General features: G+C 71.8%; 105 protein-coding genes, 3 tRNA genes and 3 pseudogenes (1 of these 111 running past the window's edge). 57 read left to right on the forward strand and 54 right to left on the reverse strand.

Annotated elements, in window-relative coordinates; all coding sequences use genetic code 11:
• The 5 genes and pseudogenes from B0E54_RS10120 to pdhA all read right to left on the reverse strand — a co-directional run.
• Positions 1-276 (reverse strand): annotated as a pseudogene (locus B0E54_RS10120) (hypothetical protein); the annotation flags it as partial.
• A gap of 344 nt (positions 277-620) precedes the next feature.
• Positions 621-758 (reverse strand): hypothetical protein, encoded by a 138-nt coding sequence (locus B0E54_RS10125; RefSeq protein ID WP_007454215.1) that lies wholly within the window; start codon positions 756-758, stop codon positions 621-623.
• Between the two features lie 219 nt (positions 759-977).
• Entirely contained in the window at positions 978-2447 is a 1470-nt protein-coding gene (locus B0E54_RS10130; protein WP_234583102.1) for a dihydrolipoamide acetyltransferase family protein, read from the reverse strand.
• Positions 2444-3433, reverse strand: coding sequence for an alpha-ketoacid dehydrogenase subunit beta (locus B0E54_RS10135; RefSeq protein ID WP_234583103.1), 990 nt, complete (start codon positions 3431-3433; stop codon positions 2444-2446). The genes B0E54_RS10130 and B0E54_RS10135 overlap by 4 nt, the downstream gene beginning before the upstream one ends.
• Positions 3433-4608, reverse strand: coding sequence for a pyruvate dehydrogenase (acetyl-transferring) E1 component subunit alpha (pdhA, locus tag B0E54_RS10140; protein WP_234583104.1), 1176 nt, complete (start codon positions 4606-4608; stop codon positions 3433-3435). The genes B0E54_RS10135 and pdhA overlap by 1 nt, the downstream gene beginning before the upstream one ends.
• Positions 4609-5128: 520 nt before the next feature.
• Here pdhA and B0E54_RS10145 point away from each other — a divergent pair.
• Both B0E54_RS10145 and B0E54_RS10150 read left to right on the forward strand, forming a co-directional pair.
• The gene (locus B0E54_RS10145) at positions 5129-5956 is read left to right on the forward strand and encodes a hypothetical protein (RefSeq protein WP_234583105.1); all 828 of its coding nucleotides are present in this window, start codon (positions 5129-5131) and stop codon (positions 5954-5956) included.
• Between the two features lie 164 nt (positions 5957-6120).
• Positions 6121-6744, forward strand: coding sequence for a phosphatase PAP2 family protein (locus B0E54_RS10150; RefSeq protein ID WP_234583106.1), 624 nt, complete (start codon positions 6121-6123; stop codon positions 6742-6744).
• 47 nt (positions 6745-6791) lie between these two features.
• On the opposite strand, the gene B0E54_RS10155 is transcribed toward B0E54_RS10150, so the two are convergent.
• The 3 genes from B0E54_RS10155 to B0E54_RS10165 are packed head-to-tail and all read right to left on the reverse strand — an operon-like array spanning position 6792 to position 11577.
• On the reverse strand, positions 6792-8015 hold the full coding sequence (locus tag B0E54_RS10155; protein WP_234583107.1) for a hypothetical protein: 1224 nt from the start codon (positions 8013-8015) through the stop codon (positions 6792-6794).
• A 38-nt stretch (positions 8016-8053) separates the two neighbouring features.
• Positions 8054-9739 (reverse strand): GTPase, encoded by a 1686-nt coding sequence (locus B0E54_RS10160; RefSeq protein ID WP_234583108.1) that lies wholly within the window; start codon positions 9737-9739, stop codon positions 8054-8056.
• Positions 9736-11577, reverse strand: coding sequence for a GTPase domain-containing protein (locus B0E54_RS10165; RefSeq protein ID WP_234583109.1), 1842 nt, complete (start codon positions 11575-11577; stop codon positions 9736-9738). The genes B0E54_RS10160 and B0E54_RS10165 overlap by 4 nt, the downstream gene beginning before the upstream one ends.
• A 220-nt stretch (positions 11578-11797) precedes the next feature.
• Between B0E54_RS10165 and dnaK the strand changes: the two genes are divergently transcribed.
• The 5 genes from dnaK to B0E54_RS10190 all read left to right on the forward strand — a co-directional run bounded on the left by dnaK (position 11798) and on the right by B0E54_RS10190 (position 16526).
• The gene (gene dnaK, locus B0E54_RS10170) at positions 11798-13666 is read left to right on the forward strand and encodes a molecular chaperone DnaK (RefSeq protein ID WP_234583110.1); all 1869 of its coding nucleotides are present in this window, start codon (positions 11798-11800) and stop codon (positions 13664-13666) included.
• A gap of 47 nt (positions 13667-13713) precedes the next feature.
• On the forward strand, positions 13714-14472 hold the full coding sequence (gene grpE, locus B0E54_RS10175; protein WP_234583111.1) for a nucleotide exchange factor GrpE: 759 nt from the start codon (positions 13714-13716) through the stop codon (positions 14470-14472).
• An 88-nt stretch (positions 14473-14560) separates the two neighbouring features.
• Positions 14561-15748 carry a molecular chaperone DnaJ gene (gene dnaJ / locus B0E54_RS10180; protein WP_234583112.1) on the forward strand — a complete coding sequence of 396 codons (1188 nt, stop codon included), beginning with the start codon at positions 14561-14563 and terminating at the stop codon, positions 15746-15748.
• A gap of 30 nt (positions 15749-15778) precedes the next feature.
• Entirely contained in the window at positions 15779-16219 is a 441-nt protein-coding gene (locus B0E54_RS10185) for a heat shock protein transcriptional repressor HspR (RefSeq protein ID WP_234583207.1), read from the forward strand.
• A gap of 118 nt (positions 16220-16337) precedes the next feature.
• Positions 16338-16526 carry a hypothetical protein gene (locus B0E54_RS10190; RefSeq protein ID WP_234583113.1) on the forward strand — a complete coding sequence of 63 codons (189 nt, stop codon included), beginning with the start codon at positions 16338-16340 and terminating at the stop codon, positions 16524-16526.
• Between the two features lie 84 nt (positions 16527-16610).
• On the opposite strand, the gene B0E54_RS10195 is transcribed toward B0E54_RS10190, so the two are convergent.
• The 4 genes from B0E54_RS10195 to B0E54_RS10210 all read right to left on the reverse strand — a co-directional run bounded on the left by B0E54_RS10195 (position 16611) and on the right by B0E54_RS10210 (position 19348).
• Positions 16611-17042 (reverse strand): hypothetical protein, encoded by a 432-nt coding sequence (locus tag B0E54_RS10195; protein ID WP_234583114.1) that lies wholly within the window; start codon positions 17040-17042, stop codon positions 16611-16613.
• Positions 17043-17252: 210 nt separating this feature from the next.
• On the reverse strand, positions 17253-18458 hold the full coding sequence (locus B0E54_RS10200) for a cation:proton antiporter (RefSeq protein WP_234583115.1): 1206 nt from the start codon (positions 18456-18458) through the stop codon (positions 17253-17255).
• A 5-nt stretch (positions 18459-18463) separates the two neighbouring features.
• Positions 18464-18964, reverse strand: a complete 501-nt coding sequence (locus tag B0E54_RS10205; RefSeq protein ID WP_234583116.1) for a TrkA C-terminal domain-containing protein — start codon at positions 18962-18964, stop codon at positions 18464-18466.
• 165 nt (positions 18965-19129) lie between these two features.
• Complete coding sequence (locus tag B0E54_RS10210) at positions 19130-19348, reverse strand: winged helix-turn-helix domain-containing protein (RefSeq protein WP_139583606.1); 219 nt, start codon at positions 19346-19348, stop codon at positions 19130-19132.
• Positions 19349-19592: 244 nt separating this feature from the next.
• Here B0E54_RS10210 and B0E54_RS10215 point away from each other — a divergent pair, with 244 nt between their 5' ends.
• Complete coding sequence (locus B0E54_RS10215) at positions 19593-19856, forward strand: hypothetical protein (protein ID WP_234583117.1); 264 nt, start codon at positions 19593-19595, stop codon at positions 19854-19856.
• 160 nt (positions 19857-20016) lie between these two features.
• Here the strand turns inward: B0E54_RS10215 and B0E54_RS10220 are convergent, their stop codons facing one another.
• Entirely contained in the window at positions 20017-21153 is a 1137-nt protein-coding gene (locus B0E54_RS10220) for an epoxide hydrolase family protein (protein WP_234583118.1), read from the reverse strand.
• 84 nt (positions 21154-21237) lie between these two features.
• Here B0E54_RS10220 and B0E54_RS10225 point away from each other — a divergent pair, with 84 nt between their 5' ends.
• The 9 genes from B0E54_RS10225 (at position 21238) to B0E54_RS10265 (ending at position 29488) form a co-directional block, all read left to right on the forward strand.
• Positions 21238-21882 carry a TetR/AcrR family transcriptional regulator gene (locus B0E54_RS10225; protein WP_234583119.1) on the forward strand — a complete coding sequence of 215 codons (645 nt, stop codon included), beginning with the start codon at positions 21238-21240 and terminating at the stop codon, positions 21880-21882.
• Between the two features lie 86 nt (positions 21883-21968).
• Positions 21969-24560, forward strand: coding sequence for an ATP-dependent chaperone ClpB (gene clpB / locus B0E54_RS10230; protein WP_234583120.1), 2592 nt, complete (start codon positions 21969-21971; stop codon positions 24558-24560).
• Positions 24561-24672: 112 nt separating this feature from the next.
• Positions 24673-25053: a hypothetical protein gene (locus B0E54_RS10235; protein WP_234583121.1), complete on the forward strand. Its 381-nt coding sequence runs from the start codon at positions 24673-24675 to the stop codon at positions 25051-25053.
• Positions 25054-25237: 184 nt separating this feature from the next.
• The gene (locus B0E54_RS10240; RefSeq protein WP_234583122.1) at positions 25238-25840 is read left to right on the forward strand and encodes a DUF4178 domain-containing protein; all 603 of its coding nucleotides are present in this window, start codon (positions 25238-25240) and stop codon (positions 25838-25840) included.
• An 89-nt stretch (positions 25841-25929) separates the two neighbouring features.
• Positions 25930-26787, forward strand: coding sequence for a hypothetical protein (locus tag B0E54_RS10245; RefSeq protein ID WP_234583123.1), 858 nt, complete (start codon positions 25930-25932; stop codon positions 26785-26787).
• A gap of 72 nt (positions 26788-26859) precedes the next feature.
• Positions 26860-27525, forward strand: coding sequence for a hypothetical protein (locus tag B0E54_RS10250; RefSeq protein WP_234583124.1), 666 nt, complete (start codon positions 26860-26862; stop codon positions 27523-27525).
• A 10-nt stretch (positions 27526-27535) separates the two neighbouring features.
• The gene (locus B0E54_RS10255; protein WP_234583125.1) at positions 27536-28345 is read left to right on the forward strand and encodes an SDR family oxidoreductase; all 810 of its coding nucleotides are present in this window, start codon (positions 27536-27538) and stop codon (positions 28343-28345) included.
• 168 nt (positions 28346-28513) lie between these two features.
• A complete protein-coding gene (locus B0E54_RS10260) occupies positions 28514-29053 on the forward strand; it encodes an orotate phosphoribosyltransferase (RefSeq protein ID WP_234583126.1) in 540 nt (179 codons plus the stop codon).
• Positions 29054-29110: 57 nt separating this feature from the next.
• Positions 29111-29488, forward strand: coding sequence for a helix-turn-helix transcriptional regulator (locus B0E54_RS10265; protein WP_007454255.1), 378 nt, complete (start codon positions 29111-29113; stop codon positions 29486-29488).
• Positions 29489-29657: 169 nt separating this feature from the next.
• Here B0E54_RS10265 and B0E54_RS10270 read toward each other — a convergent pair whose 3' ends face one another.
• Together B0E54_RS10270 and B0E54_RS10275 are read right to left on the reverse strand one after the other, a co-directional pair.
• Entirely contained in the window at positions 29658-30479 is an 822-nt protein-coding gene (locus B0E54_RS10270) for a DedA family protein (RefSeq protein ID WP_234583127.1), read from the reverse strand.
• A gap of 138 nt (positions 30480-30617) precedes the next feature.
• Positions 30618-32174 carry an LPXTG cell wall anchor domain-containing protein gene (locus B0E54_RS10275; protein WP_234583128.1) on the reverse strand — a complete coding sequence of 519 codons (1557 nt, stop codon included), beginning with the start codon at positions 32172-32174 and terminating at the stop codon, positions 30618-30620.
• A 182-nt stretch (positions 32175-32356) separates the two neighbouring features.
• Between B0E54_RS10275 and B0E54_RS10280 the strand changes: the two genes are divergently transcribed.
• Positions 32357-32842 carry a SigE family RNA polymerase sigma factor gene (locus B0E54_RS10280; RefSeq protein WP_234583129.1) on the forward strand — a complete coding sequence of 162 codons (486 nt, stop codon included), beginning with the start codon at positions 32357-32359 and terminating at the stop codon, positions 32840-32842.
• Positions 32839-33903: an LCP family protein gene (locus B0E54_RS10285; RefSeq protein WP_234583130.1), complete on the forward strand. Its 1065-nt coding sequence runs from the start codon at positions 32839-32841 to the stop codon at positions 33901-33903. Before B0E54_RS10280 ends, B0E54_RS10285 begins: the two co-directional genes overlap by 4 nt.
• 4 nt (positions 33904-33907) lie before the next feature.
• Here B0E54_RS10285 and B0E54_RS10290 read toward each other — a convergent pair whose 3' ends face one another.
• Positions 33908-34120 carry a hypothetical protein gene (locus B0E54_RS10290; RefSeq protein WP_234583131.1) on the reverse strand — a complete coding sequence of 71 codons (213 nt, stop codon included), beginning with the start codon at positions 34118-34120 and terminating at the stop codon, positions 33908-33910.
• Positions 34121-34242: 122 nt separating this feature from the next.
• On the opposite strand from B0E54_RS10290, the gene B0E54_RS10295 reads away from it, so the two are divergent.
• Positions 34243-34626: a phage holin family protein gene (locus B0E54_RS10295; protein ID WP_234583132.1), complete on the forward strand. Its 384-nt coding sequence runs from the start codon at positions 34243-34245 to the stop codon at positions 34624-34626.
• A gap of 136 nt (positions 34627-34762) precedes the next feature.
• A complete protein-coding gene (gene fbaA, locus B0E54_RS10300) occupies positions 34763-35788 on the forward strand; it encodes a class II fructose-bisphosphate aldolase (RefSeq protein WP_234583133.1) in 1026 nt (341 codons plus the stop codon).
• Positions 35789-35840: 52 nt separating this feature from the next.
• Here fbaA and B0E54_RS10305 read toward each other — a convergent pair whose 3' ends face one another.
• Positions 35841-37034, reverse strand: a complete 1194-nt coding sequence (locus tag B0E54_RS10305) for an LOG family protein (protein ID WP_234583134.1) — start codon at positions 37032-37034, stop codon at positions 35841-35843.
• Between the two features lie 247 nt (positions 37035-37281).
• Between B0E54_RS10305 and B0E54_RS10310 the strand changes: the two genes are divergently transcribed.
• Positions 37282-37710 carry a DUF3151 domain-containing protein gene (locus tag B0E54_RS10310; RefSeq protein ID WP_234583135.1) on the forward strand — a complete coding sequence of 143 codons (429 nt, stop codon included), beginning with the start codon at positions 37282-37284 and terminating at the stop codon, positions 37708-37710.
• 46 nt (positions 37711-37756) lie between these two features.
• On the opposite strand, the gene B0E54_RS10315 is transcribed toward B0E54_RS10310, so the two are convergent.
• Complete coding sequence (locus tag B0E54_RS10315; RefSeq protein WP_234583136.1) at positions 37757-40174, reverse strand: chromosome partitioning protein; 2418 nt, start codon at positions 40172-40174, stop codon at positions 37757-37759.
• A gap of 71 nt (positions 40175-40245) precedes the next feature.
• Positions 40246-41316 (reverse strand): acylglycerol kinase family protein, encoded by a 1071-nt coding sequence (locus B0E54_RS10320; protein ID WP_234583137.1) that lies wholly within the window; start codon positions 41314-41316, stop codon positions 40246-40248.
• Positions 41317-41440: 124 nt separating this feature from the next.
• Between B0E54_RS10320 and B0E54_RS10325 the strand changes: the two genes are divergently transcribed.
• The 3 genes from B0E54_RS10325 to purD all read left to right on the forward strand — a co-directional run bounded on the left by B0E54_RS10325 (position 41441) and on the right by purD (position 45201).
• Positions 41441-42730, forward strand: a complete 1290-nt coding sequence (locus B0E54_RS10325) for an adenylosuccinate synthase (protein WP_234583138.1) — start codon at positions 41441-41443, stop codon at positions 42728-42730.
• Positions 42731-42918: 188 nt separating this feature from the next.
• Entirely contained in the window at positions 42919-43848 is a 930-nt protein-coding gene (locus B0E54_RS10330; RefSeq protein ID WP_234583139.1) for a type IV toxin-antitoxin system AbiEi family antitoxin domain-containing protein, read from the forward strand.
• 102 nt (positions 43849-43950) lie between these two features.
• Positions 43951-45201, forward strand: coding sequence for a phosphoribosylamine--glycine ligase (gene purD, locus B0E54_RS10335; RefSeq protein ID WP_234583140.1), 1251 nt, complete (start codon positions 43951-43953; stop codon positions 45199-45201).
• A gap of 10 nt (positions 45202-45211) precedes the next feature.
• Here purD and B0E54_RS10340 read toward each other — a convergent pair whose 3' ends face one another.
• From B0E54_RS10340 to B0E54_RS10350, 3 genes are all read right to left on the reverse strand, one after another.
• Complete coding sequence (locus tag B0E54_RS10340) at positions 45212-46774, reverse strand: AMP-binding protein (protein WP_234583141.1); 1563 nt, start codon at positions 46772-46774, stop codon at positions 45212-45214.
• A gap of 195 nt (positions 46775-46969) precedes the next feature.
• Complete coding sequence (locus B0E54_RS10345) at positions 46970-48184, reverse strand: acyl-CoA dehydrogenase family protein (protein ID WP_234583142.1); 1215 nt, start codon at positions 48182-48184, stop codon at positions 46970-46972.
• Between the two features lies 1 nt (position 48185).
• Positions 48186-48638: an SCP2 sterol-binding domain-containing protein gene (locus B0E54_RS10350; RefSeq protein ID WP_234583143.1), complete on the reverse strand. Its 453-nt coding sequence runs from the start codon at positions 48636-48638 to the stop codon at positions 48186-48188.
• Positions 48639-48706: 68 nt separating this feature from the next.
• Here B0E54_RS10350 and B0E54_RS10355 point away from each other — a divergent pair, with 68 nt between their 5' ends.
• Positions 48707-49345, forward strand: coding sequence for a TetR/AcrR family transcriptional regulator (locus B0E54_RS10355; protein WP_234583144.1), 639 nt, complete (start codon positions 48707-48709; stop codon positions 49343-49345).
• Here the strand turns inward: B0E54_RS10355 and B0E54_RS10360 are convergent.
• Complete coding sequence (locus B0E54_RS10360; RefSeq protein WP_255786772.1) at positions 49320-49985, reverse strand: VTT domain-containing protein; 666 nt, start codon at positions 49983-49985, stop codon at positions 49320-49322. The two genes, B0E54_RS10355 and B0E54_RS10360, sit on opposite strands and share 26 nt — an antisense overlap.
• A gap of 170 nt (positions 49986-50155) precedes the next feature.
• Here B0E54_RS10360 and B0E54_RS10365 point away from each other — a divergent pair, with 170 nt between their 5' ends.
• Complete coding sequence (locus B0E54_RS10365) at positions 50156-51307, forward strand: sensor histidine kinase (RefSeq protein ID WP_234583145.1); 1152 nt, start codon at positions 50156-50158, stop codon at positions 51305-51307.
• A complete protein-coding gene (locus tag B0E54_RS10370; RefSeq protein WP_234583146.1) occupies positions 51304-51945 on the forward strand; it encodes a response regulator transcription factor in 642 nt (213 codons plus the stop codon). Before B0E54_RS10365 ends, B0E54_RS10370 begins: the two co-directional genes overlap by 4 nt.
• 24 nt (positions 51946-51969) lie before the next feature.
• On the opposite strand, the gene B0E54_RS10375 is transcribed toward B0E54_RS10370, so the two are convergent.
• The 7 genes from B0E54_RS10375 to B0E54_RS10405 form a co-directional block, all read right to left on the reverse strand.
• Positions 51970-52587 carry a DedA family protein gene (locus B0E54_RS10375; RefSeq protein ID WP_234583147.1) on the reverse strand — a complete coding sequence of 206 codons (618 nt, stop codon included), beginning with the start codon at positions 52585-52587 and terminating at the stop codon, positions 51970-51972.
• Between the two features lie 70 nt (positions 52588-52657).
• Positions 52658-53920, reverse strand: a complete 1263-nt coding sequence (locus B0E54_RS10380) for an adenylosuccinate synthetase (protein WP_234583148.1) — start codon at positions 53918-53920, stop codon at positions 52658-52660.
• On the reverse strand, positions 53917-54876 hold the full coding sequence (locus B0E54_RS10385) for a hypothetical protein (RefSeq protein ID WP_234583149.1): 960 nt from the start codon (positions 54874-54876) through the stop codon (positions 53917-53919). Before B0E54_RS10385 ends, B0E54_RS10380 begins: the two co-directional genes overlap by 4 nt.
• Positions 54877-54885: 9 nt before the next feature.
• On the reverse strand, positions 54886-55857 hold the full coding sequence (locus tag B0E54_RS10390; protein ID WP_234583150.1) for a serine/threonine protein kinase: 972 nt from the start codon (positions 55855-55857) through the stop codon (positions 54886-54888).
• Complete coding sequence (locus B0E54_RS10395) at positions 55854-56606, reverse strand: NUDIX domain-containing protein (RefSeq protein ID WP_234583151.1); 753 nt, start codon at positions 56604-56606, stop codon at positions 55854-55856. The genes B0E54_RS10390 and B0E54_RS10395 overlap by 4 nt, the downstream gene beginning before the upstream one ends.
• Positions 56607-56701: 95 nt before the next feature.
• Positions 56702-57739, reverse strand: a complete 1038-nt coding sequence (locus B0E54_RS10400) for a MaoC/PaaZ C-terminal domain-containing protein (RefSeq protein ID WP_234583152.1) — start codon at positions 57737-57739, stop codon at positions 56702-56704.
• On the reverse strand, positions 57739-59085 hold the full coding sequence (locus B0E54_RS10405) for a 3-oxoacyl-ACP reductase (RefSeq protein WP_234583153.1): 1347 nt from the start codon (positions 59083-59085) through the stop codon (positions 57739-57741). The genes B0E54_RS10400 and B0E54_RS10405 overlap by 1 nt, the downstream gene beginning before the upstream one ends.
• Before the next feature lie 55 nt (positions 59086-59140).
• Between B0E54_RS10405 and B0E54_RS10410 the strand changes: the two genes are divergently transcribed.
• Complete coding sequence (locus B0E54_RS10410) at positions 59141-60433, forward strand: acetyl-CoA C-acetyltransferase (RefSeq protein WP_234583154.1); 1293 nt, start codon at positions 59141-59143, stop codon at positions 60431-60433.
• Between the two features lie 53 nt (positions 60434-60486).
• On the opposite strand, the gene B0E54_RS10415 is transcribed toward B0E54_RS10410, so the two are convergent.
• Positions 60487-61803, reverse strand: coding sequence for a PKD domain-containing protein (locus B0E54_RS10415; RefSeq protein WP_234583155.1), 1317 nt, complete (start codon positions 61801-61803; stop codon positions 60487-60489).
• The gene (locus tag B0E54_RS10420) at positions 61800-62807 is read right to left on the reverse strand and encodes a right-handed parallel beta-helix repeat-containing protein (RefSeq protein ID WP_234583156.1); all 1008 of its coding nucleotides are present in this window, start codon (positions 62805-62807) and stop codon (positions 61800-61802) included. The genes B0E54_RS10415 and B0E54_RS10420 overlap by 4 nt, the downstream gene beginning before the upstream one ends.
• 174 nt (positions 62808-62981) lie before the next feature.
• On the opposite strand from B0E54_RS10420, the gene purB reads away from it, so the two are divergent.
• Entirely contained in the window at positions 62982-64406 is a 1425-nt protein-coding gene (purB, locus tag B0E54_RS10425) for an adenylosuccinate lyase (RefSeq protein WP_234583157.1), read from the forward strand.
• Between the two features lie 102 nt (positions 64407-64508).
• Here purB and B0E54_RS10430 read toward each other — a convergent pair whose 3' ends face one another.
• On the reverse strand, positions 64509-65072 hold the full coding sequence (locus tag B0E54_RS10430; RefSeq protein ID WP_234583158.1) for a YbjQ family protein: 564 nt from the start codon (positions 65070-65072) through the stop codon (positions 64509-64511).
• A 23-nt stretch (positions 65073-65095) separates the two neighbouring features.
• Entirely contained in the window at positions 65096-65779 is a 684-nt protein-coding gene (locus B0E54_RS10435; protein ID WP_234583159.1) for a trypsin-like serine protease, read from the reverse strand.
• 356 nt (positions 65780-66135) lie between these two features.
• Between B0E54_RS10435 and purS the strand changes: the two genes are divergently transcribed.
• From purS to B0E54_RS10455, 4 genes and pseudogenes are all read left to right on the forward strand, one after another.
• Positions 66136-66399 carry a phosphoribosylformylglycinamidine synthase subunit PurS gene (gene purS, locus B0E54_RS10440; protein WP_007454310.1) on the forward strand — a complete coding sequence of 88 codons (264 nt, stop codon included), beginning with the start codon at positions 66136-66138 and terminating at the stop codon, positions 66397-66399.
• Complete coding sequence (gene purQ / locus B0E54_RS10445) at positions 66396-67079, forward strand: phosphoribosylformylglycinamidine synthase subunit PurQ (RefSeq protein ID WP_234583160.1); 684 nt, start codon at positions 66396-66398, stop codon at positions 67077-67079. Before purS ends, purQ begins: the two co-directional genes overlap by 4 nt.
• 46 nt (positions 67080-67125) lie before the next feature.
• A complete protein-coding gene (gene purL, locus B0E54_RS10450) occupies positions 67126-69780 on the forward strand; it encodes a phosphoribosylformylglycinamidine synthase subunit PurL (protein WP_234583161.1) in 2655 nt (884 codons plus the stop codon).
• A 4-nt stretch (positions 69781-69784) separates the two neighbouring features.
• Positions 69785-70538: pseudogene (locus B0E54_RS10455) on the forward strand (2-phosphosulfolactate phosphatase).
• A 252-nt stretch (positions 70539-70790) separates the two neighbouring features.
• Here B0E54_RS10455 and B0E54_RS10460 read toward each other — a convergent pair.
• Entirely contained in the window at positions 70791-72821 is a 2031-nt protein-coding gene (locus B0E54_RS10460; protein ID WP_234583163.1) for a carboxypeptidase-like regulatory domain-containing protein, read from the reverse strand.
• Positions 72822-73011: 190 nt separating this feature from the next.
• Here B0E54_RS10460 and B0E54_RS10465 point away from each other — a divergent pair, with 190 nt between their 5' ends.
• The 5 genes from B0E54_RS10465 (at position 73012) to amcA (ending at position 77693) form a co-directional block, all read left to right on the forward strand.
• Complete coding sequence (locus B0E54_RS10465) at positions 73012-73335, forward strand: sterol carrier family protein (RefSeq protein ID WP_234583209.1); 324 nt, start codon at positions 73012-73014, stop codon at positions 73333-73335.
• Between the two features lie 168 nt (positions 73336-73503).
• On the forward strand, positions 73504-75042 hold the full coding sequence (gene purF, locus B0E54_RS10470) for an amidophosphoribosyltransferase (RefSeq protein WP_234583164.1): 1539 nt from the start codon (positions 73504-73506) through the stop codon (positions 75040-75042).
• Between the two features lie 61 nt (positions 75043-75103).
• The gene (gene purM / locus B0E54_RS10475) at positions 75104-76258 is read left to right on the forward strand and encodes a phosphoribosylformylglycinamidine cyclo-ligase (RefSeq protein ID WP_234583165.1); all 1155 of its coding nucleotides are present in this window, start codon (positions 75104-75106) and stop codon (positions 76256-76258) included.
• A 126-nt stretch (positions 76259-76384) separates the two neighbouring features.
• The gene (amcB, locus tag B0E54_RS10480; protein ID WP_305076127.1) at positions 76385-77488 is read left to right on the forward strand and encodes a cyclophane-forming radical SAM peptide maturase AmcB; all 1104 of its coding nucleotides are present in this window, start codon (positions 76385-76387) and stop codon (positions 77486-77488) included.
• Positions 77457-77693, forward strand: coding sequence for a multiple cyclophane-containing RiPP AmcA (amcA, locus tag B0E54_RS10485; protein WP_234583167.1), 237 nt, complete (start codon positions 77457-77459; stop codon positions 77691-77693). The genes amcB and amcA overlap by 32 nt, the downstream gene beginning before the upstream one ends.
• A 144-nt stretch (positions 77694-77837) precedes the next feature.
• Here amcA and B0E54_RS10490 read toward each other — a convergent pair whose 3' ends face one another.
• Both B0E54_RS10490 and B0E54_RS10495 read right to left on the reverse strand, forming a co-directional pair.
• Positions 77838-78053 carry a DUF3073 domain-containing protein gene (locus tag B0E54_RS10490; RefSeq protein WP_007454329.1) on the reverse strand — a complete coding sequence of 72 codons (216 nt, stop codon included), beginning with the start codon at positions 78051-78053 and terminating at the stop codon, positions 77838-77840.
• A 307-nt stretch (positions 78054-78360) separates the two neighbouring features.
• Positions 78361-79443 (reverse strand): Glu/Leu/Phe/Val dehydrogenase, encoded by a 1083-nt coding sequence (locus B0E54_RS10495; RefSeq protein WP_234583168.1) that lies wholly within the window; start codon positions 79441-79443, stop codon positions 78361-78363.
• A gap of 196 nt (positions 79444-79639) precedes the next feature.
• Between B0E54_RS10495 and B0E54_RS10500 the strand changes: the two genes are divergently transcribed.
• Entirely contained in the window at positions 79640-80479 is an 840-nt protein-coding gene (locus B0E54_RS10500; RefSeq protein WP_234583169.1) for a hypothetical protein, read from the forward strand.
• A 250-nt stretch (positions 80480-80729) separates the two neighbouring features.
• Positions 80730-80939, forward strand: coding sequence for a BldC family transcriptional regulator (locus B0E54_RS10505; RefSeq protein WP_007073996.1), 210 nt, complete (start codon positions 80730-80732; stop codon positions 80937-80939).
• Between the two features lie 64 nt (positions 80940-81003).
• On the opposite strand, the gene B0E54_RS10510 is transcribed toward B0E54_RS10505, so the two are convergent.
• Complete coding sequence (locus B0E54_RS10510; RefSeq protein ID WP_234583170.1) at positions 81004-81393, reverse strand: PPOX class F420-dependent oxidoreductase; 390 nt, start codon at positions 81391-81393, stop codon at positions 81004-81006.
• Positions 81394-81448: 55 nt separating this feature from the next.
• On the opposite strand from B0E54_RS10510, the gene B0E54_RS10515 reads away from it, so the two are divergent.
• Entirely contained in the window at positions 81449-82228 is a 780-nt protein-coding gene (locus B0E54_RS10515; RefSeq protein WP_234583171.1) for a bifunctional 2-polyprenyl-6-hydroxyphenol methylase/3-demethylubiquinol 3-O-methyltransferase UbiG, read from the forward strand.
• Positions 82229-82270: 42 nt separating this feature from the next.
• On the opposite strand, the gene B0E54_RS10520 is transcribed toward B0E54_RS10515, so the two are convergent.
• Positions 82271-82573 carry a hypothetical protein gene (locus tag B0E54_RS10520; RefSeq protein WP_234583172.1) on the reverse strand — a complete coding sequence of 101 codons (303 nt, stop codon included), beginning with the start codon at positions 82571-82573 and terminating at the stop codon, positions 82271-82273.
• Positions 82574-82752: 179 nt separating this feature from the next.
• Between B0E54_RS10520 and B0E54_RS10525 the strand changes: the two genes are divergently transcribed.
• Entirely contained in the window at positions 82753-83610 is an 858-nt protein-coding gene (locus B0E54_RS10525) for a 3-hydroxyacyl-CoA dehydrogenase family protein (RefSeq protein WP_234583173.1), read from the forward strand.
• Positions 83607-84350 (forward strand): enoyl-CoA hydratase/isomerase family protein, encoded by a 744-nt coding sequence (locus B0E54_RS10530; RefSeq protein WP_234583174.1) that lies wholly within the window; start codon positions 83607-83609, stop codon positions 84348-84350. Before B0E54_RS10525 ends, B0E54_RS10530 begins: the two co-directional genes overlap by 4 nt.
• Positions 84351-84416: 66 nt before the next feature.
• Here the strand turns inward: B0E54_RS10530 and B0E54_RS10535 are convergent, their stop codons facing one another.
• Positions 84417-85760 carry an ABC transporter substrate-binding protein gene (locus B0E54_RS10535; RefSeq protein WP_234583175.1) on the reverse strand — a complete coding sequence of 448 codons (1344 nt, stop codon included), beginning with the start codon at positions 85758-85760 and terminating at the stop codon, positions 84417-84419.
• 155 nt (positions 85761-85915) lie between these two features.
• Here B0E54_RS10535 and B0E54_RS10540 point away from each other — a divergent pair, with 155 nt between their 5' ends.
• Positions 85916-86305 carry a hypothetical protein gene (locus B0E54_RS10540; RefSeq protein ID WP_234583176.1) on the forward strand — a complete coding sequence of 130 codons (390 nt, stop codon included), beginning with the start codon at positions 85916-85918 and terminating at the stop codon, positions 86303-86305.
• 52 nt (positions 86306-86357) lie between these two features.
• On the opposite strand, the gene B0E54_RS10545 is transcribed toward B0E54_RS10540, so the two are convergent.
• Complete coding sequence (locus tag B0E54_RS10545) at positions 86358-86810, reverse strand: hypothetical protein (protein ID WP_234583177.1); 453 nt, start codon at positions 86808-86810, stop codon at positions 86358-86360.
• 126 nt (positions 86811-86936) lie between these two features.
• On the opposite strand from B0E54_RS10545, the gene B0E54_RS10550 reads away from it, so the two are divergent.
• Positions 86937-87641, forward strand: a complete 705-nt coding sequence (locus B0E54_RS10550; RefSeq protein ID WP_234583178.1) for a DUF2786 domain-containing protein — start codon at positions 86937-86939, stop codon at positions 87639-87641.
• 88 nt (positions 87642-87729) lie between these two features.
• Here B0E54_RS10550 and B0E54_RS10555 read toward each other — a convergent pair whose 3' ends face one another.
• The 11 genes and pseudogenes from B0E54_RS10555 to B0E54_RS10605 all read right to left on the reverse strand — a co-directional run bounded on the left by B0E54_RS10555 (position 87730) and on the right by B0E54_RS10605 (position 95527).
• Positions 87730-88251: an SRPBCC family protein gene (locus tag B0E54_RS10555; protein WP_234583179.1), complete on the reverse strand. Its 522-nt coding sequence runs from the start codon at positions 88249-88251 to the stop codon at positions 87730-87732.
• A 79-nt stretch (positions 88252-88330) separates the two neighbouring features.
• Positions 88331-88831, reverse strand: coding sequence for a hypothetical protein (locus tag B0E54_RS10560; RefSeq protein ID WP_234583180.1), 501 nt, complete (start codon positions 88829-88831; stop codon positions 88331-88333).
• 282 nt (positions 88832-89113) lie between these two features.
• On the reverse strand, positions 89114-89731 hold the full coding sequence (locus tag B0E54_RS10565) for a hypothetical protein (RefSeq protein WP_234583212.1): 618 nt from the start codon (positions 89729-89731) through the stop codon (positions 89114-89116).
• 421 nt (positions 89732-90152) lie between these two features.
• A tRNA-Phe gene (locus B0E54_RS10570) sits at positions 90153-90226 on the reverse strand.
• Positions 90227-90325: 99 nt separating this feature from the next.
• Positions 90326-90399: transfer RNA gene (locus B0E54_RS10575), tRNA-Asp, on the reverse strand.
• Between the two features lie 31 nt (positions 90400-90430).
• Positions 90431-90503 (reverse strand) — tRNA-Glu (locus tag B0E54_RS10580).
• Between the two features lie 154 nt (positions 90504-90657).
• Positions 90658-91455 (reverse strand): polysaccharide deacetylase family protein, encoded by a 798-nt coding sequence (locus B0E54_RS10585; RefSeq protein ID WP_234583181.1) that lies wholly within the window; start codon positions 91453-91455, stop codon positions 90658-90660.
• A gap of 74 nt (positions 91456-91529) precedes the next feature.
• Positions 91530-92339: pseudogene (locus tag B0E54_RS10590) on the reverse strand (B12-binding domain-containing protein); the annotation flags it as partial.
• Complete coding sequence (gene idi, locus B0E54_RS10595; protein ID WP_234583182.1) at positions 92300-92878, reverse strand: isopentenyl-diphosphate Delta-isomerase; 579 nt, start codon at positions 92876-92878, stop codon at positions 92300-92302. The pseudogene B0E54_RS10590 and the gene idi, both read right to left, overlap by 40 nt.
• Positions 92875-94356 carry a phytoene desaturase family protein gene (gene crtI, locus B0E54_RS10600; protein WP_234583183.1) on the reverse strand — a complete coding sequence of 494 codons (1482 nt, stop codon included), beginning with the start codon at positions 94354-94356 and terminating at the stop codon, positions 92875-92877. The genes idi and crtI overlap by 4 nt, the downstream gene beginning before the upstream one ends.
• Before the next feature lie 28 nt (positions 94357-94384).
• Positions 94385-95527, reverse strand: coding sequence for a polyprenyl synthetase family protein (locus B0E54_RS10605; RefSeq protein ID WP_234583184.1), 1143 nt, complete (start codon positions 95525-95527; stop codon positions 94385-94387).
• A 64-nt stretch (positions 95528-95591) separates the two neighbouring features.
• On the opposite strand from B0E54_RS10605, the gene B0E54_RS10610 reads away from it, so the two are divergent.
• Positions 95592-96515 (forward strand): phytoene/squalene synthase family protein, encoded by a 924-nt coding sequence (locus B0E54_RS10610; RefSeq protein WP_234583185.1) that lies wholly within the window; start codon positions 95592-95594, stop codon positions 96513-96515.
• Positions 96512-97834 carry a deoxyribodipyrimidine photo-lyase gene (locus B0E54_RS10615; RefSeq protein WP_234583186.1) on the forward strand — a complete coding sequence of 441 codons (1323 nt, stop codon included), beginning with the start codon at positions 96512-96514 and terminating at the stop codon, positions 97832-97834. Before B0E54_RS10610 ends, B0E54_RS10615 begins: the two co-directional genes overlap by 4 nt.
• Positions 97835-97846: 12 nt before the next feature.
• On the opposite strand, the gene B0E54_RS10620 is transcribed toward B0E54_RS10615, so the two are convergent.
• Positions 97847-98923 carry a serine hydrolase gene (locus B0E54_RS10620; protein WP_234583187.1) on the reverse strand — a complete coding sequence of 359 codons (1077 nt, stop codon included), beginning with the start codon at positions 98921-98923 and terminating at the stop codon, positions 97847-97849.
• A 90-nt stretch (positions 98924-99013) separates the two neighbouring features.
• Here B0E54_RS10620 and B0E54_RS10625 point away from each other — a divergent pair, with 90 nt between their 5' ends.
• The 8 genes from B0E54_RS10625 (at position 99014) to B0E54_RS10660 (ending at position 113960) form a co-directional block, all read left to right on the forward strand.
• Positions 99014-100489 (forward strand): NAD(P)/FAD-dependent oxidoreductase, encoded by a 1476-nt coding sequence (locus tag B0E54_RS10625; RefSeq protein WP_234583188.1) that lies wholly within the window; start codon positions 99014-99016, stop codon positions 100487-100489.
• A 95-nt stretch (positions 100490-100584) separates the two neighbouring features.
• A complete protein-coding gene (locus B0E54_RS10630; protein ID WP_234583189.1) occupies positions 100585-101589 on the forward strand; it encodes a LacI family DNA-binding transcriptional regulator in 1005 nt (334 codons plus the stop codon).
• 345 nt (positions 101590-101934) lie between these two features.
• A complete protein-coding gene (locus tag B0E54_RS10635; RefSeq protein WP_234583190.1) occupies positions 101935-103314 on the forward strand; it encodes an ABC transporter substrate-binding protein in 1380 nt (459 codons plus the stop codon).
• A gap of 81 nt (positions 103315-103395) precedes the next feature.
• Entirely contained in the window at positions 103396-104352 is a 957-nt protein-coding gene (locus tag B0E54_RS10640) for a carbohydrate ABC transporter permease (protein WP_374109259.1), read from the forward strand.
• A gap of 11 nt (positions 104353-104363) precedes the next feature.
• The gene (locus B0E54_RS10645) at positions 104364-105251 is read left to right on the forward strand and encodes a carbohydrate ABC transporter permease (RefSeq protein WP_234583192.1); all 888 of its coding nucleotides are present in this window, start codon (positions 104364-104366) and stop codon (positions 105249-105251) included.
• 142 nt (positions 105252-105393) lie between these two features.
• Entirely contained in the window at positions 105394-107016 is a 1623-nt protein-coding gene (locus B0E54_RS10650) for a glycoside hydrolase family 13 protein (protein ID WP_234583193.1), read from the forward strand.
• Positions 107017-107162: 146 nt separating this feature from the next.
• Positions 107163-110069: a discoidin domain-containing protein gene (locus tag B0E54_RS10655; protein WP_234583194.1), complete on the forward strand. Its 2907-nt coding sequence runs from the start codon at positions 107163-107165 to the stop codon at positions 110067-110069.
• Positions 110070-110255: 186 nt separating this feature from the next.
• Positions 110256-113960 carry a discoidin domain-containing protein gene (locus B0E54_RS10660; protein WP_234583195.1) on the forward strand — a complete coding sequence of 1235 codons (3705 nt, stop codon included), beginning with the start codon at positions 110256-110258 and terminating at the stop codon, positions 113958-113960.
• On the opposite strand, the gene B0E54_RS10665 is transcribed toward B0E54_RS10660, so the two are convergent.
• Entirely contained in the window at positions 113947-114762 is an 816-nt protein-coding gene (locus tag B0E54_RS10665) for a crotonase/enoyl-CoA hydratase family protein (RefSeq protein WP_234583196.1), read from the reverse strand. The genes B0E54_RS10660 and B0E54_RS10665 overlap by 14 nt on opposite strands.
• A 199-nt stretch (positions 114763-114961) precedes the next feature.
• Between B0E54_RS10665 and B0E54_RS10670 the strand changes: the two genes are divergently transcribed.
• Positions 114962-115343, forward strand: the start of a protein-coding gene (locus B0E54_RS10670; protein ID WP_234583197.1) for a Rieske 2Fe-2S domain-containing protein. It continues 473 nt past the right edge of the window; only the first 382 of its 855 coding nucleotides appear in the window; the start codon lies at positions 114962-114964; its stop codon lies beyond the right edge, outside the window.

A 115343-nucleotide genomic window follows, 5' to 3' on the forward strand; every position in this document is an offset into this window, starting at 1 on the left:
GCCGGTGGCCCACGCGGGCTGTGCCGGGTCGCTGGGCTGCGGTGCGGCGGCGGCACCCCAGGCGGGGTTCGGCTGCTGCTCGGACTGGGTCGCCCAGGCCGGGGCGGACGGGTTCGGCCGCGCGGGTGGCGGGGGTGCCCAGCCCAGGTCGGGGCCGGCGGCGTTGTAGCCGTTGTCCGGCTGCGCCGGGCGGTCGCCGTACGGCGCCGGTCCGCCGGCGCCCGGTGACACCTCGTCCGGCTCCTGGCCGGGGCGGTGCGGGCCCTCGGACGTCATGGGTGCGCCTCCTCCATCACATGTCGGCCGCCGGTGCCGATCGGTCTCCTCGGCATGGCTGCCGGCGTCACCGGCGTACCGCCGTGCCGGCTCCCCGCACCGTATCTGGTGGCCGCACGAGGCGTCCAAAGGAGCACCGGTCGTCACTGCCCGTCGCCGGGTGGTGTCGAGCAGCTTCTATCGGCTCGGCGTCGGCCGGGCCGGCGGGCGGCGACCGAAGCCCACCGTACCGGGCGCTGCGGCAGGGCGGAATCCCGGTGTCAGGTGCTGGCGGAACGCCGATGGCCCACCCGGTGGGCCGGGTGGGCCATCGATCTGGAGGAGGTGAGGGATGTCGTGGAGCGTCAGCTCATGTGACGCTGGGCGATGACGAGGAGTTCCTCGCGAACGGCCGGCGAGTTGGCCGAGCGCAGCGCGTGCTCGATGGCACGGGCGCGGCGGTTGGCGTCGCGGTGGTTGCGGATTCGCTCGATCATGCTCATTGGTGGGTCCCCCTGGCTATTCGGTTGTCGGCCCCTGATGCATCTATTCAACCGCAGAACCCGCCCAACTTCCATCGATTATTAGGTGAGCTGAGACACCCGCCTAACAATCGAAGGTCAACGGGGGTTGTGGCCGACGGTTTCGTCGCCCAACGGACACGGCCGGTGTGCCGGGCGTTAACCCGTGGCACACCGGCCGTGGCTGGCGTTTCGGACCGGTCAGGTCCAGGCGAGCAGCGCCGCCTCGGGGTCGGCGAGGAAATCGCCGATGTCGCGCAGGAACTTCGAACCCAGCTCACCGTCGATGATCCGGTGGTCGAAACTCAGACCCAACGTGGTGACCTGCCGGGCCTTGACCTTGCCCTTGTGCACCCACGGCATCTCCCGCACCGCGCCGAAGGCGAGGATCGCCGACTCGCCCGGCGGCAGGATCGGCGTGCCGGTGTCCACCCCGAACACCCCGACGTTGGTGATGGTCAGGGTGCCGCCGGACATGTCCGCGGGCGAGGTGCGGCCGGACTTCGCCGTCTGCACCAGGCCGTTCAGCGCGTCGGCCAACTCCCGCAGCGAGAGCCGACCGGCGTCCTTCACGTTCGGCACGATCAGGCCACGCTCGGTGGCCGCCGCGATGCCGAGGTTGACGTACTCCTTGACGACGATCTCGTCGCCGGCCCAGGTCGAGTTGACCATCGGGTGACGCTTGACCGCCAGCAGCACCGCCTTCGCCACCAGCAGCAGCGGCGAGACCCGGACGTCACGCCACTCCCGCCGGCCCCGCAGGCGCTCCAGCGCCTTCATCGCCCGGGTCACGTCGACGGTCAGGAACTCCGTCACGTGGGGAGCGGTGAACGCCGAACGGGACATGTTCTCGGCGGTGAGCTTGCGGACGCCCTTGACCGGGATGCGCTGTTCACGGTCGGCGCCGAAACTCGCGGCGCTCGTCGCGGTCGAGGTGACCGCGACCGGCTCGGCCGCCGCCACGGAACCGCTCGCCGCCTGCTGTACGTCCTCCCGGGTGATCGAGCCCAGCGGCCCCGACCCGGTCAGCGTGCTCAGGTCGACGCCGAGGTCCTTGGCGAGCTTGCGTACCGGCGGCTTGGCCAACACGAGCCCGCCCGTCACCGGGCCACCAATTCCGTTACGGACCGGCTCCGGCGTGACCGGCTGCGGTGCGACAGGTGCGGGGGTGACCGGCGCCTCGGCCTGCGCCGGGACGGCACCCTTGCGGGGCCGACGCTTCGCGGCGGTGGTACGCGGGCCGTAGCCGACGAGCACCGCCGTCCGCCCGCCCGGGGCGGCACCGCCGATCAGGCCCGGCTCGATCATGCCCTCGGCCGGGGCCACCTCCACCGCCGCCAGCGAGGCCGCCGACGGGGTGGGCAGGTCGTCGCTGGGCGTGGCCGTCGTGGACGGCGCCTCCAGCGGGCCCGCGCCCGGGTCGGTGTCGATCGCGATGATCGGCGTACCGACCTCGACAGTCGCGCCCTCCGGGTGGTGGATCGCCTGCACCTGCCCGGCCCACTTCGCCGGGATCTCCACCGCCGCCTTGGCCGTCTCGACCTCGACGATCGGCTGGTTCAGCTCGATGGTGTCGCCGACCTTGACCAGCCAGGCCAGGATCTCGCCCTCGGTCAGCCCCTCGCCCAGGTCGGGCAGGTTGAACGTCTTGATCCGGGACATGTCGCTCACCAGCCGAAGGTGCGGTCGACGGCGTCGAGCACCCGGTCGAGGTCGGGCAGGTACTCCTCCTCCACCCGGGCGGCCGGGTAGGGGGTGTCGAAGCCCGTGACCCGCAGCACCGGCGACTCCAGGGAGTAGAAGCACTCCTCGGTGATCCGGGCGGCCAGCTCGGCGCCCAGGCCGATGTTGGACGGCGCCTCGTGCACCACCACCGCGCGGCCGGTGCGCTTCACCGACTCGTACGCGGCGGCGAGGTCCAGCGGGGACAGCGAGCGCAGGTCGATGACCTCCAGCTCCCGGCCGTCCTCGGCGGCGGCCGTCGCGGCCTCCAGGCAGGTCCGCACCATCGGCCCGTACGCCAGCACCGTCACGTCGGTGCCGGGCCGCACCACTCGGGCCGAGTGCAGGGGGTACGCGTCCGAGAGCGGCGCGTCCAGGTCGACGGGCCCCTTCTCCCAGTACCGCCGCTTGGGCTCCAGGAAGACGATCGGGTCGTCCGAGGCGATGGCCTGCTGGATCATCACGTACGCGTCCTGCGGGTTGGCGCAGGTCACCACCTTCAGGCCGGCGGTGTGGGCGAAGTACGCCTCCGGCGACTCGGAGTGGTGCTCGACGGCGCCGATGCCACCGCCGAACGGAATCCGGATGACCATGGGGATGCTGAGCCGGCCGCCCGAGCGGTAGTGCATCTTCGCGACCTGCGACACGATCTGGTCGTACGCGGGGTAGACGAAGCCGTCGAACTGGATCTCGCAGACCGGCCGGTAGCCACGGATGGCCAGGCCGACGGCGGTGCCGATGATGCCGGACTCGGCCAGCGGGGTGTCGATCACCCGCTGGTCGCCGAAGTCCTTCTGGAGCCCGTCGGTGATCCGGAAGACGCCGCCGAGCTTGCCGACGTCCTCGCCCATGATGACGACCTTGGGGTCGGTCTCCAGGGCGCGGCGCAGGCCGGTGTTGAGTGCCTTGCCGAGGGTGAGCGTCTCCGTGGCCATCAGTGGGCGCTCCCCTCGAACGACTCCATGTAGCTGTTGAACTGCGCACGCTGCTCGTCGAGCAGCGGAGACCCGTTGGGGTAGACGTTGTCGAACATCGTCACCGGCTCCGGGTCGGGCATGGTGAGCACCCGTTCGCGCAGGTGCACCGCCTCCCGGCGGGCCTGCTCGTCGACCTCGGCGAAGAAGGCCGCGTCGGCGATCTGCTGCTTCTCCAGGAACGCCTTGACCCGCAGGATCGGGTCCTTGGCCTGCCAGGACTCCACCTCGCTGGCGATCCGGTAACGGGTCGGATCGTCGGAGGTGGTGTGCGCGCCCATCCGGTAGGTGTACGCCTCGATCAGGCTCGGGCCCTGCCCGTGCCGGGCGTTGTCCAGCGCCGTGCGGGTGACCGCGTACGACGCCAGCACGTCGTTGCCGTCCACCCGTACGCCGGGGAAACCGAAGCCGGCGGCCCGCTGGTAGAGCGGGACGCGGGTCTGCCGCTCCAGCGGCTCGGAGATCGCGTACTGGTTGTTCTGGCAGAAGAAGACCAGCGGCGCGTTGAACACGCTGGCCCAGACGAACGCCTCGTTCACGTCGCCCTGGCTGGTGGCCCCGTCGCCGAAGTAGGCGATCGCTGCCTCGCCGTCGTCGGTGCCGACCTTGCCGTCCATGGTGATGCCCATGGCGTATCCGGTCGCGTGCAGGGTCTGCGCGCCGATGACGATCGTGTACATGTTGAACTTGAACTCGTTCGGGTCCCAGCCGCCCTGGTCGACGCCGCGGAACAGACCGAGCGGCATGATCGGGTCGATGCCCCGGCAGTAGAGGACGCCGTGCTCCCGGTAGGTCGGGAAGGCCATGTCCTGCGTCCGCAGCGCGCGCCCGGAGCCGACCTGCGCGGCCTCCTGGCCGAGGAGGCTGGCCCAGAGGCCCAGCTCGCCCTGCCGCTGGAGCGCGGTCGCCTCGGCGTCGAGCTTGCGGACCAGCACCAGGTCGCGGTAGAGCCCGCGGTACTCCTCGTCGGTGAAGTCGACGCGGTACTCGGTGCCGTCCGGCCCGGTGGCGCTGTCGATCCGCTCGCCTTCGGGGGTGAGCAGCTGCACCAGCTCGGGGTCGCCGGTCGCGCCCTTCTTGGAGCGGGGAGCTGCCCGCCTGCTGCGGGTGGTGCCCCCGGGGTCGCCCTTTGCCATCGGTCTCTCCCTGTCGTGTCTGCGTCGGCACCGGGGGATCACCCGGCCACGCAACTCGTGCGCCTGCCCGGCTGCTGCCGGACCGGTTCCTGGCGGCCGCGCCTAGCCCCGGTGGGGGTTGCCGCGCGGCGTGAGCCGGGTTCTGGCCGAACCCGGATCGGGAGCGCCGGCGCCGGGCCGCGCCTGCCGCGAGGGTGCGCGGAGGTCACGGCTGCGTTGCCGTCGTGCTCCATATTCGCAGAGCAGGTGAGCGCGCCCACAGTACGCCCGCCTCGCATTCCGACCGCCTACGGTTTGATGTTCTTTGTCGCCATCGTGCCGTCCTGCGTCCACCGGGCGTTCCGGTGCTGATTCGTCACCGTTCGGTCAGTGCCGCGTGTCGACACGCGGTGGATGTTGGCTGACGGAGGGTGACTGGGCGAGGCTGATTACCGCAGGAACGTGCCGATCGGGTGATTAGCCGGATTCCGCCGGTGAGCGTTCGGCGAGTCCTTCAGGCGGCGACGACAAGGGGTGTGCGGTGGACGAGCCAGGTGACGGTCCCGGCACACCCATGCTCGGCCGCCACCGGTCGCCGGGCGGCTACCGCCGGGTGATCGGGTCGCACCGGGCACCCGGCGCGGGCGGGCCCTCCCGGGGTTACCTGCTCACCGTCGCCCTGTTGGCAGGCACCGCGTCGATGCCCGTCCTCGCCGCGGTCAGCGCTGGCTCGGCCACCCCGGGCAGCAGCGCGTTACCGGACACCAGCACCCCGTTCATCCCGACCCCGTCGGTCGGGCCGGTGGTCATTCCGATGCCGGTGACCAGTCAGCCGCCGCCGATCGCGTTGCCGTCACCGGGCACACCCAGCGCCGGTCCGACCGCGACCGCCGACTGGGTGCCCGCCGCTCCCTGGCGTCTCCCGGACGAGTCGTGGTCCGGCCCGAGGGCCGACGACCGGGTGCCCGCCCCCCGCGAGGTGCCCGCGCCGCCAGCGCCGCGACCCACCCGGAGCGCCCCGCCGGCCGCACCGCCGCCCCCGCACCCGGCCAGCCCGTCGCCGTCGCCGGCACCGACCGCGTCACCGGACCCGGACCCGACCGGAACGTCCGACCCGAGCCCGTCGCCGACCGATCCGTTGACACCGACCACGAACGACCCGTCGACACCTACAGCGACCGACCCGGCAACACCCTCATCGACCGACCTGCCGACGGCTACGGCCGTCCCCACCAGCACCCTCTCCGCGCCGGCAAGCCCCGCCCCACCACGGGCGACCCCAAGCCCGCCCGAGCCCACCACCGCGCCCACGCCGTCACCACCGCACAGCGCCCCGGCCGCCCCGGTTCTGGCCGCCGGGCCTCGGTGATCAAGAAGTTCGGGTCAGGAATCGGGGTCGCGGTGACGCAAACTTCTTGATCATCACGGTGAGCGGCCACCGGTCGTGGTGGTCCCGCGCCTCCCTGGCTCACCCCGGCGGTACGGTGACGAGCAGGCGGTGGTCGGCGGTAGGCGCGTACCGGAGGGGGTGGCGTGGGCGGCGGTGTGGAACCCCGCCCGGTCGCCGTCCGGCCCGGTCCGGGGCTGCGGGTCGCCCGACTGGTCACCGAGCTGACCGCCCCGGCCGTGCTGGTGTCGCTGCTGATGATCGCCGTGAGCTGGCACAGCGCCCGGGGCAGTGCCCGCGGCCTGCTCTGGGGTCTGCTCGCGACGTTCTTCGTCACCGGCATCCCGTTCGCCTACATCGTCGGCGGGGTCCGCCGCGGTCGGCTCACGGACCACCACATCGGCCGTCGGGAGCAGCGCCGGGTGCCGCTGCTGGTCGGCCTCGGCTCGGTCGCCGCCGGGCTCGCCCTGCTCGTCGTCCTCGGTGCACCCCGGCCGTTGCTGGCGCTGGCGGTGGCCGGGCTGGTCGGCCTGGTGGTCGCCGTGTCGGTGAGCCACTGGTGGAAGATGTCGATCCACTCGGCGGTCTCCGCCGGCACCCTGGTCATCCTGGCGCTGACCTTCGGGCGCGGGTTCCTCGTCGCCGCGCCGCTGTTGGGCGTGGTCGGCTGGTCCCGCGTACGCCTGCGGGACCACACCGTCGCGCAGGTGCTCGCCGGCGGTGCGCTCGGCGCGCTGATCGCCGCGGTCGTCTTCGGTCTGCTGCGCTGAGCGACCGTCGCCGGGCGGGCGGCGCGGTGCCGCCCGCCCGACGGTCGTCAGGCGCCGTCGTCGGCCAGGCGGTGGCGGTTCGCCTCGATCCAGGCGTCCAGCGCGGCCGGGTCGTCCGGGTCCACGCCGTCGGCCATCAGTTGCGCGACCGCGGCGGTGGCCGGGCTGCGCCGCTCGCCGGTCGAGTAGAGCCGGGCGAACTCCGGCACCATCTCCTCGATCGCCTCGTCGGTGCGCGTCGCGGCCGCCTCGGGCAGCCCGCGCTGCCGCGACGCGTACCGGGCCCAGGCGCGCAGCACCCGGGGCAGCATCGCCGCGTCGTCCATGTCCAGCACGGCACGGCGGTGCACCCAGTCGAGCAGGAAGAGCCCGGACACGGCCGGGCTCCACCGCATCGGGTCGGCGTCCGGGAAGCTCGCCGAATGGTCCAGCAGCAGGCTCAGGCAGAAGTGCAGCGAGGCCAGTTCCGGGCCGTCGACGCTGTCGAGCCCGAACCGGGCGGCCTCCGGCGCCGCCAGGAACCGCCGGACCAGGTCGGTGCGCTCGGCGGCGGACAGCGGCTCGACCTCCGCCGGGCCGGTCGGGTCGGCGGCTGTGGGGAGCAGCGCCAGCCGGGCGCCGACCAGCGCGCGGTCGGTGGCGAGCGAACCCTCGCCGGGCAGCTCGGTCAGGTCGTCGGTGACCGAGAGGTGCCGGGCCACCTCGCCCCGCAGCCGGGACGGGTCCTCGGTGCGGAACCAGGTCAGCTCGTCGTCGGCGCACATCTGCCGGACCTGGTCCAGGATCCGCTCCGCCGGCCCGCCGACGAAGATGTCCTTGGTGATCCCGATGTTGTGGTCGATCAGAGCCACCAGGGCGTGCTCCGGGCCACCGGCCGCGTCGTCGTACGCGAACGTGGCGAGGTAGGAGGTCTGGTCGCCGTACACGTCGCCGTACGCCCAGCTGCCGGTGAGGTGCACCCGGCCGAGCTGCCCGGACCAGGCGGGTGCCTGGCTGCCCGGACGCACCCGCTCGGAGCCCTCGGCGGTCGGGACGAGCGTGGCGAAGACCTGCCGGATGGTGGTCGCCGCCGCGATCCGGCGGCGGGCGGTGGCGGCGAGGAACCCGGTGACGAACTCCCGCACGGCGGTGTCGCGGTCGGTCTCCGCGATCGAGTAGACACTGCCCAGCAGCGCGCTGCCGAGCATCTCGGCATCCAGGGCGGACTCCAGCTTGGTCACGTCGCGTGCGGCGTGCAGCACCGCGTCGTAAGGGGTCTGAGGCGTGGCCATGCTTCGACCCTACGCCGGTCGGGGCGTACGCAGAGGCGTCAGCGGCGGGCGGCGTCCCGCAGCGCGTCGCGTGCCTGCGCGTAGGAGGCCAGCACGATCCGCACCGGGGCGAGCACGTACTCCTCGCCGACCTCGGCGACCCGGACCGTCAGCCGTTGCCGGGCGCGGGCCCGCGCCCGCTGAGCGGCCCAACGCACCACCGGCCGGGTCAGCGCCGCCACCAGCAGCCCGGCCAGCAGGCCACCGAGCAGCAGCACGGTCGGCATGGGCACCTGCCCGACAGTCGGGTTGTCCAGCGCGGGCAGGCCGAGCGCCCGCAGCGCGTAGCCGAGCGCCAGCCAGCCCAGGCCGACGAGGGCGGCCAGGGTGACCAGCCACTGCACACCCCCGACGACACGCCACCACACCGGCTGACGGTCCAGGCCGAGGTCCGTGCCGGCGATCGCGCCGTCCAACGCGTCCGGTAGGTCGTCGAGACGGGACCGGGCCGCGGAGGTGACCGCCGTCGGCCAGGCCGCGGGCAGACCGCTGGCGGCCCGGTCAGCCACCGCACGGATCGCCAGGCCGAGCGCCGAGCGCTGGGCGGCCGTCGGATCGGGCACCGAGGTCGCCGAGACCAGGCTCTCCGCCGGGTCGGCTGCGCCGCCGGTCGGGCCGGGAAGGTGCAGCCGGCGCAGCGGGTCGGGTCGGAGCCGGCGCCAGCCCCGCACCACAGGCCAGCCGGTCGCCGCGCCGGCCCGATGCCGGTACGCCCGCTCCACCGCCTCACTCACCGCCGGCACACCTGCCGTGCCGGCCAGCGCCCGGTTCAGCGCGGCGACGCTCGCGTCGTCCGGGCCACCCGCCGGTCGGGCCGAGCCGACCAGCTCGTCCAGCCCGGCGACCACGGTGTCGACGTCGCCGGCCAGTCGACGCAGGGCGGCCTGGCGCTCGGCGACCGTACGCTCCAGCGCGGTGCGCAGCCCGACCATCCCGGCCGGGTCGATGGCGGTGGTGGCGAGCAGTGGCACACCGGTCAGCCCGTCCGCGTCGAGCAGCCGGCGCAGGTCGTCCAGGACGCGGGGCAGCTCGGTCGGTGGCAGCCGGTCGGCCTGGTTGAGCACGACGAGCGTGACGTCGCGGTGCCGGTGGAACTCGCGCAGGTAGCTGTCGTGGATGACCCGGTCGGCGTACTTCTGCGGGTCGACCACCCAGACCACCTGGTCGACCAGGCCGAGCAGCCGGTCCACCTCCAGACGGTGGGACCGCTGCACCGAGTCGAAGTCGGGCAGGTCGAGCAGGATCAGCCCGTGCAGCGCCGTCTCGTCGTCCCCGTCGAGCGCGCTCTCCCGGACGAAGCGGTGCCGGGGCAGCACCCCGGTCCAGTCGAGCAGCCGGTTGGCGCCCTCCAGCGGCCCCCACACGCACGCGTGCGTCACGCCGGTGGTCGGCCGGCGGACCCCGACCGGGGAGAGTTCCAGCTGGGCCAGCGCGTTGAACAGGCTGGACTTGCCGCTGCCGGTGGCGCCGGCGAGCGCCACCACGGTGTGGTCGCGGGACAACGCGAGCCGGGTGCCGGCCCGCTCGACGAGGGTGTGCGCGGGCACCAGCTCGGCGTCCGGCAGTAGGCCGTCGACGGCGGTCAGGAACCGGCGTACGGCGTCCAGGCGGGCGATCAGCGCGTCGGGGTCGACCCGCTGGTCACCGCGGAACGCCTCGCGTACCCGGCCGGCGATGTTGGTCACCGCGAACCCTCCTCGTCGCCGACCGGCAGGGCGCCGTCGCCGGTGGCCAGGCCGCTGCGGTGCCGGGCCAGCTCGACCCGTCCGGCGGCCCGGCGCAGCGCGTCACCGGCCGCCTCGGCGGGCCGGGCTTCGGCGGTGCGGGCCAGGAACCGCTCGGCCTCCGCGTCCAGCAGCGTCCGGACCCGCGCCACCAGGTCGACCCGGGCCTTGGCGGCGAGGGTACGCACCGCCTGGTCGCCGAAGATCGCCTGGAGGACGGCCTGCGCGGCGACAGTCGTGCCGGCCCCGGTGGCCAACTCCAGCCCGGTGGGGATGAACGCGGTCGAGGCGAACACGGCGATCATCACGGCCAGCCCGGTGGCGTTCACCGCGTAGGCGGCGGTGCGGGCCACGAAGCGCTTGTCGCCGCCCTCGACCCGGACCAGCTCCAGCACGCCGCGTTGCCAGTCGCGGACCATCCGTTCGGCGCGTTCGGGCAGGTCGTCGCTCGGGTGGGCGAGCCCGGGCTCCAGCAGGTCCGCTCCCGCCGGGTGTGCCTTCCACCCGGTGTACGCGGATTCGGCGGCCTCGGACGCGACGCCCCGCAGCAGGGTGACGAGCTGCGACTCGATGGCGTTGCGCAGCTCGGCGGCCGGCGCGGGCCGACCGGTGACGGCGGCCACCACCCGGTCGCGGAGTCGCCCGATGCGGGCCTCCAGCGTGCGGAAGAACTCGCCGGTGCCGACGAACTCCTGCCAGCGGGCCAGGACCTCACCGCGGAGCAGTCGACCGTCCTGCAGGCCCTGCTCGACGGTCCGCTCGGCTCCCCGGTACGCGGCCCGGACCCGTTCGTCCAGCCCGTCGGCGGCGGTGACCTGCTCGTCGGCCGCGTCGGCCAGCTCCTCGACGGCGGGGTGCAGGGCGGCCAGCGCGCCGTCCAGGGTCTGCCGGACCACCGCCGCGCGGGCGTCGGCGTCGGCGGCCAGCCGGGCGAACCAGTCGGCCAGCGGCGCGGTGGCCCCTTCGGGCAGCAGCCCCTGACCGTCGACCCAGGTCTCCGGGAGGACGAACAGCGGCGCCCGGCCCAGATCCTGCGCGGCGAGCATCTCGGTCAGGTGGGCGGCGATCTCGTCGCTGGCCTCGGCGGGCACCCGGTCGAGCACCATCGCGATCACGGCGCCCCGGGCCCGCGCGCTGCGCAGCAGCTCCCACGGCACCGCGTCGGCGTACCGGGCGGCGGTGGTGACGAAGAGCCAGAGGTCGGCGGCGGCGAGCAGTTGGCTCGCGAGCGCCCGGTTGGCGTCGACGACGGAGTCGATGTCCGGTGCGTCGAGGAAGGCCAGACCCGGCGGCAGGGCGGGGGCGGTGACCAGGTGCAGGGAGCGTGGATCGTCGCTCGGCTCGGTGGTGCGGGTCAGCCCGGGCAGCAGGTCGCCCTGCCGGAACCAGGACGCGTCGGCCGGGTTGCAGACGAGCACCGGGGAGCGGGTGGTGGGCCGCAGCACACCTGCGGCGCTGACCCGGGCCTTGACCAGGCTGTTGACCAGGGTCGACTTGCCCGCGCCGGTGGAGCCGCCGACCACCACGAGCAGCGGGGCGTCCAGTCGGGCGAGCCGGGGCAGCAGGTAGTCGTCGAGCTGGTCGGTGAGGGCGCTCGCGGCGTGCCGGGCGGCCTTGGCGGAGGGCAGGGCTAGCGGATAGCGGGTCGCGCCGATCGCGGCCCTCAGGCCCGACAGCGCGCCGGGGAGGCTGTCGTCCCCGGTGGTGGCGGGCTGCTCCTCCGCGGCGTCCGGCGGGCCGGTGCGGGCTGCGACGGCGGGCGCGCCGGAACGGGTGGCGGAATCGCCGTGCGTCGTCACCGCTAAAGCGTGCCCGACCGATGCAAGGGAAGACAACCGGACGGTAATAACGGCTGGGTTGCGTCGGGTCGGCTCAACTCGACTTGACGATTCGCCAACGCGTGGCACTATTGAGTCAAGTTCACTCAACTTGTGGTGGGGTCCGCTGCGGGCGGCGCCCGCCGAGCAGTCGCGGGCGGTGCCCGCCACCTGCACAACCTTACGAAGCGAGGAAGCGAAGATGGCACGTGCGGTCGGTATCGACCTCGGCACGACGAACTCCTGCGTCAGCGTTCTCGAGGGCGGTGAGCCCACCGTCATCGCCAACGCTGAGGGCTCGCGGACGACCCCGTCGATCGTCGCGTTCGCCCGCAACGGCGAGGTGCTCGTCGGTGAGGTCGCCAAGCGCCAGGCGGTGACCAACCCGGACCGGACGATCCGTTCGGTCAAGCGCGAGGTCGGCACGAACTGGTCCGTCGACATCGACGGCAAGAAGTACACCCCGCAGGAGATCTCGGCCCGGACGCTGATGAAGCTCAAGCGGGACGCCGAGGCGTACCTGGGCGAGCAGATCACCGACGCGGTGATCACCGTCCCGGCCTACTTCAACGACAGCCAGCGCCAGGCCACCAAGGAGGCCGGTGAGATCGCCGGCTTCAACGTGCTGCGGATCGTCAACGAGCCGACCGCGGCCGCCCTGGCGTACGGGCTGGACAAGGGTTCCAAGGAGCAGACCGTCCTGGTCTTCGACCTCGGCGGCGGCACCTTCGACGTGTCGCTGCTGGAGCTCGCCGAGGGCGTCATCGAGGTCAAGTCGACGAGCGGTGACAACCACCTCGGTGGCGACGACTGGGACCAGCGGATCATCGACCACCTGGTCAAGACGTTCCGCGGCGAGCACGGCATCGACCTGGGCCAGGACAAGATGGCCCTCCAGCGCCTCCGTGAGGCCGCCGAGAAGGCCAAGATCGAGCTGTCCGCCGCCACCACGACCAACATCAACCTGCCGTACATCACCGCCGGCGCGGCCGGCCCGCTGCACCTCGACGTGACGCTGAGCCGCGCCGAGTTCCAGCGGATGACGCAGGACCTGCTGGACCGCTGCAAGGGCCCGTTCGAGCAGGCCGTGAAGGACGCCGGGATCAAGATCTCGGACGTCGAGCACGTCATCCTCGTCGGTGGTTCCACCCGGATGCCCGCCGTGACCGACCTGGTCAAGCAGCTCACCGGGCGCGACCCCAACAAGGGCGTCAACCCGGACGAGGTCGTCGCCGTCGGCGCCGCCCTCCAGGCCGGTGTGCTCAAGGGTGAGGTCAAGGACGTCCTGCTGCTCGACGTGACCCCGCTGAGCCTGGGCATCGAGACCAAGGGCGGCATCTTCACCAAGCTCATCGAGCGCAACACCACCATCCCGACCAAGCGCTCCGAGGTCTTCACCACGGCGGACGACAACCAGCCGTCGGTGCTGATCCAGGTGTTCCAGGGTGAGCGGGAGATCGCGGCGTACAACAAGAAGCTCGGCACCTTCGAGCTGACCGGCCTCCCGCCGGCGCCGCGCGGCGTGCCGCAGATCGAGGTCGCCTTCGACATCGACGCCAACGGCATCGTCAACGTGCACGCCAAGGACCTGGGCACCGGCAAGGAACAGAAGATGACGATCACCGGCGGCTCGTCGCTGCCGAAGGACGACATCGAGCGGATGCGCCGGGACGCCGAGGAGCACGCGGAGGAGGACAAGCGCCGCCGCGACGACGCCGAGACCCGCAACGTGGCCGAGGCGCTCCAGTGGCAGACCGAGAAGTTCCTCGCCGAGAGCGGCGACAAGCTGCCCAGCGAGAACCGGGAGCAGCTCAACGAGGCGCTCGGTGAGCTGCGCGGTGCCCTCGGCGGTCAGGACATCGAGAAGATCAAGACCGCCCACGAGAAGCTGGCGCAGGTCTCCCAGCAGGCCGGGTCGCTGCTCTACTCCCAGCAGGCCGAGCAGGGCCAGCAGCCGGGTGGCGAGGCCGGCCCGGGTGCGGCAGGTGCGACCGGTCCGCAGGCCGGCGCCACCGGTGGCGCCGACGACGTGGTCGACGCGGAGATCGTGGACGAGGACGGCAAGAAGTGACCAACGGCCTCCGACACGTATCCACGGCGAAGGGATGAGGTAGCCGCATGACGCAGAAGCCACGAGCCGCCGACCCGGGCGACACCGGGTCGACGCCGGGTGGCTCCGCGCCCACGGAGCCGACCACCGGCGACGGGGAGCGGGTCGTCATCCGCAACAACCGCAAGCTCACCGACACGTCGGAGCCGGAGGGCACCGCCGCGGACGCGGGCAGCGACGTACCGGCCGAGGGCCTGGTCGAGGACGCCGAGATCGTGGTCGACGAGATCGAGGTCGAGGTCAACGCCACCGACGGGCCGGAGCCGTCCGGCCCGCCGGTGGTGGACGCCCCGGCGCAGCCGGTCGACGGCGGTGGGGTCGGCACGTCGCTCGGCGCCGAACTGGAGGCGCTCCGGGCCGAGCTGGACGAGCGGACCAGGGACCTCCAGCGGGTGTCGGCGGAGTACGCCAACTACCGCAAGCGGGTCGACCGGGACCGCAGCCTGGTGCAGGAGCAGGCGACCGGCTCGGTGCTGGCCGCGCTGCTGCCGATCCTCGACGACCTGGACCGGGCCCGGGAACACGGTGACCTGGTCGGGCCGTTCGGAACGGTGGCGGAACAGCTCACCACCGCGCTGGGCAAGTTCGGCCTGAACGCCTTCGGCGAGCAGGGCGACCCGTTCGACCCGACCCGGCACGAGGCGGTCGCGCACCAGACCTCGGCCGAGGTCAGCGAGCCGACCTGCGTGCAGGTCATGCGGCGCGGCTACCAGCTCGGTGAGCGACTGCTGCGCCCCGCGCTGGTCGCGGTTGCGGATCCGGAATAGTGCGAGACAGTGACCGGGCCGTCCCGTCCCCCGCACCGCGGTGGACGGGACGGCCGGGCCACGACTGTCGGAAGGGGGTGGTGGACCGGTGAGTTCGAAGGACTGGCTCGAGAAGGACTTCTACGCCGTGCTCGGCGTGGACAAGGCCGCCTCCGCGGACGACATCAAGAAGGCGTACCGCAAGCTGGCCCGGGAATCGCACCCGGACCACAATCCGGGCGACCCGAAGGCCGAGGAGCGGTTCAAGGCCGTGTCCGAGGCGTACAACGTGCTGTCGGACGCCGGCCGTCGCCGGGAGTACGACGAGATGCGGTCGCTGTTCAGTTCCGGCGCGTTCCGGCGTAACGCCCGGGCGGGCGGCCAGCCGGGCGGGGTGCCGTTCGACGTCTCCGACCTGTTCGGTGGTGGTGCCGGCGGCGGTGGTGACCGCCGCTTCGGCGGGGCCGGCTTCCAGGACCTGTTCAGCTCGATCTTCTCGGGCGGGCAGGCCGGTGGGCAGGCCGCTCCGCGTGGGCCCGCGCGTGGCCGGGACGTGGAGACCGAGGTGGCTCTGGACTTCGGCGACGCGGTGCGCGGGGTGACCCTGCCGCTGACGTTGCGCGCCCCCGGTGTCTGCGACACCTGCCACGGCAACGGCGCCAAGCCCGGCACCCAGCCGCGTACCTGCCCGGTCTGTCACGGGGCCGGGGTCACGACCCGCAACCAGGGGTCGTTCAGCTTCTCCGAGCCGTGCGGCAACTGCCAGGGCGTCGGCACCGTGGTGGAGGAGAAGTGCCCGGAGTGCCACGGCAGCGGCGGGGTCACCAAGACCCGCACGATGAACGTGCGCTTCCCGGCCGGCGTGGCCGACGGGCAGCGCATCAGGCTGGCCGGGCGCGGTGAGCCCGGTGAGCGCGGTGGCCCGGCCGGCGACCTCTTCGTACACGTCAAGGTCCGGCCGGACGAGCTGTTCGGGCGTACCGGAGACGATCTGACGTTGACCGTGCCGGTGACCTTCGCGGAGGCCGTGCTCGGCACGGACCTGCGGGTGCCCACGCTCGACGGCGCGGTGACGTTGCGGGTTCCGCCCGGCACGCCCAGCGGGCGGGTGCTGCGGGCCCGGGGCAAGGGTGTGGTCCGCCGCGACGGGCAGGCGGGTGACCTGCTGGTCACCCTGGACGTGGTGGTGCCGGCCCGGCTGTCGGACGAGGCGCGGGCGGCGCTGGAGGCGTTCGCCGAGCAGAGCCCGCCGGCGGCGCGGGAACATCTCGACGCCCGGGTGCGTCGGGTCGGTTAGTCCGGTGGGATGGACGCGGAGGTGAGCGGGATGTCGGGCGAGTTCCTCGGTTCGGGTGACCCTGCCTACGAGGCCAAGGTGCTCATGATCTCGGTGGCGGCACGGATGGCGGGGATGCACCCGCAGACGCTGCGCCAGTACGACCGGTTGGGGCTGGTGCAGCCCGGCCGGGCTGCCGGCGGTGGCCGTCGGTACAGCGTCCGGGACGTGGTGCTGCTGCGCGAGGTGCAGCGGCTCAGCCAGGACGACGGGATCAACCTGGCCGGCGTCAAGCGGATCATCGGGCTGGAGCGGTTGCTGGAGCAGGCGCAGCAGCGGGTCGCACGGCTGGAGGCGGAGCTGGACGCCGCGTACCGCCGGGTGGCCGAGCTGGAGTCGCTGGCCCGCTTTCCGGGCCAGGATCTGGTGCCGACCAACCGCACGTCCACCGCGCTGGTGGTCTGGCGTCCCCGCCGTACACCCGACCGCTGAACCTGCTTCTCGGCCTGCCCGTGCCGGAATTTCCGGCGCGGGCCAGGCCGTTTCCGTTAGCCTGTCGATACGGGTCCTATCGCCTTAATTCGGGCCTATCGGCGCGGTTGGGGGAGCGATGACGGAACCGGCGAAGAAAGTGGCCCAGCAGACGGAGGACCGGCTGGAAGACCTGGCCGACACCGTCCGGGAGAAGTTCGACAAGGTGACCGAGGGAAGTTTCCGGGACCGGATCAAGGAGGGGCGCTTCGCCGAGCAGTCCGACGGCGACCACCGCCGAGCCGAGACCGAGCGCAAGCAGGACTGATCCGGTAACCGACGTGCGGGCCGGGACCCACGGGGGGTCCCGGCCCGTTCGCCTCTGCTCGCTTGCTCGGGGCGGGCCGCGGCCTCAGCCGAGGCGGCGGTTCTCGCGGACCAGGCCGCCCTCGCACCAGTCCCGGTAGACGAAGAGATCCGGCCGGGCCAGCAGGACGCGGCCGTTGTGCGCCCAGATCCTCATCAGCTCGTCGCCGTCACGCTCGGCCTGCTCGACCAGCTTGCGGAAGCGGCGCTTGGGATGGGCCCGGAAGTTCGTCCGGATGCCGTCCGCGGCGTAGATGTAGAGGCAGTGCAGCGCGAAGCGCCGCGCGGGGCAGGTCGGGTCCATCGCCAGCTCGAAGAGCGTCAGCACCAGGCGGTCGCCGGAGACCAGGAGGTCCCAGTCGGGTGGCATGGAGGACAACGGCACCGAATCGGGCTGGTACGCCCAGGCTCGCAACTCCGCCGGCGTCGGATCGACGGGGTTGGCAAAGCCGTGGAACGTCGACTCCTGCACGCTCACCGGCCAACCTTCCGCTCTCGCCCGCGTCTGGCAACGCTGCCTGCGGACCGTGGCTGCTGGGGCGAAACGGTAACCCGCCGCCGGGTGCTGCGGTAGTACCCGCAGGGAGCAATTCGGCATCCGCCGGCCGGCCCGGCCCCGAACGGCCGTTCGGGTGTCCTGGCCAGCGCCGCCACCGCGCCTACAGGGGCGCGGCGGCGGCGCTGAGCGTCAGTCGTGGACCGGCACCGGCTCCCGCCGCTGGGCCGCCGCGCGGTTGCGCAACCACCGCTTGAACCACGGGAAGTCGGGCAGTCGAGCCAGGATCGGCCCGGTCACCACGGTGATCAGGACGTACGTCGCGGCGAGCGCGGCCAACCGCGGCTCGACGCTGCCGGCCGCCACCGCGAGCCCGGCGATGACGATCGAGAACTCTCCTCGGGGTACGAGGGCCAGGCCGGCTCGCCAGCGACCGGGTTCGGCGATGCCGACGCGGCGGGCCGCGAGGTAGCCGGTAAGCGTCTTCGTCGCCATGGTGACCACGGCCAGCGCGAGCGCCGGCAGCAGCACCGGCGGGATCTCCCGTGGGTCGGTGACCAGACCGAAGAAGACGAAGAACACCGCGGCGAACAGATCCCGCAGTGGCGAGAGCAGTTCGGTGGCGTGGTGGGCCACCGGACCGGAGAGAGCGATGCCGACCAGGAACGCGCCGACCGCCGCCGACACCTGCAGCTTCGCCGCGATGCCCGCGATCAGCAGGGTCAGGCCGAGTACGCCGAGCAGCAGCGCCTCCGGGTCCTTCGCCGACAGGGCGGACGAGATGAGGTGGCCGTACCGGATGGCGACCACCAGGACGATCAGCACCGTGGCCACCGCGACGGTGAGCGCGATGCCGCCGCCGAGCAGGCCGGTGCCGGCCAGTACGGCGGTGACCAGCGGCAGGTAGAGCGCCATCGCCAGGTCCTCGATCACCAGGACCGAGAGGATCACCGGGGTCTCCCGGTTACCGAGGCGGCCGAGGTCGGCGAGGACCTTGGCGATCACCCCCGAGGAGGAGACCCAGGTGATGCCGCCGAGCACCAGGGCGGCCACCCAGTCCCAGCCGAGCAGCAGGGCGAAGATGGCGCCGGGTAACGCGTTGAGGACGCCGTCGATCAGACCGGCCGGTGCCGCCGAGCGGAGGTTGCCGACGAGCTCGTTGGCCGAGTACTCCAGGCCGAGCATCACCAGCAGCAGGATGACGCCGATCTCGGCGCCGACCGCGAAGAACTCCTCGCTGGCGGCGAGCGGAAGCAGCCCGCCGTGCCCGAAGGCGAGCCCGGCGAGCAGGTAGAGGGGGATGGGCGAGAGGCCGACCCGGCGGCTGAGTCGGCCGAGGAGCCCGAGCAGCAGCAGCAGCGCGCCGACTTCGACGAGCAGTGTGGTGGATTCGTGCATCCGCCTCAGCCGTCCGGGTCACTGTCGGCGAGGATGGCGGACACGCCGTCGAGACCCTGACGGGTCCCCACGACGACCACCACGTCACCGGCCGCGAAGCGGAAGGATGGCTCGGGCGACACGTTCACATTGCCGTCGCGCAGCACCGCCACGATCGAGGCGCTGGTGCGGGTGCGAGCCTTGGTGTCACCGAGCATCCGGTTGACGTACCGCGAACCGGCCGGGATGGCGATCTGCTCGGTGAGCAGACCGGCAGCCTGCTCGCGCAGCCCGGACAGCTGACCGAGCATCAGCGACGCGCCGAGAATGTCGGCCAGCGCCTCCGCCTCGTCGTCGGTCAGCGGGATGTCCGCCTGGCAGGAGTCGGGATCATCCGGGTCGTAGAAGACAAGATCACGGCGGCCATTGCGGTGGGAGACCACGCCCAGGCGGCGTCCGGACTCCGTCACCAGATCGTGGCGTACCCCGATCCCCGGTAAGGCGGTCTGCTCGACACGTACTCGCACCCGCCCAGGCTACCGCGAGGTGAACGGCACACAGATCTTGGAAGGTTCCGCCCGGCACCCTTGATCAACACCAGATCGCCGATATCGCGGTATCCCGGGCGGCAGGACACCCCCAGATCAGCGATCCCGTGTCGATCTAGAGCGCGCTGCCACGCCTTGGGAGGTCTACGGCTTCTCCGCCACGAATACGCCAACGCCTTCCAACGTCTCGGTCAAGCCGGTCGCCCGGAGGATCATCATGGCCTTGCCGACCACGGTGTCCGACACGCCGTACTCCTTGCAGAGCTGCGACCGGCTCGGCAGCTTCGTGCCGGGCGGCCAAGCGCCTGATTCGATCTTCGTTCGTAGCTCGTCTGCGAGCACCTGGTACTGCTGCTTGGGCATACACACTCCCCGGATGGCACGCCCATTCGATCACGCGAGTACCTACAACCTCAAGCAATTGGAGCTTGGTCGTTGACCTGCAACCGCCACCGCTTGTAGGTTCGGTTCGAACGCTTCCGGATGGCACTGGAACGCTCAGGGGGCCGGGGCGAGCTCCCCCGTGGTTCGTCCCGGCCCTGCTCTCTTCTACCGCGCTGTGCACTGCGAGGAGGACCACGCTCATGCCTGAACTGGTACGACGCTGATGACCGGGCGGTTCGTCATCCACCTGCCGATCTCGGCGCCCGATCTGGCGCGGGCCAAGATGCTGGGTCGGACGGCCGGAAGGTCGCTGGCCTTCCTCGCTCGGATCGACCTCGGCGGGATCACGGTCTCCACCGAGGACGACCAAGGGGCTCGGCACTGGGTCTTCTGCGACCGGCGGCTGGATGGTGGTCGTCGCTGCGTGCTTCGGGCTGACCACGAGACGCCCTGCACCGCCCGCCTCCCCCGCCGGGCCGGCGGCTGACGGCGGCCACTGCCGGGGTTGATCGACTCGGTTTCGGCGATATCGGGGTGTCCCGGGGGCCGGATACCCCGTTTTCCAGGAAGACGTGTCGATCTACCGGCCGTGCACGCGCCAGCGCCCGCCCGGGACGGACGGGCGGGCACTGGCGGCACGGGCATGGTCAGCGGAGGCTGGCGAAGAACTCGCGGATGTCACCGACCAGCACGTCGGTGGCCTGGTGGGCGGCGTAGTGACCGCCGACGTCGCCGCGTCCATCGACGTCCCTCTCGTACGCCGTCCAGCGGACGATGTTCGCGTGGTCCCGTTCGGCGAAGCGGCGGATGGACTGGAAGTCGCCGGGGAACATGGCCAGCGCCGTCGGTGTCGTGGTCGGCTCGGACGGCTGCTGACCGGCGTGCGCGTCCTCCCAGTAGAAGCGGATGGCCGAGGCGGCAGTGCCGGTGAACCAGTAGAGCGCCACGTTGGCCAGCACGAAGTCGTCGTCCACGCTCTCGTCGAAGAGTTGCGCGTTCCAGGCGAGCAGCCCGACTGGCGAGTCGGCCAGTCCGTACGCCAGGGTCTGCGGCTGCTGGCTGTGCACCTGGTTGAAGGAGAACTTGTTCTCGTAGAACCACTGGAGGTGTCCGAGCGCCGCCTGGTCCGCCTCGGACAGCCCGGCGAACTCGGCCGGGTCGCCGGACGGGAACGAGAAGAGTTGGGTGACGTGCACGCCGAGGACGTGCTCGGTGTCGATCCGGCCCAGCTCCGGCGCGATCATCGAGCCGGCGTCGTTGCCGACCGCGCCGTAGCTGTCGTACCCCAGGCGGTTCATCAGCTCGGCCCACGCGCGGGCGGTGCGGAAGCGGTTCCAGCCGGCGCTGCGGGTGGGGCCGGAGAAGCCGTAGCCGGGCAGCGACGGGATGACCAGGTGGAAGGCCGGCGCGGCCGGGTCGGTCGGCTCGGTGAGCGGGCCGATCACGTCCAGGTATTCCAGCACCGAGCCCGGCCAGCCGTGGGTGAGCACCAGGGCGGTGGCGTCCGGCCGGGACGACCGGACGTGCAGGAAGTGGATCTGCTCACCGTCGATCTCCGTGACGAACTGCGGGTGGGCGTTCAGCCGGGCCTCGACGGCCCGCCAGTCGAACCCGTCCCGCCACCTGTCGGCGAGCGCGCGCACCCGGTCGGCGCTCATCCCGTACGCGTCGCCGGCGCCGGGCAGCTCGGCCGGCCAGTTCGTGCGACCGAGGCGGGCGGCCAGGTCGTCGAGGGCGCTCTGCGGGATCTCGACGCGGAACGGACGGATCGCGGTGCCGGTCATCTCGAACTCCTTCGGAACGGAATGTTTCGTTCTGCAATGACAGTAGCAGACCGGAACGATCCGTTCCACTGCTATCCTCTGGTCATGTCGACGACGCCCCCCAAGGCCCTGGCCGGTCGCCGCGCCCAGGCCGCCCGCAACGACGAGGTGATCCTCGAAGCCGCCCGCGCGGTCTTCCTCGACGACCCGAAGGCGCCGATCGCCGCCGTCGCGGACCGCGCGGGCGTCGGCATCAGCGCGCTCTATCGGCGGTACGCGGGCAAGGAGGCCCTGCTGCGCCAGCTCTGTCACGACGGGTTGCGCCGCTACATCGCCGTGGCCGAGGAGGCGCTCGCCGAGCCGGACGACTGGACCGCGTTCGCCGGGTTCCTCGCCGCTGTGGTCGACGCCGACGTGCACTCGCTCACCGTCCACCTGGCCGGCACCTTCACGCCACCCGAGGAGATGGGTCGGGACGCGCTGCGCGCCGGCGAGCTGGCCACCGCGCTCGTCGAGCGGGCGCACGCCAGTGGGCGACTGCGGCCCGACGTGGTCGTACAGGACCTGGGGCTGGTGCTGGAGGCGTGCGCGGCGGTGCGCGTACCCGATGCGGAGCGGACCGCCCAGCTGCGCCGCCGGCAGCTCGCGGTGCTGATCGGCGGCCTGTCGACGGCGCCGGACTCCGACCCGCTGCCCGGCCCGCCCCCGGCGGCCGGGGAGTTCGACTGGCGGTGGCGGCTCCGGGAGTGACGACCGTCACAGCGGTAAGGTTGAGCGGAATACGCTCAACTCTGGTTGTGTCCAACCCAGTGGACAACGCCGATCCGGGGGAGCCCATGAACACCGAGAAACTGACCACCAAGAGCCGCGAAGCCATCACCGGCGCCGTCGCGCTGGCCAACCAGCGTGGCCACGCCACAGTCGAGCCCTGGCACCTCCTGCTGTCCCTGCTGGACACCGACGGCTCGACCGCCGCCGGCCTGCTGCGCGCCGTCGGGGCCGACCCGGCCGAGCTGCGCCGGGCCGCCCAGCGGGCGGTCGACGCCCTGCCGGCCGCCCGGGGCTCCAGCATCGCCGAGCCCACGCTGGCCCGGGAGTTCGTCAACGCCATCGGCGCCGCCGAGCAGATCGCCCGGCCGCTGGGCGACGAGTACACCTCCACCGAGCACCTGCTCGCCGGCCTGGCCCGGGTGGGCGGCGCGGTGTCCGACTCGCTGAAGTCGGCCGGCGCCACCGAGGAAGCACTGGTCGCCGCCTTCCCGACCGTCCGCGGCGGAGACCGGCGCGTCACCACCGCCGACCCGGAGCAGACCTACCAGGCGCTCACGAAGTACGGCGTCGACCTGACCGCCAGCGCTCGCGACGGCAAGATCGACCCGGTGATCGGCCGGGACTCCGAGATCCGCCGGGTCATCCAGGTGCTCTCCCGGCGTACGAAGAACAACCCGGTGCTGATCGGCGAGCCCGGTGTCGGCAAGACCGCCATCGTCGAGGGCCTCGCCCAGCGGATCGTGGCCGGCGACGTCCCCGAGTCGCTGCGCGACAAGAAGCTGGTCTCGCTGGACCTCGGCGCGATGGTCGCCGGCGCGCAGTACCGCGGCCAGTTCGAGGAGCGACTGAAGTCCGTCCTGGAGGAGATCAAGAACTCCAACGGGCAGGTCATCACGTTCCTCGACGAGTTGCACACAGTCGTCGGCGCCGGCAAGGGCGAAGGTTCGATGGACGCCGGCAACATGCTCAAGCCGATGCTGGCCCGCGGTGAGCTGCGGATGGTCGGCGCCACCACGCTGGACGAGTACCGCGAGCACATCGAGAAGGACCCGGCGCTGGAGCGGCGCTTCCAGCCGGTGCTGGTCGGCGAGCCGACGATCGAGGACACCATCGGCATCCTGCGTGGGCTCAAGGAGCGCTACGAGGTGCACCACGGCGTCCGGATCACCGACGCCGCGCTGGTCGCCGCCGCGACGCTCTCCGACAGGTACATCACCGACCGGTTCCTGCCGGACAAGGCGATCGACCTGGTCGACGAGTCCGCGTCCCGGCTGCGGATGGAGATCGACTCCCGCCCGGTCGAGGTGGACGAGATCGAGCGGGCGGTCCGCCGGCTGGAGATCGAGGAGATGGCGCTGGCCAAGGAGCCGGACGCCGCGTCCGCCGAGCGCCTGGCGCGGCTGCGCCAGGAGTTGGCCGACAAGCGCGAGCAGCTCACCGTGCTCTCCGAGCGCTGGCAGACCGAGAAGAGCCACATCACCAAGCTCTCCACAGCCAAGGAGGAGTTGGAGCGCCTGGGCGGCGAGGCCGAGCGGGCCGAGCGGGACGGGGAGCTGGAGCGCGCCGCCGAGCTGCGCTACGGCCGGATCCCCGCCCTGAAGGTCGAGCTGAAGCAGGCCGAGGAGGAACTGGCCCAGCTCCAGGCCGACGGCGCGATGCTCAAGGAGGAGGTCGGCGCGGACGACATCGCCGCGGTGGTCGCCTCGTGGACCGGCATCCCGGCGGGCCGCCTGCTCGAAGGTGAGACGGCGAAGCTGCTGCGGATGGAGGAGTCGCTGGGCGGCCGGGTGGTCGGCCAGGCCGAGGCCGTGGGCGCGGTGTCCGACGCCGTACGCCGGGCACGGGCCGGTGTCGCCGACCCGGACCGTCCGACGGGCAGCTTCCTCTTCCTCGGCCCGACAGGTGTCGGCAAGACGGAGCTGGCCAAGGCGCTCGCCGAGTTCCTCTTCGACGACGAGCGGGCGATGGTCCGCATCGACATGAGCGAGTACGGCGAGAAGCACTCGGTGGCCCGCCTGGTCGGTGCCCCGCCCGGTTACGTGGGCTACGAGGAGGGCGGGCAGCTCACCGAGGCGGTGCGCCGCCGGCCGTACTCGGTGATCCTGCTGGACGAGGTGGAGAAGGCCCACCCGGACGTCTTCGACGTGCTGCTCCAGGTGCTCGACGACGGTCGGCTCACCGATGGTCAGGGCCGCACGGTGGACTTCCGCAACGCGATCCTGATCCTCACCTCCAACCTCGGGTCGTCGGTGATCAGCGATCTGACGCTGGCCGAGGAGCAGCGCCGGGAGGGCGTCCTGGCCGTGGTCCGGTCGCACTTCAAGCCGGAGTTCCTCAACCGGCTGGACGACATCGTGGTCTTCGCCGCGCTGCGCGGGGACGATCTGCGCTCCATCGTGGACATCCAGCTCGACCGGATGCGAGACCGTCTCGCGCACCGTCGGTTGGCACTGGACACCACCGACGCCGCCCGTACGTGGCTGGCGGAGCACGGCTACGACCCGATCTACGGTGCCCGCCCGCTGCGCCGCCTGGTCCAGACCGCCATCGGCGACCAGTTGGCCAAGGCCCTGCTGAGCGGATCGATCCGAGACGGCAACACGGTAAAGGTGGACCTCACCCCCGCCACCAACACCCTCACGGTAACCCCAGCCTGACCCCGCCCTGATCGCGGTGATCAAGAGGTTTGCGTCATCGGAACGTCTTCTCATGACGCAAACCTCTTGATCAACAGGGTGAGAGGTGGGCGGGGAGGGAAAGGGTTGGGGCATGTTCGGGATGCGTAAGGCTTGGGAGCGGGAACTCGGTGCGGCGGTGGACGAGCTGGTCACCGCCGACACGCTTGCCTTCGGTGGGGTGGGGATCGCCGGCGCGACCCTGCCGGTGACCGAGGCGTACCAGCGCGTCGAGGCCGCGCTCGACGACCACCCCGAGGAGGTACGCCGGCAGCTCGACCGGCTGCTCGCCAAGGGGTCACCCGCAGGTCGGGCGTACGCGGCGACGCTGCTGGAGCGCGTCGACCCGGCGGCGGCCCGAGCGGCGTGGACGTCGCTGCGGGACGACCCCACCGAGTTCACCACCTTCGTCGGGTGCGTCATGGGGCGCTCCACCCTCGGCGACTACGCCACCCAGCGACTCGCGGCGGCGTGACCCGGCCGGGTCGTGCAACCCGGCCCATCCGGCACGGCGGAGTGGCGCGAACCCTGGCATCCACAGTGACCACGGCCGGCGACACCCCGGCTGCCGTCGGTAGCTGAGCTTTCGGTCACGACGCGACTCATTTCGGTGCGCGAGGTTGTTACCGTCTGCGCCGACGTACCTGGGGAGGTGGTCGGTGGACGGGTCGCAGGCGTACCTGGTGGCGGCGGTGGTCGTACTCATCGTGGTCGTGCTCGTGATCGTCGTGCGAGCCCGGCGGCGGGCCGCGGCCCGGCCCACCGGCGTGCCACCGGCCGCCCGACCCACCCTCGACGGCGCCAACCGACTGGCGCCGGGTGATCGCGTGCGGATCGGCCAGCGGGAGTACGTCGTGAGCGGCACTATCCGCCTGGTCGAGGGGGACTGGAGCTGGGTGCAGCACCTTCTCGACGACGCCTCCGGCACGCCACACCGGCTCTCCGTCGAAGGCGACGGCGACCCCGAGCTGGAACTGGTGCTCTGGACCGCCCAACCCGGCGCGACCGTCACCCCCGGCGCCCCGACCATCGACCTCGGCGGGCTGCGCTACACCTGGGCCGAGACCGGGCAGGCCCGCTACACCGCCACCGGCGAGACCGGCCTGCCCTCGGCCGGGACCATGCGCTACCACGACTACCAGTCGGGCCCGAACGCCCGGCTCTCCTTCGAGGCGTACGGCGAAGAGGGCTGGCGGGTCGCCCGCGGCGACCTGCTCGACCCCGCCGATCTGGCGATCCGACCCACCGGCGACGGGCGCTGAGCGACCCGACGCGCCCGCCGCGTTCGGCACGGCATGCCGGACTGGCCGGTTGCCGATACGGTGTGGGCCCGATCTAGGGAAGGAGAATCGTGGTCGATTCCCAGAGCACGCCGGCCCGCCAGCGGCCATCCACCGTGACGATTTCCAGCTATCTGCTCTACCTGTTCCTGGCGTGCCAGGTGATCAGTCTCATTGTCACCCTCTCCACCATCGGCAAGACCCGGGACGTGCTCCGCGACGTCTACTCGACCAGTACGGCCGAGGGCGCGGATCAGGTGGCGAACTTCGTCTTCGCGTTCGCCCTCGGCGCCGGCATCCTCGTGCTCCTGCTCGCGGTCGTGCTGGCCGTGCTGGCCATCTTCAACAACCGTGGTAGCAACGGTTCGCGCATCACCACCTGGATCGTCGGCGGCATCATGGTCTGCTGCACGGGTGGCACCGTGCTCAACGGCGCGGGCGGCGGCAGCTTCACCACCGGTGGGAACACCAGCGGCGACATGCCGAGCAGCGAAGAGGTCCAGCGCCGCCTCGAGGAGGCGCTGCCGTCCTGGATCGCCCCGGTCAGCATCACGCTCGGCGTGATCAGCCTGCTCGCGCTGCTCGCGGCGCTCATCCTGCTGGCACTGCCCAAGTCGAACGAGTTCTTCCGCAAGCCCGCCGCGGCCTGGGAGCCCCCGACCCCCGGCACCAGCTACCCGGGCTACCCGCAGGCATCCGGCCAGCCCGGCTACCCGCAGGCTCCCGGCCAGCCCGGCTACCCGCAGGCTCCCGGCCAGCCGGCCCATCCGTCCAGTGGCGAGCCGGGTTACCCGCCCAGTGGCGAGCCGGGCTACCCGTCGACGCCGGGCCAGGCACCCGGGTCGGAGCAGCCGCCGTCCGGCACCGACCGGCCGGACGACACGCCGCCGGCGGACCGCCCCGGCCCGACCCCGCCGTCGACCAGTTGACCGCTGGATAAGCACGACGCCGACGATCCCTCCGAGTAGGTTGCAACCCGACGCCTACCGGAGGGATCCGTCGTGTCGTACCCCGAACCGGCACCGCCCCGCCGGCCTGCCGTGGTCCTGCTGGCCTCGGCCGTGCTGCTGGTGATGGCGGTGGCCGCGCTCGCGTACACCGTCGTGGACCTGGCGGTGCTGGGCCGGACCGTGGACGCGTTCCGGGCTGCCGCTCGGGACACCTCGGCGACCCCGCAGCAGATCGACGACGTGGTGACCCTGCTGCGCGCGTCGGCGGCGCTGACCGCGGTGGTGGCGGCCCTCTCCGCGCCCGTGCTCGCCGGCCTGGCCCTCGGGCTGCTGACGGGTCGGCGGGGCGTACGGGTGGCCACCTGGGTGGTCTGCGGGCTCGGGCTGCTCGCGGGATGCTGCAGCGTGGCGGTGCTCGTCGGCGAGCGGGCCGCGCCGCTGCGGCTGGGCGCCGACGAGCAAGCCACCGCCGAGCTGCTCGGCCTCATCTCGGACGCGTACCCGTCCTGGTGGATCCCGCTCAACGCCGGGCTTTCGGTCGGGCAGGCCCTCGGTTACCTTGTGGTAGCAACGCTGCTGACCCTGCCGGCGGCCAACGCCTGGTTCGGTCGACACCGCCCCACGTCACCCACCATGCCGTCCGCCCCACAGGCGTTTCCGCCCGCACCGCACCAGCCCCCGCCGGCGTCCGCCGCGCCCCCGTACCCGCCCAGGTGAGGACCCGCCCGTGACGCTCGATCCCACGACCGCTGAGCGACGGGCCCTGATCACCGGCGCCACCGCCGGCATCGGCGCGGCCTTCGCCCGACGTCTGGCGGCCGACGGCTGGCAGCTGGTGCTGGTCGCCCGGGACGCCGGCCGACTGGGCGAGATGGCCACGGAGTTGGGCTCCCGGCACGGTCGTGCCGTGGAGACGTTGTCGGCGGACCTGTCCACCGACGACGGCTGCGCGACAGTCGAGCACCGGCTGACCTCCGACAGCCCCGTCCACCTGCTCGTCAACAACGCCGGCATCAGCCTGAACAAGCCGTTCCTGCGCTCCACAGCGGAGGACGAGGCACGGCTGCTCCGGCTCAACGTGCACGCCGTCATGCGACTGACCCTGGCGGCGCTTCGGCCGATGACCGAACGGCGCGACGGGGCAGTGATAAATGTCTCTTCGGTTGCGGGTTTTGGCGCGGTGATGCCCGGGTCGACCTACTCGGCCAGCAAGGCGTGGGTCACCAATTTCAGCGAGTCCGTCGGCCAGTCGGCACGCCCATTCGGTGTCCGGGTGATGGCTCTGTGCCCCGGCTACACGCGCACCGAATTCCACGAACGGGCCGGCATCAACATGTCGAAAACGCCTGAGTGGCTGTGGCTGCGAGCCGAGGATGTCGTCGACGACGGCCTACGTGACCTGCGGAAAGGCAAGTTGGTAAGCATCCCGGCATGGAAGTACAAGGTGGCGGTCGCCGGTTTGCGTCACGCACCGCGCCGACTGATCGAGGCCGTCTCCCGCGACACCCGTGGCCGGATCGGTCGCGACGAGCGCTGAGCCCGCGACGCCGGTCCCGGCAGTGGAGCCCACCGTCCGGCGTTGGCGCACCGCCATCGGGTCGGTCGCTGAGCGTAGCCGAACATAGCCAGTCATCGGTGTCTCACCGACCTGATCCGGGAGGCCCGTCCACACGGCGTTCAGAGTTGAGCAGTAACCTCTATCGCCATGGGGGACCACGACGACCTGCGCAAATTCATTACCGACCTGGCTGTGGTCCACGGACGGGTCACGTTGTCATCGGGGCTCGAGGCAGACTGGTACGTCGATTTGCGGCGTGTCACGCTCCATCACCAGGCCGCTCCGTTGGTCGGTCGGGCGCTGCTCGATCTCACCGCCGACTGGGAGTACGAGGCCGTCGGTGGGCTCACCCTGGGCGCGGACCCTGTCGCGCTCTCGATGCTGCACGCCGCCGCTCCGACCGGCCGCGCCCTCGACGCCTTCGTGGTGCGAAAGGCGGGCAAGGCGCACGGTCTGCAGCGACGGATCGAGGGACCGGAGGTGGCCGGCCGCCGAGTGTTGGCGGTGGAGGACACGTCCACAACGGGCGGAAGTGTGTTGACCGCTGTCGAGGCGCTTCGTGAGGCCGGAGCCGAAGTCGTGGGCGTGGCGGTTATTGTTGATCGAGGCGCCGGCGACGCGGTGCGAGCCGCCGGATTGCCGTACAGGGCGGCCTATACGTTGGCTGACCTCGGCCTTGTGGCGTAAAAGTTTGCCGATTCGGATCTGCTGATATGCAGGCGGATCGATGCTGCTGGTGGAAGGATGGAATACGTGGGAACTGCGTTGGCCGAAATGACAATGCCTCAGATCTCGCCGCTTGCCGGTGAGCCGATCGAACGTGCCGATGCCGAGCGTCTCGCGGGGGTCCTCAAGGCCCTCGCGGATCCCGCCCGGTTGCGGCTGCTCAGCCTGATCCAGTCGGCCCCCGAGGGCGAGGCGTGCGTCTGTGACTTGACCGCGCCGCTCGGCCTCTCTCAGCCGACGGTCAGTCACCACCTGCGTATCCTCACCGAGGCCGGCTTGCTGGAGCGGGAGAAGCGCGGTGTCTGGGCGTACTACCGGCTGGTCCCGAGTGCGATCGCGACGATCGCCGACCTGCTGACCCCGCCGCGTAAGCGGGCCACCAAGAAGGCCCGCTGACATAGGCGCTGCGCACCGTCCCACGCCGGGGCGGTGTCCGGTGGCGAACCAGGGGTGGCGCCACCGGTAGGTGATACCTGCTCGTCCTCGGCCGCACCGCCGGAGGGCGGGCCTGACATGCCGACGGCCGACCCCCTCACCAGGGGGCCGGCCGTCGTCGTACCTGCGATCAGCGCTCCTGGCCGTGCCCCCGACGGTCGTGGTCGTGCGGGTGCTCGTCGTGGTCGAACTTCTCGCGTACCGCGTCGACCGCGCCCGCAGCGCTGGCCGCCGCGACCACCGCTACCGCCTCGCCGCGCTTGCGCGCCCGCCGGTCACGCAGGAACTCGAAGAAGATCGGCAGCACCGAGATCAGGATGATCAGGGCGACCACCGGCAGGATGTAGTGGTCGATCTTGTCGCCGATGGCCTTGTAGATCCGGTCGGCCAGCAGGTAGCCGATCAGCAGGATGCCGTCCACCCAGAGCACCGCGCCGACGATGTTCCACATCAGGAACTGCCGGGCCGGCATGCCCAGCGCCCCGGCGACCGGGTTGAGGAACGTCCGTACGATCGGGATGAAGCGCGCCAGCACCACTGCCTTCGCCGGGCCGAACTTCTGGAAGTAGTACTCGGCCTTCTCGACGTACTCCTTCTTGAAGAGCCGCGAGTTGGGCCGCTCGAACATCCGCCGGCCGTACCGCGCGCCGAGCCAGTGCCCCAACTGGGCGCCGAGGATCGCGCAGATCGGCCCGCCGATGAGCAGGCCGGCCAGCGAGAGCCGGGTGCCGTCACCGAAGATGGCGTCCGCCACCGGCGAGGCGGCCACGCCGGCGAGGAACAGCAGCGAGTCGCCGGGGAAGAAGAAACCCACCAGCAGGCCGGTCTCGGCGAAGAGGATCACCCAGACGCCCACCAGCCCGAAGGTCTGCAACAGGTCCTTGGGATCGAGCGGGTTCAGGGCGACGCTCTCCGTGAGAGCGCGGGTCTTCTCAGCTGTGTCCACGGCCACAAAGGGTACCGAAGCCCCGTGCCCGTACCGCGCCGGACCGGCTCCCACCACCCGCTGGCCGTAAACGGCGGTGCCCCGCCGACAAGCGTTGTCGGCGGGGCACCCGTGGTACGGGATGGATCAGATTGTTCGCGTGGATCAGGCGACGAAGCGGGTCCGGCGGCGCTTGGCCACCAGGTAACCGCCCACGCCCGCGACGAGCAGCAGCGCGCCGATGCCGGCGATCAGGCCGGTCGACTGACCGGTGATCGGCAGCGCGCCACCGTCACCGCCACCCTCGCCGCCGCCGTTACCGCCGGCTGCACCCTTGATGGTGAAGGCCGAGGTGTCGTTCTTCGGGTTGAGGTCGGCGATGGTGGACCCCTCGCCTTCCAGGTTGAAGTGCAGCAGGTGAACTGAGCCCGGTGCGCCGGCCAGATTGTCGATGCGCAGCCCGAACTCGAAGACGGCCGCGTCGCCCTTGTGCAGGGTGTCGTACCAGAGGCAGAGGTAGGCGCGCGCGCCCGGATCGCCGTACCAGCCGACCATCTCGCCGTCCTTGAACGGCGAGCACTCGTCCGGCGCGGTCACGACGGTCGCGCCGGCCGGAATGGTGATTTCGGCGGCGGTCGTCAGCTCGCGGGGCGAGTACGTGTTGATGGCAGCCGGGCCGTTGTTGACGAAGCCGACCTTGGTGTTGACGGTCTTGCCTACAGCACCGGCAACCTCGGCCCCGGTGGCGGCAACGTCGGCCCGCTGGTTGCCGGTCACGGTCGCCGTGATCATCGTGACGTTGTTGCTCGGATCCTTGTCGGTCTGCTTGAGCTGACGGGCCTGCGTGGTCGGCGCCGGGACCAGGGTCAGCGCCGCGCCGGTGCCCTTTCGCCATTCGCCGGCCGGGAAGGGGAACTCCGCGAGGAACGCAGCCCAGTCGCCATCGGCGAACCACTCAGCCGAGCCGTACTGCTCGCCCGGTGCCCAGGCGTCCGGTGCGATCTTGAGCATGGACGACGAGTCCAACTGGACGACGGCTTCCGGCTCGATCTTCTGGTCCATCGCGCACTGGGCGAAGTTGGTGCCGAATGCGTAGAGGTAGGAGCAGTTCGAGTGCTGGGCCGCGGTGAGACCGGTGCCCGTCAGCAACAGGACAGCGCCGTTCGTCGTCTTGTCACCGACGTTCGCGACGCGCAGGGGCGCCTTCACGGACGCTCCTGGCGCACCCGAGACCTCAAGGACGTCGTCCGCCTTGAGATCCACGCCCTCGCCCACCTCGATCGTGGACGTGGCAGTGACATTCGCCCTGCCCTTGGAGGCCATGGTCAGGGTGAGGTCAGCCTTCTTGCCCACCGACGCGGTGTCCTTGGCCTTGACGGTGAGGTCGAGGACATAGTCGATGGTCTCGGCACCCTTGAGATTGCAGGTGATGGTCGTTGCGGTCTGCGAGCAGCCGGCCACCGAGTCGGTCAGGGTGACCGTGGCGAAGTCGGCGACCGCAGAGCGGTCAACAGTGATGGTGAAGTTCTCCGGCAGGGCCTCGGCGAACGCCTGGAGCATGACGGACTTGGCCTCACCGCCGGGGGCGAGGAGGGCGTTGTTCGCGTACAGGAAGACCTCGTTCGAGGGCTCCTCGGCGAGGGCCGGGCTGGCGGAGGCGGCGACGAACGCGCCTGCGACGCCCAGGCCGGCGAGCCAGCGCCGAGTGGAGTGGGTGAGCATCAGGGGGGATTCCTCCAGTAGGGGGATTCAGGTGCAGCCTGCGGATCTTAAGGAATCGCTAAGGTTCGCTGTCGCCCCTGATCACCGCTCGGTCGCCAACATGAACCGAAAGGTTGATCAGCGTCGCCGCAACGTTCAGGCCGTCCGCTCCCGTCATCTGAGGCAGGACCCCGGGAGGTGCAGTGACGTACGAGGAGTTCGCGGACACGCGGCTTGCCCCGCTGCTGCGGTACGCGGTGATGCTCACCGGCGATCCGCACCAGGCGCAGGATCTGGTGCAGGAGACGATGGTCCGGGTCCAGCTCAACTGGCGGCGGGTCGTCCGCGCGGACTCGCCCGAGCGGTACGTGCGCCGGATGCTCACCAACCAGTACGTCGACTGGAAACGCGGCTCGTGGATGCGCCGGGTGCTGCTGCGCGGTGAGCCCGACGAGTCCCTGCCGGCGTCGGTCGACCACGCCCAGTCCGCCGTGGACCGGGACCAGATCTGGTCGTGGCTGTCCCGGCTGCCGCGCCGGCAGCGCGCCACTCTCGTGCTGCGCTACTACGAGGACCTACCCGACGCCGAGATCGCCGACATTCTCGGCTGCGCCGTCGGCACCGTACGTTCGTCCATCTCCCGGGCCCTGGCCACGCTCCGGGCCGAGTATGTGGAGGTTCGCTCATGATCGAGGATGACCTGCGGGCCGCCTTCGCCCGGCACGAGCCGCTGACCCCGCCGACCGGTCCGTTGCGGGCCGCCATCGACCGTCTGGCGATCGGCCGGCGTCGACGCCGTCGCCGCTGGCAGGCCGGTGGCACCGCGCTGGCCCTGCTCGGGGTGCTGGGGCTCGGGGTGCCGCTGTTGACTCCGGAGCGCGCGGGGCCGCCGCCGACCGCCGAGCTGCTCGGTGAGTCGGCTCGGCCGGCACCGTCCGGCGCGCTGAACATCCTGCTGCTCGGCATCGACGGCGACGGGCGGACGGCGGCACGCGCGGACGCGGTCCTGTTGGTGCACATCCCCGCCGACCGCAGCCGCCCCTACCTGGTGTCGCTGCCGCGTGACCTGGGGGTGCCGATTCCGGGCCAGGGAACCGACAAGCTGAACGCCGCGTTCCCGTTCGGCGCCGGTTTCACCCGTCCCGAGCTGACCAAGGGGTACGAGCTGACTCGCCGTACGGTGGCCGAGCTGACCGGGGTCCGGGTCGACGCCGGCGTGGTGCTGACGTACCGCGCGGTGCGCTCGCTTACCGACGCGGTCGGCGGGGTGCCGGTCTGCCTGCCCGAACGGGTTCGCTCCGTCCACACGAAGCGGGTCTTCCCGGCCGGCTGCCAACGTCTCGACGGCGCCGCGTCGGTCGACCTGCTCCGCCAGCGCTACGGTCTGCCCGAGGGAAGTCAGGATCGGGACCGCAACGCCCGGCTCTTCGCCGCCGGGCTGGTCCGCCAGAGCACCGACCAGGGCGTGCTCACCGATCCGGTACGCCTCGCCAAGCTGCTGACCACCGTCGGCCCGGACCTCGTCGTGTCACCCGACCGAGGGACCCTGCTGGACCTGCTGCGGCTCGCCCCCACGCTGCGATCGGTGGAGCCGGTCGGGATCGGCCTGCCGGTCGCCTGGCCGACCGGGAAGGAGCGCTACCTGCGTACCGACCCGAAGCTCGCGCCGGAGTTCCTGACCGCGCTGCGGGACGACCGGCTCGGCGACTGGACGGCCCGGCACCCGAAGCTGGTCGACGAAGCCCGCTGAGCGGTCAGCGGTAGTCGTCCTCGTCCCCGGTGACCACCCGGGCCTGCTCCATGGCATCCCAGTCGTCGACCTCCATGCCGCGCTGCGGCTCGACGTCGACGTGGGCCGGGTCGACCACGGTGGCCTGCTCGACCGCGTCGGCCGGCTCCGCCTCGGGGTCGCGTTCGTCGGCGGCGAGGTGGTCGCCGGGGGTGAAGTCCTCATCGGGCTGACCCATGGTCCCTCCCGGGTTCTCGGGGCACGATTCCCACCACCGTACGGGCTGCGTCGACGCCGCGCGCGGAAGCCGAGTCGGCGGAATCAACCCATGACGGCGCGCGCCGATGCCAGGATGGTGCCGTGGGCTTCCTCATCCGACTGGCGATCACCGCTGTCGCGTTGTGGGTGACCACCCTGATCGTGCCCGGCGTCGACGTGCACGGCCGTTCGGGTGGCAACACCGTGCTCACGCTGATCGTGGTGGCGCTCATCTTCGGCGTGATCAACGCGGTGCTCAAGCCGATCATCCGGGTGGTCGGCTGCGTGTTCTACCTGCTGACGCTGGGCCTGTTCGCGCTTGTCGTCAACGCGCTGCTCTTCCTGCTCACCGACCGGATCGCCCGCGGGCTCGACCTGCCGTTCCAGGTGGACGGCTTCTGGCCGGCGTTCTGGGGAGCCATCGTGATGACAGTGGTCACCTGGCTGATCAGCGTCATCGTGCCGGACCGTCTGGACACCCGGTGAGCGGCTGACACCCCCCTCGGTTGGTCCTGCCCACCACACCTGCGGGATACTGCCGGGCGGAGGACAGCGCGGTCCGGCGCACAAGTGAACAACAGCGGCCAGCACGGCCGAGAGTGGTAAGTAAGGAGCGCATCACATGCCCATCGCTTCCCCCGAGGCCTACGCGGAGATGCTGGACCGCGCCAAGGCTGGCCGGTACGCGTACCCCGCGATCAACGTGACCTCCTCCCAGACGCTGAACGCGGCGCTCAAGGGCTTCGCCGACGCGGAGAGCGACGGCATCATCCAGGTCTCCACCGGTGGTGCCGAGTACCTGTCCGGTCCCTCGATCAAGGACATGGTCACCGGCGCGGTGGCGTTCGCCGCGTACGCGCACGAGGTGGCCAAGAAGTACCCGGTCAACATCGCGCTGCACACCGACCACTGCCCGAAGGACAAGCTGGACAAGTTCGTCCGGCCGCTGATGGGCATCTCGCAGGAGCGGGTGAAGCGCGGCGAGCAGCCGCTGTACCAGTCGCACATGTGGGACGGGTCGGCCGTGCCGGTCGCCGAGAACCTGCAGATCGCCTCCCAGCTCCTCGACGAGGCCGCCAAGGGCAAGATCGTCCTCGAGATCGAGGTCGGCGTCGTCGGTGGCGAGGAGGACGGCGTCGAGAACGCCATCAACGACAAGCTCTACACCACGGTCGAGGACGGCCTGGCCATGGTCGAGGCGCTCGGCCTGGGCGAGAAGGGCCGCTACATGGCGGCGCTGACCTTCGGCAACGTGCACGGCGTCTACAAGCCGGGCAACGTCAAGCTCCGCCCCGAGATCCTCAACCAGATCCAGGAGGCGGTCGGCGCCAAGTACGGCAAGGACAAGCCGCTCAGCCTGGTCTTCCACGGCGGCTCGGGCTCCCTGCTGAGCGAGATCCGCGAGGCTCTCGACTACGGCGTGGTGAAGATGAACATCGACACCGACACGCAGTACGCCTTCACCCGGCCCGTCGCGGACCACATGCTCCGCAACTACGACGGCGTGCTGAAGATCGACGGCGAGGTCGGCAACAAGAAGCAGTACGACCCGCGTACCTGGGGCAAGGCCGCCGAGGCCGGCCTGGCCGCCCGGGTCGTCGAGGCGTGCGAGCACCTGCGCTCCACCGGCACCACGATGTCCAAGTAACGACGTACGGCCCGACGGCCGGCTCTCCCCTCGGGGGAGCCGGCCGTCGTCGTCAGGTGGTCAACAGGCGGACGGCCTCGTGGACGTCGTCGGTGAGGTGGATCGTCGACGACAGGTCGCCGAACGGCGAGGCGGCCAGCAGCGGACGCAGCAGCGCTTCCACCGGCAACTCCCGCGTCCAGTAGTCACGGTCCAGGAAGATGTACGCGCCGCTGGCCCCATCGGTGCCGTAGTAGGTCTTGGTGGCCGCCTGGAACACCTCCTGCACCGTGCCCGCCCGACCAGGCGCGAAGACGATGCCGCCCCGGGCGAGCCGCAGGATGGTGTCCTCCCGGATCGCGTTCGAGAAGTACTTGGCGATCCGCCCCGCGAACAGGTTCGCCGGCTCGTGCCCGTACAGCCAGGTCGGGATGGCCAGCCCGCCGGCCCGCGCCCACCCGGCGTCCCCGGCGCGCTGGCGGGGCACGCCCGCGTACCGCTGCCGGACCGTCAACGCCGCGGCCGTGTACCGGTGGTGGTCGGTGAAGTCGGGCGCGGTGGCCAGCAGGTCGATCGCCGCGGTCAGGTCCGCCGCCGCGTGGTCCGCCAGGTACGCGCCGAGGTTCGCCGCCTCCATCACCCCGGGGCCCCCGCCGGTCACCACCAGCCGGTCGGCCCGCGCCAGCTCCCACCCCAGCACGGCCGCCATCCGGTACGCCGCACTGCCGCGCTGCACGGCGTGACCGCCCATGATGCCGACCACCGACTGCGGCCCGTACCCGCCCAGCCAGGCGCGGGTGGCGTCGGCGAGCGCGTTGTCCACGCCATGGTCGTGCAGCCGCTGACCGAGCGCCTCCTTCACGTCCGGCAGCGCACCGCCGTGCGCCCGGTAGTGCTCGTACACCCGGGTGTCGTACATCCCGGTGAACCCGCCCTCGGCGAACCCGTCGGCGAGGTCGTCCGGCGTGTAGAGGTGCGACGGCTGGGTCGGGTACGGCAGCCCGGAGAACGGCGGCACCACGTTCGCGCCGCGCCGGACCAGGTCGGCGCCGACCTCCCGGGAGGCGAACCGGCAGCCGACGAAGAGCGTGCCGGTGACCTCGATGCCGGTCAGGTCGGGCACCGGGGCGAGGTCGAGGCGCAGGCCCTGCACGGTCAGCCCGGTCAGGCGGCCGGTGCCCAGCTGCCGGTCGAACTCGTCCCGGGTCTGGATCTCGTCGGCGTGCAGGTGGGGCTCGATGACGTCGGTGGGAGGTGGGGTCGGCACCCGGCCATCCTGCCCCTTGGGCGAGGCCCGCCAAACCTCGGGCGGGGTGGACGCGACAGGAGCCCGGTGGTCGTGGCCACCGGGCTCCTGCGTAACCGGTTCCTGGGGAGGCTCCGGACCATTAGTTGTAATGGAAAACACCTGGCCGCGGCATAGGCCGCAGGCGTGATGAACTCCTCAGCCGTTCAGCCGAACGCGTCGGCCGACCCGCTCGCGTGTCGCCCTGTCCAGCGGGTTGAATGGGGCGATGCAGAACCTTTTGCCGGAGCCACCGGCCACCCTCCTGCCCGCGAACGACGAGGCCGACGCCGCCCTGGCCGCCGCCCAGGAGGCCGGCACCGACGAGGCGTTCGCCGCGGTGGCGGCCCGCTTCCCGACCTTCAGCGCGGCCTGGGGCGCGCTCGCGGCCCGGGCGTTCGCGGCCGGCGCCGTGGTGACGGGGTACGCGTACGCCCGCACCGGCTACCACCGTGGCCTCGACCAGCTCCGCCGCAACGGCTGGAAGGGCCACGGGCCCGTGCCGTGGTCGCACGAGCCCAACCGGGGCTTCCTCCGCTGCCTGTACGTGCTCTCCCGGGCCGCCGACGAGATCGGCGAGGCCGACGAGGCGGCCCGCTGCGCCCAGTTCCTGCGGGACTGCGACCCGGCCGCGGCGGACGCGCTGGCCAGCAACTGACACCGCCGTCGAAGGCCGGCCCGGAGCTGGGCCGGCCTTCGACGGGCTACAACCCTTCGGCGACAGCGGCGGCGATCTTCAACCAGGCGTCGCGGGTGGCCGAGGAGAGCCCGCCGTACCGGATCGGCTCGCCGCTGTCGATGAGCCGCTCGTACGGCGCCAGCAGCACCGCCCTGGTCCGGGCCGCGAAGTGCTCCTGGATGGCCGGAAGGTCGATCTCCTTGCGCGACGGCGGCATCGACACCACGGTCACCGCCTGCCGGACCAGCCGCTGCCGGCCGCTCTGCTCCAGGTGGTCGAGCATCCGGGCGGCCGTCTCCGCCGAGTCGTTACGGGCCGACATGGTGACCACGAGTTGGTCGGTGGCGTCCATCGACGCCTGCCAGTTCTGCGCCCGCACGTTGTTCCCGGTGTCCACGAAGATCAGCTTGTAGAACCGGCTGACCACCTCGCGGATCTCGGCGAACGCGGCTGCGGTCAGCATCTCGCCACCGGTCGCCGACTCGTCCGAGGCCAGGACGTCGAACATCCCCTCACCCTGCGAGCGGACGTACTGCGACAGGTCACCGACCCGGCCGTGCGCGCCCTGGAACTGCCCGAGGTCGCGCAGCATGTCCCGCACGGTGCGGGAGTGGAAGTCCTGCTGGGCGCGCATGCCGAGCGTGCCCTGGGTCTCGTTGTTGTCCCAGGCCAGCACGTAGCCGCCGCGCTTCTGCCCGAAGGTCATCGCCAGCAGCAGGATGGCCACCGTCTTGCCGGCGCCGCCCTTCGGGTTGACCACTGTTACCTGCCGCAGCCCACCGAAGTTGCGGCGCACCATCTCGATGTCCCGCTTGAGCTCCTGCTCGTGCCGCCCCGGCGAGAGCCGGACCAGACCGATCTTGTTGACCACCGCGCGTACGCCCATGGTGGCCACCGGGTCGGCGGGTCGTACCTGCCGGCGGCGCGCGAAGTCCTCGGCCGTCGGCGCGGCAGTGGTCTCCGGAGTCCAGGTGGCGTCCGGGTAGCCGGTGGCCGGCACCCGCGCCACCGGGTCGGTCTCCTGGTACTGCTGAGGCGGCGCCGGTGGAACCGCTGCCGCGGCCTGCTGCCAGGGCGGCGGATACCAGCCCGGCGACGGCGGGAACGGCCCCGGCGGCGGGGTCGGCACCGCGCCCTGCTGTGGGGGTTCGACCGGCGCCGGGCCGGCCTGGCCGGGAATCGCCGGCGAGTACGTCTGACCGGCGTACGTCTGGCCGGCGTACGTCTGCCCCGCTCCGGTGCCCTGGTCGACGGCGGGCGGCGGCGGTGGAGGTGGAACGGGCGGCGCGGGAATCGGCGGCGGCGCGACGGTGGCCTGGCCCTCGGTCGACGGGGGTGGGCTGGCCGGACGCTGCGGCGGGTACGCCCAGGGCGACTCGGCCGCCGGCCGTGCCGCTCCGCCGGCAGGGCCGTTCTCCCCGGTGCCGGCCGGTCCGCCAGACTGCGCTGCCGGCCCCGCCGCTGCCGAGCCCGCGGTGGCCGAGCCTGCGGTGGCCGGCCCTGCGGTGCTTGGGCCTGGGGTGGTCGGGCCTGCGGTGCTTTCGCCTGCGGTGGCGGGGCCTGCGGTGCTTGGGCCTGTGGTGGTGGGGCCTGCGGCCGGCGGGCCGGCCGTGCCGGGGTCTGTCGTTACCGGCCCTGAGGTGGGCGGGCCTGCCGGGGTCGGTCGGTCGGCGGGCGTGACTGTTGCCGCCGGGCGGTCCAGGGAGAACGGCAGGTCCAGGTCCACGCCGCCCGACGCGGCGGGCGGATCGTTGACCGGACCGGGGACAGGCTCGTCGGCGGACGCCGCTCCGGCTGCGGTGCCTGCGGCTCCGGTCGCAGTGCCTGCGGCTCCGGTCGCGGTGCCTGCGGCTGCCGCTGGGGTGCCTGCGGCTCCGGTTGGGGTGGCCGCGGCCTCGGCTGGGGTCGCCCCCGGGCGCGTGCCGGTGGCCGGAGTGCCGGACGTCGGCGGGAACGTGTCACTACCCGGCCCGACGAGGGCACCCACCCCCGGCGGTACCGGTGCTGTCGACGCAACGGGAGGCACGGGCGGAGTGGCCGGCGCGGGTGGAGTTGCCGGCGCGTCGGCGGGTGGCCAGCTCGGCTGCGCCGGTGCCCAGCCCGTACGCGCACCGTTCGGGCCGGTGGCTCCCCAGCCGCTCGGCGGCGGCACCGCCCCGGTCAGGGACGGGTAGTCCGACGGAGACGGCGGTGGCAGGGCCGCCGCCCCCGGCTGCCCGGGAACCGGCGGACGGCCGGTCGGCGGCGCGGCCACCGGTGGCGAGACGGCCGACGACGGCGCGGACGGCGGTGGACCGCCCCGCTGCTCGGCGACCGCCGCCCACGGCGGCACCACGTCACCCGCGCCCTGCTCGGCCGGATCCGGTGGCCAGAGTGGTTCGATGTCCCGCTCCGGCACCGGCTGCTGGCCGGGCACCTGCGCCCGGTCGGCGTTCTTGTCCATTACGGTTCCTCCCCAGTCCTCCTGCGAGGATAGGCCCACCGGACGACCGGGGCCGGTCGGCGCAGTCGGGGTCAGACCACCCAGACCGCCCAGGCACCCGGTTCGATCCACCAGGAGCGCTTGCGGGTCAGCTCACCCTCGACGCCATCGTCGAGGTAGGGCACCTTTCCCTCCCGGGGCAGCACCGACACGGCCCGCCCCCGGGCCCGCCGCACCTCCAGGCGTACCCGCTTGCGTCCCAACGCCGAGCGGACGACCACCGGGACGGCCACCGCGACCTCGACCTGGCCGTCGGCCGGGTCCGGCGCGGCCAGCAGCGCCACGTCGTCGAGCGACGCGTACCCGCCGGCGTTGCCGATCGCGCAGGCCAGCAGCGGTTCGTCGCCGTCGGTGAGGATGGCGTCGTCCACCTCCACCCGGGCCCGCCAGTGCAGTGGACGCCCGGCGTCATCGGCGGCGCCGAGCAGAGCGCCGTCCAGGGTCACCGAGCCGCCGTCGTTGCGCAGCAGATCCAGCCGGCGTGGCGTGCCGTCCAACACGGCGGCCGCTACGGCCACCGGGTCGCGGGGCAGCCCGAGCTGCGCGGCCAGGTCCCGGTGGGTGCCGCCGCGCGCCGGGTCGAGAGGGAGTACGGCGACCGGCGGCAGGTCGGGCAGGGTCCGGTCATTGCGCAGGTCAGCCGGACGGCGACTCGGCGGTGGGGCGTACCGCCGGACGAGCCGGCGCAGCACGGCGCGCAACTGCCCGTCGCTCGCCGTGGCGACGACCAGCCGGGTCTTGCCGTCCGAATCCGGCCAGGTGAGACCGTCCGGGCGGGCCGGACCGTCGAGCTGGGCCAACACCGCGTCGATCTCCGCGTCCGAGCGGGCGGTGACCGTCTGCACCCGGGCACCCCGGGCGGTCAGGGCATCGGCGCAGGCCAGCACCGGCACCCGGGGTCGATCGGTGGCGCACCGGTCGCCGTCGCCCGGCTTCCCGCCGGGGTCGGTGCCGGCGTCGGTCGCCGTGCCAACGGCAGCCCCGTCCGACCCGTTGACGCCGGTGTCGGTCCCGGTCGCGCCGCCGCAGCAGGCTCCGCCGCTGCCACAGCCCCCGGGAGCGTCGCGCTCCGAGGAGAGAGTGAGCAGCACCACGTCGTACACGGAAGGAGCCTCCTGCCTCTCGACGCGACCCCTGCCGGTCGCGCCGTCACTACTTGTTAACCTGACACCCCGGGCTCGCCAACCGGTCGCCACCTGGCACCCGAGCCTTCTGGAGGCGGAAAAGATGCCAGCGATCGTGCTCATCGGCGCTCAGTGGGGCGACGAGGGCAAGGGCAAGGTTACCGACCTGCTGGGTGAGCGGGTCGACTACGTCGTGCGCTACTCCGGCGGCAATAACGCCGGGCACACGGTCATCACCCCGGACGGCCAGAAGTACGCGCTGCACCTGATGCCCTCCGGGGCGCTCTCGCCGAGCGCGATGATCGTCATCGGCAACGGCGTGGTCGTCGACCCGAAGGTGCTGCTCGCCGAGATCGACGGTCTCGCCGAGCGCGGGGTGGACGTGTCCCGACTGCGGATCTCCGGCGACGCGCACCTCATCATGCCGCACCACCGGGCACTGGACCGGGTGGTCGAGCGGTACCTCGGCTCGTCCCGGATCGGCACCACCGGCCGGGGCATCGGCCCGGCGTACGGCGACAAGGTCGCCCGGATGGGCATTCGACTCCAGGACCTGCTCGACCCGGGCATCCTGCGCAAGAAGCTGGAACTCGCGCTGCGCGAGAAGAACCAGATGCTGTTCAAGGTCTACAACCGCAAGGCGATCGACCTCGAGGCCACCGTCGAGGAGTACCTGGAGTACGCGGAGCGGCTCAAGCCGTACATCGCCGAGACCCGGGCCATGCTCTGGGACGCGCTGGACCGGGGCGAGACGGTGCTGCTGGAGGGCGCCCAAGCGACCATGCTCGACATGGACCACGGCACGTACCCCTTCGTGACGTCGTCCAACCCGACGGCCGGCGGCGCCTGCGTGGGCGCCGGCATCCCGCCGACCGCGATCAACCAGGTGATCGCGGTGAGCAAGGCGTACACCACCCGGGTCGGCTCGGGACCGTTCCCGACCGAGCTGTTCGACGCCAACGGCGCGCACCTGCGCAAGATCGGCGCGGAGTACGGCACCACCACCGGCCGGGAGCGCCGGTGCGGGTGGTTCGACGCGGTCGTGGCCCGGTACGCCTGCCGCCTCAACGGCGTCACCGACCTGGTCATCACCAAGCTGGACGTGCTCACCGGGCTGCCCAAGGTGCCGATCTGCGTTGGCTACGAGATCAACGGCAAGCGTGTCGACGACATGCCGATGAGCCAGACGGACTTCCACCACGCCACCCCGGTGTACGAGGAGCTCGACGGGTGGTGGGAGGACATCACCAAGGCCCGCACCGTCGACGAGCTGCCGGAGAACGCCCGCCGCTACATCGCCCGCGTAGAGGAACTCTGCAACACGAGGGTGAGCGTCATCGGCGTAGGCCCAGGCCGAGAAGAAAACGTAGTCCAACACCCCCTCCTCCCCTAACCCCAACCCCCTCCGGCCCCCGGCCCCCGCCCCCGCCCCGGTGATCATGAAGTTATTGCCACCCGTTCCGGCGTGTCGTGGCAATAACTTCATGATCAACCCAGGCGGGGGCGCCTGGTTATCCACAGGGAAGCGCTGGTTGTCCACAGGGGTGTGTCTGGGGTTCCCCGGTGGGTCAGGGTGGCCGGGTGGATGCCTTGGACGCGGTACGGCGGGTTGCCTCCGCGCGGGACGGGATTGTGACGCTCAGGCAGGCGCGAGCCGCTGGTTTCACCACCCACGAAGTGCAACGGCTCTGTCGCGCGGGCCGTTGGCGCGTCGTGGCGCGTGGCAGCTACCTGGTGGACGCCGACCTGTATGACGGGGTGCCCCGACGGGCGCGGATCAGGGCGGCGTTGGAATCCTTTGGGCCGTCGGCCGGCGCAGTGCTCGCAACAGCCGCCGAACTGCACGGGATGGCTGGTCTGAAGGCCACCGATGTGATCCACCTGTCGGTGCCTGGCCCGGTCGCCAGGCCAGCCCGGATCGCTCATCCGGAGGTGGTGGTTCATCAGCTGGTCGTTCCGTCCGGGCAGTTTGTCCGGGTGGACGGGCTCACCGTGACCGAACCGCTCCGGACCCTTGCCGACGTGAGCCTGCGGGTTGATCGTTTCTCGGCGGTGAGTGTGCTGGACTCGGCATTGAACCGTCGGTTGGTGACCGCCGAAGATCTGCTCTCCTTCCCGCGCCTGATCCGCGGGCGGCGTGGCGCGGTCGCGGCACGCGGCTTCCTCAGCGAGGTGGACGGGCGGGCACAGTCGCCACTCGAGACGCGTGCCCGACTCCGATGCGTCGACGGCAGAGTGCCGCCCGATGCGCTGCAACTTGAGGTGCGTGACGACGACGGCTATCTGCTGGGCATCGGTGATCTCGCGTGGCGTCGCCACCGGATCATCGCCGAGGCCGATGGCCGAGGCCCGCACGGTCTGCCGGAAGCCGTGTTCGTCGACCGACGACGCCAGAACCGCCTGGTGAACGCCGGCTGGACGGTCCTCCGATTCACCTGGAAGGACACTCTGCGCCCCGACTACATTCCCTGGACGGTCCGTCAGGCAATGGCCGCGGCCCGAGTTCGTTGACCATGAAGTTGTTGCCACGACACACCGCAACAGCGGGCAATAACTTCATGATCACCGGCGCGATGCGCGGCGGTGGGCGGGGCGGCCAGTAGGATGCCCGTCGTGCGGGTTCTCTTGGTGGGTGGTGGTGGGCGGGAGCATGCTCTCGCGCTCGGGTTGGAACGCGATCCGGCTGTTTCGGCGCTGATTGCCGCGCCTGGTAATCCGGGCATCGCCTCGGTTGCCGAGTTGCGGGCCGTCACGGCGACCGACCCGGCCGCTGTCGCCGCGCTGGCCGTGGAGACCGCGGCTGACCTGGTGGTGATCGGGCCGGAGGCGCCGCTGGTCGCCGGTGTCGCCGACGCGGTACGCGCCAAGGGCATCGCCGTGTTCGGCCCGTCGGCCGAGGCCGCCCAGCTGGAGGGCTCCAAGGCGTTCGCCAAGGACGTGATGACCGCCGCCGGTGTGCCGACCGCCCGGGCGTACGTCTGCACGGACGAGGAGACCACCGCGCGGGCGCTTGACGAGTTCGGCGCCCCGTACGTGGTGAAGGACGACGGTCTGGCCGCCGGCAAGGGCGTCGTGGTGACCGACGACCGGTCCGCCGCGTTGGCGCACGCCGCCGAGTGTGGCCGGGTGGTGATCGAGGAGTTCCTCGACGGTCCGGAGGTCAGCCTGTTCGTGGTCACCGATGGCGAGGCGGCGCTGCCGCTGCTGCCCGCACAGGACTTCAAGCGGATCGGCGACGGCGACACGGGCCCGAACACGGGCGGCATGGGCGCGTACGCGCCGCTGCCCTGGGCGCCGCCCGGCCTGGTCGACGACGTCATGCGCGACGTGGTCCACCCCACCCTGGCGGAGTTGCGCCGCCGGGGCACCCCGTTCGCGGGCCTGCTCTACGTTGGCCTCGCGATGACCGCCGCCGGTCCTCGGGTGATCGAGTTCAACGCGCGCTTCGGCGACCCGGAGACCCAGGTCGTGCTCGCCCTGCTGGAGACCCCGCTGGGTGGGCTGTTGCACGCGGCGGCCACCGGCACGCTTGCCGAGCACCCTCCGCTGCGCTGGCACGACGGCGCGGCGGTGACCGTGGTGGTAGCCGCGCAGGGCTACCCGGCCGCGCCGCGCACCGGCGACGTGATCACCGGCGCGGACCGGCCGGGCATCATCCACGCGGGCACCGCCCGCCGGGCGAGCGACGGCGCGTTGCTGTCCGCCGGCGGCCGGGTCCTCTGCGGTACGGCCACCGGCCCCGACCTGGCGAGTGCCCGGGATGCGGCGTACGCGCTGGTGGACGGGGTGGAGTTGGCCGGCTCGCAGCATCGCACCGACATCGCCACCGCCGCGGTCGAGGGCCGGATCACGATCCCGGGCTGAGGCTGGCGCCTCAGCCGTAGTAGCGGCGTAGTTCCCGGGCGAGCACCTTGCCGGTGGCGTTGCGGGGCAGGTACTTCACGAAGACCACGTCCCGGGGTACGGAAAAGCGGGCGAGGTAGCGCCGGACGTACTCGCGGACCGCCTCGGGGTCGAGGGTCTCGCCGGGGTGCAGGGCGAGGAACGCGGCCAGCCGCTGGCCGTACTCCGGGTCGGGTACGCCGATCACGGCGGCCTCGCGGACCTGCGGTAGCTGGGCGAGCAGGTCCTCCACCTCGGACGGGAACACGTTTTCGCCGCCGGAGACGATCATGTCGTCGGCCCGACCGTCGACGAAGAGCAACCCGTCGGCGTTGAGCCGGCCGAGGTCACCGGTGTCGAGCAGGCCGTCGCGGCTCTCCCGGCTGGCGCCGGACGTGTAGCCCTCGAAGAGCATCTCGTTGCCGACGAAGATGCGGCCGACCTGACCTTTCGGTATCGGCTGGCCGTCGGCGTCGAGGATCTCCAGGCGGGTGCCGTGCGGTGGCCGGCCGGCAGTGGTGGGTGCCTGGCGCAGGTCCGGGGGACCGGCGATGGATGCCCAGGAGACCTCGGTGGAGCCGTAGAGGTTGTAGAGGACGTCTCCGTACACGTCCATGAACTTGGGGGCGAGCCCGCCGGGCAGTGCCGATCCGCTGACCGCGACGACCTTGAGTGCGGGGCGCGGGTCCGGTGGGGGCACTTCCAGCAGCCGTTGGAGCATCACGGGTACGGCGAAGAGGGCGTCGCAGCGGTGTGCCACCAGGGCGGCGAGCATGGCGGCCGGGTCGAAGCGGCGGTGCAGCACGATGGTGGCCCGCAACGCGAAGCACACCTGCAGGGCGGCGAATCCCCAGGTGTGGAAGATCGGGGCGGCGATCAGCACGCGGTTCTTGGCGTGCAGCGGGATGCGGTCGATGATGGACACGAGCGGCCCGAAACCGCTGGGTGTGGGCCGGCGGGCGCCCTTGGGGGCGCCGGTGGTGCCCGAGGTGAGCACGATGATCCGGCCGTCGCGCTCCGGCGGGCGCAGCTCGCCGGGGAGCGCTCCGGCCACCAGTTCCTCGCGGGCGCGCTCGTCGAGGCGGGGCAGTTCGGCGGGGAGGCCGAGGACCCGTTCGGCGAACTCGTCGTCGTGCACCAGCAGCCGTAGCCGCTGCTCCTCGGCGACGGTGGACAGCTGGGCGGCGGAGAGCCCGGTGTTGACCAGGACCGCGTCGACGCCGAGCAGGGTCGCCGCGACGATGGTCTCGATCAGGCCGTGGTGGTTGCGGCACAGCACGCCGATCCGGTCCCCGGCCTGTACGCCGAGCCCGGACCGCATCGACCGGGCCATGCGTTCGGCCCGGTCGAGGAGCGCCTGGTAGGTCAGCTCGACGCCGTCCTCGTCGATGATCGCCGGTCGGCCGGGGTCTCGGGCGGCTGCCTGGCGTAGTTCGCCGGCGAGACTCCACCCCCAGGTGCGCAAGGCGTTGAGCTGCGAGGCGATCCGGACCGGGCGGCCCGGCGTGAGCAGCCCGCGACGGGTCAGCGTGGCGACGACGAACGGCAGGTCCATGCCGCAGACCTCCTTGGGGTGGTACGCGGACAGGCAGGTGACTCCCGTCCGGCAGGGCGTTCTTCCTTGATCATGCACCCGACGCGGCACCAGGCCCAGCCAGCATCGGCGTGGGGTGACGAAGACGGCACGGATAGGTAGGACGCCGCCCCTGGCCCGGCCGGCGGTCGGGCCAGGGGGTGGCTGACCGGAGGCTCAGCGGATCTGCGTGCCGGAGATCGCCCGGGAGATCACCAGTCGCTGGATCTCGGACGTACCCTCGAAAATGGTGTAGATCTTGGCGTCGCGGTACCAGCGTTCGACGGGGTGGTCGCGCAGGAAGCCGGCCCCGCCGAGCAGTTGCACCGCCTTCTCGGTGACCGACACCGCCACCTCGCCGGCCTTGAGCTTGGACATCGAGCCCTCGCCCGCCGTGAACGGGCGGTTGTTGCGGCCCATCCAGGAGGCCCGCCAGACCAGCAGCCGGGCCGCGTCGATCTCCATCCGCATGTCGGCAAGCGCGAACGCGACAGCCTGGTTCTCGATGATCGGCCGTCCGAACTGGACCCGGTCCTTCGCGTAGTCCAACGCGTACTCGTAGGCGGCCCGGGCCACGCCGAGCGCCTGCGCGCCGACGGTGGGTCGGGACAGCTCGAAGGTGCGCATCGCGGCCTGCCCGCTGGCCCGTTGCCCGGAGCGGGCGCGGTCCAGGCGTTCCAGCAGGGCGTCGCGTCCGCCGAGCAGGCAGCGGCCGGGCACGCGTACCTCGTCGAGGAAGACGTCGGCGGTGTGGGACGCGCGCAGGCCGAGTTTGCGCAGCTTGCGGGTCGCGGCCAGGCCGGGGGTGCCGGGCGGTACGACGAACGCGGCCTGGCCGCGGGAGCCGAGCGTGGGGTCAACGGAGGCGGTGACCACGTGCACGCCGGCGATGCCGCCGTTGGTGGCGTACGCCTTCTGGCCGTTGAGCACCCACTCGTCGGTGGCCTCGTCGTAGACGGCCCGGGTGCGCATGGCGCCGACGTCGGAGCCGGCCTCCGGCTCGCTGGTGCAGAACGCGGCGACGGCCGGGGAGTCCACGTCGCCGAAGCACTGTGGCACCCACTCGACCATCTGGTCGGGGGTGCCGGCGCCGTAGATGGCGGCGACGGCGAGCGAGGTGCCGAAGATGCTCAGGCCGATGCCGGCGTCACCCCAGAAGAGTTCCTCGCTGGCGATCGGCAGGGAGAGCCCGGTCGGGTCGGCCCAGCAGGTGGCGAGGAACTCGAAGCCGTAGAGGCCGACTTTCGCGGCCTCCTGGATCACCGGCCACGGGGTGTCCTCGCGCTCGTCCCACTCGGCGGCGGCCGGGCGCACGACCTCGGCGGCGAAGCCGTGCACCCAGTCGCGTAGATCCCGCTGTTCCTCGTTCAGGTCAAGCGAGAACTCAGCCATGTCAGGCCTTGGGGATGTCGAACAGGTTGGCGATGTTGGCGGCGAGGCCGAGGTCGCCCTTCGCCTTCAGCTTGCCGGTCATGAACATCATCACCGGGTTGGCGCCACCGGAGACGATCTTCAGGAACTCGACCGGGCCCATGGTGAGGGCCAGCTTCGGGTCGTGCTGCGGAGTCTCGTTCACCTCGCACTTGCCGTCGGCGATGACCACCTCGTAGGTGTCGCTGCCGCCGTCCGGACGACCGGTGATGATCCAGTGGATGACCGCGTTGGTGGAGCCGGCCCGGTCCGCGCGGAACAGCGACGGCATCCGGCCGAACACCTCACCGAGGACCTTGCCGCGCAGGTCGCCGGACATCACCTGGGCGATCTTGTCGTCCGGGGTGGACTTGACCAGCTGGGCAAACTCCTTGGGGCCGACGTTGGCGAAGGTGGCCGGGTCGAAGTCAGTCATGAGATGTGCCTTCCGGAAGATTTGGCTACTCGCGCGTAACCCTACGCACGAGTAGGTATGCTCGCAAGGTGTCCAGTGTCCCCGCCTTCAAGCGCCTGCCCCGCGCCGTCCGCGAGCAGCAGATGCTCGACGCGGCAGTGAAGGTCTTCTCCCGGCGCGGCTTCCACGCCGCCAGCATGGACGAGATCGCGGAGGACGCCGGCATCTCCAAGCCCATGGTGTACGCGTACCTCGGGACGAAGGAAGAGCTGTTCGTCGCCTGCCTGCACCGGGAGGGCACCCGGATGATGCAGGCCATCGCCGGCGCCGCCGTCCCCGACCTGCCGGCCGACGAAAGGCTGTGGCGTGGCCTGCGGGCGTTCTTCGGCTTCGTCGGCGCGCACCGCGACGGCTGGGCGGTGCTCTACCGGCAGGCCCGGGGCGAGCAGCCGTTCGCCGGAGAGCTGGCCAGCATGCGGGCCCGGCTGGTCGAGGTGGTCGCCGGGATGCTCGACCACGCGCTGCGCGCCGAGGGCCGCGAGATCGCCGCCCTCGACCTGGAGGTCGTCGCGTACGCCCTGGTCGGCGCGACCGAGTCACTTGCCGACTGGCTCGCCGACCACCCGGACGCCGACCCGGAGAAGACGGCCACCCGGATGATGAACGTGGCCTGGCTCGGCGCCGCCCAACTGCTGCACGGCGTCACCTGGCGTCCGCCGGCCGACTGACGGTCCCGACGGAGGCAGCGTCGGTGCCCGGCTCGCCGGCCCGCGCCGCGCGGCGCCGCCCGCGGAGCCAGCGGACCACCTCGACGACCAGAGTCACCGTCAGGGCGAGGCCCAGACCGAGCAGGAGGCCACGCAGCGGGTCCTGCTCGAAGGCCAGCCCGCCGACGTAGCCGACCAGCGCCGAGTAGAGCCCCCACGAGCCGGCAGCCAGCGCGTCGAAGGCCAGGAACCGTCGCCGGGGATAGCGCACCGCGCCCATGGTGAGGGTGACAGCGGTCCGGCCGCCGGGGATGTAGCGGGCCACGGTGAGGATCAGACCGCCCCGGGTGGCGATCCCCCGGCGGGCCCGGTCGATGGCGGCCCGGCGTCGACCGTCGGGCGGCAGCCGGTCGAGCAGTCGCCCTCCACCGCTCCGCCCGATGGCGTACGAGACGTGGTCGCCGACCAGCGCGCCGGCGGCGGCCACCACGATGACCGCCGGCAGGTACGGCGCTCCCGAGGCAGCGAACACCCCGGCCGTGATCACTGCCGTCTCGCTCGGCACGACCGGGAAGAAGCCGTCGAGCACCGCGATCGCGAAGATCGCCAGGTACACCCAGGGCGAGGACATCGTGTCGTGCAGCAGGTCCAGCAGATCCATGATCCCGATGCTCGTGCGGGCGGCGGCCGCTGCCATCGGCCAGTGGTCAGGTGGGCGGCACTACTTAGGTAGCGGCCGGCCCGGACTGCGCGTCGGGGTCATCCCCCACCGCACCCGGGTACGGCGCCACGGGCCGGTGCGATCCGCCGGTTGAGCCCTAGGCTCGCTGGGTGGCCTCCAGCGCCCTCGCCCTCCGGCGGGTCGTCCACCGGTACGCCCCGCAGATGCTCGCCGTCCTGGTCGCCGCGGCCGTCTGGGCCAGCGCGACAGGTGACATCGGGGTCCGTTCGCCGCTGCCGGGCGCGGTCGTGCTGCTGATCGCGCTGGGCTCGGCGTGGGCGGCCGGCATGATCCGCACTCGGCGCTGGCCGTTGTTCCTGGCCGCGGCGGTCGGCTGGCTGGTGCTCGCCGCGGCGGCCGCCGGGGTGCTGGCCTCGTACCAGGCGGGTCTGCGGTTACGCGGCCGCCAACTCGCCGGCTACCTCGCCGGTGCGGCAGTGGTGCTGGCCGGTGGGGTGCTGGTCGGCCTGGCGGTGGGTGGCGTACGCCGGATCACCACCGCCGCCAGCGGCAACGTGCTGCTGCTCGCCGCCTGTCTGGTCGGGCTGCCGTTGGTCTTCGGCCTCTGGGTGCGGGCCCGTCAGGACACGCTCGCCGCTCTGCGGGACCGCGCCGAACGGCTGGAACGCGAGCAGGAGGCGCGCGCCGACCGGGTTCGCGCCGAGGAGCGGACCCGGATCGCCCGGGAGATGCACGACGTGGTGGCACACCGGGTCTCGCTGATGGTGGTGCATGCCGGCGCGCTGGAGGTGACCGCCGTGGACCCGGGGACCGTCGAGGCCGCCGCGCTGATCCGGACGACCGGCCGGCAGGCGCTCACCGACCTGCGCGAGGTGCTGGGTGTGCTGCGCCAGACCGACCCGGCGGTGACGCCGGAGCGAGGGCTCGACACCTTGGACGAGTTGATCGGGGAGTCCCGTGCCGCCGGGCTCCGGGTGTCCCGGCAGGACGAGGGCGTGCCGATGGCGCTACCCGCGACGCTGGGCCGCACCGCGTACCGGGTGGTTCGCGAGGCGCTGACCAACGTGCGCAAGCACGCGGCCGACGCCGAGACGACGGTCTGCCTGCGCTATCTGCCCGACGGGCTGGAGGTGCTGGTCCGCAACGGCCCGTCCGAGGGGACGTCGACGCTGCCCGGTGCCGGGCAGGGGCTGCTCGGGCTGCGTGAGCGGGTGGAACTGCTCGGCGGCCGGTTGGAGGCGGCTCCCGTGGACGGTGGTTTCCTGGTCCGGGCCCTGATCCCGCTGGCGGGTGCGGCGTGATCCGGGTGGTGGTGGTCGACGACGAGCAACTGGTTCGTGCCGGGTTGCGGTTGATCCTGGAGGCCGCCGAGGACATCACCGTCGTCGGCGAGGCGGCCGACGGCGTTGGCGCGCTGGAGCAGGCCCGGCGGTTACGCCCCGACGTGGTGCTGCTCGACGTGCGGATGCCGAGCGTCGACGGGCTGACCGTCGCGCCCGAGGTGGTCGCCGCCGGCCCGAAGGTGATCATGTTGACCACCTTCGACCTCGACGAGTACGTGCACCAGGCGCTGCGGGCCGGCGCGGTCGGCTTCCTGCTCAAGGACACCCCGCCCCGCGAGCTGGCCTCCGCCGTCCGGACGGTGGCCGCCGGGAACGCGATGCTCGCCCCGACGGTGACCCGGCGTCTGATCAGCTCGTTCGCCGAGCGTGGTCCGGCCCGCCGGGACGCGGCCCGGGAGCGGTTGGCGCCGCTTACCGAGCGGGAGTTGGCGATCGTCCGGGAGGTGGCGCGGGGGCTCGGCAACGCGGAGATCGCCCGGCGGCTGACGATGAGCGAGGCGACAGTGAAGGCACACGTCAGCCGGGCGCTGGCGAAACTGCACGCGGGCAACCGGGTGCAGTTGGCCATCCTGGTGTACGACGCCGACCTGCTGTGACGGGTGTCGGGTCGGTCCGCACGGTCAGTCGCGGGCGGCGGCGCGGCGGTGCGCCCGGTGGCGCAGCCAGCGGATGCCCTCGATGCCAAGCGTCACGAGCACCGAGAGACCGATGCCGGCGAGGACGCCCTTGACGGGGTGCCGCTCGAAGGCCAGCCCACCGAAGTAGCCGAGCAGTCCGCAGTACATGGCCCAGGTGACCGTGGCGATCGCGTCGTAGAGCAGGAACGACCGGCGGGGATACCGCACCGCGCCCATGGTGAGGGTGACGGCGGTCCGGCCACCCGGCAGGTAGCGGGAAGTGGTCAGGATCAGCCCGCCGCGCCGGTTCAGTGCCCGCCGGGCCCACTCGGAACTGGCCCTCCGTCGGCTCCCGTCGGGAAACCCGGCGAGCCGGTTCGCACCGCCACCTCGTCCGATGGCGTACGAGATGTGGTCGCCGGCGCAGGCACCCACCGCGGCGGCGGCGATCACCGCTGCCAGGTTGGGGTTGCCGCCGGTCGAGAGCACGGCGGCGGTGATGACGGCCGCCTCGCCGGGTACGGCCGGAAAGAACGCGTCGACCGCTGTGAGCCCGAAGATCAGCAGGTACACCCATGGCGAGGTGACCAGCTGTCGGAGCAGGTCGAGCGCGGCGTCCATGCACTCATGCTCGCCGGGTGCGAGCCGCCCGGTGGCCGAGTCGGCGGATCACCTCCTTCGGTCCCGGATGTCAGGCCGAGCGCGCCAGAGCGGGTGGGGTGAGCAGCGGGCCGTGCGGGATCTTGTCGTCGGCGGTGGGGCCGTGCGAGGTCAGCACCACAGGTTTGCCCAGCTCGACGCCGACCGCCTCGGCCCAGTCCGCCGGCGGGTCGTCGTACACCGGGCGGGAGCCCAGCAGGCGGTCGGTGAGCGCGGCCTGGCGGTCCAGGTCGCCGGGTGGGCCGGGGTCGAGCCGGTCGGTGGTGTCGTAGCGGCGGCAGATCCGCAGGTCGGGGTTGGCCAGGTCGAGGTGGGTCAGCGCCAGGCCGTCCACGCCGCCGGCCGCCGCGAGGGCGTACCGGTGGGCGACCGCGTCGAAGTGACCGAACCGGAACCGGCCCTGCCACGGGTTCGTCGGGTTGTGCGGATCGGACAGCGGCAGGCTCGGGTCCTCGGTCACCAGCGGGCCGGCCCCGTGCCGGGTGGTGACGATCCGCAGCACCCCGAGCCGGGTCAGGTCGCCGGCCTGACCAGCCTCGGCGAGCAGGCTGTCGGCGTTGGCGAACGTGGTGGTGCTCCACGTCGTGTACGGGTGGAAGCCGTGCCACTCGTCGAGCAGCACGCCCTGCGCGCCCTCGAAGACGCAGGTCCCGGCACGCAGCGCCCCGGCGAGCCAGCTCCCGTCGACGATGGCGACCCGCCCGGCGAACCCGCTGAACGCGGGCAGGCAGTCATCCACAGGTGGCGCGTCCAGCGGGCCCAGCTCGGCGGTCAGCCGGTCCCGCAGGGTGGTGAGCCTCCGGCGCAGCAGGGCCGGGCGGTGGCAGTCGGCGACACGGGGCGCGTCGTCGGGGTGGGCGAGACCGTACGCGACGGCCTCACCCACCCCCAGCCCGCAGGAGCCGTGCCGGTCGGCGCCCCGGGCGATCTCCCGGGCGCGGTTGGCGGCCCGGTGGTACGGGGTGGCGAGCAGCGCGTCGGCGTCGACGGTCAGCCGGTCGAGCGCGTCGGGCACCCCGATCGTGGCGAGATGGTCGGCCTCGGCGGCCAGCGCCAGCGGGTCCACCACGACGTGCCGGGACAGGTGCGTACCGACACCGGGATGGAACGTGCCCGCGCCGAACTGCGCGAACGTGTGGTGCCGCCCGTCGCGCAGTACGACGTTGTGCGCCGCCTGCGCGCCCCCGTTGAAGCGGACCACCGTGTGCACCGGGCGGGTGGCGCAGAGCCAGTCCACCACCGTGCCCTTGCCGGCGTCGCCGAAGCCGAGGTCGACCACCGCCACGTGATTCACAGCCGGGTCACCCCGCCGGTGGTGTCGCGGAACGCCGGCAGCGTCGACACCTCGGCCCGCCGCCCCCGGCCGAGGCGGGCCAGGGCCTTCGAGACGGTGCCGGTGGCGCTGGAGCCGGCGTGGTCCAGGTGGCGAAGGCCCTCGTCCAGGTCGATGGCCTGCTCGCCGAGGCCGATGGTGAGCGCGATGGTCTCGCAGACGGCGTCGAGGTCGTCGAGCACCACGGCGTTCTGCCCGAAGAGGTCCCGCCAGAAGTCGAGCACCTTGGCGTTGCCGGCGTAGTGGCTGCCGGCGGGGAGCAGGTAGTAGGTGTCCCAGCGGCGGGTCACCTCGTCGACGACCTGCCGCAGCGGCACGTCCTCGGAGAGGTTGTCGCCGATCAGCCCGGCCACCTCACGAGCCTTCACCTGCGGGTACGCCAGCTCGTCGCCGATGATGAACAGGTAGCCGCGCCGGCCGCGCTTCTCCCAGTTGTCGGTCACGGTGTGCCGGGCCATGAAGTACAGGGCCAGCTCGTACGACTCGCTCATCTGCCCGCCACCACCGCCTTCGAGGACGATCCGGCCGAGGTCGTCGTCCATCCGGTTGTCCGACTCGAACTGGCCGACCTGCAACGGAACCCGGTCGCAGGTGGCGTCGCCGATCGCGCCGAACATGATCTGCGGGTCGCTGGCGTACCCCTGCCGTTGCAGCAGCCCGAGCAGCTGCGGCAGCTTGGTCTGCAGGGCGCGCGGCACCCTGCGCATGGAACCGGTTACGTCGAACAGCACAGCGATGGGCGTCGATCGCGGGTGCTCGTCGGAGTCCCGGCTCTCCCGGCTCGCGTCGCGGGGGTCGAGCGCGGGGTGCACGGTGCGCGCGCCGCTGTCGCTGTAGGAGAAGGCGCTCCGGCCGGTGGACCGGCGGTAGCGGTCGGCGGCGTCGTACACGTCGGTGGACCAGATTCCACTGCCCATGACAGCTCCTTAGGGGGTGAGGGTGAAGGGTCGGAAGGTGCGTGGCCCGTAGAGCCGGTCCAACACCTGGTCGAGTTCGCGCAGCAGTGCCCAGGCGTCGTCCGGTCGGGCGTCCAGGGCCCGCTGCCGGCAACCCTGCGCGAAGGCGTGCAGCTCGCGGGGCGCGCGCGGGCCCATCAGCCAGCTCATGCAGCGGCTGGCCATCGCGATGTCGGTGCCCGGGCCGCAGGGCCGCTTGCCGGGGACCTCCTGCGGATACCAGTCCTGGTGGCCGGGCACCATGGCCGGGATCGTGCTGCCGACGGCTGCGGAGAAGCACCAGTCCACAAGCACCACGCCGTGTGCGGCCGGCTCGATCAGCACGTGTCGCGGCAGGACCGCGCCGTGCACCACGCCCGCCCGGTGGGCCAGGCCGAGCACCACCAGCAGTCGCCGCCACATCCAGGCCACGTCCCGGGCGTCCAACCCGTCGGGGTACGCGCGTCGCACCACTTCGAGGTCGTGCAGGCCCGGCGCGGTGGCGAGGACGGTGATCCGCCGTTCGGCACCGGAGGCGGCGTCGCGGTGTGCGAACTCGTCGACGAGCCGAGGCACGTACGGCAGGTAGCGCGGGTCGCCGCGCTCGGCGATGGTGCGCAGGGCGTGCGCCTCGCGGGCCATGAGGTCGTTGTCGGTGGGCCGTCGGGGGAGTTTGAGCAGCCGGTCGTCGCCCACGTCGTAGAGGTCGGCCAGGTCACCCGAGTGAGCCGGCGTGCCGAGGCGGTAGTCGCCGAGGACTGTGACCTGCCGGGCCTGCCACCGGGTGGTGACGTGGATGAACGCGTCGAGGGCTTCGGCGCGTACCGCCGGGTCGGCCGGCAGGCGGTCGGGGTGCAGGGCCGCGACCAGCTCGCGGTAGCGGCGGGCCGGCTGGTCGGCGCCGAACAGGTCGGCGTCGGTGCGGGCGGCCGCGACCAGGCCGATGGCCTCGGTGGCCCTCACCGCACGGTCTCCTCGCGGGCGGGGCGCAGCAGCGCCGGGTGCAGCAGGCGGGCGTCGCCGGCCCGGTAGAGCCGTGCGCGGGGGCCGCCTCGGGCACCGCCGCGCTCGGTGCTGGCGCCGGTGCTCTCCACGAACCCCGGCACGGAGAGCACCTTGCGGTGGAAGTTGCCGGCGTGCAGCGGGTGCCCCCAGACCGTCTCGTAGACGGCGCGCAGCTCGCTGATCGTGAACTCGGCGGCGAGGAAGCGGGTGGCGAGCGGCGTGTACTCCAGCTTGGACCGGGCCCGCTCCAGCGCGTCGTCGATGATGCGGCTGTGGTCGAAGGCGAGCTGCCGGCTGGTCAGCGCGGTCACCGGCAGCCAGCTCGCCTCGTCGGCGTCGGTGCCGGCGGCCGGGTCCGGCAGGTCGGGTGCGAACGCGAGGTGGGCGATCGAGACGACCCGCATCCGCGGGTCGCGGTCGGGAGCGCCGTAACTGCCCAACTGCTCCAGGTGTACGCGTCGCAGCGCCTCCCCGCCAAGCCCGGTCTCCTCGGCCAGCTCGCGTCGAGCGCCGGCGGCCAGGTCCTCGTCGAGGCGGACGAAGCCGCCGGGCAGCGCCCAGTGCCCCGCGAAGGGCGCCTCGCCGCGTCGGATCAGCAGCAGGTGCAGCGCGTCGTCGCGGATGGTCAGCGCCACCACGTCGACTGTCACGGCGACCGACGGGTAGGCCCGTGGGTCGTACGCGGCCAGGAAGTCCTGCTCGTTCATCGGGTCTCCCTCACCTTGAGATCATCTCGCTCTGAGAACAACGTAGCGCAGACGTGCGCCCCTGCCAAGCCCGAATCAGGATCGGCAGGGGCGCGTCAGCGCACGAGACCCGCCAAATGCGGCCGGCCGCGCGAGTCGTGCAGGGCGAATGCCCCGTCCGGCAGCAGGGTGAAGTTCACCGTGCTCGGCAGCGGTACGGGCAGCTTGAACGCCACCTCGACGGTGCAGGCGTCCGGCAGCCGCGTCTCCAGTGCCGCGAGGCAGCGCGCCTTGCTCCACATGCCGTGCGCGATCGGCCGGCGGAAGCCGAACAGCCGCGCCCCGAGCCGGGAGGTGTGGATCGGGTTGTGGTCCCCGGAGACCCGCGCGTACTCGGTGCCCACGTGGGGTTCGACCCGCCAGCGGGCCGTGGCCGTGGGCGCGGGCGGACGCTCGCCCCGATCGCGCCCACCGGGTGCGCGGTCCCGACCCAGGTACGTCGAGACGCCGCGCCACACCTCCTCGCCGTCGACCGAGCCGACCAGCACCACGTCCACCTGCCGCCCCCGGTCGTGCGGACGCAGGTCCTGGGCGAACGTCGTGAAGTCGAGGGCCTCGTCGGCCGTGATCGGGCGCTGCGTGGTGATCCGGTTGCCGACGTGCACCACACCGGTCAGCGGGATGGGAAAGCCCGGCGCGGTCATCAGTCGCAGGGTCAACGGAAAGCCCAGGACGTGCGGGTAGGTCGCGGGCAGCCGATCGGTGAGCCGGAACCCGCAGACCCGGTCGTAGTCGGCCAGGTGGGCGCGGTCGGTCCGCACCCCGGCCACGGTGAACTCGACCGCCGGCAGGTCGGCCCCGCGCCGCCCACCGAGTCCGGGCAGCGCGCCGAGCGCGGCCCGCCGGTACAGCGCGCCGGGCGCGGGCATCCGGGGCAACTCGACGCGCTCTCGGCTGCCCGTGCCGGCCGATCCGTGGCCGGTGAGATCGCTTCTCACCTGGGCCGCCGACGCGCTCAGGTCGTGCGTCTGCTCGTCGGCGTCGAGGGCCTGCGGCCGGCGGATCGCGTCCAACGTCTCGGACGACAGGATCTCGGTCGGGCCCTCGATCAGCTCGTGGACCGACAGGTCGTCCGGCTCTCTCCGTTTGCCCATCACGCCCCCAGCAGGCTCTGGCCACAGACCCGTACGACGTTGCCGCTGACCGCGCCGCTGGCCGGCCAGGCCAGCCAGCCGATCGTCTCGGCCACGTCCACCGGCAGCCCGCCCTGGGCCAGGCTGTTCATCCGCCGGCCCGCCTCCCGGACCACGAGCGGAATGCGCGCGGTCATCTGCGTCTCGATGAAGCCCGGGGCCACCGCGTTGACGCTGATCCCCCGGTCACGCAGGGCCGGGGCGAGCGAGTCGACCAGACCGATGACGCCGGCCTTGCTGGTGGCGTAGTTGGTCTGCCCCCGGTTGCCGGCGATCCCGGCGATCGAGGAGACGCCGATGATCCGCCCGCCGGCCGGGATCAGCTCCCGCTCCAGCAGTACGTCGTTGATGCGCTCCTGACTGGACAGGTTGACGTCGATGACCTGGTCCCACCGGTCGGCGTCCATCCGGCCGAGCGTCTTGTCCCGGGTGATGCCGGCGTTGTGCACCACCACGTCGACCCGGCCGTGCCGGCTGGCCAGGTGGTCGGCGAGACGGGTCGGCGCGTCCGGCGCGGTCAGGTCGAGTTGGACTGCCGTACCGCCGATGTCGTTCGCCACCGCGGCGAGGGCGTCCCCGGCCGCCGGGATGTCCAGGGCGACCACCTGTGCGCCGTCGCGGGCGAGCACCTTCGCCAACGCCGCGCCGATGCCCCGGGCGGCCCCGGTGACCAGCACGACCTGCCCGTCCAGCGGGCGGTCCCAGTCGGCCGGCGCGCTCGCCCCGCCGGCACCGACCCGGATGACCTGCCCCGAGACGTACGCGGACCGGCCGGACAGGAGGAACCGCACTGTCGATTCGAGGCCGGTGCCGGTGGCGTCGCGGGTCACCTGGACGAGCTGGGCGGTGGTGCCGCGACCGAACTCCTTGCCGATGCTTCGGACCAGCCCTTCCAGGGCGCGCTGTGCGGTCGCCGCACGCGGCGTCGGGCACTCGCCGGGCGGGGTGCCGAGCACGATCACCCGGCCACTGGGCAGCAGGGCCCGGGCGTGCGGGTGGAAGAAGTCGTAGAGCTGGCGCAGTTGCGTCGAGTCGGTGATCCCGCTGGCGTCGTACACCAGGGCGCCGAAGCGGTCCTGCGCCCCGGCCGTGCCGGTGTCGCGCAGCTCGACCCCGGCGGCGGTCAGGATCGTGGTGACCTGCTCGGCGAGCCGGCCGCCGTCGGCCGCGCCGAGCAGCGCCGGCCCGGGCAGCAGCGGGTCGCCGGGGTGGTGTCGGCGCAGTCGCGGCGGGTCGGGCAGCCCGAGGCGCTTGACCAGCGCGCGGCCGGCGGCCGATTGGACGAAGCTCGCGTACCTGTCGGTCATGGGCGTAGCCTACTGGCGAGTAGGGTTCGAGCAACACTTGTCGAGGAGGCGGATCGTGCAGAGCATCCGGCGGGTCGCGGTCATCGGGGGCAACCGCATCCCCTTCGCCCGTTCCAACTCCCGCTACGCGGACGCGTCAAACGCGGATCTGCTCGGCGCGGCGCTGGACGGTCTGATCGCCCGCTACGGGCTGGCCGGGCAGCGGGTCGGCGAGGTGGTGGCCGGCGCGGTGCTCAAGCACTCCCGCGACTTCAACCTCACCCGCGAGGTGGTGCTCGGGTCCCGGCTCGACCCGCACACCACCGCGTACGACATCCAGCAGGCCTGCGGCACCGGCCTGGAGGCCGCGATCCTCGTCGCCAACAAGATCGCCCTCGGGCAGCTCGACGTCGGCATCGCCGGCGGTGTCGACACGACCTCCGACGCGCCGCTCGCGGTCAACGAGGAGATGCGGCGCACACTGCTCAAACTCAACTCCGCCCGGACGGTCGGCCAGCGGATGAAGATCGCCGCGAAGCTGCGCCCGCTCCAGCCGTTCAAGCCGGAGATCCCGCGCAACGCCGAACCGCGTACCGGCCTGTCGATGGGGGACCACGCCGCCCAGACCGCGCTGCGCTGGCAGATCGACAGGCGCGCGCAGGACGAGCTGGCCCTGCGCTCGCACCAGCGGTTGGCCGCCGCGTACGACAGGGGTTTCTTCGACGACCTGATGACGCCCTACCTGGGGCTCACCCGCGATCAGAATCTCCGCCCGGACAGCAGTCTGGAGAAGCTCGGCTCGCTCAAGCCGGTCTTCGGCACCCGCGGGCCGGACGCCGAACACGCCACCATGACCGCCGGCAACTCCTCGCCGCTCACCGACGGCGCGTCCACGGTGCTGCTAGCCAGCGAGGAGTGGGCCGCCGCACACCACCTGCCGGTGCTGGCCTGGTTCAGCTGGTCGGAGACGGCGGCCGTGGACTTCGTGCACGGCGACGAGGGGCTGCTGATGGCTCCTGCGTACGCGGTGCCCCGGATGCTGGCCCGTGCCGGGCTGACGCTGCAGGACTTCGACTACTACGAGATCCACGAGGCGTTCGCCTCGCAGGTGCTGGCCACCCTCGCCGCCTGGGAATCGCCGGAGTTCTGCAAGGACCGGCTCGGCCTGGACGCGCCGCTGGGCGCGATCAACACCGACCGGCTCAACGTCAACGGCTCGTCGCTGGCCGCCGGGCACCCGTTCGCCGCGACGGGCGGGCGGATCGTGGCCACGCTGGCGAAGCTGCTCGCCGAAAAGGGGAGCGGGCGTGGCCTGATCTCGATCTGCGCGGCCGGCGGCCAGGGCGTGACGGCGATCCTGGAGCGCTGACGGGCGACGCCCGCCCGGTTCTGTGCCGGGCGGGCGTCGGTGTCGTGGACGGCTCAGCCGACTGTGAACTTCTCCCAGATGCCGATGGCCGGGCGATTGGCGATCAGTGGCTTCGACCCGGCGCCGTCTGCGGTGACGTAGCGGCCGTTGACGACGGCCTTGAAGCTCACCGTGCCGTCGCTGTTGCGGGTCATGGTGAATCGCTCCCAGGCGCCGACCGTGGGCCGGTTCGCGATCAGGGGTTTGGTGCCGGCACTCTCGGCGGTGACAAAGCGGTTGTTGGCGCGGGCGAAGAGGCCGACCTGGCCGGCGCCGAGGTCGACCACGTCGAACCGCTCCCACGCGCCGGCGGTCGGCCGGTTCGCGATCAGCGGCTTCGCACCTGCGCTCTCGGCCACGACGTAGCGGCCGTTGACGCTGGCCTTCAGAGACCTGTTCGCGTCCGCGACCGGCACCTGGTGGAACTTCTCCCAGGGGCCGATGGCGGGTCGGTTGGCCGACAGGGCGACGGCTCCGCCGGGCTCGGCGGCGACGTACAGTCCGTTACTCGCCTTGAGGCTGACGGTGCCGTCGCTGTTTCGGACGACCGTGAATTTTTCCACGGTGGTGACCAGCTGGCTGGTGGCGTTCAGCGTTCCCGGGTCGGATGGGGTCTGGGTGACGTAGAGGCCGCTGGCCCGGGACAGGAGGGCGACCTGGCCGTTGCCGGCGTCCGCCAGGTCGTACTGCGCGGTGGCCGTCAACCCGACCTGGTTGGGCAGGAGGTTCGGCGCGGTGGTGCCGACGTAGCGGAGGTTGGACAGGGCGAGCAGGCCCACGGTCGCCGTCCGCCGCAGCATGCTCACCTTCTTGGTGCTGCTGCCCGACAGGCCGTCGGTGCCGCTGGCGCTGACGGTGACGTCGTAGGTGCCCGGCTTGGCGTACTTGTGTGTGATGCGCGGGCTCGCCTGGCTGACGGAGGTGCCGTCGCCGAATGTGAACTCGTATCGATCGATCGGGACGAAGCCCGGCTGGGAGGTGGAGGCGTCCAGGCTGACCGTGCTCGTGCCGAGGTCCAGGGTCGCCTCGAAGGACGACACCGGGTGCTTGGCCGGCTCCGTCGCGCCACGGTCGGCGTACGTGATTGGGCCGGCGCCGGTGTTCGGCACGGCCGGGTCGTCGCGACGTGACAGGCCCGCGGTGTCGACTTCCTGGTAGCCGGGTGCCGCTGAGTTCGCCGAGTCGACGTTGTCCCGATCTCCCGTCGTTTCCCGGTCGTGTGCGGCCTGCCCGGAAACGGTGCGGAACTGGGTGAGCCCCATCCGGGTGCCGTTCCAGGAGTAGCTGGACGCGGACGCGGACCAGTGCCAGACGTTGTTGTAATCGATCACCGTGCCGCTCGGCGCCTCGTCGTAGACCCGACCTCGACTCCTGCGGGGTCCTGTCGATCGCAGTAGACCTGGGAGAAGGCGCCGTTGTTGCGGAGCACATTGTTCTGGATCGAGACGCGGGAGGAGGCCCCGTCGATCCGGATGCCGCCGAGGCAGCGATCCTGGATGTCGTTGTTCGCGATGGCCGTGCCCGTGGCTCCGCGGTTGTGGACGCCGTAACCGATCCCGCCCATGATTCGGTTGTTGGCCACCACCGTGTCGGCGGCGCCAGGGCCCACCACGATGGCGGGGCCGGAGAAGCCGGCGACATCGCTGCCGAGGATGGTGTTGCGTGGCCCGTCGATGCGGATGCCCACGCTCCCATCGGTGGCGGCGTGGCTCTCCGTGGTGGATACCGTGACGTCGTCGACGACCACCCCGCTGGTGGCAGCATCCATGGTCAGCCCAGCGGGAAGTGCCGCTCCGGTGGCGATGACCTCTTCCAGCAGCGCTCCCGTCACATCGACGAGTCGGATGGCGGGCACCGTCGCGACGTCTGCCATCGTGAACCTGCCGCCCGCGACCAGGATGTTCGAGGCGTTGCGTAGGTCCAGGGCGGGCACGTCGGCCGCCCCGCTGACGTTGAGCCCCTCGATGTAGATGTCGTGTTGACCGTTGACGACCAGGCCCGCGGTCGGCCCGAGAAGCGTGACCCGCCCTCCAGAAGGCCTGGCGATGAAGGCGATCGACGCCTCCGGCGTGCCGCTGCGGGTGAAGGTGACCCGCTCGGCGTAGAGGCCGCCGTCGACGTAGACCGTCGAGCCGGCGGTCACCACGGCAGCGGCGGCACCGATCGTGCAGAACGGAGCTGCTTCGGATCCGGGCCCCTGGTCGGAGCAGTTGGCGGCAGCCTTCTTGACGTAGAGAACCGTTGGTTCGACCGCCTGGGCGGGTCCGCCCGTCGCCAACAGGGTGCCGCCGGTCACCGCGGTGACGGTGAGACCGGCGAGGAGATTCTTGCGCATGCGTGCCCTCTGTCGAGGTGGAGGATCCGGCGTCGCCGGAGTCGGAGGGAAATGATGATCCACTACCGGTGGGTAGCGCGCGGTCCCCGGGCGACAAAACGGCCAGGAGGTCCCACCGGCACCCGTGGTGGCCTCCTGGCCGGCCGGATCGCCGGGTAGGAGAGAATGAGGTACGTGACGACGATCCCGAACGTGCTCGCCAACCGGTACGCCTCGCCCGAACTGGTCGCCCTCTGGTCACCGGAGGAGAAGGTCCGGATGGAGCGGCGGCTCTGGCTCGCCGTGCTCCGTGCACAGCGCGACCTCGGGGTGCCCGTGCCGGACGGCGTGGTCGAGGCGTACGAGCGGGTGCTCGACCAGGTCGACCTCGCCTCGATCGCGGAGCGGGAGCGGGTCACCCGGCACGACGTGAAGGCCCGCATCGAGGAGTTCAGCGCGCTCGCCGGGCACGAGCACGTGCACAAGGGGATGACCTCCCGCGACCTCACCGAGAACGTCGAGCAGCTTCAGGTGCGCGCCTCGCTGGAGCTGATCCGGGACCGGGTGGTGGCCACCCTCGCCCGGCTGGCCTGGCTCGCGTACGAGCACTCCGAGCTGGTGATGACCGGCCGTTCGCACAACGTGGCGGCGCAGGCCACCACGTTGGGCAAGCGCTTCGCGTCGGCGGCGGAGGAGCTGCTGATCGCGTACGAGCGGCTGGAGGAGCTGATCGCCCGCTACCCGCTGCGCGGGATCAAGGGCCCGGTCGGCACGGCCGCCGACCAGCTCGACCTCTTCGACGGCGACGCCGACAAGGTGGCCGAGCTGGAGCGGCGCGTCGCCGAGCACCTGGGCTTCGCGCGGGTGCTGGACAGCGTCGGGCAGGTCTACCCGCGCTCGTTGGACTTCGACGTGCTGTCGGCGCTGGCGCAGACCGCCGCCGCGCCGTCGTCGCTGGCGACCACGATCCGGCTGATGGTCGGTCAGGAGTTGGTGACCGAGGGCTTCAAGCCGGGTCAGGTCGGCTCCAGCGCGATGCCGCACAAGATGAACACCCGTTCGTCGGAGCGGGTGAACGGCTTCGCGGTGATCATCCGGGGTTACCTGTCGATGGTCGGCGAGCTGGCGGGTGACCAGTGGAACGAGGGGGACGTGTCCTGCTCGGTGGTCCGCCGGGTGGCCCTGCCGGACGCGTTCTTCGCCGCCGACGGGCTGTTCCAGACCTTCCTGACGGTGCTCGACGAGTTCGGGGCGTACCCGGCGGTGATCAACCGGGAGTTGGAGCGGTTCCTGCCGTTCCTGGCGACCACCAAGATCCTGGTGGCGGCGGTGCGGCGCGGTGTCGGCCGGGAGGTCGCGCACGAGGTGATCAAGGAGCACTCGGTAGCCGTGGCGCTGGCCATGCGCGAGAAGGGTGCCCCGGAGAACGACCTGTTCGACCGCCTGGCCGCCGACGGCCGCCTGGGCCTGTCCCGAGCCGACATCGACACCCTGGTGGCCGACCGCACCGCCTTCGTCGGAGCGGCACGATCCCAGGTGGAATCGATAACCCGCCGCATCACCAAGGTCGTGGAAACCCACCCGAACGCGGCAACCTACACCCCACCCCCCATCCTGTAGTAGCCACGCCTTCCCTTGTTGATCAAGTGGTTTGCGTCATCTTTGATCTCCTGAATGACGCAAACCTCTTGATCACCGGGAAAGGGCGGGGGCGGGCTGGGGTTACTCGCCCGTTGGGGTTTCTGCGGCTGTTCTCAGGTTGGGGGCGCTCGCCGGTTCGGCGATGCCGCCGAGGGATTCCGCGAAGGCCGGGTCGGTGGCGGTCTCCGCGGCCACCGCCGGCTGGTCGGCCGGCATGACCGGGGACATCGTGGGTACGGCGATGACCGCCGTGCCGTACGCGCAGATCTCCATCCACATCTCACCGCAGTCCCGGCTGTCGAAGCGCATGCCGATCACCGCGTTCGCGCCGAGGCGCAGGGCCTCCTCGCCGAGGCGGGTCACCGAGTCGGTGCGCCACCGGGTCAGGTTGTCCGGTGCCATCGGGTCGTACGCGCCACCGCGCAGGTTCTTGACACCCTCGCGGTACGGGTTGCGCGTCCTGGCCATCGATGACACCACCTCACCGAGAATCTGGCGGATCTCGTAGCCGGGCAGTTGCTCTGTCGTCACGACCAGCACGGTTCCGATGCTGTCAGGAGTTGCGCGACCCGATCGTGTGCCGTGTTCACCTGATCGGATGCTGCAAAACGACGCGGCGCGGACGGTCGGCACGCCGCCGACCATCCGCGCCGACCGGGCGCTAACTGTCAGACACCGGCCACCGAGGTGATCCAGGCCCGGTTGTACGCGACACTGCCGTAGTTCTGGATGCTCGACCCGTCGGCGGTGGAGGCCACGCCGACCTGCTGGCCGTTGTAGAACTGCGGCCCGCCCGAGTCGCCCCGCCAGGCGTTGCCGTTGATCCGGGTGCTGCGGATCGCCTGCCCGCCGTACGCGTCGGTGGCGCTGTTGCTGGTCACCCGGACGGTGGCGGTCTTGAGCTGGGCGGAGGCGTCGCACCCGCTGTAGCAGGTCATGCCCCACCCGTAGATCGAGTTGGTCGAGTTGATCGGCGGGTTGCTGCTGGCCAGGGACACCGCCGAGGTGCTGACGGTGCTGGACAGCCGCATGAGGGCCAGGTCGTTACGGGTGTACGTGGCGCTGACGGTGCGGGTGACCCCGCCCGAGGCGCGGTAGACGCTGCCGACCCGGACCGACATCGTGCCGTTGATGCAGTGGCGGGCGGTGAGCACCCACTGCGCGGCGATCACACTGCCCGAGCAGGTGAACGAGCCGTTGCTCAGCACGGCGGCGGCCCAGGGGGCGGACGACACGGTGCCGCCGCCGATGATGGGTTGGGGGCCGGCCGGGGCGGCGGACGCGCCGGACGCGGCGGCGAGGGCGCCGACCAGCGCGGTGCTGATCAGGGCGAGCAGGGGACGAACGCGCATCGGTGGACTCCTTGGAGGGGCTGGGGCCCGGGGTCGCCGGGTGCCCGGTGGCGACAGCGGGAGGTCCCCGCCGCCGCTGGCATCGAGCCATGTCGATGTACTCTAGGGCCGACGAGCATCGTTTTCAAGAAGCTCATCGAGATCAACCAATGTAACGATTCGGCTACCCAGCGCGCCGTATATGCCCTGCTGGGGCCGCCTGTCCCGCCCTGCCGGCCGCCCCCGCCGCCGGTTATGTGGATCACTGCCTGAACTGCGCCCGGCCGGTGCGTCCGCGGCGGTATCTGCCAGGTACGCTGGCTGCGCTCGCCCGTTGTGGGTCGGCACCCAACTGCGTACACAGTCAGGAGTGCCCAGTGCCTCGCGTCGTCGTCGACGTCATGCTCAAGCCCGAGATCCTCGATCCGCAGGGCCAGGCCGTCGCAAACGCGCTGCCCCGGCTCGGCGTCAGCGACGTCGCCTCAGTGCGGATCGGCCGGCGTATCGAGATCGACTTCACCGGTGAACCGGACCTGGACCGGGCCCGGGAGATTGCCGACAAGCTGCTCGCCAACCCGGTCATCGAGGACTTCACCGTCCGCCTGGTCGAGACCGACGAGACCGCGGACGCCCGCTCGTGACCGCCCGGGTCGGTGTGGTCACCTTCCCCGGCTCGCTCGACGACGGGGATGCGGCCCGCGCCGTCCGGATCGCCGGCGCCGAGCCGGTCCGGCTCTGGCACGGTGACCCGGATCTGCACGGCGTGGACGCGGTGGTGCTGCCCGGCGGCTTCTCCTACGGTGACTACCTGCGCTGCGGAGCCATCGCCCGGTTCGCCCCGGTGATGGAGACGCTCGTGGACGCCGCCCGGGGTGGCCTGCCGGTGCTCGGCATCTGCAACGGCTTCCAGATCCTCTGCGAGGCGCACCTGCTGCCCGGCGCGCTCACCCGCAACCAGCACCTGCACTTCCGTAACCGGGACCAGGTCCTGCGCGTCGAGTCGGCCGGCACGGCGTGGACCAACGCGTTCCAGCCCGGCCAGGAGATCCTCATCCCGGTCAAGAACGGCGAGGGCTGCTACGTCGCCGACACCGCGACGCTGGACCAGCTCGAAGCCGAGGGGCGGGTCGTCGCGCGCTACGTCGGCGGCAACCCCAACGGGTCGCTGCGCGACATCGCGGCCATCACGAACTCCGCCGGCAACGTCGTCGGCATCATGCCGCACCCCGAGCACGCGGTGGAGGCGCTCACCGGCCCCTCGCTGGACGGCCTGGGCTTCTTCACCTCGGCCCTCAAGCACCTGGTGGGGGCGCCCGCGTGAACGCGAGCAGTCGGTCAGGCGGGCACGAGCGCAGCGAGGAGAGGTCATGACCACCCATCCGGACCCGGTACGGGACACTCCGGAGGCGTACTCCGCCCCGGCGCAGCCGACCGAGCCGCTGGCGCAGCCCGCCGCCCCGTCCCAGCCGGCGACCGCCGACTGGACCGACGGCGTGGACACCGTGCCGCGCGCCGGTGGTACGCCGGGCGAGCTGCAGCCGTACACCGAGCTGGGTCTGCGCGACGACGAGTACGACCGGATCCGGCAGATCCTCGGCCGTCGACCCACCCAGTCCGAGCTGGCGATGTACTCGATCATGTGGAGCGAGCACTGCTCCTACAAGTCGAGCAAGGTGCACCTGCGTCAGTTCGGTGAGAAGGCCCCGCACAGCGACCGGATGCTCGCCGGCATCGGCGAGAACGCCGGTGTGGTGCAGGTCTCCGACGAGCTGGCGGTGACCTTCAAGGTCGAGTCGCACAACCACCCGAGCTTCGTCGAGCCGTACCAGGGCGCGGCGACAGGCGTCGGCGGCATCGTCCGGGACATCCTCGCCATGGGCGCCCGCCCGATCGCCGTGATGGACCCGCTGCGCTTCGGCGCGGCGGACCACCCGGACACCGCCCGGGTGCTCACCGGCGTGGTCGCCGGCGTGGGCGGCTACGGCAACTGCCTCGGCCTGCCCAACATCGGCGGCGAGCTGGTCTTCGACCCGTCCTACCAGGGCAACCCGCTGCTCAACGCACTCTGCCTGGGCGTGCTGCCGGTCAGCCGGCTGCAGAACAAGGCCGCCGCCGGCCCCGGCAACGTCGTGGTGCTGATGGGCGCCAAGACCGGCCGGGACGGCATCGGCGGCGTGTCGGTGCTGGCCAGCGCCACCTTCGACGAGGGCAGCGAGGCCCGTCGCCCGGCCGTGCAGGTCGGCGACCCGTTCACCGAGAAGCTGCTGATCGAGGCGTGCCTCGAGCTGTACGACGGCCAGCTGGTCGTCGGCATCCAGGACCTCGGCGGCGCCGGCCTGACCTGCGCGCTCACCGAGACCGCAGCGGCGGCCGGCACCGGCATGCGGGTCTGGCTGGAGCGGGTGCCGCTGCGCGAGCCCTCGATGGACCCGCACGAGATCCTGGCCAGCGAGTCGCAGGAGCGGATGCTGCTGGTCGTCGAGCCGGAAAAGCTCGAAGCGGTGCTCAAGACCTGCGAGAAGTGGGGCGTGCTCGGCACCGCGATCGGTGAGGTCACCGCGCCCGAGCCGGACGGCCGCCCCGGCCGACTGCTGATCACCTGGCGGGACCACCTGGTCGTCGACGTGCCGCCGGGTTCACTTGTCGACGACGGCCCGGTCTACGCCCGGCCGATGCGGGAGCCGGCCGACCTGATCCTGCTCCAGGCCGACCGCGCCGAGACGCTGCCCCGCCCGGCCGACCCGGAGGCGCTGCGCGAGACCGTGCTGCGCATGATCGCGTCGCCGAACCTGGCCGACAAGACCTGGGTCACCGAGCAGTACGACCGCTACGTGCTGGGCAACACGGTGCTCGCGCAGCCGGAGGACGGCGGCGTGATCCGGATCGACGAGCGGACCGGGCTCGGTGTGGCGCTGTCGGTGGACGGCAACGGCCGGTACGCCCGGCTCGACCCGTACAACGGCACCAAGCTGGCCCTGGCCGAGGCGTACCGGAACGTGGCGGTGACCGGCGCGAAGCCGATCGCCGTCACCGACTGCCTCAACTTCGGCTCTCCGGAGGACCCGGGCGTGATGTGGCAGTTCGCCGAGGCCGTGCGCGGCCTCGCGGACGGCTGCCTGGAGCTGGGCATCCCGGTCACCGGCGGCAACGTCAGCTTCTACAACCAGACCGGCGCGGCGGCCATCCACCCGACCCCGGTGGTCGGTGTGCTGGGTGTGCTGGACAACGTGGCGGACCGGGTGCCGATGGGCTTCGTCCCGCGTCCCGGCGGCGAGCACGACCAGCTCTACCTGCTCGGTGAGACGAACGTCGAGCTGTCCGGCTCGGAGTGGGCCTGGGTGACGCACGAGCACCTCGGCGGCATCCCGCCGCAGGTCGACCTGCTCCGCGAGAAGGCGCTGGCCGAACTGCTGGCCGAGGCGGCCCGGGTGGGTCACCTCAGCTCGGCGCACGACCTGTCCGACGGCGGCCTCGCCCAGAGCCTGGTCGAGTCCTGCCTGCGCCGTGGCGTCGGCGCCCGGATCGCGGTGCCGGAGCAGTTCGCCGACGGTTCGATGCCGTTCGTGTACCTGTTCAGCGAGTCCGCCACGCGGGCGCTGGTGTCGGTGCCGCGGGGCCACGACAAGGCGTTCGCGGCGCTCTGCGCCGAGCGGGGGGTGCCGTTCGAGCTGATCGGCGTCACCGACCCGACCGGCGGCGCGCTGGAGGTGCACGGCCAGTTCCGGATCGGCCTGGACGAGCTGCGTGCCGCGCACACCGAGACGCTGCCGCGTCTCTTCGGCGGCGTCGCGGCCGTCGACGTGCCCGCGCCGGCCGCCGGCGTGGCGGGCGCGGTCGAGGCCGTGCCGCTGCCGGGTGCCCCGGCCGAGCCGGTGGACGCGTCGGAGGTGCTCTCCGAGCCGATCGCCTCGGCCGGTCCGTCCCCGCAGACCGGAGCTGTCGACCCGGTCGGGTCGGAGCAGCCGGGCGAGTCGTCCGAGTCTGACCCCGGTGCCGCCGAGCCGTCGCCTGACGAGCGCTGAGGCGTTGACCGCGGCCGTCTCGGCCAGCCCGGGCAGGCGCCCGTTTCGACTGGGGCCTGACCGGGGCGGCCGAGCTCGGTCGGGTCTGCGCGGCGCTGGTGGTGGTGGACGTCCTCTCGTTCACCACCGCCGTCGAGGTGGCGGTCGCCCGGGGCATGCGGGTGCACCCGTTCCCCTGGGGCGAGCAGGCCGCCGAGTACGCGGTGCGGGTGGGCGCGGTCGCGGCGGTGGGCCGTCGCCGGGTGACAGCCGACCATCCGTGGTCGCTCTCACCCGCCGCGCTGAGCACCGCGCCCGTCGTGGCCGACCTCGTGCTGCCCTCACCCAACGGCTCCGCGATCAGCGCGGCCGCGAGCGCCACCGGCCTGCCGGTCGTCGCGGCGTGCCTGCGTAACGCCCGCGCCGTCGGGCGTTGGCTGCGCCGCCAGGGGTACGGCACGACGGACGCCCCCATCGGCGTCGTCGCCTCGGGTGAGCGGTGGCCGGACGGGTCGCTACGACCGTCGGTCGAGGACCAGCTCGGCGCGGCGAGCGTGCTGGACGCCCTGTCCGGTGTGCCGGGTGGCCTCTCCGTGGAGGCGGCCATGGCGCTCGCCGCGCTGGCCAGCACTCCGGACGTGCCCGCCGCGGTGCGCGGCAGCGTGTCCGGTCGGGAGTTGACCGAGAGCGGCTTCGGCGCCGACGTCGACGTCGCGGTCCGGGTGGGCGTGTCGGACGTCGTGCCGGTCCTTCGCCAGGGCGTGTTCTCCGCCGCCTGACCGTCGCGGGTCGCCGGCCCGCTCGCGCCGCGTCCAGATCCGCGCCGTGCCGCGACCGCGCCTGTCCGTCCGTAGGATGCGGGCGTGATCAACTCGGTCGCCGGGAAGGCGGTGTGTCGGGGTACGACGGTCCGCCCGCCTTCCGGGAAGGCGAGTTGATCAGCGCAGGACCGGGCGACCAGCGCCCGCAACGGAAACGGCCGCCCGGAGAACCGGGCGGCCGTTCGCCGTCGTGCGGTGTCGTGGTGCCGGTCAGTCGTCCAGCCAGTCGAGGCGTCGGCCACCCCGCTCGGTGGGCGGCGGGTTGTCCGGCCGGGCCCGGCCGCCCTGCTGCTGGCCGTAGCCGCCCTGGTCGTAGCCCCGGTCGTCGTAGCCGCCGCGTTGCTGCGGGGCTTCCTGTCCGTAGCCGCCCTGGTCGTACCCGCCACCCTGCTGCTGGCCGTAGCCGCCCTGGTCGTAGCCCCGGTCGTCGTAGCCGCCGCGTTGCTGCGGGGCTTCCTGTCCGTAGCCGCCCTGGTCGTACCCGCCACCCTGCTGCTGGCCGTAGCCGCCCTGGTCGTACGCGCCGGTCGGCTGGCCGTAGCCGCCGGCCGGCTCCGCCGACCGACCGCCGCCGTACGGGGCCGTCGGCTCGGGCTGGCCGTAGCCCGGCGCCTGCTCCGGCTGGTAGACGCCTGTGGCGTACGGGTCGGCCGGAGCCGGGTACTGGGTGCTGTCACCGGTGTACCGGCCGGTCGGCTCGTCGAAACGCTCGCCGTAGCCCGCCCCACCGGCGGGAGCGGGCGGGTAACCCGCGCCACCGGCCGGGGCCGTGTAGTCACGGCTGCCGTAGCCGCCACCGGAGGAAGGCGCGCTGCCGTAGCCGCCACCCGGGGCCGCGGCACCACCGTAGCCCGCGCCCGAGCCGGGTGCCGCGCCGTAGGCGTCCCCCGCCGGGCCGGCGCCGTAGCCGCCCCCCGGCATTGCCGTCGTGCCGTAACCGCCGCCCGAGGAGGGCGCGTTGCCGTAGCCACCACCGGCGCCGTAGCCGCCCGGGGCGGGCTCGTCGCCGTAGCCGGTGCCACCCCAGCCCTGCTGGTCTGCGGCGCCGTAGGGCTGCGCTGGCGCACCGTACGGGTCCGGAGGCACGTCGTCGACCACCGGGCGGTGCATCATCGTCGGCGCCTCGCTGAGCGCCGCGCCACCGACCATTGTCGGGTCGGGACCGCCACCGGCGGGGTTGACCACCCGGGTGCGGTCGTCCGCGCCGTGGAAGGCACCCCGGGCCGCCGGCACGGCACCAGCCGCACCGGCCGCGCCAGCGGTCGCCGGCTCGTCATCGTCGTCGCCGCTCTCGCGGCGCTTCATCCAGAGCAGCACGATAGTGCCGACACCGGCCGCGACCAGCAGGCCGCCGAGCAGGATGATCAGGTACGACCCGAAGCCGCCGCCGTCGTCCTCGTTGGCGGCGTTCGCCGGGGCGCCCGGGCTGGCCTCCTCGGACGGCTGCTCCTCGCCGTCCTCCTCGGTCGCCTCCTCGGTGGGGACGGCCTCGGCGCTGGCGGACGGCGTGGCGCTGGGCGTCACCTCAACCTTGATCTCCAGGCTGATCCGCTGCCCGGTGATGGACTGCCCGGCACTCGCGGTGAAGCTCTTGACCGCGTTGATGTTGTCGAAGCTGGCGCCGATGGTGAGCCGGCCCGGAGCGATCGGCTTGTCGGTCGTGCCGTTGATCCGGAAGTTGCCGCTACCGTCGCTGATCGTGTCGTAGCGGTGGCCGGCGTCGTCCTGAAGGATCACGATGGCGTTCGGCACCGCGGTGTTGTCGGCCTTCTTGACCACCTTGCCGGAGACCGACTTCACGGTCTGCGTCTGCTGCGGCGTCGGCGGCGGCGCGGCCTTGGCCGTGAGGTTGACGGTGGTCGAGCCCTGCCCGTTCCCGAGCCCAGCGCTGGCCTTGACGGTGATGCGGGCCGATCCGTTCGAGGCGTCGTCTGCCAACTTGAACTTAGCGGTGTAGGTGCCGCTCTCGGTTACGTTCCCCTGCGAGCAGCCCTCGATGCACTGGAGCTTGGGGTTGTTGGAGCTGACATCGACGTCCGTGGGCACCACCGGATCGTCAAAGTCGAGCTTGTAGCTCACTGTCGTCTCGCCGCCCGCTTGGACGGTGCCCGGGGAGGCTGAGACGTTGGTGACCTTGGGCGCGGCCAGGGCTGGTGTGGCGGGGACGGCGAGCAGAGCGCCGGCAACCAGCGCTACGACCACACCGGCCCGCTGCTTCCAGGCACGTCGGTGTGTTGACACGTCCACCGCCTTCCGGGCTGACTTCCCTTGACCGGCGGGGCGCCGGGCCGGGGATCATCACGGTACGAATACGCCGTCGGCCACTATGCCTTGTCTGACTGGATCGGCGCGACCCAGGGCCAGCGTCGAGTGCTTCACCTGTGCGTCGTATCGTCCCGTCGTGTCCTCTCCGCACAGTAAGTCCGCCGCCGTGGTGGCGGCTTTGTCGGCGCTTGACGAGGGGCGTACGCCCGAACGGCCGGTACTCCGGGAGGCGGTCCGGTCCTTGTTGGCCGTCCTCGCGGAGCGCGCCCCCGGCCGATCGGTGGAGGTGCGCGTCCCACCATACGGTGCGGTCCAGTGCGTTCCCGGTCCTCGACACACCAGGGGAAACCCGCCGAACGTGGTCGAGATGTCGCCGCAGACCTGGTTGGAGCTGGCCGCCGGCCGGATCACGTGGGCCGAGGCGGTCACCGATGGTCGTGTTCAGGTGAGTGGCGTTCGGGCGGACCTCTCGGCGTATCTGCCCCTCTAGCTGCACGGATGTCCGGGTGATCGTGACTCTCGGCAGGGAAATCGTGACTATCTGTATTGACGGCGACTCGCGTACACTGTCAGGCGACGACAGTGGTCCCGGCCGAGGAGTGTGGATCCGCACCGTGATCCCCGCCAGGCCGGTCCAGACCAGCATGAGGGAGCGGTAGTGCCCCGAGGCGACGGCCGGCTGAGCCACGACCTTGACCCCCAACGACCCGGCCCCCAGGACGCCTGCGGCGTCTTCGGTGTCTGGGCCCCCGGTGAAGAGGTCGCCAATCTGACCTACTTCGGCCTCTACGCCCTGCAGCACCGGGGCCAGGAGGCCGCAGGCATCGCGGTGAGCGATGGCTCGGGCGTGGTGGTCTACAAGGATCTCGGCCTCGTGGCCCAGGTCTTCGACGAACCCACCCTGGCCAGTCTGCGTGGCCACCTGGCGATCGGGCACGCCCGATACTCCACGACCGGCGCCTCCAACTGGGAGAACGCCCAGCCGACCATCCGGTCGACCAGTTCCGGCACGACAATCGCGTTGGCCCACAACGGCAACCTGGTCAACACCGCCGAGCTGGAGAAGGAGGTCGCCGAGCGCGGCCTCGTCGCGGACGGTTCGACAAACGACACCTCGCTGGTGACCATGCTGCTGGCCAGCCATCCGGACCTGTCCGTCGAGGCGGCCGCGCTCAAGGTCCTGCCGCAGCTGCGCGGGGCGTTCAGCTTCGTCTTCATGGACGAGTCGACGTTGTACGCGGCCCGCGACGCGCACGGTGTGCGCCCGCTGGTGCTCGGCCGGCTGGAGCGTGGCTGGGTGGTGGCGAGCGAGACCGCCGCGCTGGACATCGTCGGCGCCAGCGTGGTGCGCGAGGTCGAGCCCGGTGAGCTGATCGCGATCGACGAGGAGGGGCTGCGCTCCACCCGGTTCGCGTCGCCGGAGCCGAAGGGCTGCCTCTTCGAGTACGTCTACATCGCCCGCCCGGACGCGACCATCGCCGGGCGCAACGTGCACGCGGCGCGGGTGCAGATCGGCCGTCAGCTGGCCAAGGAGCACCCGGTGGAGGCCGATCTGGTCATCCCGGTGCCCGAGTCCGGCACGCCGGCCGCGATCGGTTACGCGGAGGCGTCCGGCATCACCTACGGCGCAGGCCTGATGAAGAACCCGTACGTGGGCCGCACCTTCATCCAGCCGTCGCAGACCCTGCGCCAGCTGGGCATCCGCCTCAAGCTCAACCCCCTGCGGCAGAACGTGCGCGGCAAGCGGCTGGTGGTCGTGGACGACTCGATCGTGCGCGGCAACACGCAGCGGGCCATCGTGCGGATGCTGCGCGAGGCGGGGGCGCTGGAGGTGCACGTCCGGATCTCCTCCCCGCCGGTCAGCTGGCCGTGCTTCTACGGCATCGACTTCGCCACTCGGGCGGAGCTGCTGGCCAACGGGTTGGACAACGACGGCATCCGGCGTTCCATCGGCGCCGACACGCTGGGTTACGTCTCGCTTCCTGGCCTGATCGCCGCGACCGAGCAGCCGAAGACCCGGCTGTGTCGGGCGTGTTTCGATGGGGAGTACCCGATCGAGCTGCCGGCCGGCAACCTGATCGGCAAGCACGTCCTCGAAGGGGTGGGCCGCCGGGTCGCCAACGCGACGTCGGAAGCCCCGGACAGCTTCGGCCCGCTCGTCGCCACTCCGGGCGGCGTGACCGCAAACCGCCCGTAGCACCAACCGGCGCGGCCCGGCCACCGCCGGCGCGGCACCGAGAACCACAAAGGGGAGAACCGTGACGCACGTGTCCGAGCGCAGCGGCGCAGGAAGCAGCCCGACCGGCGCTGGCGGCGACCACCAGCCGTGGACGGGCGGTGCCGGCCGTCAGGCCCGTAAACGCTCGGTCTCGTACGCCGACGCCGGGGTCTCCATCGACGCGGGCGACCGTGCGGTGGAGCTGCTCAAGTCGAAGGTGCGCCAGACCCGTCGCCCCGAGGTGCTGGGTGACCTCGGCGGCTTCGCCGGCCTGTTCCGGCTGGACACGAAGAAGTACAAGAGCCCGATCCTGGCGTCGTCGACCGACGGTGTGGGCACCAAGCTGGTGATCGCCCAGCAGATGGACATCCACGACACGGTCGGCATCGACCTGGTCGCGATGGTCGTCGACGACCTGGTGGCCTGCGGCGCCGAGCCGCTGTTCCTGCTCGACTACATCGCCACCGGCGAGGTCGTTCCGGACAAGGTGGCTGAGATCGGCGCGGGCATCGCCGACGGCTGCCGGTACGCGGGCTGCGCGCTGCTGGGCGGGGAGACCGCCGAGCACCCCGGTGTGCTGCGCCCGGACGAGTACGACATCTCCGCCACCGGTGTGGGCGTGGTCGAGGAAGCCGACATCCTCAGCCCCGAGCGGGTCGAGGTGGGCGACGTGGTGATCGCCATGCGCTCCTCCGGCCTGCACTCCAACGGCTACTCCCTGGTCCGGCACGTGCTGCTGGGCGCGGCCCGGATGCGTCTGGACATCGTGATCGACGACTTCGGTCGGCAGCGGACCCTGGGTGAGGAGCTGCTCACCCCGACCAAGATCTACGCGAAGGACTGCCTCAAGCTGATCGAAGAGGCCGAGGTGCGGACGCTGTCCCACATCACCGGCGGCGGCATCCCCGGCAACCTGGTCCGGGTGCTGCCGGAGCACGTCGACGCGGTGGTCAACCGGTCCACCTGGAAGCCGCAGCCGATCTTCGACCTGATCCAGTCGAAGGGCCGGATCGACGACCACGACATGGAGTCGACCTTCAACATGGGTGTCGGCATGTTCGCGATCGTCTCGGCCGAGGACGCGGACCGTGCGCTGGCCACCCTGACCGGCCGTGGGGTCGAGGCATGGCAGGCCGGCGAGATCATCGAGGGCACCGGCAACGTGCAGATGGTCGGTCAGCACACTCGCGGATGATCACGTTCCGGTGATCGTACGGGCACCTGATCAGGGCTTCACCCGAGTGGCCAGTGCCGCCTAGCCTGAAGGGCTCAGGCTGGGCGGAGGAGGGTGATGGCTGCTGCGGGACTGTCGTTCAGCGGGATGCGCGGTCTGGCCGCGGTCCCGTCGTACGTCGTCATGCAGCCGACGACCCTCTGCAACCTCGACTGCGCGTACTGCTACCTGCCGTTTCGGGCCGCTGACCGGCGGATGTCGGTGCCGGTGGCCGAGGCGGTGGCGGCGGCGGTCAACCCGTGGGCGGCGGCCGGCCGCTTCTCCGTCGTGTGGCACGGCGGCGAGCCGCTGGCCGCCGGCCGGGAGCACCTGGCCGCCCTGATCGCGCCCTTCGGGCCCGAGGTCGAGCACCACGTGCAGACGAACGCCACGCTGATCGACGACGAGTGGTGCGCCTTCTTCGCCCGCCACGAGGTGCGGGTGAGCGTGAGCGTGGACGGGCCCGCCGAACGCAATGGCGACCGGGTCAACCGTGGCGGTCAGCCGGCGTACGAGAAGATCCTGCGTGGTGTGGCGGCGCTGCGCCGGCACGGGCTGCCCTTCTCGGCGCTGGCCGTGGTATCCCGGCCGGCGCCGGGGCTCGCCGCCGAGCTGTACGAGTACTTCCTCGGGCTGGGCTGCGACGTGCTGGGCATCAACATCGAGGAGACCGAGGGGGTCAACACCCGCGACAACAGCCATGACGCGGCGGCGGTGACGGCGTTCTGGGCCGAGTTGGTGTCGGCCTGGCGCAAGGAGCCGCGGATCCACCTGCGCGAGGTCGAGTGGTCGCTGCGGTACGCGGCGGCGGTGCTCGACGGCGCGGCGGACGGCGTGTTGCCCCGTCGGCTGGACCCGATCCCGACCATCGGGCACGACGGCTCGGTGACCGTGCTCTCCCCGGAGCTGGCCGGCTTCACCGATCCGCACTACGGCGACTTCAGCAGTGGGAACGTGCTGGCCACCCCGCTGGCCCGGATCCTGACGGACGCGGCGTCGACGCCCTGGGTGGGCGAGTTCCTGACGGGCGTGGAGGCGTGCCGGGCGTCGTGCCCGTACTTCGGCTTCTGTGGCGGCGGTCATGCCGCCAACCGTTACTTCGAGCTGGGGCGTTTTGACGGTACGGAGACCGAGCACTGCCGCAACAGCAAGATCCGCCTATTGGAGGGAGTGTTGGAGCATGCCCGAGACCACCAGTCACCGGCGGCCTGAGCGCGAAGCGGACGACCCCCCGGACGGAGTGACCGAACGGGTGCGGGAGGCCGCCCCCGGGCTCGTTGCGCTGCTTCAGGAGGCCGAGGACGCGCGGCGGCTGCGGGCGGAGGTGTCGGGCGGAGACGGCGTCAGCGCGGTCTGCGCCTGGAACCACTTCGAGAACATCCCGACCTTCTACAACTGGAACAACCGCCCGCGCTGAGGCCGGCCGTGATCAGGGGCCTGTCGGCCGGCCGGAGTTGACCTCCGGCCAGGGCAGGCCCCTGATGATCGGCACCGGTCTCGCTCCCGATGGGCACATGCGTGAGCACGCGGGGGTTACCGCGTGCTCAGCTGCGTCGAGAGGTCAGCGGGTCGGTCGGACCCAGGGATCCGGGTCGTCGTCCGCGTGATTCTCATCATCGTCGTCGACGAACTCTTTAGAGTCGTCGTCGAAGTGGTGCTCAGACTTACCAGCACCCGCCAGTTCGCGCTGCAAGGCGGTGAGGTCGGTGTTCGGGGAGTGGTACTTCAACTCCCGGGCCACCTTCGTCTGCTTGGCCTTAGCACGGCCGCGCCCCATGGCTCGACCCCCTCGCACAGAATGCGGGGCAGCCCGAAGGCGGGCCCCGATGACGTCAGGCATCTCTCGTGGCTCTTACGGTACATGGGGATGCCATCGTTCGGCACCTCGGGTTACCGTCAGCCGGCTCTGCGCGTCGCGGCGATCCGGCCGTCACCCAGTGTACCTGGTAAGGAGCGGAACGAGGAGCACCCGTGACACCGGACAAAACACGCCAAACTTGACCTGGGCTCAGCTTACCGAGCCGGACCGGCGTGGGAGGCCCGGAGGCGGATCCTGGTCGATCCGCCTCCGACTCCGAAAGGGGTCAGCGCAGGTGGATCGTGCGCAGGCGACCGACCTCGGCCATCCGCCGCTCGGCCAGCCGGTCCGCGGCGACCGCCGGCGGCACGCCCTCGGCGTCCGCCAGGTGCAGGATCTCGCGGGTGGTGTCGTAGATCCCGGTGGCCCGCAGCTTCGCCCGCTCGAAGTTGAAGCCCTCGATCTCGTCGGCCACCTGGATCACGCCGCCGGCGTTGACCACGTAGTCGGGGGTGTAGAGGATGCCCCGGTCGGCCAGCAGCTTCTCGATGCCCGGGTGCGCGAGCTGGTTGTTCGCCGCCCCGGTCACCACCTTCGCGCGCAGCGCCGGCACCGAGTCGTCGTTCAGAGCGCCGCCCAGCGCGCACGGGGCGTACACGTCGATGTCCGCCGCGACCAGCGCGCTGGCGTCGTCCACCAGGCTGACCTCCGGGTGGTTCGCGCGCACCCAGGCCAGGGCCTTCGGGTTGACGTCGGTGGCGACCACCTCCGCGCCGTCCTCCAGCAGGTGCCCGGTCAGGTACTTGCCGACCTTGCCGAGGCCCGCCACGCCGACGCGCCGGCCACGCAGGCTCGGCGTGCCCCAGACGTGCTCGGCGGCGGCCCGCATCCCCTGGAAGACACCCCACGCGGTCAGGATCGAGGAGTCACCGGCGCCGCCGTGCTCCACGCTGCGGCCGGTCACGTACCGGGTCTCGCGGGCGATGATGTCCATGTCGGCCACGTAGGTGCCGACGTCGCAGGCGGTGTAGTAGCGGCCGGCCAGCGACTCCACGAAGCGGCCGTACGCGCGCAGCAGCGCCTCGCTCTTGATCTGCTCCGGGTCGCCCCAGATGACGGCCTTGCCGCCGCCCAGGTCCAGCCCGGCGAGCGCGTTCTTGTACGCCATCCCGCGGGACAGGTCGAGTACGTCGGCGAGCGCGTCGTCCTCGCTGTCGTACGGGTAGAAGCGGGTGCCGCCGAGCGCCGGCCCCAGCGCGGTGGAGTAGATCCCGATGATCGCCTTGAGGCCGCTCTGCTTGTCCTGGCAGAAGACGACCTGTTCGTGACCTGTCGATATCGGGTCGTCGGTGCTCGCGAATACGCCCATGACTGGCTCCTGAAGGTGGTGTGCGTTCCTTGTGGGACGCGGACCTGGTGGACCCCGGCGGGGATGCTGCCGGTGCGGTCGAGCCTAGTATCGGCCGCCGTACGGCCGCCCGACGTGCCCGGCGTCATCCCACGTTGCGGCGCGCGTGGTCCGGCCGCTGGGCCCGTACGGGTGCGGTTCGTGGGAGGATCGCGCGGTGCCGTCGCTCTTCGCTTCATACCTGCGCGTGTACGAGCCGCTGACCGCCTTCGACCGGGACCGGCAGAGCTACTGGCGCCGCTACGTCTCGGAAGGGCGGGCGGTCGCCCCGGTCGAGGGCCCCGGCCGCCAGCGGACGGCGGTGATCGAAGCGCTGGGCGCGGGCTGGACCAGGCTGCCGGACCTGCCCGAGGAGGCGTACGTCCTGGAGACGGACGACGGCCTGCTGGTCTGCCCCTGGAACCTGCGCATCCGGGTCGCCGAGGCCGCGCTCAACGCCCGGGACGGGGTGCCCTCGGTGCTCGCCGACGCGTTCGTGCCGCCGGTGCTCGCCGGGCAGGCCAGGGCGGTCGTCGACGACTGGCGCAGCGGCGCCCGGGTGCTGGAGCACGGGGTGCCCCGGGTGCACGAGCAGATCGCCACCTGGGGTGTGCCGCTGCGGTGGTTCGTGCTCTTCGACCCGGCGGAACGCGACCTGGTCACCGAACCGGGCCGGCGGGCGCTGCGCTACCGGACGGAGATCTCCAAGGCCCGTCGCCGATCGTCGCGGGCGCTGTCGGTGCTGCGTAAGTCGGTGGGCGAGGCGCCGATCACCGAGGCGGTGGAGGAGGCGGCCCGCTGGCTGGAGGAGTTCCACCCGCGCTCGGTGGTGGAGCTGGACTACGGCGGCCTGGTCGCCCTGCTCTCCGACGAGACCCTCGCCGCGGACGACTCGCCGGAGCTGGTCGCCGGTGGCCTCGCGGGGCTGTCGCGCGGCGAGGCCGAGGAGGCGTCCGCCGCGTACGACAAGTTGGTGGCCCGGTGGCGTGCCGTACAGCTGCTGGAACGGTGCAACTGAGGCATTTCGCCCTAGGAGCGCTCCCAAGGCGAGGTTCCCTCGTAGTTGACGCATCACGAACCGTGATCATGAGTCCGAATAAGGTAGTTTCTGCCGTGTAAAAGTCGTAAAAATCGGGCATGGTTCATCCGTCCGTCTAGGGACCTTCATCCGTTCGGCCCATGTCGGACATCGGGGACTAGCCGGACCATGGGAGACGCGTCGGCCGGCGGGACCCCGGCCGATGTCTATACATGTGGAGGAGTGACCGATGGCATCGCGAACGCACGAACCAGAGCCGCTACTCACACCGGCCGAGGTGGCGTCGATGTTCCGTGTCGACCCGAAGACGGTGACCCGGTGGGCGAAGGCGGGCAAGCTCAGTGCCATCCGCACCCTGGGTGGCCACCGTCGATACCGCGAGTCGGAGGTCAGGGCGTTGCTGCAGGGTCAGATCCCGCAGCAGCGGCAGGGCGACTGAGCCGGCACGAGTTTTTACGACAAAGGGCGGTGGATCTCGATCCACCGCCCTTTGTCGTGCCGCCTCAGCGTTGCCCCTCGGTAAGCGTGACCCGGATGCCGACGGTGCCGCCCTCGCCGCGGCGCAGCCGGCTGCCGAGCAGGCTGAGGCGGCCGATCAGGCGGTACTTGTGCTTGAGCAGGTCGCGGACCCGGCCCGTGTCGCGGCCACCGTAGAGGGTTGCGTGGGCAGGCACCTCCGCCCCGTGCGGCCGGCCCCGGACGTCGCACGGGGCCACTGTCACCTCGCCGTTGTGGCGGATCCGCTTCACCTTCCCCGAGTCGGCCCGGGTCCAGACGGCCAACGCGTCCCCGTCGCGGACCGCCCAGACCGGGGTCGGCACCGCCCGACCGTCCTTGCGGAAGGTCGTGAGCAGGAGGTACTTCTCGGCCGACAGCCGGTCCAGCGTGGTCACGCCGCCCAGGATACGGCCGCTGCGGGCCACTGAGTGGCCAGATAGCGTGAACGTCGTGACGGGGGAGCCTCTAATCGGTGACGTGGTCGGCGAACTGCTGCGGGACGCGCTCGCCGTGGCAACCGGGGTCGGGCCCCGGCCCATGGTCGGCGGGCGGCTGCCCCGGCCGGTCATCGAGATCATCGAACGGGACGACGGTCTGATCAACGGGGCTCCGGCCGCGCACTACCTCGACGGGCCAGCGGACTGGCAGCCGTACGACCACCGGGCCGTCGACCGGGCCCGGGGCGAGACGCTGGACGTCGGCACCGGCGCCGGTCGGATCGCGCTGCTGCTCCAGGAGCGCGGCGTACCGGTCACCGGGCTGGACACGTCGGCGGGCGCGCTCGCGGTGAGCGGGCGTCGCGGCGTACGGCGGCTGGTGCACGGCACGGTGGACACACACGTTGCCGACGGCCAGCGGTACGACACGTTCCTGCTGCTCGGCAACAACCTCGGGCTGTTCGAGGGGCGGGAACGGGCGCCAAGGTTCCTGGCCGCGCTCGCCGCGCTGGCCCGACCGGGAGCGCAGATCATCGCGCACGGCACCAACCCGTACGGCACCCGCGACCCGCTGCACACCGGCTATCACGAGCGCAACCGCCGCCGGGGCCGGCTCGGTGGCCAGCTGCGCCTGCGGCTGCGCTACCGGGAGCTGGGCACCGAGTGGTTCGACTATCTGGTCTGCTCGCCCGACGAGTTCGCCGAGCTGGTGCACGGCAGCGACTGGCGGCTGACCGATGTGGACGAGCGCGACGCCCCCTACTACCTGGCCACCCTGCGCCTCGCCGGCTGACCGGCGAAGGGCCCCTCGTCGACGAGGAGCCCTTCGCGCGGATCAGACCTGGACGGTCGGGGGCAGGTTCTCGGGCGGGAGGCCGCCATCGCCGTCGACCACCTCGTCGGGGGTGCCGTCCTCGTCGATGTCGACCATGGTGATGTCCACCTTGCCGTCACCGTCGGTGTCGAACTGGAACAGGTCGGCCTTGCCGTCGCCGTCGGTGTCCACCACCCACACGTCGGTCTTGCCGTCGTTGTTGGTGTCGGCGCGCAGCAGGTCGACCCGCTCGTCGCCCCGGGTCTCCACGGTCTCGGAGTCGGTGCTCTCCCCGGTGGTGACGCTCTCCGGTGCCTGGCTCATCTCGATGCGGTCCTTCCCTCTGGGTTGACGGGCCGTACGTACCCGATCGCGCGCTCCCCCACGCATGGACGCGGTCGTCGTGCTGTCTAGGGTCGCACCATGAGCGAGCGGAGCGGGCCGAGGACCCGAGCTGGCGTGGCGGGGACCCCGCGCGCCACCGGGACGGACAGGGAGGCGTGATGAACGATCGTTTCGTGGTCGTCGGTGCGGGCACGATGGGGCTCGGCATCGCGTACGTGGCGGCCGGCGCCGGGCACGCCGTCGAGCTGGTCGAGGTGGACCAGGCCCGGGGCGCGACAGCCCTGACCCGGCTCGCCGACCTGTGGGAGCGGGCGGTGCAGCGCGGCAAGCTGACCGCCGACGAGGCCGCCGCGAACCGGGAGAAGGTGACGCTGCGTCCGAGCCTCGCCGAGGTCGCCGCCGCTCCGGCGGTGCTCGTCGAGGCGGTGCCGGAGCGGCTCGACCTCAAGCGGACGGTGCTGCGGGACGCCGCCGCGCTGAGCCCGGCCCTGCTCGCCAGCAACACGTCGAGCATCTCCATCGGCGAGTTGGCCGCTGGCCTGGACGCGCCCGAGCGCTTTCTCGGCCTGCACTTCTTCAACCCGGTGTGGGCGATGGCGCTGCTGGAGATCGTGGTCGGGCCGGCGACCGCCGAGGAGACCACCGCGGCGGCCGTCGCGCTCGCCGGCCGGCTCGGCAAGGACCCCGTCGTCGTACGCGACCTGCCCGGCTTCGCCACCTCCCGGCTCGGGGTCACCCTCGGGCTGGAGGCGATCCGGATGGTCGCCGATCAGGTGGCCAGCCCGGCCGACATCGACAAGGCGATGGTGCTGGGCTACCGGCACCCGATCGGGCCGCTGGAACTCACCGACCTGGTCGGCCTGGACGTGCGACTGGACATCGCCCGCACCCTCCAGGCCGCGTACGGGGACCGCTTCGCGCCGCCGCCGTTGCTCGAGGAGATGGTGGCCGCCGGCCGGCTGGGCAAGAAGTCCGGGCAGGGCTTCTACACGTGGGACGGCGGTGTGAAGCGGTGAGCGGTCTGCGGATCGAGGAGCTGCCGGATCGGCTCGTGGTGACGCTGGCCCGGCCGGAGAAGCGCAACGCCATCGACGCCGACCTGATCGCCGAGCTGCACCAGGTCTGCGCCGAGCTGGAGGCGCACCCCCGACTGCTGCTGTTGACCGGGGGCGCGGAGGGCATCTTCGCCGGTGGCGCCGATATCGGTCAGCTCCGCGAACGGGGCCGTACGGACGCGCTGGCCGCGATCAACTCGGCGGCCTTCGCCCGGATCAGGGCGCTGCCGATGCCGAGCGTGGCCGCCGTCGACGGGCCGGCGTTGGGCGGTGGCGCGGAGCTGGCGTACGCCTGCGATCTGCGGGTGTGCACGGCCCGGGCGGTCTTCGGCCAGCCGGAGGTGCGGTTGGGCATTCTGGCCGGCGCCGGCGCGACCCACCGGCTGCCCGCCCTCATCGGCGAGGGCCGGGCCAAGGAGCTGCTGTTCACGGGCCGGCGGGTGGACGCCGCCGAGGCGCTGCGCATCGGTCTGGTGAACCGGGTGGTGGACGAGCCCGGCGAGCTGCTGACGGTGGCACACGGGCTGCTGGACGAGATGGCGCAGGGCTCCCCGCTGGCGTTGCGGCTCACCAAACTGGCGGTGGACGCGCCCGCCGCCGCACATCCGCAGCTCGACCTGGTCAGCCAGGCGGTGCTCTTCGAGGACGAGGAGAAGCACCGCCGCATGACCGAGTTCCTGGAGCGCCGCCGAGCCCGCTGAGACACGAACGCAGGACGGCCGCACCGGCTCGGAAGCCGGTGCGGCCGTCGCGGTCCGCGGTGGTGCTCAGTGCCGGATCTGCACCCCGGTGTCGGCGAGGGCCCGGATCACCTGGGCCGACTCACCGAAACCGATGATGAGAACGGCGTCCGCGCCGAATTCCTTGATCTCCTTCGCGCCGCCGGTGAAGTCCACCGGCGCCGCCGAGGCGTCGGCCGGCGGGTCGTACGTGAGCAGCTTGAGTCGGTCGCCGGCGATGCCGGCCTTCTCCAGCTCCTCACGGACGGTGGCCTGGAGGCCCTCACCGTAGGAGTCCTTACGGGCGACGATGACGATCTTCTGCGACCCGTCGCGGAGGATCACGTCGGCAAGCGCCCGACCCTGCAGGCTGTCCGGCGGGGCGGTCCGGAAGTAGAGGCCCTTGTCCTCGACGTCGGTCAGGCTGGCGTCGGTGTTCGACGGCGAAAAGAGGATCTTGCCGGCCTTGACCACGTCCGGCAGCACCTCCCGGGAGATTCCCGAGCCGCCGGCGCCGATGATGATGCTGACCCCGTCCGCCACATGCTTGGCGACGGTCGCCTTGGCCACCGTCGTGCTGGTGCCGTCGTCGCCGTCCTTCCACGTCACCGGCTTGCCCAGGGCGCCGCCCGCGGCGTTGACCTCCCGGATCGCCAGCGCCGCGCCGGCCGCCATCGGCGGGTAGGCGATCGCCAGGTCACCGGTCTTCGGCAGCAGGCCGCCCACGATCAGCGGCTGCTGGGCGTCGGCGTCACCGGGTCGGGCCTTCTTCGCCTTCGGCGGCGTCTTGGTGCTCGCCGCGGACTCGGCGCCCGCGCCGACGAACTCGGTCTTACCGTCGTTGATCTGCTGGCCGTCGAAGGTCAGCGTGGCGTAGCTCGCGGTGGCCGGCTCACCCTTGTCGGTGAAACCGGCGCGGGTCAGCGAGACGCTGCGGTACTCGATGTCCTGCCCGGCCCGGGCCAACGTCAGGCAGGCGGCAGGGGTCTCGCACCGCTGACCGTTGTTGGTGACGCCGACGATCTGCTTGGCGATGGCGGCCGGGTCGGTGCTGCCGGCCAGTTGGGCGGCGAGCACACCGATCACCACCGCGTCGTACGTCTCGGCGGCGTAGAGGTAGTCCGTCAGAGCCGGATCGACGGACCGTAGCCGGCTCTTGAAGTCGTCGGGCAGTGGGGTGAGCGGCGTCGTCCCCTTCATCCCATCGACCAGAGCGGCGCGTTCCTTCAACTCCGCTGGGTAGGAGTTGAGCATGTTGCCGTCCGTGCCGTAGAGGCGCACCTGTTGGGCGCTTCCCTCCTCGGCCTTGTCATCCCCGCAAGCGCTTGTGGCGAGCAGGATCGTCGCGCAGGCGGCCAGTGTGGCTACCCGCGAGCGGCGTGATACGAGCATGGTCGTCCTTCCTCCGGCGAAGGTCCGCTGCGCACATTAGCGTGCCCACGCCGGCGGCGGGACCGTGGAGGTGGCGAAATGCGCAGGTCGCTCGCGTTGAACACGCAGAGTGACGGAAATGCTGGGCCTTGACCCTCCGTCCTACTGTGCGCTGGGTGACGGACCTACCACAGCAGACGTTCGACGACGCGACCGCCGTGCTCCGCTCGGCGCTGGCCGGCGATGGGGAAGCGGTGACAGGTGCGTTCGACGCGGTCGTCGACCGGGCCGGCTTGCCCGGCGCGTACGGGGTCGCCTGGTGCCTGGCGGCGACGATGGTCGGTGACGCCGCGCCGAGCACCGGATGCGCGCTGGACTTCCCGGGCATCGAGCAGGCGGACTACGACACCCGCTGGGTGGCACGCTTCGTGAGCGCGTACGCCAACCAGGACGTGCCGACCGGGGAGGCGCTGTTTGGTGCGGCCGCGGCCGACGGGCTGCTCTCCGACTGCCTGCTCACGCTCGCCGGCTCGACGATCGCCACCCTGCGCAGCCGCGCCGGCTGACCGCGCTCTGCGGGGCGCGGCCCCCGTCGGGTGCCGCGCCCGCACGGGTCGCTCAGAAGGCGTGGTACGCGACGAGCGGCTCGTACTCGTAGCGGACGTTCTCGAAGCGGACCCGGAAGTTGACGCCGTCCCGGACGTTTGTCGCCACGGTGACCCAGCCGGAGTTGGCCGGCAGGTAGGTCCAGTAGTTGCAGTTGCCGGTCTTGTCGATGAAGATCACGCAGGCGTCGGTGCCGTACGGGCTGGCGTTGCGTACGTTGATGTCGCGGCACCGGGTTGTGGTGCGGTACGGGCCGGCCTGGCCGCCGTAGCCGCCGGTCTGGAAGAAGGAGCGGACCGCCCCGCCGTAACACGTGGCGAGCGGAGCGAAGAGGTTCGGCCCCGAGGTGAAGTCGGTGGAGTCGGCGCTCTGGGCGGTCGGTGCGGCGGCCTGAGCGGATGCGCCGGTAGCGAGCAGGGCGGCGGCCGTGGCGACGGCGAGCAGGCGGGCGGTCGGGGATGACATGCGTGCCTCCGGAAACAGGTGGATGACCGTCCGTATAGGACGGTCGAGCTGATCGTGACGATGATACTGATCGATCAATGCGACCGTGGTCCCAGATCGTCCGCCGTGTGTGATAGCTCTGGGTGCATGTCCGAGGCCATGCTCAGCAAGGTGCGCAAGCTGCTCGCCCAGGCCGAGGACCCGGCCTGCACACCCGCCGAGTCGGCGGCCTTCACCGCCAAGGCGACCGAGTTGATCGCCCGCTACGGCGTCGACAGGGCGTTGCTCGCCGTCCGGGACCCGACCACCGACCCGGTCGGCGACCGGGTGCTCGACATCGTCGCCCCGTACGCCCGGGACAAGGTGGGCCTGCTCGCCGCGGTCGCGGAGCCACTGCGCTGCCGCTGCGTCCGTCGCCGGCAGGGCAACGGGTTCGCGGTGCACCTGTTCGGCTTCGCCAGCGACCTGGAACGGGTGGACCTGCTCTTCACCTCACTGCTCGTGCAGGCCGCACACGGCCTGGCCGCCACCGCGGTGCCCGCGGACGACCATCCGGCCGCCTTCCGACGGTCCTGGCTCGCCGGCTTCGCGGAAGTGATCGGCGGCCGGCTCTGGGCGGCCGAGTCGGCGGCGGCCGGCGAGTCGGGCGGCCCGTCGGTGGCGCTGGTGCTGGCCGACCGCTCCGACCGGGTGCAGCGACGGCTCACCGAGGAGTACCCGCGACTGCGGACCGCACCGGCACGCCGGCTCGGCGGCACGGGCTTCGGCTCCGGGGCGGAGGCCGGAAACCGCGCACACCTGGGCGGTCGGGACCTGGACGGCAGCCGGGCCGGTCGACAACTCGACCGCTGACCGCTCAGGCGGTTGTGGTGGCCGCGCGACTGCTCAGGCGGTTGTGGGCCGCGTGACCGCTCAGGCGGTTGTGTGGCCGCGCGACCGCTCAGGCGGTGTCTTGCCCGCGTGACACGGTGGCGAGATAGCGGGTGAGCAACTCGTGCCAGCCCGCAGTCAACGCCTTGCGGTACCCCTCGGCCGCCTCACCGTGCCGATCGAAGTGCCGGTGCTCCAGCTCGACCCGCGTCCGTTCGGGCCCGTCGGGAAGGAACAGCACCTCGACCTCGCTCGCCTTCGCCGGGTCCGGCACCGGCACCCGGTCCGGGCCGAGCTGCCAGGCGAAGACCAGCCGCCGGGGCGGGTCCCACGTGAGCACCCGTCCCCAGTCGGCGCGGAAGCCGTACGGGCCGATCTCGTAGAGCATCCCGCCGGCCCGTGGCTCCATGCCCAGCTCGGCGAGGGCCTCCGGACCGGACCACGTGTACTCGGTGACCCACCAGTCAGTCAGCTCATCCGTGAAGACCGCGAACGCCCGCTCGGCGGAACCCGGGACGAGGAGGCTGCACCGTAAGGAGAACCGCTCCAGGTCCTGCCGGATGTCGGCCGGATCAGCCATCCCCTGTCCCATAGGCCCGGACCATACCGGCTGATGCCTCGGTGTGCAGCTTCGCGAGGTGCCCGGTTCCAGACAGTGGGTTGCCGAGCCGTCACGGACGGGATGCCCCGCCGGAAAGCGGGTAACCGCGCCGAACGGCCCGGACGACCGGGTCGGCGTACGGGGGCGGGAGAGTATGAGCGAGAACGCGCAGCAGCGGAATCCGGACCGGGACGTCAACGCCGGCGACCCGGACGTCCTGCTCGACATCCCGAAGGTGTCGGTCGACTCGATCCGACTGGTCGTCGACGGGCTGGACGCCGACATCTCGCTGCGCGCCCGGCTGGCCAACCTGCTCCAGCTCGACGCCGGCGTACGGGTCCACCTGCAGGGCGTCGAGCTGGACATCGACGGGGTGCACGCGGAGGCGCAGCTCCGGGTACGGCTGGAGCAGCTGGTGACACTCCTGGGCCGGGCACTCGACACGATCGACAACAACCCGCAGGTCATCGAATCCCTGGCCCGGGCGGGCAGCGGCGCGCTCGACGACGTCAACCGCAGCACCCAGCAGTTGGCCGCCGGCGCCGCCGAGGTCACCGCCCTGGCACAGCACTCCGGCGTACGCGACGAGCTGGCCCGCCAGGCGGGTGCGGCAGGCGAGTTGGGTGACCAGACGCGAGCACGACCCGCCCGCCCGGCCGAGCCGCGCCCAACAGAGTCCCGGCCCACGGAGTCCCGGCCGGCGGAGTCCCGGCCGATGGAGTCTCGGCCGGCGGAGTCTCGCCCATCGGAAGGTCAACAGCCGGAGTCGCACCGGGCGGAAGGTCAGCCGCCGGAGTCTCGGTTGGAGGGCCGGTGGCCGGTGGATCGGGCCTCCGCGCAGGCGCACCCCACCTCAGCGGGGCAGGGGTCCACGGGGCAGCAGCCGCCCGAGGGTCAGGACCGGCAGCAACCGGGGGGTGGTCCGGGAGGAGACCGACCCGCTCCGGCTGCTTCGCCTCCCGGAAAGCCCGCCGATCAGCCGGGTGGCTCGCCGACCGCCGGTTCTGGAGAGTTCCGGGCGTCCGGCGGCGGAAATCAGGGCGGTCAGGGCAGTGGTGGTGGCAAGCCCGCCGGGCAGGCCGCTGGCGGACAGGGTGCCGGTGGCCAGGGTAGCGGCGGTCAGGCCGGTGGTGGCCAAGGTGGCGGCGGTGATCAGGGCCGTAGGCAAGGCGGAGCCGATCAGGTCGAGGGCGGCAACGGTGGCGGTGGCCGGGGTGCGGATGGCCAAGGCGGTGGAGGCCAAGGCGGCCAGGGCGGTAGCGGCCAGGGCGGTAGCGGCCAGGGCGGTAGCGGCCAGGGCGGTGGCGGCCAGGGCGGTGGCGGCCAGGGCGGTGGCGGCCAGGGCGGCGGAGGCCAGGGCGGCCAGGGCGGTGGAGGCCGAGGCGGCCAGGGCGGTGGTGGTGGCCAGGATCGCGGCGGGCAGGCCAGCGGTGACCAGCAGGGTGGCGGTGGTGTTTCGAGTGGGGCGCATGCCGCAGCTCAGAGTGCGGCGCAACTCGCCGAGCAGGCGGGAGAGACCTTGCGGCAGGCCGGGCGCAGCGTGTGGGAGGCGATCCAGAGCGGAATGGCCCAGCACCGCCAACAGGGCCGCCACGACCAGTGATCATCGTCTCGGTGCGGCCGACGCGCTTGATCGACTCGGGTTCGGAGATATCGGGGTATCCCGGTGGCCGCGATACCCCAACTTCGGCGAAAGCGAGTCGATCAACGGCCAGGCCGGGCGATCAAGGGGCCAGGCAAGCCGATCGCGGGCCAGGCAAGCCGATCGCGGAGCCAGGCGGGACGATCGCGGGCCAGGCGGGGACGATCGCGGGGCCAGGATGCGGCGGGAAAGCAGAACGCCGACCGCGTCTCCGCTGGTCGGCGCTCCTGTAGCCCGGCGAAAGGCTATGTGGCCAGGGGCGGGGTCGAACCGCCGACCTTCCGATTTTCAGTCGGACGCTCGTACCAACTGAGCTACCTGGCCGCGTTGCTCGGCTCATGCTACCCGCCAACCGGATGAACCGCTGGCAGGGTCACCTGCTCCGATACGCAGAACGCCGCGCGAGGCGCGGCGTCAGCGCTGCGGTCCTGACGGGACTTGAACCCGCGACCTCCGCCTTGACAGGGCGGCGAGCACTCCAACTGCTCCACAGGACCTAGCTTGTGTTGCTCCGGCTTGCGCCGGTCGTGCCCCCAACGGGATTCGAACCCGTGCTACCGCCTTGAAAGGGCGGCGTCCTGGGCCGCTAGACGATGAGGGCGGCCCCGCCATCATTGCACATTCGCAACTTCAAGCGGACTTGCTCCCATCCGGCCCCGCCGGAGGCTTGGAAAGCATACGTGATGCCGGGCTGGTCGACAAAACCGGTATCGGTGGAGCCGCTGTGCACCGCATAACCGCAGGTCAGAGCCAATCTAGCGGAGTCGGACGATGCCGAAGCGGTGCTTCAGGTCGGCGATCAGGTGCGGGCAGGCGGCGAGCGTCGCGGCCCGGTTTCCGCCCCCGTCGTGCAGCAGCACGATGGATCCGGGGCGTGCCGCGTTGTGGACCCGCTTGGCGATCGTGGCGGCGGTCGGCTTGTCCCAGTCCTGCGGGTCGACGGCCCAGTGCAGCGGGCGCATGCCGAGTTCCTTCGCCACGGCCAGAACCTCAGGTGTCCACCGGCCACCGGGTTGCCGGTAGAAGGACACCGGTGTGCCGGGGGACGCCGCCTGGATGGCCTTGTTGGTGCGTACCAGGTCGGCCTTGATGTCTGCCACCGGTCGGCGGGCGAGATCGAGGTCGTGCCGCCAACTGTGGTTGCAGAGCTGATGCCCCTCACGGACGATCCGCCGGATCAGTTCCGGGTGTCGCTGGGCTTCGAGGCCTACGACGCAGAAGGTGGCCGTCACGTGGGCCGACCGCAGTTGGTCGAGCACCTTCGGGGTCCAGGCCGGGCTGGGCCCGTCGTCGAAGGTCAACGCCACAGGCTTTACGCCGGTGGTGCGCCGCAGCCCGGCTGGGAGCTTCGGCGGCAGCGGTCGCAGGGGCGGCTTCGGTGGCTTGGTGTGGGTGGCGGTCGGCGACGGTGTGGGCGTCGTCGGCGCGGTCGGGGTGGTCGACTCGACGGGTGGCGACCCGGCTGCGGCGTGGATGGTGCTGTCTGGCTGAGCGCAACCGGACAAGGCCAGCACCACGGCGAGGACGGACGCCAGGGCGGCGCGGGCTTGCATCTGTTCGCTCCCGGGGGTCGGGGCAGGCGGACGTCCCGACGGTAGTGGAAGCGGGTGGGGGACCGACAGGCCGGTCACGCCTCCCGGGACTGGTCCAGGGAGTCACGGACCGCCATCGCGAGCGAGACCGCCTCGGCCAGGTCGACCGGCCGGACCACCCCGGCGGGCAGGGTGTCGGCCCGCCAGCCGGGGCCGGCGGCGAGGATCAGCAGCGGGCGGCGGGGCGCGGCCAGCAGCGCGCTGAGCTGGGCCGGGTCGGCCGTGGCCCGGGTGTGTGACCAGAGCACCACGGCGGCCGGGCCGGTGCGGTTGACCGCCTCGACGAGGGCGGCCACCGGCACGCGGGCGCCCAGCATCCGGTAGCTCACCCCGGCCTCGGCGAGCGCGGCGGCCAACGCTTCCAGCGGGAGGGTGTGCTGCTCCTCGTCGGCGCAGGAGAGCAGGATCCGGGCCGGGCCGCTGGGCGCGTTGGCCTGGCTGGCTGCCGCGAACGCCTCCGACACGCATCGGGAGACCAGGTGTTCGACCTCGATCAGGCCGGAGGTGGCGGCGTGCCGGTCACCGATGCCGGCGAGCACGGGGCGCAGCAGGGTCTCCCAGGTGGCGACGACGCCGCTGGCGGCGATCGTGTGCGCGATGGTCTCGTTGATCGCCGCGGCGTCCAGGCGCATGGCGGCGCGGGCCAGGCCCCGGGCGGCCGGGCCGGCGCGGCCCACCGGGATGGCGCCCCCGCCGTCGCGCCCGGGCGGGCGGATCCGGCTGCGGGTGACGGTGTCCGCGGGCGTCCGGTCCGGTGCCTGCCGCGCCCACCGGGCCGCCTCGGCAGGGCTCACGCCCTCGGCGGTCAACCGCCGCATGGTTTCGAGGCGGGCCAGGTCGGCGGGGTGCCCGAGGGGCGCAGTAGTCGGTTCACCACCCCGCCCAGCCAGGGTGCGTACGACCGGGGGTCGCGGTCGAGTTCGGCCTCCAGGGCGGCTGGGTCGGCCCAGCGCAGCTCGGCCACCTCGTCCGGGTCGGGTCGCAGCGGGGCGGCGGGCAGGAACTCGCCGCGCAGGACGTGGTCGTACTCGAACTCGACGCGGCCGGAGGTCGGGTCCTCGGCGTAGTAGACGTAGACGCCCACCTCGGTCAGCTCGACCGGGCCGGTGCCCAGCTCCTCCTTCAGCCGCCGGTTGGCCGCCTCGGTCAGCGATTCGCCGGGTCGCGGATGCCCGCAGCAGGAGTTGGCCCAGCGCAGCGGGAAGCGGGTCTTGACCGCGGCCCGTCGTTGCAGCAGCACCTGGCCGTCCGGGTCGATCAGCAGCACCGAGAAGGCCCGGTGCAGCTGCCCCGGTGGCTGGTGGGCGGCGGCGACCGTGGTGTCCCCGCGGGCCTGCCCGGCGTCGTCGACCAGCTCGACGAGGTGGTCCTCGCGGCTCGTCATCGGCCTTCTCCGGTGATCCGGCCGGCGGCCAGTTTGCCGGAGATCAGCACCATCGGTACGCCCACGCCGGGCTGGGTGCCGGAGCCGACGAAGACCACGTTCGACAGGTCGCGGTGCAGGTTCGACGGGCGGAACGGCCCGGTCTGGAAGAGGGTGTGCGCGGCGGCGAACGGGGTGCCGGCGGCCATCCCCTGTTCTGCCCACTCGGCGGGGGTGATCGCCCGCAGCACCTCGACGCCGGCGCCGAAGCCGACGTACCCGCGCTCCTCCAGGGTGCCGATCAGTTGGTCGCCGTAGCGCTTGGTCAGGTCGCCACGCCACTCGAACGGCGCCCGGTCGAGGTTGGGCACCGGCGCGAGCACGTAGTAGGTGTGCCGGTCCGGTGGGGCCACCGACGGGTCGGTCCGGCTGGGGTTGGTCACCAGCAGCGACGGATCGGTCATCAGCTCGCCCCTGCGGATGACCTCATCGAAGGTGCCCTTCCACGCGCGTCCGAAATGGATGTTGTGGTGGGCGATCTTCGCATATCCCTGTCGTGAGCCGACGTGCAGGACGACGCAGGAGGGTGAGTAGGTGAGGCGTCGCGCGGGAGCGGCGGGGAGCAGGTCCCGGTAGGCGACCGGCAGGTCCGGGTTGAGCACCACGACGTCCGCGGGCACGAGCTCGCCGTCGGCGGTGAGCACGCCGGTGGCCCGCCCGTTCGCGGTCTGCACCTGGGTCACCGTCGTGTCGTACCGGATCTGCACGCCGTGCTTCTCGGCCGCGCCGGCCATCGCCCGGGAGACCGCGTGGATTCCCCCGCGGGGGAAGTAGACACCGGCCACCGAGTCGAGGTACGCGATGACCGCGTAGATGGCCAGCGCGTCGTGCGGGGCGAGCCCGGCGTACATCGCCTGGAAGGAGAAGATCCGCTGGGTACGCGGGTCCCGGAAGAACTGGTTGATCTTCGTCTGGAGGCGGCGGAAGGCCCCGCCGGTGAGCAGCTTGAGCAGGTTGCCGGTGATGAGGTCGGTGGGCGCGTCCAGGTTGCGCTCGATGAAGTCGGCCCGCTCCAGTCGCCACAGCTCCCGGGCGTAGTCGACGAAGCGCAGGTAGCCGTCGGCCTCCCGGGGCCCGCAGACCCGGGAGATCTCGGCCGCCATCCGGGTGGTGTCGGTGAGCACGTCGAGGGTCGAGCCGTCCGGGTAGTACGCCCGGTAGGCCGGGTCGAGCGGGGTCAGGTCCAGCCAGTCGCGCAGCTCCTCGCCGACCGCGCCGAGCGCCTCGGCGATGAGGTCGGGCATGGTGAGCACGGTCGGGCCGGTGTCGAACTCGTACCCGTCCACGGAGAGTCGGCCCGCGCGCCCGCCGGGGACCGGCTCGCGCTCCAGCACCGTCACCTGTCGGCCGCTGCCGGCCAGGTGCAGCGCGCAGGCCAGCCCACCGAGCCCGGCGCCGACGACCACCACCCGGTCCGTCCGTCCCGTCACCGTCCGCACGTGACCACCTCCTCGTCAGAATCGCTCATCAGGCCCGCCGGCTGGTGGCGGCGGTGGCCAACCCGGTCAGCGCGGTACGCGCCGTCCGGTCCACGGGTGCGCTGTCGAGCGCGGCCAGGGCGTCGCCGACCCGCTCGGCGATCATCCGCTCCACCCGGGCCACCGCGCCGGTCTCGGCGACCAGGTCGGCCAGCCGGTCGACCGGCTGCCCGTCGGCCTGCTCCAGGGCCCGGAGCTGGCCGGGCGTGGCCAGTTGCCGCGCCAGCATGAGCAGCGTGGTCGGCTTGCCGGTGCGCAGGTCGTCGCCGGCCGGCTTGCCGGTAGCCGCTGGGTCGCCGTAGACGCCGAGCAGGTCGTCGCGGAGCTGGAAGGCCTCGCCGACCGCCAGGCCGTAGCGGGTGTACGCGGCGACCAGCGCGGTGTCGGTGGTGACCCCGGCCAGGAAGGCGCCGAAGAGCAGCGGTCGCTGCACCGTGTAGCTGGCGGTCTTGTAGCGGGCCACGCGCAGCGCCCGGTCGACCGACCAGCTGGTCGGGTCGTTCTCGCCGAGCACGTCCAGGTACTGCCCGGCGACGGTTTCGACGCGCATCTGGTCGTAGCAGCGGCGGACCTCGAAGAGGCGGGCCGGGGTGATGGTGGCGCGGGCGAGCAGCTTGTCGGCCCAGACCATGCAGAGGTCGCCGATGAGCACGGCGGCCGCCTCGCCGAACCGGCCCGGGTCGCCCCGGTGGCCGGCGGCGACGTGCTGCGCGGCGAGCGCGACGTGCGCGGTGGGCCGGCCGCGGCGGGTGGTGGAGGCGTCCATCACGTCGTCGTGCACCAGCGCGAACGTGTGCAGCAGTTCGAGGGCGGCCAGCGCCGGCAGGACCGGTGGGAGGGGCTCGGTGCCGCCGACCGCCCCGCGCCAGCCCCAGTAGGCGAACGTGGACCGGATCCGCTTGCCGCCGACCAGCACGGCCTCGCGCGCGGCGGACGCGAAGCCGCCCATGGCCGCGTCGATCTCGGTGAGTGCGTCGACCTCGGCGGTGAGGAAGGTGGAGAGGGTCTCGTCGACCGCCGTGATCAGGTCCTGGGTGTACGCGGCCAGGACGGCGCGGACCGGATCGTCCCTGTCGCCCGGCCCGGTCGGCGCCATACGGGTCGCGTTGCCCGCTACTGCGTCGTTGGCCATGTGGGCGAGCGTACCCTAGGGTACGAGTTGCGTCGATTGGTGCGTCGATAATTGAGGAGGGCCGGTGGACACGGATCTCACCGCTGCCTACGAGCGCTGCCGTGAGCTGCACAAACGTCACGGGCGTACCTACTATCTCGCCACCCGGTTGCTTCCCGCGTGGAAACGACGACATGTACACGCCCTCTACGGATTCACGCGGTACGCCGACGAGATCGTCGACCGCACCGAGGACCTGCCGCCGGCCGAGCGAGCCGCCCGGCTCGACGACTGGGCCAGCCGGTTCGTGGCGGGTCTGCACGGTGCGCCGGTCGACGACCCGCTGCTGCCGGCAGTGCTGCACACGATCGCCATCTTCGACCTCGACCGGGACGACTTTGCGTCGTTTCTGAAGAGCATGGCGATGGACCTGACCGTCACGTCGTACGCGACGTACGACCACCTGCTCGACTACATGGAAGGCTCGGCGGCGGTCATCGGCACCATGATGCTGCCGATCCTGGGCAGCACCGATCCGGCGGCCGCCCGCGAGCCGGCCCGCCAGCTCGGCTTCGCCTTCCAGCTCACCAACTTCATCCGCGACGTCGCCGAGGACCTCGACCGGGGTCGCACCTACCTCCCCGACGAGGATCTGGCGAAGTTCGGCGTCACCCGCGAAGACCTGGCCGAGGCCAGCGCCCGCGGGCGCGGAACGTCCCGGACGCGCGAGCTGATCGAGTACGAGGTGACCCGGGCCCAGGCGCACTACGCCGCCGCCGCGCCCGGCATCACCATGCTCGCGCCGGCGTCGCAGGCGTGCATGCGCACCGCGTACGCGCTCTACGGCGGCATCCTCGACGAGGTGGCCGCGCAGGACTACGACGTCTTCACCCGCCGGGCCCTGGTGCCACAGCGGCGGCGGATGGCGGTGGCCGCCCGCGCCCTGCTCACCTCGACGGGTACCCCGGTCACGATCCCCGGGCCGACGGTCCAGCCGGCGGCCCGGTGACGGCGGGCACCGCGATCGTGCTCTTCACCCGCGACCTGCGGGTGCACGACCACCCGGCGCTGGCCACCACCTGCGCGGCGTTCGACCGGGTGGTGCCGCTGTACGTGCTCGACCCGGCTCTGGCCGGGCTGTCGGCCAACCGCACCCGGTTCCTGCACCAGGCGCTCGCCGACCTGCGCGACGCGCTGCGTGAGCGCGGCGGCGACCTGGTGGTGCGGCGCGGTGACCCGGTGGCCGAGACGATCCGGTTGGCTGGCGAGGTCGGCGCGACAGCTGTGGCGCTCTCCGCCGACGTCAGCCGCTACGCCAGTCGGCGGGAGCGGCGACTGGGCGGCGAGTGTGAGCGGCACCGTTTGCGCCTGCGGCTCTTTCCGGGCCTGACGGTCGTCGAACCGGGTGCGTTGCGACCCGGCGGCGGCGACCACTACCGGGTGTTCAGCCCGTACCACCGGGCGTGGTCGGCCGCGCGGTGGCGCGACGAGTTGGCCGCACCCCGCCGGATCGCGCTGCCCGACGGGGTGCGCGTGGGTCGGTTGCCGGCACCGCCGGCCGGGGAATCGCCGGACGCGGCGGTCGGCGGCGAGCGGCCGGCCCGACAGCGGCTCACCGAGTGGCTGCCCGAGCTGGACCGGTACGACGACCAGCACGACGACATGGCCGGCGACGACACCTCCCGACTCAGCCCGTACCTGCGCTTCGGCTGCGTGTCCCCGCTGTCGGTGGCCAACCGTGCCGGCGACCGGTCCGGGCCCTTCGTCCGGCAGGTCTGCTGGCGCGACTTCTACTACCAGGTCACCGCCGCGTTCCCGGAGATCTCGACGGCCGCCTACCGGCGGGGCGCCACGGAGGAGTGGCGCTACGACGACGACGCCCTGTCGGCCTGGGCGCAGGGGCGGACCGGAATGCCGATCGTGGACGCCGGGATGCGGCAGATGCGGGCGCAGGGTTGGCAGCACAACCGGGCGCGGCTGATCACCGCCGGCTACCTCACCAAGCACCTGGGGCAGGACTGGCGGGCCGGCGTGAAGGTCTTCTTCCGCTGGCTGATCGACGGGGACGTGGCCAACAACTCGGGCAACTGGCAGTGGGTCGCCGGCACCGGCAACGACACCAAGCCGTACCGGGGGTTCAACCCGGTCCGGCAGGCCGAGCGGTACGACCCGGCCGGCGACTACGTGCGCCGCTGGGTGCCGGAGCTGTCGCAGGTGCCGGGCAAGGCCATCCACCAGCCGTGGAAGCTGCCCGACGACGTCCGCCGCACGGTGGACTACCCGCCGCCGCTGTCCGTGCCCGGCACCGATCCGGTCTGGTTGCGGTGAGGCGTCGGTGCGTCAGAGCACCGAGTGCAGGGCCTCGGCGAGCTCGTCGACCCGGTCGTGCTCCGCGAGCTGCGCCGTGACGTACGCGAGGGCGTAGCCGCGTTCCGGGTCGGCCCACGCGCTGCTGCCACCGAGCCCACCCATGCCCCAGCTGCCGTCCGGCTCCCACTGCATACCCAGCGTCCACCGGACCCGGCGGTCCAACACCAGGTCCGGTCCGTCGTACTGGACCCGGGTGGCCTCGTCGACGAGGCCGGGGCTGAAGAGCCGTACGCCGTCCAGGACGCCACCGGCCAGCAGGCCGGCGTAGAGCCGGCCCAGGCCGGCGGCGGAGGCGTGCAGGTTGACCGCCGGCATCTCGGCGCCCCGCCACAGGGGGCTGTTCAGCACGGCGAGGTCCAGCCCGCCCGCCGGGTTGCCCATCGCCCGGGCCCGCAGTGAGCCGGGCTCGCCGAGCTTCCGGCTCGGCCACTGTGGGTCGCCGTAGCGCAGGTCCGCGCACCGTCGCTGGTCGGTCGCGGTCAGCCCGAAGCCGAGGTCGAGCCGCCACGGGCCGGCGATCTCGTCGGCCAGGAAGCGGCCCACGCCGCGGCCGTCGACCCGGCGGACCAGCTCGCCCACCAGGTGGCCGTACGTCCAGGCGTGCTCTCCGGCCAGCGATCCGGGCGGCCACTCGGGGTCGGCGGCGGCCAGGTCGCCCGCGAGCAGCGCCCAGTCGGTGATGGCGGCCGCCGGCCGGGGCACCGGAAAGGCCGGCAGCCCGGCGGTGTGTGACAACACCTGCCGCACGGTGGCCGGGGTGCGGAATTCCGGCCAGTACCTCTCGACGGGCGAGTCGAGGTCGACCCGCCCCCGGTCGACGAGCAGCAGCAGACACAGCGCGGCCACCGGCTTGCTGACCGAGTAGACGTTGACCAGCGTGTCCGGCCGCCACGGTCGGCCGGACGGCCCGTCGGCGGTCCGGGAGCCGCCGACCAGATCGAGCACCGGCTGGCCGTCGTACCAGACGGTCAGGCCGGCGCCGGACTCCCGGCCGGAGGCGAGCAGGTCGTGGAAGCAGTCCCGGACGGGGTCGAAGCGTGCAGGCATCGGATCACCGTAGGCGGTGGGACGGGGTGGGAGTGCCGACTTTCCCGGACCCCGGTGGTCGGGGTGGGGCGGCTGGGGGATGCTGTTCCGATGGCGGAGCCGGAGCTGGTGGATGTGGTCGTGGTGGGGCTCGGGGTCGGCGGCGAGGAGGTGGCCGGGCGGCTCGCCGAGGCCGGCCTCAGCGTGGTCGGCGTCGAACGGGACCTCGTCGGCGGCGAGTGTCCGTACTGGGGCTGCATCCCGAGCAAGATGATGATCCGGGCCGCGAACGCGCTGGCCGAGGCGCGTCGTGTCGACGGGCTCGCGGGCACGGCGCAGGTCCGGCCGGACTGGGCGCCGGTGGCGAAGCGGATCCGCGAGGAGGCCACCGACAGCTGGGACGACAGGGTCGCGGTCGAGCGGTTCACCGGCAAGGGCGGCCGGTTCGTCCGGGGCAGTGGCCGGCTCGACGGCCCGGGTCGGGTCCGGGTCGGTGACCAGGTGTTCCAGGCCCGGCACGGTGTCGTCCTGGGCACCGGCACCCGACCCTCGGTGCCGCCGATCGACGGCCTGGCCGACACGCCGTACTGGACCAACCACCAGGCGATCGAGGTCGAGCACCTGCCCGAGTCGCTGCTGGTGCTGGGTGGGGGCGCGATCGGGCTGGAGCTGGCCCAGGTCTTCGCGCGCTTCGGCGTCCGCGTCACGGTGGTGGAGGCGCTGGACCGGGTGCTGGCCGTCGAGGAGCCCGAGGCGTCCGAGGTGGCCGCCGCAGCGCTGCGCGCCGACGGCGTCGAGATCCACACCGGCGTACGGGCCGAACGGGTCGAGCACGACCGTGACAGTTTCACGCTGCGCGGCGGCGGTGGGGCGGAGTTCACCGCCGAGCGGCTGCTCGTGGTGACCGGCCGCCGGGCGCACCTGGAGGAGTTGGGGCTGGACACGGTCGGTGTGGACGCCACCCAGCGCTACCTGCCGGTGGACGACCGCCTGCACGTCACCGACGGCATCTGGGCGGTGGGCGACCTGACCGGCGAGGGGGCGTTCACCCACATCGCCATGTACCAGGCGGGGATCGTCGTGGCCGATCTGCTGGCCCACGCCCGGGAGGCGAAGGCGGGGGCCGACGCCAGCGGAACCGCCAGCGTCGTCGGCGGCGCGATGGGCGCCTCCAGTTCGCTGGCCGCGAGCGGGTCGAGCGGGTCGGCCGGCACCGTGCCGCGCGCCGACTACCGCGCACTGCCCCGGGTGACCTTCACCGATCCCGAGGTCGGGGCCGTCGGGCTGACCGAGCAGCAGGCCCGCGAGCGCGGTATCAACGTGCAGGTCGGGTTCACCAAGCTGGGCAGCTCGACCCGTGGCTGGATCCACCAGGTCGGTGACGAGGGTTTCATCAAGCTCATCGCGGATGCCGACCAGGGCGTGCTGATCGGCGCGACGTCGGTCGGCCCGGCCGGTGGCGAGGTGCTGTCCGCGCTGGTGGTGGCGGTGCACGCGGCGGTGCCGTTGAGTCAACTGCGGCACATGATCTACGCGTACCCGACCTTCCACCGCGCCATCGAGGACGCGCTGCGCAACCTGTCCTGACGGCGCTGAACGGTGATGAGGCACAACAGCGTGACAGCAAAATTCGACCATTCTGCTGTTCATTTCTTTCATTCAGGTGACGTACGATTGCGGCCGTGACCAAGCGGTTGACTGAAGTTGCCAAGAAGGCGGGCGTCAGCGAGGCCACCGTCAGCCGGGTGCTCAACGGCCGGGACGGGGTCTCCGAGACGACCCGGACGGCGGTGCTGACCGCGCTGGACGTGCTCGGCTACGAGCGGCCGACCAAGCTGCGCGGGGAGCGGGCCCGGCTGGTCGGGCTGGTGCTGCCCGAGCTGCAGAACCCGATCTTCCCGGCGCTCGCCGAGGTGGTCACCGGGACCCTCGCCCAGCGGGGCTACACCCCGGCGCTCTGCGCCCGCACCATCGGTGGCGTGTCCGAGATGGACTACGTGGAGATGCTCCTCGACCACCAGGTCTCTGGCGTGATCTTCGCGGGTGGCTCGTACGCGCTCGCCGACGCCAAGCACGACCACTACCGGCGGCTCACCGATCGTGGACTTCCCGTGGTCCTGGTCAACGCCGGTGTGGACGAGTTGGGCTTTCCCCGGGTCTCCACCGACGACGCGGTGGCGGTGGAGCAGGCGTACGGGCACCTGCGTTCGCTCGGCCACGAGCGGATCGGGATGGTGCTCGGCCCCGAGGGGCACGTGCCGTCCCGTCGCAAGCTGGACGCGATGGTCCAGGCCGCGGGTTGGGGCGACGCCGAGCGGGAGTGCGTCGAGCGATCCAGCTTCTCGATGGAGGGCGCGCGGGTCGCCGCGACGAAACTGGTCGAACGCGGCGTGACCGGCATCATCTGCGCGAGCGACGTGCTGGCCCTGGGCACCATCCGTGCCGCCCGGCGACTGGGTCGCGCGGTGCCGGCGGACATCTCGGTGGTGGGCTACGACGACTCGGCGTTCATGACCTGCACCGACCCGCCGCTGACCACCGTGCGGCAGCCGATCGAGACGATGGGGCAGGCCGCGGTGGACCTGCTGGTCACCCAGATCGAGGGTGCCGGCGTCCTGCAGGACGAGCTGCTGTTCGAGCCGGAGCTGGTGGTTCGCGGCTCCACGGCGCCCGCGCCCGGCCGCTGAGCGTGCCCCTGCCGTACTAGACCGACCGCCCACCGGCCGTCGACCGCTTCCCGCGGTCGGCGGCCGGTTTTTCGTGGTCGTCCGCAGCGCGCGAGCACTGCCGGATCACCCGCGGACCAGACCAACCGGAAAGCCATCAAACCCGGCGCAAAACACGTCACTGTCGGTGTCTGCCGTAACTATGTCGTGTCTTTTCAAAACCCCGTCGACACCTTGCTGAAATGAGTCGCCCTCGTTACAGTGACTCCACTCACACCTGGCTCCGGCGCAGCTACAGGGCGTCAGGTCGCATCACCGCAGATCAGCGCATCTCATGGAGACACCCGTTCCCGAAGGGATGGACAGATGTCCGTACCGCAATACCGAAGGGCTGCGGCGCTGGCGCTCGTGGCCGGCCTGGGGTTCAGCCTCACGGCATGCTCCACGAAGAGCGACGACAAGGACACGACCGCCGGCGGCAAGGTCACCATCACTGTCGACTGCCAGCCGGTCGGCGCCCAGAAAGAGCTGTTGAAGAACTGGAACGACGACGTCGTCGAGTTCCAGAAGCAGAACCCGGACATCGTCGTCAAGAGCGTGAGCGTCGGCGAGCAGTGCAACAACCCGCCGGACTTCACCGCCCGCCTCGCCGGCGGCACGGTGACCGACGTGTTCTACGGGTACATGACCGATCTCCAGCAGGTGCTCGACTCCGGTCAGGCGATGGACATCACCGGTGTCGTCAACAAGGACACGATCCCCACTTGGGACAGCGTCGACCCGGCGCTCAAGGAGGCCTTCACCGACGGCGGCAAGCTGTACGCCGTCCCGGTGAAGAACTACTCGATGGGCCTGGTCTACAACAAGGTCCTGTTCGAAAAGGCCGGGCTCGACGTCAACAACCCGCCCAAGACCTGGGCCGACGTCCGTGCCGCCGCCAAGAAGATCTCCGCCCTCGGCAACGGCATCGCCGGCTACTCCGAGTACAGCGCCGGCAACACCGGCGGCTGGCACTTCACCTCGCTGCTCTACTCGCAGGGCGGCCAGGTGCTGACCCCGGACGGCAAGAAGGCCGACTTCAACAACGCGATGGGCAAGCAGGTCCTGCAGAACATCAAGGACATGCGGTACGGCGACAACAGCATGGGCTCCCGCCAGCTGCTCCAGTGGGGTGACCTGCTGACCAACGCCGGAGCGGGCAAGGTCGGCATGTTCATCGGCGCCCCGGACGCCACCCAGGCGATCGTCAGCCAGTTCCAGGGCAAGTTCCAGGACTGGGCGATGGCTCCGCTGCCCGGCCAGGACGGTCCGGCGAAGGGCACGCTCGGCGGCGGCGAGGGCTACTTCTTCAAGAAGGACCTCTCTCCGGAGCAGGTCAAGGCCGGTCTGAAGTGGATCGCCTACCAGAAGCTCACGCCGGGCAAGGGTCAGTTCGACTACGTCCGGGCCAAGCCGCAGAACTACCCGGTGGGTCTGCCCCAGCCGCTGCTGTTCGCCAACGGCAGCGACGCGCAGAAGCAGGAACTCGAACTGCGTAAGGCGAACGCGAACGTCGACACCGCGAACTTCGCGATCTTCGAGGCGACCCCGGTGCCGATCAAGGGTGAGCCCCGCAACGCGCAGGCGATCTACGCGGTCCTCGACGCCGCGATGTCCGGGGTGCTGACGAACCCGAACGCGAACATCGACGCGCTGCTCAAGACGGCCGAAGAGAAGGTCAACCAGCTCCTGGCCGCCGAGAGCTGACCGGCAGGTGTGGGGGCTGGTCCGCCGGCCCCCACACCCGGCGCCGCACCGTCCGCGTCACTGACTTCCGCAGGAGTTGCCTTGGCGATCACCGCCGTCCCCCAGGCCCCCAGGAAACCGGGTCGCCCGATGTCGCCGTACGCGACAGGGCCGCAGCGCACGAGCCTCGGCCGCAAGGTACGGGACAACCTCACCGGGCACGCGTTCCTGATCGGCGCCGTGCTCTGCTTCGTGGTCTTCTCCTGGTACCCGATGGTCCGCGGCATCGTCATGAGCTTCCAGCGGACCAGGCGCGGCGAGACGACCTGGGTGGGCTGGGACAACTACTCCCGTCTCATCGCCGACCCCAGCTTCTGGCCCGCCTGGAAGAACACGCTCTACTTCACGGTCCTCGCGCTCGTGCTCGGCTACGCGGTGCCGTTCTTCGTGGCGATCCTGCTCAACGAGTTCCGCCACGCCAAGGGATACCTGCGGGTCCTGGTCTACCTGCCGGTCATGCTGCCGCCGGCCTCGGCGCTGTTCCTCTTCAAGTTCTACGCGTACGACCCCAGCGAGGCGGGGCTGTTCAACGCGATCCTGAAGGCACTGCACCTGCCCACCTCGCAGTGGATGCAGTCGCCCGAGATGACCATGCCGGCCATGGTGATCGCGTCCACCTGGATGAACATGGGCGGCGCGGTGCTGATCTACCTGGCGTCGTTGCAGAACATTCCCGGTGAGCTGTACGAGGCGGCGGAGCTCGACGGCGCGGGGATCTGGCGGCGGATCCGCCACGTCACGATCCCGCAGACCCGGTTGATTCTCGCGCTCCTGGCGATGCTGCAGATCGTCGCGACGATGCAGCTCTTCATCGAGCCGCTGATCCTCGCCAACGGCGCGGGCGCCGAGGATTCCGCGACCTCGGTGGCGTACCTCATCTACCAGCACGGGTTCTTCCAGAACGACCTCAACGGCGCCGCCGCGCTGGGCGTGATCATGCTCGTGGTGCTGGCCGGCTTCTCCGCCGTCTACGTGCGGCTGACTGCGAAACAGGACTAGGACGGCGCCCAATGGCACAGGATTCCGGTACCCGGACCCTCATCTCCCACTCCCAGCTGAGCCGGGGGCGCGGCAAGGTCATCTACTGGACGCTGCTCGTGGTCGTCGTCGCGGGTTTCACGCTCGTCTTCCTCGGGCCCCTCTACTGGATGGTCACCGGCGCGCTCAAGTCCGGCCAGGAGATCGCGCAGACCCCGCCGTCGCTGTTCCCGAAGGACCCGCAGCCGCAGAACTACATCGACGCGTGGAACAACCTGGCCCTGGCCAAGCTGCTGTTCAACACGTTCTACTACGCCATCGGGGCGGTGCTGTTCCAACTCGTCCTCGACAGCGCAGCCGCGTACTCCCTGTCGAAGCTCCGGCCGATCTTCGGCAACACGATCCTCGCCCTGATGCTGGGCACCCTGATGATCCCGGCGATGGTCCTCATCGTTCCGCAGTACGTGACGGTGCTCGACCTGCCGATCCTGCACATCAACCTGCTCGACTCGCCGTTCGCGATCTGGCTGCCGATGGTCGCGAACGCCTTCAACATCTTCCTGTTGAAGCGGTTCTTCGACTCGATCCCGGAGGAGTTGATGGCCGCCGCCCTGATGGACGGGGCGTCGTCGCTGCGCACGCTCTGGTCGATCATCCTGCCGCTGTCGCGTCCCATTCTCGGCGTCGTCTCGATCTTCGCCGTGACCGCGGTCTGGAAGGACTTCCTCTGGCCGAAGCTGGTCATGCCGTCGCCCGAGACCCGGACGGTGAGTGTCGGCATCTACACCTTCGCCGGTGGTACGCCGATGAACGTGGTGATCGCCGCGTCGGTCATCGCCGCCATCCCGACTGTCATCATCTTCCTGATCTTCCAACGGAACATCATGTCCGGTCTGACCACGGGCGGCATCAAGGGATAGCCCACGACCGCATCCACCCGCGCGACGAACGACGACAGTTCGTCCCGACACATATCTCCCTGCGGCGAACCCGCCGACGTACTGACGCAGAAAGCAGGTGCTCGTGTCCACAGCTGACAGAAGTCCGTGGTGGCGTGGAGCCGTGATCTACCAGGTGTATCCCCGGAGCTTCGCCGACGGCAACGGCGACGGCATCGGTGACATCGCCGGCATCCGGTCCCGGTTGAACCACCTGTCCGCGCTCGGCGTCGACGCGATCTGGTTCAGCCCCTGGTACCCGTCGCCGATGGCCGACGCCGGGTACGACGTGTCCGACTACCGCGACATCGATCCGGTCTTCGGCACGCTCGCCGAGGTGGAGGCGCTGATCGCGGAGGCGCACGACCTCGGCATCCGGACGATCGTCGACGTGGTGCCCAACCACTGCTCCGACGCGCACCCGTGGTTCCAGGCCGCGTTGGCCGGCGGCCCGGGAGCGCCCGAGCGGGACCTGTTCTGGTTCCGTCCCGGTCGCGGCCCGAACGGTGACCAGCGGCCCACCGACTGGGTCGGCGAGTTCGGCGGCGAGACCTGGACCCGCACCACCAACCCGGACGGCACGCCCGGTGACTGGTACCTGCACCTGTTCGCCCCCCAGCAGCCGGACTTCAACTGGGACCACCCCCGGGTGCGGGCCGAATTCGAGGACATCCTGCGGTTCTGGTTCGACCGGGGCGTCGACGGCATCCGGATCGACTCCGCCGGTCTGCTGGTGAAGGACGGGACGCTGCCCGAGGTCGAGCCGGACCGGCCGCACCCGTTCCAGGACCTCGACGGGGTGCACGACATCTACCGGGGCTGGCGTCGCGTCGCCGACGAGTACGCCGACCGGGCGCTGATCGGTGAGGTGTGGCTGCCGGACCGGCAGCGGTTCGCCAACTACCTGCGCCCCGACGAGCTGCACGCGGCGTTCAACTTCGACTTCCTCGGCTGCGCGTGGGACGCCTCGGCGCTGCGCGAGAGCATCGACGGGACGCTCAGCGCGCACGCGCCGGTCAACGCGCCGGCCACCTGGGTGCTCTCCAACCACGACGTGACCCGGCACGTCACCCGCTACGGCCGGGCGGACACCACGTTCAGCTTCGCGGCCAAGCGCGAGGGGATCCCCACCGACCTGGAGCTGGGCACCCGCCGGGCCCGGGCCGCCGCGCTGCTGTCCCTGTCGCTGCCCGGCGCCGCCTACGTCTACCAGGGCGAGGAGCTGGGGCTGTGGGAGGTCGAGGACATCCCGTACGCGCTGCGGCAGGACCCGATGTGGGAACGCTCCGGTCGGATCGACCCCGGTCGCGACGGCTGCCGCGTGCCGCTGCCCTGGGCCGGGGACGAGCCGCCGTTCGAGTTCAGCCCCGAGGGTGCCGCCGCGCCGTGGCTGCCCCAGCCGGCCGACTGGAAGGACCGCACGGCGCTGGCGCAGACCGGCGACGCGGCCTCGATGCTGGAGCTGTACCGGGCGGCGATCCACCTCCGGCGGGCCGAGGCGGCGCTCGGCGACGGTGAGCTGACGTGGCTGCCCGCCCCGGACGGGGTGCTGGCGTTCAGCCGCGGCGGTGGCTTCCGCTGCCTGGTCAACCTCACCGACGGGGCGGTGCCGCTGCCCGCCGACGGGGAGTTGCTGCTGGCCAGTGGCCCTCTCGACGACGGTCTGCTGCCGTCGGACACGGCCGTCTGGCTGCGTACCCCCGAAGAGGTGGACGGACCGCGCGCGGACGCCGCCGCCCTGACCTGATCCGACCGACGTGGTGCCGGCGGTCCCGTCCCGACCGCCGGCACCGCACCACCCGAGCACCGCGCCCGAGAAAGGAGTACGAGGGACCGCCACGCCGCACCGACACGGGGGACCTGGCCTGCCTGACGAAAGGGAGAGCGCAGCTCATGGCCAACCACACCACCGCCACCCCGCACCATCTCCGACACCCGGCGCGCGCCGGGCTGGCCGCGATCGCCGCCACCCTGCTCGCCGCCACCTCGCTGACCGTCCTGGCGGTCACCGGCAGTGCCACCCCGGCCTCGGCGGCGGGGTTGTCCCCCTTCGACATCTCCGGCCGTGGGGCCACCGTCCCGTTTCTCGAACAGGAAGCCGAGAAGGCCGCCCACAACGGCACGAAGATCGGCCCGGACCGGCGCTACGGCACGCTGCCGTCGGAGGCGTCCGGCCGCGAGGCGGTCACCCTCGACGCCGTCGGCGAGTACGTCGAGTTCACGCTCACCGCCCCGGCCAACGCGGTCACCTTCCGGCACAGCCTGCCGGACAGCCCCTCCGGCACCGGCCGGGACGCCGCCCTCGACCTGCGGGCCAACGGCACGCTGCTGAAGTCGGTGCCGGTGACGTCGAGGTACGGCTGGTACTACGGCGGATATCCGTTCAACAACAACCCGGGCGACACGAACCCGCACCACTTCTACGACGAGACCCGGACGATGTTCGGCACCACCTACCCGGCCGGCACGAAGATCCGGTTCCAGGTCTCCTCGACCGCCCAGTCGCCGTCCTTCACGATCGACCTCGCCGATTTCGAGCTGGTCGCTCCGGCGATCACCAAACCCTCCGGTGTCATCGACGTGGTCACCGACTTCGGCGCCGACCCGAGCGGCGCGACCGATTCGACAGCGAAGTTCCAGGCTGCGGTCGATGCCGGAAAGGCCCAGGGCCGTGCCGTCTGGATCCCGACCGGCACCTTCACCCTCTGGGACCACGTGGTGGTCGACGGGGTGACCCTGCGTGGCGCGGGCCCGTGGTATTCGGTGCTCGGCGGGCGGCACCCCACCGACCGCAAGCGGGCCGCCGGCATCTACGGCAAGTACGTCCCCGGCGGCGGCTACACGGGTGAGATCCGGTCGCACGAGGCCGGCGGGCCGAGCCGCAACGTCACGCTGCGGGACTTCGCGATCATCGGCGACATCCGCGAACGGGTGGACGAGGACCAGGTCAACGCCCTGGGCGGGGCGATGACCAACTCGGTGGTGGACAACCTGTGGCTGGAGAACACCAAGGTCGGGGCGTGGATGGACGGCCCGATGGACAACTTCACCATCCGCAACAGCCGGATCCTGGACCAGACCGCGGACGGGGTGAACTTCCACACCGGCGTCACCAACTCGACGGTGACCAACACGTTCGTGCGCAACACCGGCGACGACGCCCTGGCGATGTGGGCGCAGAGTGTGCCGAACGTCAACAACTCCTTCACGCACAACACCATCGGCGTGACGCTGCTGGCGAACCACCTGGTCAGCTACGGCGGCCGGGACATCAAGATCACCGACAACGTGACCGCCGACTCGCTCACCAACGGCGGTGGCATCCACGTCGCCAACCGCTACCCGGGCGTGCAGGGTGACACCGCGGTCCGGGGCACCTGGACGATCGCCCGGAACACGCTGATCCGCAACGGCAACTCGGACTACAACTGGAACTTCGGCGTCGGGGCGATCTGGTTCTCCGCCCTCAACGAGGCGTTCAGCCAGGCCACCATCAACATCACCGACACCGACATCCTGGACAGCTCGTACGCCGCGCTGCACTGGATCGAGGGCCAGACCAGCGGGATCAACCTCACCAACGTACGGATCGACGGCGCCGGCACGTACGCGCTCCAGGTGCAGGCACCCAGCCAGGTGTCGTTTACGAACGTGCGGGCCACCAACATCGCGCAGAGCAACCCGATGCACAACTGCGTGGGCGGCGGCTTCCAGATCACCCAGGGCTCCGGCAACTCGGGCTGGTACACGTCGACCCCGTACTGCGGCCCGTGGCCGGAGCCGCAGTGGGGTGGCGGCCCCAGCACCCCGCCGACCACCGGCCCCACCACCCCGCCACCGACCACCGCACCCCCGACCACGCCGCCCCCGACCACGCCGCCGCCCACCGGCGGGAACCTGGCGCTGAACCGGTCGACGACCGCGACCAGCACCAACCAGAGCTACACGGCGGGCAACGCCGTCGACGGCAACGCGGCCACCTACTGGGAGAGCGCCAACAACGCCTTCCCGCAGTCGATCACCGTGGACCTGGGTGCGGTCCGCTCGGTCGACCGGGTGGTGCTCAAGCTGCCCGCCGGCTGGGAGCAGCGCACCGAGACGCTGTCGGTGCTCGGCTCCACCGACGGCTCGTCGTACGCCACGCTGGCGTCGTCCGCCGGTCGGGTCTTCGCCCCGGGCACGGGCAACACCGTGTCGATTCCGCTGCCCTCCGGTGACCGCCGCTACGTCCGGGTCACCGTCACCGGCAACACCGGCTGGCCGGCCGCCCAGCTCAGCGAGGTCGAGGTGTACGGCGGAACCGCCACCACGCCGCCGCCGACCACCGCACCCCCGACGACGGCCCCGCCGACCACCGCCCCGCCGACGACGCCCCCGCCCAGTGGCAACCTCGCCGCCGGACGGTCGATCACCGAGACCAGCCACTCCGACGTGTACGCCGCGCCCAACGCGGTGGACGGCAACGCCAACACCTACTGGGAGAGCGCCAACAACGCCTTCCCGCAGTCGCTGACGGTGGACCTGGGCGCCACCCGTTCGGTGTCCCGGGTCGTGCTGAAGCTGCCGCCGTCGTCCGCGTGGCAGACCCGTACGCAGACGCTGTCGGTGCTCGGCTCCACAAACGGCTCGACCTTCAGCACCCTGAAGTCGTCCGCCGGCTACACCTTCAACCCGGCCAGCGGCAACACGGTCACCGTGACCTTCACGGCGACCAGCCAGCGGTACCTGCGGCTGACCGTCACCGGCAACACCGGCTGGCCCGCCGGCCAGCTCAGCGAGTTCGAGGTCTACTCCAGCTAGGCCGACGGCCCCCGCCCGAGCGGGGCGGGGGCCACCGGTCGGGAGCCCGGCGCAGCGCGGCGCCGGCCCGCCCACACCCGTCCCACACCGCACCGTCCCCCACCTGTCGCGGCACGACGGGCGTACCCCTGCACCCGTCACCGGGCAACGCACCCCACACCATCCCCGAAAGAGGTGTAGCCACCGATGTCCAGAAACGGCACCACCCGAGGCACCCCGCGAACCGGCTCGCCCGGTTCCGCCCACCCGGGCGGCCGAGCGCCGGCCCGCCGACGGCTGCTCGCCGGCGCGCTCGCCGGACTGCTCCTCGCCGCCGTTCCCGCCGTCACCCCCGCGACCGCGGCACCGGCAGCGACGCCCGCCTCCGCCCCGGCGGGCTCCGCCCGCGCGGCCCTGCTCGCCGGGCTCTCGGCCACCATGAGCGCCAGCAGCTACAACCAGAACTACGTGGCGGGCAACGCCAACGACGGCAACGCCACGACCTACTGGGAGAGCGCCAACAACGCGTTCCCGCAGTGGATCCAGGCCGACCTGGGCGCCACCGTCAACGTGGACCGGGTGGTGCTCAAGCTGCCGCCCTCGGCGGACTGGCAGACCCGCACCCAGACCCTGTCGGTGCTCGGATCCACCAACGGCTCGACCTTCAGCACCCTGAAGTCGTCCGCCGACTACACCTTCAACCCGAGCAGCGGCAACACCGCGACCGTCAGCTTCACCGCCACCAGCACCCGTTACGTGCGGGTGCAGGTCACCGGCAACACCGGCTGGCCGGCCGCGCAGTTCTCCGAGGTGGAGGTGTACGGCGCCAGCGGCAGCACCGACACCCAGGCGCCGAGCGCCCCCGGCAACCTGGCGTACACCCAGCCCGCCAGCGGGCAGATCCGGCTCACCTGGTCGGCGTCCAGCGACAACGTCGGGGTGACCGGCTACGACGTCTACGCCAACGGCGCGCTGCGCGGCAGCGTCAGCGGCTCGACGCTGACGTACACCGACAGCCAGGCGGACACCGCCACGGTCTCGTACTACGTGCGGGCCAAGGACGCGGCCGGCAACCAGTCGTCGAACAGCAACACGGTGACCCGCACCGGAACCGGTAACCCGCCCACCGGGACCAACCTGGCGGTCGGCAAGCCGATCACCGCGTCCGGCTTCGTGCACACGTTCGTGGCGACGAACGCCAACGACAACAACGTGGCCACCTACTGGGAGGGCAACGGCAACCCGAGCACGCTGACCGTGCAACTCGGTGCGAACGCCAGCCTCAGCCAGGTCGTGTTGAAGCTCAACCCGGACTCGGCGTGGGGCACGCGTACCCAGAACATCACAGTCCTCGGCCGGGACCAGGGCTCGTCGACCTTCACCACGCTCGTCGGCGCGACGAACTACACCTTCAACCCGGGCAGCGGCAACACGGTGACCATCCCGGTCTCCGCGACCGCCGCCGACGTACGGCTCTCGATCGCCTCGAACACCGGCGCCCCCGCCGGCCAGGTGGCCGAGTTCCAGGTCTTCGGCACTGCCGCGCCGAACCCGGACCTCACCGTGACGGGGATGTGGTTCAGCCCGTCCGCGCCCGTGGAGACCAGCACCGTCACGCTCTCCGCGACCGTGCGGAACGCCGGCTCGGCGGCCTCCGCCGCGACCAACGTCAACTTCTACCTGGGCTCCACCCGGGTCGGCACCGCGTCGGTCGGTGGCCTCGCGGCCGGCGCGTCGACCACCGTCAGCGCCAGCATCGGCACCCGCGACGCGGGCAGCTACCCGCTCAGCGCGAAGGTCGACGAGTCGAACACCGTCGTCGAGATCGACGACACCAACAACAGCTACACCAACCCCAGCCCGCTGGTGGTGAGCCCGGTCGCCACCAGTGACCTGGTCGCCTCGGCGGTCGCCTGGTCACCGGGTAACCCGTCGGCCGGCAACACCGTCACCTTCTCCGTGTCGATCCGCAACGCCGGAAGCGTGGCGTCCGCGTCCGGGTCGCACGGCATCACGCTCACCGTGCTCAACGAGTCGGGCACCGTGGTACGGACCCTGACGGGCTCGTACTCAGGTGTGATCAACGCCGGGGCCACCGTCGGCCCGGTCAACCTGGGCACCTGGACCGCCGCGAACGGCAAGTACACCGTCCGGGTCGTGCTCGCCGCTGACGCCAACGAGCTGCCGGTCAAGCAGACCAACAACAGCAGCGACCGTCCGCTCTTCGTCGGGCGCGGCGCCAACATGCCGTACGACATGTACGAGGCCGAGGACGGCGTGGTCGGCGGCGGCGCGGCCGTCGTGGGCCCGAACCGGACCGTCGGCGACCTGGCCGGTGAGGCGTCCGGCCGGCGGGCGGTGACCCTCAACTCGACCGGCAGCTACGTCGAGTTCACCACCCGGGCCAGCACCAACACGCTGGTCACCCGCTTCTCCATCCCGGACGCGTCCGGCGGCGGGGGCATCAACTCGACGCTGAACATCTACGTCAACGGCACCTTCCACAAGGCGATCGACCTGACATCCCGCTACGCCTGGCTGTACGGCAACGAAACCAGCCCGGGCAACTCGCCGAGCGCGGGCGGACCGCGGCACATCTACGACGAAGCCAACGTCATGCTCAACTCGACAGTGCCGGCCGGCAGCAAGATCCGCCTCCAGAAGGACGCGGCCAACACCACCAACTACGCGATCGACTTCATCAACACCGAGCAGGTCTCGCCGATCGCGAACCCGGACTCGGCCCGCTACGTGACGCCGGCCGGCTTCACCCACCAGGACGTGCAGAACGCCCTGGACCGGGTGCGGATGGACACCACCGGCAACCTGATCGGGGTGTACCTGCCCGCCGGCAACTACTCCACCTCGTCGAAGTTCCAGGTGTACGGCAAGGCGGTCAAGGTGACCGGCGCCGGGCCCTGGTACACCCGGTTCAACGCCCCCTCCGGCCAGGACAACACCGACATCGGCTTCCGGGCCGAGAACTCGGCGGCCGGATCGTCGTTCGCGAACTTCGCCTACTTCGGCAACTACACCTCGCGCATCGACGGCCCGGGCAAGGTGTTCGACTTCGCCAACGTGTCGAACATCGTGATCGACAACATCTGGGCCGAGCACCAGGTCTGCCTCTACTGGGGCGCCAACACCGACTACATGACGATCAAGAATTCGCGGATCCGCAACCTGTTCGCCGACGGCATCAACATGACCAACGGCAGCACCAACAACCTGGTCAGCAACAACGACGCCCGGGCCACCGGCGATGACAGCTTCGCGCTGTTCTCGGCGATCGACGCGGGCGGCGCGGACATGCGGGACAACATCTACGAGAACCTGTCGTCGACCCTGACCTGGCGGGCCGCCGGTGTGGCCGTCTACGGCGGCTACGGCAACACGTTCCGCAACATCTACATCGCGGACACGCTCGTCTACTCCGGCATCACCATCAGCTCGCTCGACTTCGGCTACCCGATGAACGGCTTCGGCGCGAGTCCGCCGACCCGTTTCGAGAACATCTCGATCGTCCGGGCCGGTGGGCACTTCTGGGGCTCGCAGACCTTCCCGGCGATCTGGGTCTTCTCCGCCTCGAAGGTGTTCCAGGGCATCCGGGTCAGCGACGTGGACATCGTCGACCCGACCTACAGCGGCATCATGTTCCAGACCAACTACGTCGGTGGGCAGCCGCAGTTCCCGGTCACCGACACGGTTTTCACCAACATTTCGATCAGCGGCGCCCGCAAGAGCGGTGACGCCTACGACGCGAAGTCCGGCTTCGGTATCTGGGTGAACGAGATGCCCGAGTCCGGGCAGGGGCCGGCCGTCGGGTCGGTGACCTTCAACAACCTGCAGTTGAGCAACAACGCGGTGGACATCCGGAACACCACCTCGACCTTCACCATCAACCGCAACTGAGCTGGCCGGTAGCCGACGCCGTCGGGGGGTCCCACCCTCCCGGCGGCGTCGTGCCGTGCCGGCCCTCGCCCGCGGCGAACCGGGCCGCGCCGGCCGCCGCGTCGGTGGCCAGCGAATCCATCCCGTACGCCAACTCGGTCGCCAGCGCCTCGGCCTCGGGCCGTCCAGCGCCGGCCAGCACGGCCGCCCGGTCGTTGCGCAGGCAGGTCTGGGGATGCCTGGCGATCGCCGCGGCCAGCTCCTCGGCCGCCGCCCGCGCCTGGCCCGGCGGCACCACCCGGTTGACCAACCCCATGGCGTACGCCTCGTCGGCCGACACCGCCCGCCCGGTGAGGATCAGGTCCATCGCGCGGCTCTCCCCGATCAACCGGGGCAGCCGGACCGTCCCGCCGTCGATGAGCGGCACTCCCCAGCGACGGCAGAACACCCCGAGCGTGGCGTCGGACTCGGCGACCCGCAGGTCGCACCAGAGCGCCAGCTCCAGGCCGCCGGCCACCGCGTACCCGGAGATCGCCGCGATCACCGGCTTGCTGAGCGCCATGCGGGTCGGACCCATCGGGCCGTCTCCCTCCGGCTCGACCCGATTGCCGCTGGGCGTGCCGATCGCCTTGAGATCGGCGCCCGAGCAGAACGTGCCACCGGCGCCCCAGAGCACGGCCACCGCCGCCGTCGGGTCCGCCTCAAAGGCCCGAAAGGCGTCCGCCAGAGCCCGCGCGGTAGGCCCGTCCACAGCGTTCCGAGCCTCCGGACGATCCACGATCACCGTGCTGACGGCCCCCACCCGCTCCACCCGCACACCCATCCCCCCAGCATGACCCCGAACCTCCCACCCCCGCACCCCCGCCCTCCCGCCCCGTCGATCTTGCACTTTCGGTCGGCGGATCGCGGCTTGTGCCCTGGTTCGTCGGGACAGAAAGTGCAAGATCGGCGCGTACGGGGGACGCGGCAGGTTTGTCGCCGGTGGTCGGTTTGTGATGGCGATCGCCGGGAAGTCGGTACCTGTGCGAGCGCTATTGACGAAAGTTGAGCAGGACTCCCGGCTGGACCGCACGGGAGACCGTCTGCAGAAGGTGGTTCTCGGGACGCTGCGACCGCGGCGGCTGCGGGACCTGCTGCACGGCGTGACGTTGGGGCATCCGCTGCATCCGGCGATGGTGCAGGTGCCGGTCGGCGCGTGGATCAGCGCCGCCGTGCTGGACCTGATGCCGGGGCAGCGCCGGCCGGCCACCGTGCTGGTCGGCCTGGGCACGGTCAGCGCGCTGCCGGCGGCGGTCGCCGGTCTGAACGACTGGGCGGCGCTCTCCCGGGACCAGCGTCGGGTCGGCCTGGTGCACGCCGCCGCGAACACCGTGGGCGTGGGCCTCTACGCCGGCTCGTTGGCGG

It is taken from the genome of Micromonospora sp. MH99 (assembly GCF_021442385.1).
GTDB lineage: Bacteria > Actinomycetota > Actinomycetes > Mycobacteriales > Micromonosporaceae > Micromonospora.

Coding starts and splice junctions, on each gene's coding strand:
- B0E54_RS10395 (WP_234583151.1), bottom strand. CDS start 56,606: ATGAACGAGCAGGACTTCCTGGCCGCGTACGACCCACGGGCCTACCCG.
- B0E54_RS10125 (WP_007454215.1), bottom strand. CDS start 758: ATGAGCATGATCGAGCGAATCCGCAACCACCGCGACGCCAACCGCCGC.
- B0E54_RS10185 (WP_234583207.1), top strand. CDS start 15,779: ATGTCGGGCGAGTTCCTCGGTTCGGGTGACCCTGCCTACGAGGCCAAG.
- B0E54_RS10220 (WP_234583118.1), bottom strand. CDS start 21,153: ATGACCGGCACCGCGATCCGTCCGTTCCGCGTCGAGATCCCGCAGAGC.
- B0E54_RS10325 (WP_234583138.1), top strand. CDS start 41,441: ATGCCAGCGATCGTGCTCATCGGCGCTCAGTGGGGCGACGAGGGCAAG.
- B0E54_RS10430 (WP_234583158.1), bottom strand. CDS start 65,072: ATGGTCGGCGGCGTGCCGACCGTCCGCGCCGCGTCGTTTTGCAGCATC.
- B0E54_RS10550 (WP_234583178.1), top strand. CDS start 86,937: ATGTCCGAGGCCATGCTCAGCAAGGTGCGCAAGCTGCTCGCCCAGGCC.
- B0E54_RS10350 (WP_234583143.1), bottom strand. CDS start 48,638: ATGACTGACTTCGACCCGGCCACCTTCGCCAACGTCGGCCCCAAGGAG.
- B0E54_RS10490 (WP_007454329.1), bottom strand. CDS start 78,053: ATGGGGCGCGGCCGTGCTAAGGCCAAGCAGACGAAGGTGGCCCGGGAG.
- pdhA (WP_234583104.1), bottom strand. CDS start 4,608: ATGGCAAAGGGCGACCCCGGGGGCACCACCCGCAGCAGGCGGGCAGCT.
- B0E54_RS10290 (WP_234583131.1), bottom strand. CDS start 34,120: ATGGGTCAGCCCGATGAGGACTTCACCCCCGGCGACCACCTCGCCGCC.
- B0E54_RS10265 (WP_007454255.1), top strand. CDS start 29,111: ATGGAATACGTGGGAACTGCGTTGGCCGAAATGACAATGCCTCAGATC.
- B0E54_RS10225 (WP_234583119.1), top strand. CDS start 21,238: ATGTCGACGACGCCCCCCAAGGCCCTGGCCGGTCGCCGCGCCCAGGCC.
- B0E54_RS10535 (WP_234583175.1), bottom strand. CDS start 85,760: ATGCTCGTATCACGCCGCTCGCGGGTAGCCACACTGGCCGCCTGCGCG.
- B0E54_RS10310 (WP_234583135.1), top strand. CDS start 37,282: ATGCAGAACCTTTTGCCGGAGCCACCGGCCACCCTCCTGCCCGCGAAC.
- amcA (WP_234583167.1), top strand. CDS start 77,457: ATGCCCGAGACCACCAGTCACCGGCGGCCTGAGCGCGAAGCGGACGAC.
- B0E54_RS10665 (WP_234583196.1), bottom strand. CDS start 114,762: ATGGGTGTGCGGGTGGAGCGGGTGGGGGCCGTCAGCACGGTGATCGTG.
- B0E54_RS10260 (WP_234583126.1), top strand. CDS start 28,514: ATGGGGGACCACGACGACCTGCGCAAATTCATTACCGACCTGGCTGTG.
- B0E54_RS10135 (WP_234583103.1), bottom strand. CDS start 3,433: ATGGCCACGGAGACGCTCACCCTCGGCAAGGCACTCAACACCGGCCTG.
- B0E54_RS10275 (WP_234583128.1), bottom strand. CDS start 32,174: ATGCTCACCCACTCCACTCGGCGCTGGCTCGCCGGCCTGGGCGTCGCA.
- B0E54_RS10585 (WP_234583181.1), bottom strand. CDS start 91,455: ATGCAAGCCCGCGCCGCCCTGGCGTCCGTCCTCGCCGTGGTGCTGGCC.
- B0E54_RS10605 (WP_234583184.1), bottom strand. CDS start 95,527: ATGGCCAACGACGCAGTAGCGGGCAACGCGACCCGTATGGCGCCGACC.
- B0E54_RS10565 (WP_234583212.1), bottom strand. CDS start 89,731: ATGCGCCCCACTCGAAACACCACCGCCACCCTGCTGGTCACCGCTGGC.
- B0E54_RS10495 (WP_234583168.1), bottom strand. CDS start 79,443: ATGGGCGTATTCGCGAGCACCGACGACCCGATATCGACAGGTCACGAA.
- B0E54_RS10620 (WP_234583187.1), bottom strand. CDS start 98,923: ATGCCTGCACGCTTCGACCCCGTCCGGGACTGCTTCCACGACCTGCTC.
- purL (WP_234583161.1), top strand. CDS start 67,126: ATGACCACCCATCCGGACCCGGTACGGGACACTCCGGAGGCGTACTCC.
- B0E54_RS10215 (WP_234583117.1), top strand. CDS start 19,593: ATGACCGGGCGGTTCGTCATCCACCTGCCGATCTCGGCGCCCGATCTG.
- B0E54_RS10405 (WP_234583153.1), bottom strand. CDS start 59,085: ATGACCGACAGGTACGCGAGCTTCGTCCAATCGGCCGCCGGCCGCGCG.
- B0E54_RS10375 (WP_234583147.1), bottom strand. CDS start 52,587: ATGGACGCCGCGCTCGACCTGCTCCGACAGCTGGTCACCTCGCCATGG.
- B0E54_RS10315 (WP_234583136.1), bottom strand. CDS start 40,174: ATGGACAAGAACGCCGACCGGGCGCAGGTGCCCGGCCAGCAGCCGGTG.
- B0E54_RS10625 (WP_234583188.1), top strand. CDS start 99,014: ATGGCGGAGCCGGAGCTGGTGGATGTGGTCGTGGTGGGGCTCGGGGTC.
- B0E54_RS10420 (WP_234583156.1), bottom strand. CDS start 62,807: ATGCGCAAGAATCTCCTCGCCGGTCTCACCGTCACCGCGGTGACCGGC.
- B0E54_RS10210 (WP_139583606.1), bottom strand. CDS start 19,348: ATGCCCAAGCAGCAGTACCAGGTGCTCGCAGACGAGCTACGAACGAAG.
- dnaK (WP_234583110.1), top strand. CDS start 11,798: ATGGCACGTGCGGTCGGTATCGACCTCGGCACGACGAACTCCTGCGTC.
- B0E54_RS10190 (WP_234583113.1), top strand. CDS start 16,338: ATGACGGAACCGGCGAAGAAAGTGGCCCAGCAGACGGAGGACCGGCTG.
- B0E54_RS10200 (WP_234583115.1), bottom strand. CDS start 18,458: ATGCACGAATCCACCACACTGCTCGTCGAAGTCGGCGCGCTGCTGCTG.
- idi (WP_234583182.1), bottom strand. CDS start 92,878: ATGACGAGCCGCGAGGACCACCTCGTCGAGCTGGTCGACGACGCCGGG.
- B0E54_RS10645 (WP_234583192.1), top strand. CDS start 104,364: ATGGCACAGGATTCCGGTACCCGGACCCTCATCTCCCACTCCCAGCTG.
- B0E54_RS10505 (WP_007073996.1), top strand. CDS start 80,730: ATGGCATCGCGAACGCACGAACCAGAGCCGCTACTCACACCGGCCGAG.
- B0E54_RS10285 (WP_234583130.1), top strand. CDS start 32,839: ATGATCGAGGATGACCTGCGGGCCGCCTTCGCCCGGCACGAGCCGCTG.
- B0E54_RS10520 (WP_234583172.1), bottom strand. CDS start 82,573: ATGAGCCAGGCACCGGAGAGCGTCACCACCGGGGAGAGCACCGACTCC.
- B0E54_RS10360 (WP_255786772.1), bottom strand. CDS start 49,985: ATGGATCTGCTGGACCTGCTGCACGACACGATGTCCTCGCCCTGGGTG.
- B0E54_RS10525 (WP_234583173.1), top strand. CDS start 82,753: ATGAACGATCGTTTCGTGGTCGTCGGTGCGGGCACGATGGGGCTCGGC.
- B0E54_RS10385 (WP_234583149.1), bottom strand. CDS start 54,876: ATGGGCAGTGGAATCTGGTCCACCGACGTGTACGACGCCGCCGACCGC.
- B0E54_RS10340 (WP_234583141.1), bottom strand. CDS start 46,774: ATGGACCTGCCGTTCGTCGTCGCCACGCTGACCCGTCGCGGGCTGCTC.
- B0E54_RS10345 (WP_234583142.1), bottom strand. CDS start 48,184: ATGGCTGAGTTCTCGCTTGACCTGAACGAGGAACAGCGGGATCTACGC.
- B0E54_RS10545 (WP_234583177.1), bottom strand. CDS start 86,810: ATGTCATCCCCGACCGCCCGCCTGCTCGCCGTCGCCACGGCCGCCGCC.
- B0E54_RS10635 (WP_234583190.1), top strand. CDS start 101,935: ATGTCCGTACCGCAATACCGAAGGGCTGCGGCGCTGGCGCTCGTGGCC.
- B0E54_RS10660 (WP_234583195.1), top strand. CDS start 110,256: ATGTCCAGAAACGGCACCACCCGAGGCACCCCGCGAACCGGCTCGCCC.
- B0E54_RS10655 (WP_234583194.1), top strand. CDS start 107,163: ATGGCCAACCACACCACCGCCACCCCGCACCATCTCCGACACCCGGCG.
- B0E54_RS10155 (WP_234583107.1), bottom strand. CDS start 8,015: ATGGCCACGCCTCAGACCCCTTACGACGCGGTGCTGCACGCCGCACGC.
- amcB (WP_305076127.1), top strand. CDS start 76,385: ATGCGCGGTCTGGCCGCGGTCCCGTCGTACGTCGTCATGCAGCCGACG.
- B0E54_RS10555 (WP_234583179.1), bottom strand. CDS start 88,251: ATGGGACAGGGGATGGCTGATCCGGCCGACATCCGGCAGGACCTGGAG.
- B0E54_RS10400 (WP_234583152.1), bottom strand. CDS start 57,739: ATGGGCAAACGGAGAGAGCCGGACGACCTGTCGGTCCACGAGCTGATC.
- B0E54_RS10435 (WP_234583159.1), bottom strand. CDS start 65,779: ATGCGCGTTCGTCCCCTGCTCGCCCTGATCAGCACCGCGCTGGTCGGC.
- grpE (WP_234583111.1), top strand. CDS start 13,714: ATGACGCAGAAGCCACGAGCCGCCGACCCGGGCGACACCGGGTCGACG.
- B0E54_RS10235 (WP_234583121.1), top strand. CDS start 24,673: ATGTTCGGGATGCGTAAGGCTTGGGAGCGGGAACTCGGTGCGGCGGTG.
- clpB (WP_234583120.1), top strand. CDS start 21,969: ATGAACACCGAGAAACTGACCACCAAGAGCCGCGAAGCCATCACCGGC.
- fbaA (WP_234583133.1), top strand. CDS start 34,763: ATGCCCATCGCTTCCCCCGAGGCCTACGCGGAGATGCTGGACCGCGCC.